Origin of the sequence: Streptomyces sp. B5E4, from assembly GCF_039871555.1 — a bacterium.
Taxonomy (GTDB): domain Bacteria; phylum Actinomycetota; class Actinomycetes; order Streptomycetales; family Streptomycetaceae; genus Streptomyces.
This window is the reverse complement of the sequence record NZ_JBDPMI010000012.1, coordinates 112,212-211,647: the sequence shown is the minus strand read 5'-3', so window position 1 is coordinate 211,647 and position 99,436 is coordinate 112,212. Positions and strand designations below refer to the sequence as shown.

Annotated in this window: 87 protein-coding genes, 1 tRNA gene and 2 pseudogenes (1 of these 90 running past the window's edge); 48 read left to right on the top strand and 42 right to left on the bottom strand. The window is 73.1% G+C overall.

The genetic code is table 11. The features are described 5' to 3' along the window. Positions 1-590 precede the first annotated feature (590 nt). Complete coding sequence (gene trpS, locus ABGA99_RS18425; RefSeq protein WP_347581492.1) at positions 591-1,652, top strand: tryptophan--tRNA ligase; 1,062 nt, start codon at positions 591-593, stop codon at positions 1,650-1,652. On the opposite strand, the gene ABGA99_RS18420 is transcribed toward trpS, so the two are convergent. Both ABGA99_RS18420 and ABGA99_RS18415 read right to left on the bottom strand, forming a co-directional pair. Next, positions 1,630-2,448, bottom strand: a complete 819-nt coding sequence (locus ABGA99_RS18420) for a DUF4097 family beta strand repeat-containing protein (protein WP_347583020.1) — start codon at positions 2,446-2,448, stop codon at positions 1,630-1,632. The genes trpS and ABGA99_RS18420 overlap by 23 nt on opposite strands. A gap of 110 nt (positions 2,449-2,558) precedes the next feature. Continuing rightward, positions 2,559-4,340, bottom strand: coding sequence for a histidine kinase (locus ABGA99_RS18415; protein ID WP_347583019.1), 1,782 nt, complete (start codon positions 4,338-4,340; stop codon positions 2,559-2,561). A 109-nt stretch (positions 4,341-4,449) separates the two neighbouring features. Here ABGA99_RS18415 and ABGA99_RS18410 point away from each other — a divergent pair, with 109 nt between their 5' ends. Next, entirely contained in the window at positions 4,450-5,142 is a 693-nt protein-coding gene (locus tag ABGA99_RS18410; protein ID WP_347581489.1) for a VTT domain-containing protein, read from the top strand. On the opposite strand, the gene ABGA99_RS18405 is transcribed toward ABGA99_RS18410, so the two are convergent. The 8 genes and pseudogenes from ABGA99_RS18405 to ABGA99_RS18370 form a co-directional block, all read right to left on the bottom strand. After that, positions 5,085-5,819 carry a response regulator transcription factor gene (locus ABGA99_RS18405; RefSeq protein WP_347583018.1) on the bottom strand — a complete coding sequence of 245 codons (735 nt, stop codon included), beginning with the start codon at positions 5,817-5,819 and terminating at the stop codon, positions 5,085-5,087. The genes ABGA99_RS18410 and ABGA99_RS18405 overlap by 58 nt on opposite strands. An 11-nt stretch (positions 5,820-5,830) precedes the next feature. Beyond that, on the bottom strand, positions 5,831-6,658 hold the full coding sequence (gene proC / locus ABGA99_RS18400) for a pyrroline-5-carboxylate reductase (protein WP_347581487.1): 828 nt from the start codon (positions 6,656-6,658) through the stop codon (positions 5,831-5,833). Positions 6,659-6,725: 67 nt separating this feature from the next. After that, complete coding sequence (locus ABGA99_RS18395) at positions 6,726-7,352, bottom strand: ABC transporter permease (protein ID WP_347583024.1); 627 nt, start codon at positions 7,350-7,352, stop codon at positions 6,726-6,728. Continuing rightward, positions 7,326-7,627, bottom strand: a pseudogene (locus tag ABGA99_RS18390) (AAA family ATPase); the annotation flags it as partial. The pseudogene ABGA99_RS18390 and the gene ABGA99_RS18395, both read right to left, overlap by 27 nt. 74 nt (positions 7,628-7,701) lie before the next feature. Further along, on the bottom strand, positions 7,702-9,834 hold the full coding sequence (locus tag ABGA99_RS18385; protein ID WP_347583017.1) for an MMPL family transporter: 2,133 nt from the start codon (positions 9,832-9,834) through the stop codon (positions 7,702-7,704). A gap of 159 nt (positions 9,835-9,993) precedes the next feature. Next, positions 9,994-10,287, bottom strand: coding sequence for a hypothetical protein (locus ABGA99_RS18380; RefSeq protein WP_347581484.1), 294 nt, complete (start codon positions 10,285-10,287; stop codon positions 9,994-9,996). Beyond that, the gene (locus tag ABGA99_RS18375) at positions 10,284-10,688 is read right to left on the bottom strand and encodes a winged helix-turn-helix domain-containing protein (protein WP_347581483.1); all 405 of its coding nucleotides are present in this window, start codon (positions 10,686-10,688) and stop codon (positions 10,284-10,286) included. Before ABGA99_RS18375 ends, ABGA99_RS18380 begins: the two co-directional genes overlap by 4 nt. A gap of 112 nt (positions 10,689-10,800) precedes the next feature. Beyond that, positions 10,801-12,015 (bottom strand): MFS transporter, encoded by a 1,215-nt coding sequence (locus ABGA99_RS18370; RefSeq protein ID WP_347583016.1) that lies wholly within the window; start codon positions 12,013-12,015, stop codon positions 10,801-10,803. Between the two features lie 104 nt (positions 12,016-12,119). On the opposite strand from ABGA99_RS18370, the gene ABGA99_RS18365 reads away from it, so the two are divergent. Next, positions 12,120-12,719 (top strand): TetR/AcrR family transcriptional regulator, encoded by a 600-nt coding sequence (locus ABGA99_RS18365; RefSeq protein WP_101423050.1) that lies wholly within the window; start codon positions 12,120-12,122, stop codon positions 12,717-12,719. Positions 12,720-12,806: 87 nt separating this feature from the next. On the opposite strand, the gene ABGA99_RS18360 is transcribed toward ABGA99_RS18365, so the two are convergent. Together ABGA99_RS18360 and ilvD are read right to left on the bottom strand one after the other, a co-directional pair. Beyond that, entirely contained in the window at positions 12,807-13,310 is a 504-nt protein-coding gene (locus ABGA99_RS18360) for a hypothetical protein (protein WP_347581481.1), read from the bottom strand. 124 nt (positions 13,311-13,434) lie between these two features. Then, positions 13,435-15,288, bottom strand: coding sequence for a dihydroxy-acid dehydratase (gene ilvD / locus ABGA99_RS18355; protein ID WP_347583015.1), 1,854 nt, complete (start codon positions 15,286-15,288; stop codon positions 13,435-13,437). A 160-nt stretch (positions 15,289-15,448) separates the two neighbouring features. On the opposite strand from ilvD, the gene radA reads away from it, so the two are divergent. Continuing rightward, complete coding sequence (gene radA, locus ABGA99_RS18350) at positions 15,449-16,903, top strand: DNA repair protein RadA (RefSeq protein ID WP_347581479.1); 1,455 nt, start codon at positions 15,449-15,451, stop codon at positions 16,901-16,903. 110 nt (positions 16,904-17,013) lie between these two features. Continuing rightward, complete coding sequence (gene disA, locus ABGA99_RS18345) at positions 17,014-18,138, top strand: DNA integrity scanning diadenylate cyclase DisA (protein ID WP_347581478.1); 1,125 nt, start codon at positions 17,014-17,016, stop codon at positions 18,136-18,138. A gap of 184 nt (positions 18,139-18,322) precedes the next feature. Here the strand turns inward: disA and ABGA99_RS18340 are convergent, their stop codons facing one another. After that, entirely contained in the window at positions 18,323-19,204 is an 882-nt protein-coding gene (locus ABGA99_RS18340) for a hypothetical protein (RefSeq protein ID WP_347581477.1), read from the bottom strand. 128 nt (positions 19,205-19,332) lie between these two features. Here ABGA99_RS18340 and ABGA99_RS18335 point away from each other — a divergent pair, with 128 nt between their 5' ends. Further along, entirely contained in the window at positions 19,333-19,911 is a 579-nt protein-coding gene (locus tag ABGA99_RS18335) for a phosphatase PAP2 family protein (RefSeq protein ID WP_347581476.1), read from the top strand. Positions 19,912-19,984: 73 nt separating this feature from the next. Beyond that, entirely contained in the window at positions 19,985-21,760 is a 1,776-nt protein-coding gene (locus ABGA99_RS18330) for a sigma-70 family RNA polymerase sigma factor (RefSeq protein WP_347583014.1), read from the top strand. Positions 21,761-21,958: 198 nt separating this feature from the next. On the opposite strand, the gene ABGA99_RS18325 is transcribed toward ABGA99_RS18330, so the two are convergent. Then, the gene (locus tag ABGA99_RS18325) at positions 21,959-22,804 is read right to left on the bottom strand and encodes a hypothetical protein (RefSeq protein WP_347581473.1); all 846 of its coding nucleotides are present in this window, start codon (positions 22,802-22,804) and stop codon (positions 21,959-21,961) included. Between the two features lie 19 nt (positions 22,805-22,823). On the opposite strand from ABGA99_RS18325, the gene ABGA99_RS18320 reads away from it, so the two are divergent. From ABGA99_RS18320 to ABGA99_RS18310, 3 genes are all read left to right on the top strand, one after another. Continuing rightward, positions 22,824-23,750 (top strand): Ppx/GppA phosphatase family protein, encoded by a 927-nt coding sequence (locus ABGA99_RS18320; protein WP_347581472.1) that lies wholly within the window; start codon positions 22,824-22,826, stop codon positions 23,748-23,750. A 194-nt stretch (positions 23,751-23,944) separates the two neighbouring features. Then, entirely contained in the window at positions 23,945-24,751 is an 807-nt protein-coding gene (locus tag ABGA99_RS18315; protein WP_347581494.1) for a sugar phosphate isomerase/epimerase, read from the top strand. Continuing rightward, on the top strand, positions 24,748-25,401 hold the full coding sequence (locus ABGA99_RS18310; RefSeq protein ID WP_347581471.1) for a TetR family transcriptional regulator: 654 nt from the start codon (positions 24,748-24,750) through the stop codon (positions 25,399-25,401). The genes ABGA99_RS18315 and ABGA99_RS18310 overlap by 4 nt, the downstream gene beginning before the upstream one ends. 5 nt (positions 25,402-25,406) lie before the next feature. Here the strand turns inward: ABGA99_RS18310 and ABGA99_RS18305 are convergent, their stop codons facing one another. Then, positions 25,407-26,321 (bottom strand): phosphoribosylaminoimidazolesuccinocarboxamide synthase, encoded by a 915-nt coding sequence (locus ABGA99_RS18305; RefSeq protein ID WP_347581470.1) that lies wholly within the window; start codon positions 26,319-26,321, stop codon positions 25,407-25,409. 74 nt (positions 26,322-26,395) lie between these two features. Further along, the gene (locus ABGA99_RS18300) at positions 26,396-27,499 is read right to left on the bottom strand and encodes an alkene reductase (RefSeq protein WP_347581469.1); all 1,104 of its coding nucleotides are present in this window, start codon (positions 27,497-27,499) and stop codon (positions 26,396-26,398) included. Between the two features lie 101 nt (positions 27,500-27,600). Between ABGA99_RS18300 and ABGA99_RS18295 the strand changes: the two genes are divergently transcribed. Continuing rightward, the gene (locus ABGA99_RS18295; protein ID WP_347583013.1) at positions 27,601-30,324 is read left to right on the top strand and encodes an AAA family ATPase; all 2,724 of its coding nucleotides are present in this window, start codon (positions 27,601-27,603) and stop codon (positions 30,322-30,324) included. A 102-nt stretch (positions 30,325-30,426) separates the two neighbouring features. Here ABGA99_RS18295 and ABGA99_RS18290 read toward each other — a convergent pair whose 3' ends face one another. Next, the gene (locus tag ABGA99_RS18290) at positions 30,427-31,611 is read right to left on the bottom strand and encodes a GNAT family N-acetyltransferase (RefSeq protein WP_347581467.1); all 1,185 of its coding nucleotides are present in this window, start codon (positions 31,609-31,611) and stop codon (positions 30,427-30,429) included. Between the two features lie 182 nt (positions 31,612-31,793). On the opposite strand from ABGA99_RS18290, the gene ABGA99_RS18285 reads away from it, so the two are divergent. The 5 genes from ABGA99_RS18285 (at position 31,794) to ABGA99_RS18265 (ending at position 34,254) form a co-directional block, all read left to right on the top strand. After that, entirely contained in the window at positions 31,794-32,996 is a 1,203-nt protein-coding gene (locus ABGA99_RS18285; protein ID WP_347581466.1) for an epoxide hydrolase family protein, read from the top strand. A 66-nt stretch (positions 32,997-33,062) separates the two neighbouring features. Beyond that, positions 33,063-33,251 carry a hypothetical protein gene (locus ABGA99_RS18280; RefSeq protein ID WP_347581465.1) on the top strand — a complete coding sequence of 63 codons (189 nt, stop codon included), beginning with the start codon at positions 33,063-33,065 and terminating at the stop codon, positions 33,249-33,251. A 28-nt stretch (positions 33,252-33,279) separates the two neighbouring features. Then, complete coding sequence (locus tag ABGA99_RS18275) at positions 33,280-33,705, top strand: hypothetical protein (protein WP_347581464.1); 426 nt, start codon at positions 33,280-33,282, stop codon at positions 33,703-33,705. Between the two features lie 23 nt (positions 33,706-33,728). Next, on the top strand, positions 33,729-33,983 hold the full coding sequence (locus ABGA99_RS18270) for a DUF6879 family protein (RefSeq protein WP_347581463.1): 255 nt from the start codon (positions 33,729-33,731) through the stop codon (positions 33,981-33,983). 178 nt (positions 33,984-34,161) lie between these two features. Beyond that, complete coding sequence (locus tag ABGA99_RS18265) at positions 34,162-34,254, top strand: DUF6879 family protein (protein WP_347581493.1); 93 nt, start codon at positions 34,162-34,164, stop codon at positions 34,252-34,254. A gap of 646 nt (positions 34,255-34,900) precedes the next feature. On the opposite strand, the gene ABGA99_RS18260 is transcribed toward ABGA99_RS18265, so the two are convergent. Both ABGA99_RS18260 and ABGA99_RS18255 read right to left on the bottom strand, forming a co-directional pair. After that, positions 34,901-35,311: a hypothetical protein gene (locus ABGA99_RS18260; RefSeq protein ID WP_347581462.1), complete on the bottom strand. Its 411-nt coding sequence runs from the start codon at positions 35,309-35,311 to the stop codon at positions 34,901-34,903. Positions 35,312-35,514: 203 nt separating this feature from the next. Further along, positions 35,515-35,721: a DUF397 domain-containing protein gene (locus ABGA99_RS18255; RefSeq protein ID WP_347583023.1), complete on the bottom strand. Its 207-nt coding sequence runs from the start codon at positions 35,719-35,721 to the stop codon at positions 35,515-35,517. Between the two features lie 231 nt (positions 35,722-35,952). On the opposite strand from ABGA99_RS18255, the gene ABGA99_RS18250 reads away from it, so the two are divergent. Next, the gene (locus ABGA99_RS18250; protein WP_347583012.1) at positions 35,953-36,435 is read left to right on the top strand and encodes a hypothetical protein; all 483 of its coding nucleotides are present in this window, start codon (positions 35,953-35,955) and stop codon (positions 36,433-36,435) included. Positions 36,436-36,635: 200 nt separating this feature from the next. Here the strand turns inward: ABGA99_RS18250 and ABGA99_RS18245 are convergent, their stop codons facing one another. The 5 genes and pseudogenes from ABGA99_RS18245 to purD form a co-directional block, all read right to left on the bottom strand. Continuing rightward, positions 36,636-37,370, bottom strand: a complete 735-nt coding sequence (locus ABGA99_RS18245) for an alpha/beta hydrolase (protein WP_347581460.1) — start codon at positions 37,368-37,370, stop codon at positions 36,636-36,638. 535 nt (positions 37,371-37,905) lie between these two features. Further along, positions 37,906-38,049 (bottom strand): annotated as a pseudogene (locus tag ABGA99_RS18240) (LuxR family transcriptional regulator); the annotation flags it as partial. Between the two features lie 75 nt (positions 38,050-38,124). Next, positions 38,125-39,576, bottom strand: a complete 1,452-nt coding sequence (locus tag ABGA99_RS18235) for a N,N-dimethylformamidase beta subunit family domain-containing protein (RefSeq protein WP_347581459.1) — start codon at positions 39,574-39,576, stop codon at positions 38,125-38,127. 136 nt (positions 39,577-39,712) lie between these two features. Next, positions 39,713-41,686, bottom strand: a complete 1,974-nt coding sequence (locus ABGA99_RS18230) for a hypothetical protein (RefSeq protein WP_347583011.1) — start codon at positions 41,684-41,686, stop codon at positions 39,713-39,715. Positions 41,687-41,960: 274 nt separating this feature from the next. Beyond that, positions 41,961-43,232, bottom strand: coding sequence for a phosphoribosylamine--glycine ligase (gene purD / locus ABGA99_RS18225; RefSeq protein ID WP_347583010.1), 1,272 nt, complete (start codon positions 43,230-43,232; stop codon positions 41,961-41,963). Positions 43,233-43,513: 281 nt separating this feature from the next. Here purD and ABGA99_RS18220 point away from each other — a divergent pair, with 281 nt between their 5' ends. After that, positions 43,514-44,347 carry an SLATT domain-containing protein gene (locus tag ABGA99_RS18220; protein ID WP_347581456.1) on the top strand — a complete coding sequence of 278 codons (834 nt, stop codon included), beginning with the start codon at positions 43,514-43,516 and terminating at the stop codon, positions 44,345-44,347. Between the two features lie 190 nt (positions 44,348-44,537). Beyond that, positions 44,538-45,440: a peptidoglycan DD-metalloendopeptidase family protein gene (locus tag ABGA99_RS18215; RefSeq protein WP_347583009.1), complete on the top strand. Its 903-nt coding sequence runs from the start codon at positions 44,538-44,540 to the stop codon at positions 45,438-45,440. On the opposite strand, the gene ABGA99_RS18210 is transcribed toward ABGA99_RS18215, so the two are convergent. Next, positions 45,433-46,083, bottom strand: a complete 651-nt coding sequence (locus ABGA99_RS18210; protein ID WP_347581454.1) for a hypothetical protein — start codon at positions 46,081-46,083, stop codon at positions 45,433-45,435. The genes ABGA99_RS18215 and ABGA99_RS18210 overlap by 8 nt on opposite strands. 127 nt (positions 46,084-46,210) lie before the next feature. Continuing rightward, positions 46,211-46,891: a GntR family transcriptional regulator gene (locus ABGA99_RS18205; protein ID WP_347581453.1), complete on the bottom strand. Its 681-nt coding sequence runs from the start codon at positions 46,889-46,891 to the stop codon at positions 46,211-46,213. Positions 46,892-47,078: 187 nt separating this feature from the next. Between ABGA99_RS18205 and ABGA99_RS18200 the strand changes: the two genes are divergently transcribed. The 3 genes from ABGA99_RS18200 to ABGA99_RS18190 all read left to right on the top strand — a co-directional run bounded on the left by ABGA99_RS18200 (position 47,079) and on the right by ABGA99_RS18190 (position 52,113). Further along, positions 47,079-47,723, top strand: a complete 645-nt coding sequence (locus ABGA99_RS18200; protein ID WP_347583008.1) for a MarR family winged helix-turn-helix transcriptional regulator — start codon at positions 47,079-47,081, stop codon at positions 47,721-47,723. Between the two features lie 128 nt (positions 47,724-47,851). Beyond that, on the top strand, positions 47,852-50,248 hold the full coding sequence (locus ABGA99_RS18195; protein WP_347583007.1) for a serine/threonine-protein kinase: 2,397 nt from the start codon (positions 47,852-47,854) through the stop codon (positions 50,246-50,248). 29 nt (positions 50,249-50,277) lie between these two features. Next, entirely contained in the window at positions 50,278-52,113 is a 1,836-nt protein-coding gene (locus tag ABGA99_RS18190; protein WP_347578217.1) for a DUF4328 domain-containing protein, read from the top strand. Between the two features lie 24 nt (positions 52,114-52,137). Here ABGA99_RS18190 and ABGA99_RS18185 read toward each other — a convergent pair whose 3' ends face one another. Then, positions 52,138-53,421, bottom strand: coding sequence for an adenylosuccinate synthase (locus ABGA99_RS18185; protein ID WP_347578216.1), 1,284 nt, complete (start codon positions 53,419-53,421; stop codon positions 52,138-52,140). A 145-nt stretch (positions 53,422-53,566) separates the two neighbouring features. Here ABGA99_RS18185 and ABGA99_RS18180 point away from each other — a divergent pair, with 145 nt between their 5' ends. Further along, positions 53,567-54,673 carry a diacylglycerol kinase family protein gene (locus ABGA99_RS18180; protein WP_347583006.1) on the top strand — a complete coding sequence of 369 codons (1,107 nt, stop codon included), beginning with the start codon at positions 53,567-53,569 and terminating at the stop codon, positions 54,671-54,673. A gap of 86 nt (positions 54,674-54,759) precedes the next feature. Continuing rightward, on the top strand, positions 54,760-54,930 hold the full coding sequence (locus ABGA99_RS18175) for a hypothetical protein (RefSeq protein ID WP_347583005.1): 171 nt from the start codon (positions 54,760-54,762) through the stop codon (positions 54,928-54,930). Between the two features lie 10 nt (positions 54,931-54,940). Here the strand turns inward: ABGA99_RS18175 and ABGA99_RS18170 are convergent, their stop codons facing one another. Next, complete coding sequence (locus ABGA99_RS18170) at positions 54,941-55,495, bottom strand: MarR family transcriptional regulator (RefSeq protein WP_347578214.1); 555 nt, start codon at positions 55,493-55,495, stop codon at positions 54,941-54,943. A 94-nt stretch (positions 55,496-55,589) separates the two neighbouring features. Between ABGA99_RS18170 and ABGA99_RS18165 the strand changes: the two genes are divergently transcribed. The 3 genes from ABGA99_RS18165 (at position 55,590) to ABGA99_RS18155 (ending at position 59,109) form a co-directional block, all read left to right on the top strand. Next, complete coding sequence (locus tag ABGA99_RS18165) at positions 55,590-56,513, top strand: ABC transporter ATP-binding protein (RefSeq protein WP_347583004.1); 924 nt, start codon at positions 55,590-55,592, stop codon at positions 56,511-56,513. Further along, the gene (locus ABGA99_RS18160; RefSeq protein ID WP_347583003.1) at positions 56,513-58,213 is read left to right on the top strand and encodes an ABC transporter permease; all 1,701 of its coding nucleotides are present in this window, start codon (positions 56,513-56,515) and stop codon (positions 58,211-58,213) included. The genes ABGA99_RS18165 and ABGA99_RS18160 overlap by 1 nt, the downstream gene beginning before the upstream one ends. 164 nt (positions 58,214-58,377) lie before the next feature. Further along, positions 58,378-59,109, top strand: coding sequence for a class I SAM-dependent methyltransferase (locus ABGA99_RS18155; protein WP_347583002.1), 732 nt, complete (start codon positions 58,378-58,380; stop codon positions 59,107-59,109). Here the strand turns inward: ABGA99_RS18155 and ABGA99_RS18150 are convergent, their stop codons facing one another. Both ABGA99_RS18150 and ABGA99_RS18145 read right to left on the bottom strand, forming a co-directional pair. Then, positions 59,110-60,126 (bottom strand): 2-hydroxyacid dehydrogenase, encoded by a 1,017-nt coding sequence (locus ABGA99_RS18150; RefSeq protein ID WP_347578210.1) that lies wholly within the window; start codon positions 60,124-60,126, stop codon positions 59,110-59,112. It abuts the gene before it with no gap. 57 nt (positions 60,127-60,183) lie between these two features. Continuing rightward, positions 60,184-61,368: a pyridoxal phosphate-dependent aminotransferase gene (locus ABGA99_RS18145; RefSeq protein ID WP_347578209.1), complete on the bottom strand. Its 1,185-nt coding sequence runs from the start codon at positions 61,366-61,368 to the stop codon at positions 60,184-60,186. 100 nt (positions 61,369-61,468) lie between these two features. On the opposite strand from ABGA99_RS18145, the gene ABGA99_RS18140 reads away from it, so the two are divergent. From ABGA99_RS18140 to fbaA, 7 genes are all read left to right on the top strand, one after another. Beyond that, positions 61,469-61,696, top strand: coding sequence for a hypothetical protein (locus tag ABGA99_RS18140; RefSeq protein ID WP_347583001.1), 228 nt, complete (start codon positions 61,469-61,471; stop codon positions 61,694-61,696). Between the two features lie 226 nt (positions 61,697-61,922). Continuing rightward, entirely contained in the window at positions 61,923-62,441 is a 519-nt protein-coding gene (locus tag ABGA99_RS18135) for a DUF2617 family protein (protein WP_347583000.1), read from the top strand. Between the two features lie 136 nt (positions 62,442-62,577). Then, positions 62,578-64,197, top strand: coding sequence for a polyamine aminopropyltransferase (locus ABGA99_RS18130; protein WP_347583022.1), 1,620 nt, complete (start codon positions 62,578-62,580; stop codon positions 64,195-64,197). A 167-nt stretch (positions 64,198-64,364) separates the two neighbouring features. Next, a complete protein-coding gene (locus ABGA99_RS18125) occupies positions 64,365-65,297 on the top strand; it encodes a hypothetical protein (RefSeq protein ID WP_347578206.1) in 933 nt (310 codons plus the stop codon). Positions 65,298-65,681: 384 nt separating this feature from the next. Then, on the top strand, positions 65,682-66,449 hold the full coding sequence (locus tag ABGA99_RS18120) for an aldose 1-epimerase (protein ID WP_347578232.1): 768 nt from the start codon (positions 65,682-65,684) through the stop codon (positions 66,447-66,449). Positions 66,450-66,459: 10 nt separating this feature from the next. Then, the gene (gene pyrE / locus ABGA99_RS18115; protein WP_347578205.1) at positions 66,460-67,017 is read left to right on the top strand and encodes an orotate phosphoribosyltransferase; all 558 of its coding nucleotides are present in this window, start codon (positions 66,460-66,462) and stop codon (positions 67,015-67,017) included. Positions 67,018-67,181: 164 nt separating this feature from the next. Next, entirely contained in the window at positions 67,182-68,204 is a 1,023-nt protein-coding gene (gene fbaA / locus ABGA99_RS18110; RefSeq protein ID WP_347578204.1) for a class II fructose-bisphosphate aldolase, read from the top strand. 339 nt (positions 68,205-68,543) lie between these two features. Here the strand turns inward: fbaA and ABGA99_RS18105 are convergent, their stop codons facing one another. Next, entirely contained in the window at positions 68,544-68,954 is a 411-nt protein-coding gene (locus ABGA99_RS18105; protein WP_347578203.1) for a hypothetical protein, read from the bottom strand. 276 nt (positions 68,955-69,230) lie between these two features. Between ABGA99_RS18105 and ABGA99_RS18100 the strand changes: the two genes are divergently transcribed. The 4 genes from ABGA99_RS18100 to ABGA99_RS18085 all read left to right on the top strand — a co-directional run bounded on the left by ABGA99_RS18100 (position 69,231) and on the right by ABGA99_RS18085 (position 72,914). After that, the gene (locus tag ABGA99_RS18100) at positions 69,231-69,644 is read left to right on the top strand and encodes a DUF3151 domain-containing protein (RefSeq protein WP_347578202.1); all 414 of its coding nucleotides are present in this window, start codon (positions 69,231-69,233) and stop codon (positions 69,642-69,644) included. Between the two features lie 169 nt (positions 69,645-69,813). After that, positions 69,814-70,743 carry a tryptophan 2,3-dioxygenase family protein gene (locus ABGA99_RS18095; protein WP_347578201.1) on the top strand — a complete coding sequence of 310 codons (930 nt, stop codon included), beginning with the start codon at positions 69,814-69,816 and terminating at the stop codon, positions 70,741-70,743. Beyond that, positions 70,736-72,049 (top strand): kynureninase, encoded by a 1,314-nt coding sequence (kynU, locus tag ABGA99_RS18090; protein ID WP_347582999.1) that lies wholly within the window; start codon positions 70,736-70,738, stop codon positions 72,047-72,049. Before ABGA99_RS18095 ends, kynU begins: the two co-directional genes overlap by 8 nt. Next, positions 72,036-72,914 (top strand): alpha/beta hydrolase-fold protein, encoded by an 879-nt coding sequence (locus tag ABGA99_RS18085; RefSeq protein WP_347582998.1) that lies wholly within the window; start codon positions 72,036-72,038, stop codon positions 72,912-72,914. Before kynU ends, ABGA99_RS18085 begins: the two co-directional genes overlap by 14 nt. A 58-nt stretch (positions 72,915-72,972) precedes the next feature. Here the strand turns inward: ABGA99_RS18085 and ABGA99_RS18080 are convergent, their stop codons facing one another. Both ABGA99_RS18080 and clpB read right to left on the bottom strand, forming a co-directional pair. Beyond that, positions 72,973-73,551 carry a YbjN domain-containing protein gene (locus ABGA99_RS18080; RefSeq protein WP_347578198.1) on the bottom strand — a complete coding sequence of 193 codons (579 nt, stop codon included), beginning with the start codon at positions 73,549-73,551 and terminating at the stop codon, positions 72,973-72,975. Positions 73,552-73,641: 90 nt separating this feature from the next. Next, positions 73,642-76,251 (bottom strand): ATP-dependent chaperone ClpB, encoded by a 2,610-nt coding sequence (gene clpB, locus ABGA99_RS18075; RefSeq protein ID WP_347578197.1) that lies wholly within the window; start codon positions 76,249-76,251, stop codon positions 73,642-73,644. Positions 76,252-77,258: 1,007 nt separating this feature from the next. Here clpB and ABGA99_RS18070 point away from each other — a divergent pair. Genes ABGA99_RS18070 through ABGA99_RS18060 form a run of 3 tightly spaced genes read left to right on the top strand, consistent with a single transcriptional unit; the run spans position 77,259 to position 80,105 of the window. Then, positions 77,259-78,125 (top strand): hypothetical protein, encoded by an 867-nt coding sequence (locus ABGA99_RS18070; RefSeq protein ID WP_347578196.1) that lies wholly within the window; start codon positions 77,259-77,261, stop codon positions 78,123-78,125. A 31-nt stretch (positions 78,126-78,156) separates the two neighbouring features. Then, positions 78,157-79,131 carry a helix-turn-helix transcriptional regulator gene (locus ABGA99_RS18065; protein ID WP_347578195.1) on the top strand — a complete coding sequence of 325 codons (975 nt, stop codon included), beginning with the start codon at positions 78,157-78,159 and terminating at the stop codon, positions 79,129-79,131. Between the two features lie 8 nt (positions 79,132-79,139). Then, positions 79,140-80,105, top strand: coding sequence for a helix-turn-helix transcriptional regulator (locus ABGA99_RS18060; protein WP_347578231.1), 966 nt, complete (start codon positions 79,140-79,142; stop codon positions 80,103-80,105). 156 nt (positions 80,106-80,261) lie between these two features. On the opposite strand, the gene ABGA99_RS18055 is transcribed toward ABGA99_RS18060, so the two are convergent. Further along, entirely contained in the window at positions 80,262-80,579 is a 318-nt protein-coding gene (locus ABGA99_RS18055; protein WP_347578194.1) for a LuxR C-terminal-related transcriptional regulator, read from the bottom strand. Between the two features lie 221 nt (positions 80,580-80,800). Between ABGA99_RS18055 and ABGA99_RS18050 the strand changes: the two genes are divergently transcribed. Beyond that, on the top strand, positions 80,801-84,025 hold the full coding sequence (locus ABGA99_RS18050; RefSeq protein ID WP_347582997.1) for an NACHT domain-containing protein: 3,225 nt from the start codon (positions 80,801-80,803) through the stop codon (positions 84,023-84,025). Between the two features lie 9 nt (positions 84,026-84,034). On the opposite strand, the gene ABGA99_RS18045 is transcribed toward ABGA99_RS18050, so the two are convergent. The 4 genes from ABGA99_RS18045 to dnaK are packed head-to-tail and all read right to left on the bottom strand — an operon-like array spanning position 84,035 to position 88,388. Beyond that, positions 84,035-84,505: a helix-turn-helix domain-containing protein gene (locus ABGA99_RS18045; RefSeq protein WP_347578192.1), complete on the bottom strand. Its 471-nt coding sequence runs from the start codon at positions 84,503-84,505 to the stop codon at positions 84,035-84,037. A gap of 5 nt (positions 84,506-84,510) precedes the next feature. Continuing rightward, the gene (gene dnaJ / locus ABGA99_RS18040; protein ID WP_347578191.1) at positions 84,511-85,701 is read right to left on the bottom strand and encodes a molecular chaperone DnaJ; all 1,191 of its coding nucleotides are present in this window, start codon (positions 85,699-85,701) and stop codon (positions 84,511-84,513) included. Between the two features lie 42 nt (positions 85,702-85,743). Further along, the gene (gene grpE, locus ABGA99_RS18035) at positions 85,744-86,526 is read right to left on the bottom strand and encodes a nucleotide exchange factor GrpE (RefSeq protein WP_347578190.1); all 783 of its coding nucleotides are present in this window, start codon (positions 86,524-86,526) and stop codon (positions 85,744-85,746) included. Continuing rightward, entirely contained in the window at positions 86,523-88,388 is a 1,866-nt protein-coding gene (gene dnaK / locus ABGA99_RS18030; RefSeq protein WP_347578189.1) for a molecular chaperone DnaK, read from the bottom strand. Before dnaK ends, grpE begins: the two co-directional genes overlap by 4 nt. A gap of 391 nt (positions 88,389-88,779) precedes the next feature. Between dnaK and ABGA99_RS18025 the strand changes: the two genes are divergently transcribed. From ABGA99_RS18025 to ABGA99_RS18005, 5 genes are all read left to right on the top strand, one after another. Then, a complete protein-coding gene (locus tag ABGA99_RS18025; protein WP_347582996.1) occupies positions 88,780-91,074 on the top strand; it encodes a (Fe-S)-binding protein in 2,295 nt (764 codons plus the stop codon). Positions 91,075-91,298: 224 nt separating this feature from the next. Beyond that, entirely contained in the window at positions 91,299-92,828 is a 1,530-nt protein-coding gene (locus ABGA99_RS18020) for an FG-GAP and VCBS repeat-containing protein (protein ID WP_347578187.1), read from the top strand. A gap of 170 nt (positions 92,829-92,998) precedes the next feature. Next, positions 92,999-94,480 (top strand): FG-GAP and VCBS repeat-containing protein, encoded by a 1,482-nt coding sequence (locus ABGA99_RS18015; protein ID WP_347582995.1) that lies wholly within the window; start codon positions 92,999-93,001, stop codon positions 94,478-94,480. Between the two features lie 138 nt (positions 94,481-94,618). Continuing rightward, positions 94,619-96,079 carry an FG-GAP and VCBS repeat-containing protein gene (locus ABGA99_RS18010; RefSeq protein ID WP_347582994.1) on the top strand — a complete coding sequence of 487 codons (1,461 nt, stop codon included), beginning with the start codon at positions 94,619-94,621 and terminating at the stop codon, positions 96,077-96,079. 350 nt (positions 96,080-96,429) lie between these two features. Beyond that, a complete protein-coding gene (locus ABGA99_RS18005; RefSeq protein WP_347582993.1) occupies positions 96,430-97,317 on the top strand; it encodes a Yip1 family protein in 888 nt (295 codons plus the stop codon). Positions 97,318-97,327: 10 nt separating this feature from the next. On the opposite strand, the gene dcd is transcribed toward ABGA99_RS18005, so the two are convergent. Beyond that, the gene (gene dcd, locus ABGA99_RS18000; protein WP_347582992.1) at positions 97,328-97,903 is read right to left on the bottom strand and encodes a dCTP deaminase; all 576 of its coding nucleotides are present in this window, start codon (positions 97,901-97,903) and stop codon (positions 97,328-97,330) included. A gap of 28 nt (positions 97,904-97,931) precedes the next feature. Further along, on the bottom strand, positions 97,932-98,102 hold the full coding sequence (locus ABGA99_RS17995; RefSeq protein WP_347578182.1) for a hypothetical protein: 171 nt from the start codon (positions 98,100-98,102) through the stop codon (positions 97,932-97,934). Positions 98,103-98,304: 202 nt separating this feature from the next. Between ABGA99_RS17995 and ABGA99_RS17990 the strand changes: the two genes are divergently transcribed. Beyond that, a tRNA-Gly gene (locus ABGA99_RS17990) sits at positions 98,305-98,378 on the top strand. A gap of 333 nt (positions 98,379-98,711) precedes the next feature. Here ABGA99_RS17990 and ABGA99_RS17985 read toward each other — a convergent pair. Both ABGA99_RS17985 and ABGA99_RS17980 read right to left on the bottom strand, forming a co-directional pair. Continuing rightward, on the bottom strand, positions 98,712-98,933 hold the full coding sequence (locus ABGA99_RS17985; protein WP_347582991.1) for a hypothetical protein: 222 nt from the start codon (positions 98,931-98,933) through the stop codon (positions 98,712-98,714). Between the two features lie 73 nt (positions 98,934-99,006). Beyond that, positions 99,007-99,436 carry the final stretch of an N-6 DNA methylase gene (locus ABGA99_RS17980; protein ID WP_347582990.1) on the bottom strand. Its footprint extends 1,877 nt past the window's final position, so 430 of the gene's 2,307 nt are visible here — the last part of the coding sequence; its start codon lies beyond the right edge, outside the window; the stop codon is at positions 99,007-99,009.

Genomic DNA, 99,436 nt, shown 5'->3' with positions numbered 1-99,436 from the left:
CCTCGCTACTGCTGTGTCACTACATCAAACACTTGGCATCGATTACTTGGCACACTGTTGAGTTCTCAAAGAACGGACACTTCCTTCAAAACCCTTCCGGGCCTCTCCGGGCGTTTCCCTTCGGTGTTCCGTAACCGTAGCGGATTGTCCCGGCGGCGCAAAATCCGGCCGCCCGCCGAAAAGAACCGGGCATGCCGATTCAACCCCGACGAAAGGGAGACGATCACACAACGAGAAGATGGAACGAGCCGCCCCTCAAGGACGGCCACCGCCGCACTCCGGAACCTGAACGGCCCCGTGGCAACCCGAAGAACTTTACGGATCCATGACGTCCTTGTCAAGCACCGCCTTGCGGGCCCGGTCACGGCCGCGCGTGCCCGCCCCGCCAGGGCCTCGTCACGGTACGGTAGGGGCCATGACAGCACGCGCACGTACCCAGCAGTGGTGGGCCGCCTGACGGCGGTCGACCTCGGGTGCGTGCGTGGGCACGACTTCAGCGGCCGCCGGTTCGGCGGCCGTTTTGCGTGGCTCTCTCGCTCGCCGGCCGTCGATGCGGCGGTCTTCGGCAGTGGACGAGAGGGTCGACGACGATGACGGCGTACGGATCGCGGGGCTCGCGGGTACGGATCTTCAGCGGGGTGAAGCCCACCGGGCATCTGACCCTCGGGAACTACCTGGGTGCCGTGCGGAGCTGGGTCGAGGTGGACCAGCATCAGGCCGATGCGCTGTTCTGCGTCGTCGACCTGCATGCCATGACCGTGTCCTACGAGCCCGCGCGGCTCCGGCGGCTCAGCCGGCAGGCCGCGCAACTGCTTCTGGCCGCGGGGCTCGATCCCGCTCGGTGCACCGTGTACGTGCAGAGTCACGTGGACGAGCACGCGCGGCTGTCGTACCTGCTGGAGTGCACCGCCGCGGACGGGGAGATGCGGCGGATGATCCAGTACAAGGAGAAGGCCGCGCGGGAGCGGGCCAAGGGCGGGAGCGTGCGGCTGTCGCTGCTGACGTATCCGGTGCTCATGGCCGCCGACATCCTGGCCTTCGACGCCGACGAGGTGCCCGTCGGCGACGACCAGGCGCAGCACGTGGAACTGGCGCGGGATCTGGCTCAGCGATTCAACCAGCGCTACGGGCGGGTGTTCACCGTGCCGCGGGTCACCCGGCCGGCCGTCGCGGCGCGGGTGATGAACCTCCAGGATCCGGCGTCGAAGATGGGCAAGTCCGACGACGGGCCCGCGGCACGGGCCGGCGTCGTGCATCTCCTCGACGAGCCGGACGCCGTGCGGCGGAAGGTGATGCGGGCCGTGACGGACAGCGGGACCGAGGTGACGTACGACCGGGAGGCGCAGCCGGGGGTGGCGAACCTGCTGGAGATCCTGGCGGGGTGCAGCGGGCGGAAGCCGGCGGAGCTGGCGGGTGAGTACACGTCGTACGGGCAGCTCAAGCGCGACACCGCCGAGGCAGTGGTGGAGACGCTGCGGCCGGTGCGGGAACGGCATGCGGAGCTGAGTGCCGATCCGGCGTACGTCGAGGGCGTACTGGCGCGCGGGGCGGAGCGGGCGCGGGAGAGGGCGCGGCCGCGGGTGGATGCGGCGTATGCCGCGGCCGGGTTGCTGCCCGTCTTCGGTGCCGTCAGCTCGTCGGGCGGATCGTGACGCTGCCGTCCCCGGTGGTGGCCTTGATGCGGTGAGGGCTGGCGGGGTCGCGCGGGACGGTGACGTCGGTGCTGCCGTCGCGTACGTCGGTGCTCACCCGGTACGGCGCCTTCGGCACCTCCACCGTCAGGCCGCCGTCGCGGGTGTCGGCGGTGACCTGGTCCGGGGTTTCGGTGAAGCCCAGGTGGAGGCTGCCGTCGCCGAGTGCGGCGGTGACGCGGGTGGCGGTGAGGCCGGTGGCGCGGACGGAGCCGTCGCGGGCGTCGAGGTCGACGGGGCCGGCCGCGCCGTCGATGCGTACGGAGCCGTCGCGGGCCTCGATGTTCAGGGGACCGCCGGCGTCCGCGACCTCCACCGCGCCGTCGCCGCTCGTGATGTCGAGCCGGGTGTCGAAGCCGTTCGCCTCGATACGGCCGTCGCTGCCGTCGACCGTGACGGCGAGCCGGCGCGGGACCTCGACGCGGTAGCGGGAGTCGCAGCTCACGACGACGCCGCTGCACTTGGTGCGGAAGTGCAGGGTGTCGCCGTCGACGGACCACGTGGTGCCGACGTCGCCGTTCCACTTCTCCGCCTTGAACCAGCGGGTGACCTCGATCTCGCCGCCCTCGCGGTCGACGGGCACCAGTTCCACGGCGGTGTCGTCGGCGTCGATCGTGAGGGTGGTGGCGTCGGCGCCGATGCGGAAGGTGCGGTGCTCGGCTTTGCCGTCGCCGACGGCCTGGGTGCAGGCGGTCGCGACGGCGGCGAGGGCCAGTGCGAGCGCGGGGGCGGCGAGGGCCTTGGGCTTCGGCTTCATGTCGTACGACGCTACGGACGCGCGCGCCCGCGCCCCATCCTGCGGGCCACCGGCCGCGGGTGGGGGTAACCCCCGGGTGGGCGCCGGGGATTGCGGGCCGGGTGGAGGTGCTACGGGTCGGCGTCGATCTTGTCCTTGTGGGAGAGGCGGCCGTCGGTGAAGCAGAGGCGGTAGGACGGGTCGAGGGTGAAGGGGGCGGTGCGGTAGAGGACGCAGTCGTCGGTGCCGGGCGGGTCGGCGGGGGCGGCGGCTGGGCGGGTGTTGACGTCGGCCTCGTAGGCGGGGAGGCGGCGCTCGACGGCGTCGCGGGGCTGGCCGATGCGCAGCGTGTCGTAGGTGTCGGCGTCGAGGACGGAGCGGTAGGAGGTGTAGAGGTTGGCGCCGAAGAGGAGCGCGCCGAGGACGGCGGTGCCGACGACCGGGATCCAGATGGCGTCGAGGATGCCGCGGCGTACGCGGCGGCGCGCGGCGGCCAGTTCGCGCCGGGCGGCGTACTCGCGCGGTGGGGCGGGGGTGGCGCCGGGGGCGAGGGGCAGCCGGGCGGTGACGGCGAAGCCGCCGTCCACAGGCTGTGCACGGAGCGTTCCGCCGGCGAGGCGGACGCGCTCGTCGAGGCCGACGAGGCCGTAGCCGCCGGGGGTTTGTGAGGCTTTCAGGGCTTTTGCGGTACTCGGTGGCGGCGGGCCGTTGACGACGGTGACCTCGGCGTGGTCGGCGTCGCGGCGGAGGCGGACGGTCACGGGGGCGGCGGGGGCGTGCTTGGCGGCGTTGGTCAGCGCCTCCTGGACGACCCGGTGGATCGCCCGGTCGGCGACCGGTGGGAGGGGGGTGGCGGGAGGTTGTTCTCCGTCCGGCGTCGCGTCGTGTGCAGCGGTGCGGTCTCCCTCTTCGTCTCCGTCTTCGGCGCGTACCAGCTCCACCTCCATCCCCGACGCGGCCGCCCGCTTGACCAGCTCCTCCACCCTGTCGTCCGCCGGGTGCACCGGCGCACCCTCGTCGTCCTCGCGCAGCACGCCGATGACCTCGCGCAGCCGCTCGGTGGCCGCCGCCGCGGCCTCGCGCAGTTCTGCGGCCTCCTTGCGGGCGGCCCGGTCGAGCCCCGGGGAGACCTGGAGGGCCGCGGCGCGGACGGCGATGAGCGTCAGCTCGTGGCCGAGGGAGTCGTGCATGTCGCCGGCGATACGGGAGCGCTCGCGCAGCCGGGTGCGGTCGGCGGTCAGCTCCTGCTCGTGCTCCAGCCGCTCGGCCAGCTCCCAGCCGGTGCTGACGAGCACGGCGTGCTGGCGCGCGTACCGGCCGAGCAGCCAGGGGAGCACCATCGCGAAGAGCACGGTGAGCGCGAGCGTCGCCCAGCCGGCGAACGTGGCGTCGGGGACGGTGCGGACGAGCACGAGGCCGGAAGCGGCGATCGCGCCGAAGAGCGCGAGCGCTCTTCGCGGGCGGTCCGTGCGGCGGCCGAGGAGGAAGGAGAGGGCGACCTGGGCGAGGACGAACTGGTTGGTGAACAGCTCGGGCGTCGCGGCCAGCGCCAGTGCGGCCGGGATCGCGGCGGCGAGCAGGGGACGTGCGCGGCTGACGGCGACCGCGAGGGCGAGGAGGGGGACGGCGGCGATGCGTATCCAGCGCAGGTCGACGCCTGCCGCCTGCTCCGCGCCGGGGAGGCCGCCGGCGTAGACGGCGGGGAGGGTGAGGACCAGCCAGAGGAGCAGGCCGGCGGCGCGTTCGCTGCGCAGCACGCGGCGGAGGGCGGGGGCCCGGGTGGGGCGGCGGCGCCCGGGGCGGTCGTCGTCCCGGTGGTCGTCGTCCGGGTGGTGGCCTGCGGGGCGGCTCGGGCGGAGGCGGTCGGGCAGCGTGCGACGCGGGGTGCCGGGCAGCCGGTCGGTGCCGGTCATGCGGCCACGGTACGGCGGGCGGGGACCGCCGGGCACCTGACGAAAGTCATGGGGAGGTCCTGACTTCCGTGCGCGGTGGCGTGCGGGCCGCGTTCCTAGCGTGAACGGCATGAATGACGCGATCATCCACGCCGTCGAGGGCGTGGTCAGCACCCCGTGGGTGTACCTGGCGCTCTTCGGCATCGCCGCGCTGGACGGCTTCTTCCCGGTGGTGCCGAGCGAGACGCTGGTGATCACACTGGGGGTGTTCGCCGCGGCCGACGGACAGCCGGACGCGGTCCTGGTGGCGGCGGTGGCGGCCCTCGGAGCGCTGACCGGGGACCACGTCTCGTACGCCATCGGGCGGCGGGCCGGGCCGCGGGTCTTCGACCGGCTGCGGCCCGGGAGCCGGGCGCAGCGGGCGTACGCGCGGGTGGGGCGGATGCTGGCGGAGCGCGGCGGGCTGGTGCTGGTCGTGGCGCGCTACATCCCGGGCGGCCGGACGGCGGCCACGCTGACGACGGGGGCGACGGGTTTTCCGCGCCGGACGTTCACGCGGTACGCGGTCCTCGCGGCGGTGACCTGGGCGGCGTACGGGACGACGCTCGGCTACGTCGGCGGCGCGGCCTTCGAGGACGAGCCGCTGCGGGGGGTGGCGCTGGGGCTGGGGCTGGCGTTCGGCATCACGCTGCTGCACGAGGGCGTACGGGCCCTGCGGCTGCGGCGACGCGCGGGCGGGGGTGCCCGTGCCGTAGGCGCCGGGGGTTACGGCGAGCCGTGCGCCGGGGGCCCGGCGTCGTCGCCGGCCAGCCCCGCTTCGTAGGCGAGGATCGCGGCCTGGACCCGGTTCTTCAGCTCCAGTCGGGCCAGCACCTGGCTCACGTACGCCTTCACCGTGCCCTCCACCAGGTGCAGGCGCCCGGCTATCTCCGCGTTCGACAGCCCGGCGCCGACGAGCGCCAGCACCTCGCGCTCCCGCGGGGTGAGCGCCGCGGCGCGCTCGCGCGCCTCCTTCTCGCGGGTCAGCCGGCCGCCGCTGACCCGCTGGATGACGCGGCGGGCGACGTGCGGCGAGAGATAGGAGGCGCCGCCGGCGGCGGCGCGGACGGCGGCCATCAGCTCGTACGGATCGCCGGACTTGAGCAGGAAGCCGGCGGCGCCGCTGTCGAGGGCTCCGGCGATGTACTCGTCCTCGGAGAAGGTCGTGAGCATCACCACGGCCGTCTCCGGCGCGGCCCGGCGCAGCTCGGCGGCCGCGCCCAGGCCGTCGAGCACGGGCATGCGGATGTCGAGCAGGGCGACGTCGGGGCGGTGCCGCCGGGTCAGCTCGACGGCTTCGCGGCCGTCGCCGGCCTCGGCGACGACCTCGATGTCGTCCGCGGCGGCGAGGATGGCACGGACCCCGCCGCGGACCATGGCCTCGTCGTCGGCGAGGAGGACCCGGATGGCCTCCCGCCCGGAGGCGGCCGGGCCGGGCGGCGGGGGTGGCTGCGCTGTCATCTCCGGCTTCCCTACGGGCGCTTGGCGTCCGGAGCCGGGCCCGTGCCCAGCTCTCTGCTGCGGTCGCGGGCCGCTTCGATGGCCGCGATCAGGGCGGCCCGTACGCCGTGGTTCTCCAGCTCGCGGATCGCGTTGATCGTCGTGCCCGCCGGCGAGGTGACCGCCTCGCGGAGCTTGACCGGGTGCTCGCCGCTGTCGCGCAGCATGACCGCCGCGCCGATCGCGGCCTGCACAATGAGGTCGTGGGCCTTCTCGCGCGGCAGGCCCAGGAGGATCCCGGCGTCGGTCATGGCCTCGACGAGGAAGTAGAAGTACGCCGGGCCGGAGCCGGACAGGGCCGTGGCGGCGTCCTGCTGGGCCTCGGGGACGCGCAGCGTCTTGCCGACGGGCTTGAAGATCTCCTCGGTCCGCACCAGATGCTGCTCGACGGCGTGCCTGCCCGCGGAGATGACGCACATCCCCTCGTCCACGAGCACCGGAGTGTTCGGCATGACGCGGACGACCGGGGCGCCCTCCGGCAGCCGCTCCTCGAAGAAGCCCGTGGGGATGCCGGCCGCGGCGGAGACGACGAGCCGGTCCGCCGGCATGTGCGGCGCGAGGTCGTCCAGCAGCGTGCCCATGTCCTGCGGCTTGACGGTGAGGATGAGGGTGTCGGCGCGCTTGGCGGCCTCGCCGTTCGAGACGGGCTCGACACCGTAGCGATTGCGCAGCTCTTCGGCGCGGTCCTCGCGGCGGGCGGTCACGAGCAGGTCGTCGGGCGACCAGCCGGCGCGGATCATGCCGGAGAGCAGCGCCTCGCCGATCTTTCCGGCGCCGAGTACGGCGACTTTCTGGGTCATGCCGTCCATCCTCGCACCGCCGCCCGGCACCCCGCGAAGTTATCCACAGCCCGGACAGGGCAGCAGGTCACGCCGTACGGCGCCGGAGCGTCACCGCGCCGAGGGCGAGCACCGGCACCGCGCTGCCGCCGACGACCGCGACATCGCGGAGGAGGTAGCCGGTCACCTCCTCGTGGTCGAGGACCTGGCTCATGCCGTTCACGGCGTACGACATCGGCAGCACGTCGGAGATCGCCTCCAGCACCGGCTGCATCGAGTCCCGGGGCGCGACCAGCCCGCACAGCAGCAGTTGGGGGAAGATCACCGCGGGCAGGAACTGCACGGCCTGGAACTCCCTCGACGCGAACGCCGACACGAACAGCCCCAGCGCCGTGCCCAGCAGCGCGTCCAGCAGCGCGACGACGAGCAGCAGCCAGGGCGACCCGGCGAAGCCGAGGTCGAGGACCCACACGGCGAGCCCTGCGGCCAGCGACGCCTGGACCGCGGCCAGGCCGCCGAAGGCGAGGGCGTGGCCGAGGACCATGTCGCCTTTGCCGAGGGGCATGGCGAGCAGCCGTTCCAGCGTGCCGGAGGTGCGTTCGCGCAGGGTGGCGATGGAGGTCACCAGGAACATGGTGATCAGCGGGAAGATGCCGAGCAGGGAGGCGCCGATGGGCCCGTCCGCCGCGACGAGCCGCAGGAACGCCTTCTCCACGGTCGCGCTGCCGACCCGCTCGCGCTGTCCGTCGGGGTGTCGTCGGCCAGGACCCGGCCGGCGCGCATGAGCATCAGCCGCTCGCAGCGCTCCGCCTCGTCCCTCACATGCGACGAGACGAGCAGCGTGGCGCCGCGCTCCGCGGCGATCTCGTGGACCAGCCCCCACAGGTCGCGCCGCAGTACGGGATCGAGGCCGACGGTCGGCTCGTCGAGCACCAGCAGTTCGGGGCTGCCGAGGAGCGCGACGGCGAGGGAGACGCGGGCGAGCTGGCCCCGGAGGCGGCCGTCAAGGAAGGCAGGGGCACCCGGCGAGCCGGGTGCCCCTGCCGCGCTACGGACCGGAGCCCTCAGGCCCGTACGCGATCCGCCTCCGGCAGCCCGGCCGTCGTGTCCGCGGGCGCCGCCGCGCGCCGCGTCTCGTGCCGGAACAGGGCTCCCGGCCACCACGTCCAGCGGCCGAGATCGAGCGCCAGCGCCGGCACCATGACCGTGCGGATCAGGAACGTGTCCAGCAGCACGCCCACCCCGACCAGCACGCCCATCTGCGCCATCGTCACCAGCGGCAGCCCGGCGAAGACCGAGAACGTCGCGGCGAGCACGATGCCGGCCGACGTGATCACGCCGCCGGTCGACGTGAGGCCGCTGAGGACCCCCTTCGCGTGGCCGTGGAGCGCGACCTCCTCCCTGACCCGGGTCATGAGGAAGATGTTGTAGTCGATGCCGAGCGCGGTCAGGAACACGAAGCCCATCAGCGGGATGGACCAGTCGACCGCGGCGAAGTCGAAGACGTGGTCGAAGAGCAGGTACGACGCACCCAGCGCGGCCACGTTGGACAGCACGGCGGTGGCGAGCAGCACGAGCGGCGCCACCAGCGCGCGGAGGAGCCCGATCAGCACCAGGAAGACCACCAGCAGCACGATCGGCACCACCACCCGCAGGTCGCGGTCCGCCGCCCGCTGGGTGTCCAGCGCTTCGGCCGTCGTGCCGCCGACCAGCGCGTCCGCGCCGTCGACGGCGTCCACGGCGGTGCGCAGGTCGTCGACCGTGTCCTTGGCCGCGTCGGAGTCGGGTTCGTCGTCGAGGGTGACGCGCAGGGCGGCCAGGTCACGGGTCGTGTCGCCATCCGTGACCCCCGCCACGCCGTCGACCTTCTCGACGGCGGCCCGTACGGAGTCCTTCGCGTCGGCGTCGGTGACGATGTCGGCCGGGTCGGAGGCGCCGGAGGGGTAGTGCGCGGAGATGCGCTCCTGCGCGACGACCGACTCGGGCTTGTCCTGGAACAGTTCCGACTGCTTCAGGCCGAAGTCCATCCCGACGACGCCGAACACGAGCACGGCGGTCACACCCAGCGACATCAGCCACGACCAGCGCGGCCGGCGCGCGACCGCGGCGCCGATCCGGGACCACACCGTGCGGTGCCCGTGCACGGGGGTGCCGTAGCGCGGCACGAACGGCCAGAAGACCCACCGGCCGACGATCACCAGCAGCGCCGGCAGCACCGTGACCAGCGCGAGGAACGCGCACACCGCGCCGACCGCGCCGACCAGGCCGAGGGAGCGGGAGGAGCTGATGTCGGCGAAGTACAGGCAGGACAGACCGACCGCGATGGTCGCGGCGGAGGCGAGGATCGCCGGGAAGCAGCGGCGCAGCGCGAGTTGCATGGCCTCGTGGCGGTTCTCGTGGCGGTGCAGTTCCTCGCGGTAGCGGGCGATGAGCAGCAGCGCGTAGTCCGTACCGACGCCGAAGACGAGGACCATCAGGATCCCGGCCGCCTGCGGGTCGACGGGCAGGGAGGCGTGCTTGGCCAGGAGGTATGTGCCCGCCTGGGTGAGGACGGCGGCGAAGCCGACGGCCAGCACGGGGAAGAGCCACAGGAGGGGGCTGCGGTACGTGATCAGCAGGAGGACCGTGACGACGACCAGGGTCGCGAGCATCAGCGTCGCGTCGAGGGAGTCGAAGACGGCGACGGAGTCGGCGAGGGAGGCCGCCGGGCCGCCCACCTCCACGTCGACGCCGGGCGGTGCGCCGTCGGCGGCCACGTCGCGTACGTCCTCGACGACGTCGGTGAGGTCGTCCTCGTCGGTGATCGGCACGATGGTCATCAAGGCGCCGCCGTCGTCGGAGGGCACGGGCGGCGTCACGCGCTCGCCCGCGGCGACGTACGGCGCGAACGCCGCCACGTCCGCCTCCGCCTTCTGCCGGCCGGCGTCCGTCATCGCGCCGTCCGGCACGCTGTAGACGGCGACGGCGGGCATGATCTCGTCGTCCGGGTCGCCGCGGAACTTCTCCAGCTCCGTGTTCAGCTCGGCGGATTCGGCGCTGCGCGGCAGAAAGGCGTTGGGGCCGGTGTCCTCGACGTCCCCGAGCTTGCCGGCCAGCGGGCCGAGCACGACGAGGAGGAGTATCCAGGCCGCCAGTACCAGCCATTTCGTTCGCTGTCCTCCGGGGGCAGCCACGAGCTGCTTGATCCGAGCGGACATGGGATGGTCTCCTTCTCAAGAGGTGAATCGGGCGCACGACTGGCCCGCACCGCGGCCGCTGTGGTTTGCCGACCTGGCCGTGGCGCGGAAGTGTGCCGGGGATTGCTTCGTCCTCGTACGGGCCGGAAGTTGCCGCTTCCGGCCCGTACGCATCTGCCGCTATTCGATCTCGCGCATCATCTTCTCCATCGAGGTGATGGAGCGCCGCGCCTCGGTGAGCTCGTCGATGCTGCGGCGGTGCAGTTCGAGGTTGTCCTCCAGCAACTGCTGGTATTTGACGGCCAACTGCCGGTACTGCTCCTCGCGAGCCGCGAGCATCTTGGCCCGCCAGGTGGCGGCGATCTGCCAGACCACCACGATCAGCAGCGCGAAGAACCCGGCGGCACCGACCGCGCCGACCACCGCACCGACTGTGTCGCCGCTGTCGGCGAGGTGCACCGTCTGCTCGTTCATGAGGCTTCCTCTTTCACCGTCTCGGGCTTCCCGGTGCCGGTCCTGTCCTTCCCGGGGGGCTCGCCTTCCGACTCGCCGTCACCGTCGCCGATCGTGCGGGCGACCTCCTCGATCAGCTCGGGAGTCAGCTCGTACCGGAACGAGACCACCTCGTAGAACTTCATCGCCTTGCCGTCCTCGGACAGCTCCAGCGAGCCGGTGATCAGGCCCGCGGCCTCCAGCCGCTGCAGGTGCATGTGCAGCAGCGGGCGGCTCATGCCGATCTCGCGGGCCAGCCGGCTGACGTAGTTCCGGCCCTCGTGGAGCGCGGCGACGATCCGCAGGCGGTGCGGATTGCCGAGCGCCGCGAGGACCTTGAGAAGTTCGTCTCCGGACGGGGCCGGAGCGGGCGTCCGTGCCATCTGCGGCCCCTTCGTGCCTCGGTGTGTAAGTCAAAGCTGACAGGTGTCACAACCACCTGTCAAAGAGTACTGACACATGTCCGGGTCGTCTGGGGGTGACCCCGGGCGGGCCTCAGGGTTTCCCCTGAGTGGGCTGGCGGGAGGCGAGGCCGAACAGGGCGAGCGCCACGAGCTGCGCCGCCGCCGCGCCGACCGGCAGGGCGCCGCTGCCGTAGGCGTCGAGGAGGATGCCGCCGACCGCGCCGCCGGCGGCGACGCCGAGGTAGACGGCGCTGCTGTTGAGCGCGAGGGCCTGGGCGCCGGCCGGGCCGGCGAGGCGCAGCAGCCGGGCGCTGGCGGCCGGCGGGATCCACCAGGCCGCCGCAGACCACAGCAGCAGCAGCGGCACCACCAGCACCAGCGGCGCGGGGCGCAGCGGCCAGCAGGCGACGAGCCCGGCCATCACCAGCGCGAACGCCCCGCAGCCCATCAGCAGCGCGCGCTCCGCGCCCCACCGGTCGGCGGCGGGGCCGCCGAGCTGGCTGCCGACGATGCCGGCGATCCCGGCCAGCACGAACACCACGCCGAGCCCCGTGGGGCCGACGCCGGCGAGGTCGCGGAGGTAGACGGCGAGGTACGTGACCACCATCAGGTTGCCGAGTACGGCGACGGCGGTGGCGGCGAGGCCGACGAGCAGCGCGGGGCGGGCCAGCGGGGTCAGCCGGTCGGCCAGCCGCAGGGGCTCGCCGCGGGGCGGCTCGGGCAGGGTCGCGTACAGGGCCGCGAGGGAGGCGACGCCGAGGAGGCCGCCGAGGACGAACGCGCCCTGCCAGCCGGCGACGGCGCCGACCCAGGTGCCGAGCGGCACGCCGAGCAGCAGCGATGTGGTCAGTCCCGCGAAGACGGTGCCCATGTAGCGGCCCTGCCGCTCCGGCGGGGCGAGGGCCGCGGCGGCGCCGAGGGCGCCGGGCACCACGATGGCGGCGGCGAGCGCGGCGACGACGCGCAGGGCCATGAGGACGGGGAAGGAGGCGACGAGCGGCATGGCGAAGTTCGCGGCGGCGAACACGGCGAGGGCGACGGTGAACAGGGGGCGGCGGGGCCAGGTCGCGGTGAGCACGGAGGCAACGGGGGCGGCGAGCGCGAGCACGAGGGAGAAGACGGTGACGAGCTGCCCGACAGCGGCCTCGGAGACGTCCAGGCCCTCGGCGATGCCGGGGAGGACGCCCGCGACCAGGTAGTCGTCGGTGGAGAATGTGAAGGTCGTCAGCGTGAGCGCGATCAGCCAGCCCGGCAGGGAGCGGCGGAGGGGGGATGCGGCTTTCTGCAGGGTGGGATTCTCGTCCATGCCGTTAAGGTAACAGTCGTTACCTTAACGGCGTCCACCGGTTTCCGGCCGCCCGCGTACGTGCGTACGCGGGCGGCCGGACGGCCCGCCGTACCAGGAGTGCCATGCCCAGACCCGCCGACCCGGCCCGCAAGACCGCCCTGCTCGACTCGGTCGTCGACTACCTCGTGGACCACGGTCTGGCCACCCTGTCGATGCGGCCGCTGGCCAAGGAGCTGGGGCAGAGCACGCGGGTGCTCACCCACCACTTCGCCGACAAGGCCGACCTGCTGGCCGCCACGCTGACGCGGCTGGACGAGCGGCAGCGCGAGTGGCTGGCCGGGCTGCCCGGCGCGGACGGCGAGATGGGCATGGGGGAGGTCGTACGGGCCACGTGGGAGTACCACCTGACGCCCGAGCATCTGCCGCTCACCCGGCTCATCCACGAGATCGAAGGGCTCGCCGCCGGCGACCGGCTGGGCGGCGCGACGTCGCGGCTGCTGGCGGACCGGGTGGAGTTCGTCGCGGGCTGGTTCCGCGACCGAGGGGTGCCGGCGGAGGCGGCGACGGGCTACGCGACGCTGCTGAACGCGGCTTTCGCGGGGCTGCAGATCGACATGCTCAACACGGGCGACCGGGAGCGCACCACGGCGGCGGCGCACCGGCTGGCGGATTTGGCGGACGGCTGGGTGGCGGCGTACGCGGGGGCGCGGGAGGGGGCGTAGGCGACCGCCCGCGGGTCTACGGCGGGGCTGCGGCGCGAGACTGCGCGAGGGCTGCGCGCGGGGCTGAGGCGCGGGCTCCGGGGCGCGTCAGCGGCGCTTCTTGCGCTTGCGCTTGGCGGGGTTGCCCGTACGGGACGAGCGGCGGCGCACGTGCTGATCCAGCCGGTGCTCGTAGTCCTTGCGCAGCATGCCCTCGCCCGGGGCCTCGACGACGCTCCGCACCGCGTACGCCATCAGCACGCCGACGAAGCCGATGACCCGGATCGGCCGCCACGAGCTGTCCGCGGGCCCGGCCTCGTGCGGGCGGCTGAAGCCGCCGAGGGTGCGCGTGAAGGCCAGCGAGCTGCAGATCGCGAAGGCGGCGATCATCAGCAGTTGGATGATGCCGCCGCTGTCGGCCAGTTGCAGGCCGTTGTACGACAGCGCCAGCACGAACGCGCCTCCGGCGGCCAGCACGAGCGCCAGCACGGCGACGCCGACGCGGCGGGCCCAGTAGCCGCGCGAGCGGTCGACCCAGGTGATGCCGAAGAACCGCAGGGGCTCCGGCAGCGGCGCGCCGTCGTGGTTCTCGGACTGCTGGTTGTCGCTCACGCACCCGATTATCGCGGAGCCCTCCGCGGCGTGTCCCGCCCCCCTGGGGCACGGTCGAACGCCGTCTCCGGCGGCCCGCGGGTACGGGCGCGGCCACGCCGCTACGGGCGGGGCCGCGCCGGACTCAGCCCTCCAGCTTGGTGACGTCCCGCACCGCGCCCTTGTCCGCGCTGGTCGCCATCGCCGCGTACGCCCGCAGGGCGGTGGACACCTTGCGCTCGCGGTCCTTCGGCGCGTACCGCCCGCCGAGCGCCGCGCGGCGCTCGGCGAGGGTCTGCTCGTCGACCCGCAGCTCGATGCTGCGGTTCGGGATGTCGATACGGATCAGGTCACCGTCCTCGACCAGCGCGATCGCGCCGCCCGCCGCCGCCTCCGGGGAGGCGTGGCCGATGGACAGCCCCGACGTGCCGCCGGAGAAGCGCCCGTCGGTGACCAGCGCGCACGCCTTGCCCAGGCCGCGGCCCTTCAGGAACGAGGTCGGGTAGAGCATTTCCTGCATGCCGGGGCCGCCCTTGGGGCCCTCGTAACGGATGACGACGACGTCGCCCTCCTTGACCTGCTTGCCGAGGATCTTGTCGCACGCCTCCTCCTGCGACTCGCAGACGACGGCGGGGCCCTCGAAGGTGAGGATGGAGGCGTCGACGCCCGCGGTCTTCACCACGGCGCCGTCCGCCGCGATGTTGCCCTTGAGCACCGCCAGCCCGCCGTCCTTCGAGTACGCGTGCTCCAGCGAGCGGATGCAGCCGCCTTCGGCGTCGGTGTCCAGGGACTCCCAGCGCTCGGACTGCGAGAACGCCGTCGCCGACCGCACGCAGCCGGGCGCCGCGTGCCACAGCTCGACCGCCTCGGGCGACGGGGAGCCGCCGCGGACGTCCCACCGCTTGAGCCAGTCCGCGAGCGAGTCGGAGTGCACCGCGTGCACGTCCTCGTTCAGCAGGCCGGCGCGGTACAGCTCGCCGAGGATGGCGGGGATGCCGCCCGCGCGGTGCACGTCCTCCATGTAGTACGTCCCGCCGGGGGCGACGTTCGGGGCGACCTTGGCCAGGCACGGCACCCGGCGGGAGACGGCGTCGATGTCCGCCAGCCCGTAGTCGAGGCCGGCCTCCTGGGCGGCGGCGAGCAGGTGCAGGATCGTGTTCGTCGAGCCGCCCATGGCGATGTCGAGCGCCATCGCGTTCTCGAAGGCGCTGCGGCTCGCCACGTTGCGCGGGAGGACCGTCTCGTCGTCCTGCTCGTAATAGCGCGTGGTCAGCTCGACGACCGTGCGGCCCGCGGCCTCGTAGAGCGCCCTGCGGGCGGTGTGGGTCGCGAGCACCGAGCCGTTGCCCGGCAGGGAGAGGCCCATGGCCTCGGTCAGGCAGTTCATCGAGTTGGCGGTGAACATGCCGGAACAGGAGCCGCAGGTGGGACAGGCGTTCTCCTCGATGCGCAGCACGTCGGCGTCGGAGACGCCGTCGTTCGCCGCGTCCACCATGGCGTCGATCAGGTCGAGCTTGCGGACCGTGCCGTCCACGAGGGTGGCGCGGCCGGCCTCCATGGGGCCGCCGGAGACGAAGACCGTGGGGATGTTCAGCCGCAGGGCGGCCATGAGCATCCCGGGGGTGATCTTGTCGCAGTTGGAGATGCAGACCAGGGCGTCGGCGCAGTGCGCCTCCACCATGTACTCCACGGAGTCCGCGATGAGGTCGCGCGAGGGCAGGCTGTAGAGCATCCCGCCATGACCCATGGCGATGCCGTCGTCCACGGCGATCGTGTCGAACTCCCGCGGCACCGCGCCGGCGGCCTTGACCGCCTCGGAGACGATGCGGCCGACGGGCGCCAGGTGCGTATGCCCCGGGACGAACTCGGTGAAGCTGTTGGCGACCGCGACGACGGGCTTGCCGATGTCCTCGTTCGCTACGCCCGAGGCGCGCATGAGGGCGCGGGCGCCCGCCATATTGCGGCCGTGGGTGACGGTACGGGACCTCAGCGCGGGCATGTTTCCCTCCCGGGGAAGCGGCACATCCAGGTCTCCGAGCGTACGCCCCCTGCCCACGGCCCGGACCGTTTGTCCACAGTCCGGACGGTGCGGTCGTACCGCCGCACCCCGCCTGTGGACAACTCCCGGCGGTGTCGGCGCCTGCCGCTACGTTAGGCGCATGGCTTCCCGAAAGAGCGGCGGCAGGGACCGCCCCGCGTACCGCTGCTCCGAGTGCGGCTGGTCCACCGTGAAGTGGCTCGGCCGCTGCCCCGAGTGCCAGGCGTGGGGCACGATCGAGGAGGTCGGCGCGCCCGCGGTCAAGACGACGGCCGCCGGCCGGGTCACCACGTCCGCGCTGCCCATCGCGCAGGTCGACGCCCGCCGCGTCGAGGCCCGCGGCACCGGTGTGCCGGAGCTGGACCGGGTGCTCGGGGGCGGGCTCGTGCCCGGCGCCGTGGTGCTGATGGCCGGCGAGCCCGGGGTGGGGAAGTCGACGCTGCTGCTCGACGTCGCCGCGAAGGCCGCGGTCGGCGGCGAGCGCACGCTGTACGTGACGGGAGAGGAGTCCGCCGGTCAGGTCCGGCTGCGCGCCGACCGTATCGGGGCGCTGAGCGACGGGCTGTATCTGGCCGCCGAGACCGACCTCGCCGCCGTCCTCGCCCACCTCGACGAGGTCAAGCCCGCCCTGCTCGTGATGGACTCCGTGCAGACCGTCGCCTCCGGCGAGATCGACGGCGCCCCCGGCGGCATGGCCCAGGTGCGGGAGGTCGCCGGCGCGCTGATCCGGGCCTCCAAGGAACGCGGGATGGCCACGATCCTCGTGGGGCACGTGACCAAGGACGGCGCCATCGCGGGCCCCCGCCTGCTGGAGCATCTGGTGGACGTCGTGCTGCACATCGAGGGCGACCGGCACGCCCGGCTGCGGCTGGTCCGTGGCATGAAGAACAGATACGGCGCGACCGACGAGGTCGGCTGCTTCGAGCTGCGCGACGAGGGCATCATCGGCCTCGCCGACCCCAGCGGCCTGTTCCTGACCCGGCGGGACGAGCCCGTGCCCGGCACGTGCCTCACGGTGACCCTGGAGGGCCGCAGGCCGCTGGTCGCGGAGGTGCAGGCGCTGACCGTCGACTCGCAGATCCCCTCCCCCCGGCGCACCACCTCGGGCCTGGAGACCTCCCGGGTCTCGATGATGCTGGCCGTGCTGGAGCAGCGCGGCGACATCCGCGCGCTGTCCAAGCGGGACATCTACAGCGCCACCGTCGGCGGGGTGAAGCTCTCCGAGCCGGCCGCCGACCTGGCCGTCGCGCTCGCGCTGGCCAGCGCCGCGAGCGACACCCCGCTGCCGAAGAACCTGGTCGCGATCGGCGAGGTCGGCCTCGCCGGCGAGGTGCGCCGGGTGACGGGGGTGGCCCGGCGGCTGGCCGAGGCGGCCCGGCTCGGGTTCACCCAGGCGCTCGTCCCGGCGGATCCGGGCAAGATCCCCGCAGGCATGAAAGTACGGGAAGTCGCGGACATAGGGGACGCGTTGCGCGCGCTGCCGGCCGGTCGGCGGCGCGCGGGCGGCGGGTCCCGGGAGGCGGCCGCAGAGAGGGAGCCGAGGGAGGCCCGGCAGCCCGAGGAGGCGCGCCGGTAGACTTTGCCCCGGTCTCTTCCGTGCGGGGGAGCGCAGGGGGCTCGTGCGTGCGCCACCCGGCGCACGCGTAGAGCGCCGAAACGACGACCGGAGGATTCCGGAGGGTTCCAGTGGCAGCAGGCGACCGGGTGGGCGCCCCGGGCAGAGCCGGCGGCAGTTCCGGCTCCGATGCCGCGGTGAGGGCCGCGCTGAGCGCGGTCGCGCCCGGCACGGGGCTGCGCGACGGCCTGGAGCGGGTCCTGCGCGGCAACACCGGCGGGCTCATCGTGCTGGGCACAGACAAGATCATCGAGTCGATCTGCACCGGCGGCTTCGTGCTGGACGTCGAGTTCACCGCGACCCGGCTGCGGGAGCTGTGCAAGCTCGACGGAGCCGTGGTCCTCGACCGGGACATCACCCGGATCGAGCGCGCGGGCGTGCAGTTGCTGCCCGACGCCTCGATCCCCACCGAGGAGACCGGCACCCGCCACCGCACCGCGCAGCGGGTGTCGATCCAGAGCGGCTTCCCCGTCGTCTCCGTCAGCCAGTCGATGCGGCTCATCGCGCTGTACGTCGACGGCCAGCGGCGCGTGCTGGAGGACTCCGCCGCGATCCTCTCCCGGGCGAACCAGGCGCTGGCCACCCTGGAGCGGTACAAGCTGCGGCTGGACGAGGTCGCCGGCACGCTCTCCGCGCTGGAGATCGAGGACCTGGTGACCGTGCGGGACGTCTCCGCCGTCGCGCAGCGGCTGGAGATGGTGCGCCGGATCGCCACCGAGATCGCGGAGTACGTGGTCGAGCTGGGCACCGACGGCCGGCTGCTGTCCCTCCAGCTCGACGAGCTGATCGCGGGCGTCGAGCCGGAGCGCCAGCTCGTCGTCCGGGACTACGTGCCGGAGCGCACCGGCCGCCGCCCGCACACCGTGGACCGCGCGCTCACCGAGCTGGACCGGCTCTCCCACGGCGAACTGCTCGAACTGCCCATCGTGGCCCGCTCGCTGGGCTACTCGGGGGTGCCCGAGACCCTGGACGCCGCGGTCTCGCCGCGGGGTTACCGGCTGCTGGCCAAGGTGCCGCGCATCCCCAGCGCCGTCATCGACCGGCTGGTGGAGCACTTCGGCGGCCTGCAGAAGCTGCTCGCGGCCAGCGTGGACGACCTGCAGACGGTCGACGGCGTGGGCGAGGCGCGGGCCCGGTCGGTGCGCGAGGGGCTGTCGCGGCTGGCGGAGTCGTCGATCCTGGAGCGCTACGTCTGACGCGGACGGCGCGGGGCCGGGGACGTCAACGTCCCGTCTCCGCGTACCTCGTGAGGACGTACGGCGGTCAACGTCCCGTAGCCGGGCGCCTCATGAAGACGTACGTCGTCAATGTGGCGTGCCCGAAGCGCGCCGGGGAACGTATGGCCGTCAACGCAGCGCTTCGCGGGCGTCGTGACGCGCGTCAGGCCTTCTCCAGCACGAACGGCGCCGTCGCCGTCGCGAAGCCGTCCGCGCTGGCCTGCGCCTCGTAGCTCCCCGCGCCCGCCGTGCCCGCCTTCGGCGTCGCGCAGCGCGGCTCGCTCGCCCGCATGTCCCACTCGTACGTCCGCGAGACCTCGCTGTTCGCCGGCACCGCCAGCAGGATCGGGCCGGTCGTCCACGGGCAGTCGTCCGACGCCCACCACTGGCTCTCACCGCCGGTCGCCGTCGAGATCGTGAGCACCGTCGAGGTCGGCGAGAAGTCCAGCTTGCAGTCCCGGTCGCCGGAGTTGACCGCGGTCAGCTCGAACACCGGCCGCTCCCCCGGCGCGTACGAGCGCTCGGCGCTGCGCAGCGTCAGCTCCACGTCGTCCGCGGCGCACGCGGCCATGGACGAGCCGGCCGGCACGCCGTCCGAGCCCACGCCGAAGCCGCCGCCCGCGGAGCCGGAACCGCCTCCGGAGCCGGTGCCGCCGGCGGAGCCCGCGTCCTCGCCGTCGCCGGAGCCGCGGCCGCCGTCGTCACCGGAGCCGTCGGAGCCGCCCGAGCCCTCGGAGTCGCCGGAGCCGCCGTCGTCCTCGCCGTCGCCGGAGCCGTCGGAGCCGTCCGAGCCGCCTGAGCCGCCGCCCGTCTCGTCGCGGCCCCCCGGCGGGTTGTCGATCACCGACGAGTCGTCCGTCGGTCCCGGGGTGATCGACTCCGCGGGGTTCTTGCCCTCGTTGGCGGCGTTCTCGCTATCGCCCCCGAGGTTGATGACCAGGATGGCGAAGATCGCGAGCACGGCGAGCAGGCCGAGCAGGACCGCCCGGCGCCGCCAGTAGATGGCGGACGGCAGCGGACCGACAGGTCGGCGGAAAGATCCCACGCGGAAACCTTACGAGACTTGGGGCGCAAGACGGTCCCGTACCCGCCCGCGCGGTCTGACTTTCGTCAGGGGAGCGTACTGACTTTCGCCGGAAGTGGTGAACCAGGCACGCTGCGTACCGTCCGGGCATGAACGACGAGTTGTACCGGCACGTCACGTCCCTCGCCCGCCGCACCCCCGACTGGCTGCACGCGCTCGCCGAGTACGGCACGGACGCCGGACTCCTGTTGCTGGCCGCGCTCTTCGCCGCCGCGTGGTGGGCGGCGCCGCGGCGCGCGCCGGTGGTCGCGGGGGCGGCGGGCACGGTCGCGGCGTACGGGCTGAGCGAGCTGCTGAAGGTGTGGGTGGAACGGGAGCGGCCGTGCCGGGCGGTGCGCGAGGCCGCCGCGCCGCTGGCGGACTGCCCCCCGCCGGGCGACTGGTCGTTCCCCAGCAACCACGCGACGATCGCCGGCGCCGCGGCCGTCGCGCTGGCGGTGGCGTGGCCGCGGATCACGGCGTGGGTGCTGCCGTTCGGCGTGCTGCTGGCGGCGTCGCGGGTCTTCGTCGGGGTGCACTACCCGCTCGACGTGGCGGCGGGTCTGGTGCTGGGTGCGGCGGTCGCGGCGCCTTGTGCGGCGCTCGCGGGGGTACGGATCGGGGGTACCGGGAGACGCCGCCGACGGGTCGCGGGCACTCGGACGGGTAAGACGTCCCCCATTGAGTGACAACGTCACCCGTGGGAGTGAGAAGCGCCGAACAACCCCGATCCGTACGCGACTATGCGCCTACCTTCGCGGGGTGACGAGCAGCCCCGACCCCGAACCCGCCCGGCAGCCGCCGCCACCGCGCCCGCCCGAGCAGTACGAGCCCTACCTGGACGGCCTGTTCACCTACTGCATGTCGGTGCTGTGCGACCACGACGACGCCGTCGCCGCGCTCGGCGACGTCCTCGCGATCGCCGAACGCCAGCCGCGGCGGCGGCCCACGACACCCGCCGAGTGGCGGCCCTGGCTGTACTCGCTGGCGCGGTGGGCCTGTGTGCGCCGCCTGGACCGGAAGCCGGGGCAGAAAGCCGCGCAGCGCTCCGCGCACCGGCCGGTGCACCGGCGGCCCGCCGCCACCGCCGGGGAGAAGCGATCCTCCGGCGCCGCGGAGGCGGTGCCGGAGGCGGCGCCGGCGTCAGAGGCGTCGCAGGCGTCGGAGGCGCGGGCCGCCGCGGATCCGGTGTCGGAAGCCGCTTCCGACGGCGCGTCGGAAGCCGACCACCTGCACCGCCGTGAACTGGCCGCGCTCGCCTGGCCCGAGGCCGCCGGCACGACGCCCGAGCAGCGCGAGGCGCTGGAGTTGGCCGTACGCCACCGGCTGCCCGCCGACGAAGTCGCCACCGTGCTCGGCCACCACCCCGACGCCGCCCGCGTGCTGCTCTCCACCGCCGCCGCGGAGGTCGAACGGACCCGCGCCGCGCTCGCCGTGGTCGACCAGCACGGCTGCCCCGCCATCGCCCGGCTCGCCGGCGACAGCCGGCTCTTCCTCAGCGCCGCCCTGAGCCGCGAGCTGGTCCGGCACGTCGACGACTGCGCCGAGTGCCGCCGCGCCGCCGAGCGCGCGGGTGCGGGCTGGGCCTGGCCGGGCACACTGCGCGCCGCGCGGCCCGAAGGACCGCTGCCCGTGCTGGAGGCGCCCCGCGCGGCCGCGTACACGGCGATGCTGCGCGCCCAGCGCACCCGCTTCGTGCACGCCCCGCGCTTCGACCGCCGCGGCTATCCCCGCGACCCCCGGCACCGCGCCGCGCGCCGCGGCCGGCTGCGCTCCCGGGCGGTGACGTCGACCGTCGTGGCCACCGTCATCGCGGCGCCGGTGCTGGCGCTGTGGGCGGCGAACCGCGGCGCGCCCGCGACCGGCGAGGTGCAGTCCGGCTGGCCGCCGCCGAGCGCGGACGCGGACGCCCCGGAGTCGCTGGACGGCCGCCCGGTGGAGAAGGCCGGCAGCGCGTACGACGACTCCGGACCGGGGTCGTCGGACGGCAACCGGCCGGACGTGTCGGTGGAGGTCGTCGACCGCGGCGGCCCGGCCCCGGGCCGGGCGGGGACGGGTCCGGGCCGGCTGACGGTGGAGGCGTGGCCGGCCGGGGAGACGACGTACCTGCGGCTGCGGGCGTCCGGCGGCACGCCGGTCGACTGGCGGGTCGGGACGGACGCGGGGTGGCTGCGGTTCAGCGCGACGTACGGGACGCTGCGGCCGGGCGAGGCGACGACGGTCGCGGTGACGGTGGCGGAGGCGGGCGAGCCGCGGACCGGCTGGCAGGCGCGGGTGTACGTGTCCCCGGGCGGCGCGGCGATCCTGATCACGGGCGCGGGCAGCGGCCGTACGAGCGCGGGCTCCCCCGCCCCGTCCCACCCGAAGCCCCCACCGGACACCCCCCGCCCACCGGAGCCGACGCCCTCGGACCCCGACCCCACCCCCTCGGACCCCGACCCCACACCCTCGGACCCGGACCCCACACCGACTCCGTCCCGCACGGACCCGAGCCCACCGGACTCGTCTCCGGCGCAGACGCCGTCGCAGGCGGGCTGAGGGGCCCGGTGGCACCGCGGACCCGCGGACGGCCGACGCGCGGTGCGGGGCGGTGTTCGGCCCGCACCGCCCGTACCGCCGCCCGCCCCGGGGCCCGGCCGACACCCTGCGATCCGCCCGGCCCGGCCCGCAGCCACCCACCTCAAGCCGTGCGCACCGCGGCCCGGCGCCCCCGGCCGCCCCGCCCCGTATCGGTTCTCAGTCCGCCGGGTGGGGGGCCGGGAGGGGGGCGTGCTGGGCTGCTCGCAGGCGTTCTTCGCAGAGTTCCGCCAGGCGGGCGTAGGCCTTCTCGCCCATCAGTTCCACCAGCTCAGGGCGGTACGACTCGTACACCGCCCGGCCCCCGCCGTGGGCCGAAGGGGCCGAGGTGCACCACCAGTGGAGGTCGTGGCCGCCCGGGCCCCAGCCGCGGCGGTCGTATTCGCCGATCGAGACCATCAGGAACTTGGTGTCGTCCGGGCGCGTGATCTCCTCGTAGGAGCGGCGGACCGGCAACTGCCAGCAGACGTCCGGCTTGGTCTCCAGCGGCTCGCGGCCCTCGCGGAGCGCCAGCAGGTGCAGCGCGCAGCCCGTGCCGCCGGGGAAGCCGGCGCGGTTGTGGAAGACGCAGGCGCCGTCCACGCGGCGGGTCTTGCGTTCGCCGTCCTCGTCGGTCTCGATCCAGCCGGCCGGGCCCCGGCCCTCGGCGTGGTGCTGCCACAGCTCGGGTGTGAGCCGGCGCACATGGCCGCCGACCCGTTTCTCGTCGTCCTTGTCGGAGAAGTGCGCGCCCAGCGTGCAGCAGCCGTCGTCGGGGCCCGCGGCGTCGATGCCGTGGCAGCCGCGGCCGAAGATGCACGACCAGCGTGACGTCAGCCACGTCAGGTCGCAGCGGAAGACCTGTTCGCCGTCGTCGGGGTCCGGAAACTCCACCCACGCGCGGGCGAAGTCGAGCCCGACCTCCTCCGACCGCGCGGCATTCTTGCGTACGACGCCCGAACCGGCTTGCGTTTTGCCCTGTTTCTTCCTCTTGCTCACGGGACCCAGCGTACGGCCGGGCGGCAAGGCGCTAGCGTTTCCCGTTATGCGACTCGGCGTTCTGGATGTGGGCTCGAACACGGTGCACCTGCTGGTGGTGGACGCGCACCCCGGTGCCCGGCCGCTGCCCGCGTACTCGCACAAGGCGGAGCTGCGGCTCGCGGAGCTCCTCGACGAGGAGGGCGCCATCGCCGAAGACGGGGTCGAGCGGCTGATAGCCACGGTTCACGAGGCGCTGCAGGTTTCGGAGGACAAGGGCGCAGAAGACGTGCTCCCGTTCGCCACCTCCGCGGTCCGCGAGGCGGCCAACGCCGAGTCCGTGCTCGCGCGTGTCGCGGACGAGACCGGGGTGAAGCTCACCGTGCTGACCGGCGAGGAGGAGGCGCGGCTGACGTTCCTGGCCGCGCGTCGCTGGTTCGGCTGGTCGGCCGGGAAGCTGCTGGTCCTGGACATCGGCGGCGGGTCGCTGGAGATCGCGTACGGGATCGACGAGGACCCCGACAAGGCGGTGTCGCTGCCGCTCGGGGCCGGCCGGCTGACCACCTCCTGGCTGCCGGGGGACCCGCCGGACCCCGACGACGTGCGGGCGCTGCGGCGGCACGTACGCGCGCAGATCGCCCGGGTCGTCAGCGAGTTCAGCCGGCTCGGTGAGCCGGATCACGTGGTGGCGACGTCCAAGACGTACCGGCAGCTCGCGCGGATCGCGGGCGCGGCGCGGTCGGCGGAGGGGCTGTACACGCACCGGGCGCTGTCGGCGAAGGCGCTGGAGGAGTGGGTGCCACGGCTGGCGGCGATGCCGGCGGCGGAGCGGGCGGAGCTGCCGGGGGTGTCGGAGGGCCGGGCGCGGCAGTTGCTCGCGGGGGCGCTGGTCGCGGAGGGGGCGATGGACCTGTTCGGCGTGGACACGGTGGAGATCTGCCCGTGGGCGCTCCGCGAGGGGGTCATCCTCAAGCGGCTGGACCAGTTGCCGTGACGGGCCGGAGGGCGGAGGAGGCCGCGTACCCTGTCTCCGTGGCAGGAGCATCCCGTTACCGGACCGACGAGCATGATGAAACCGACGAATCCGGCAAGGCCGGCACATCGGACGGGCACGGCGCGACCGGCGAGGGGAACGGGGACGGCGCCGGCGGCGACGCCGAGCCGCGGAGCGCCGACCGGGGGGTCACGGTGCCCGACGCGCGGGTGACCCTGTCCACCGCCTCCGTCTATCCCGAGTCCACCGCCACCGCCTTCGAGACCGCCGCCCGCCTCGGCTACGACGGCGTGGAGGTCATGGTCTGGACGGATCCCGTCAGCCAGGACATCGAGGCGCTGCGCCGCCTCTCCGACCACCACGGCGTCCCGGTGCTCGCCATCCACGCGCCGTGTCTGCTGATCACGCAGCGCGTCTGGTCGCGGGACCCGTGGGAGAAGCTGCGGCGCGCGCAGTCGGCCGCCGAGCGGCTGGGCGCCGAGACGGTCGTGGTGCACCCGCCGTTCCGCTGGCAGCGGACGTACGCGCGCGAGTTCGTCCGCGGCATCTGGCGCATGGCCGACGAGACGGCGGTGCAGTTCGCGGTGGAGAACATGTACCCGTGGCGCTACCGGGAGAAGGAGATGCTCGCCTACGCGCCCGACTGGGACGTCACCCACGAGGACTACCGCCACCACACCCTGGACCTCTCGCACACCGCCACCGCCCGCAACGACGCGCTGGACATGGCCGACCGCATGGGCGACCGGCTGTGCCACGTGCACCTGGCCGACGGCTCCGGCTCCGGCAAGGACGAGCACCTGGTGCCCGGGCGGGGCAACCAGCCGTGCGCCGAGATGCTGGAGCGGCTGGCGGCGCGCGGGTTCGGCGGGCAGGTCGTGGTGGAGATCAACACCAGGCGGGCGATGTCGGCGGCCGAGCGTGAGTCGGACCTCGCGGAGTCGCTGGCGTTCACCCGGCTCAACCTCGCGGCGCCGGTCCCGCGCGGCGCACCGTCGTGACGCCGGAGAACGCCGCCGACCCTCCGAAACGCGGCCGGGGCCGCCCCCGGCGCGGCGCCGCCGAGGACGGGCCCGGCACCCGGGACCGGATCCTGGCGACGGCCCGTTCGGAGTTCGCCGCGCGCGGTTTCGAGAAGACGTCCATCCGCGGCATCGCCAAGTCCGCGGGCGTCGACCCGGCGCTTGTCCACCACTACTTCGGCACCAAGGAACGGGTCTTCGAAGCGGCGCTGGAGATCACCTTCGCACCCGCGATGGCGATACCGGACATCGTCGTCGCCGGCCCGGTGGAGGGCGCGGGCGAGCGCATGACCCGCTTCTTCTTCGGCGTCTGGGAGAACCGGCTCTCGCGTGAGCCTTTACTCGCCGTCATCCGCTCCGCGGTCAGCAACGAGACGGCAGCCGGCATCTTCCGCAGCATCGTCACGCGCAACCTGCTGCACCGGGTCACGCCGTCGCTGCCGGAGCCGGACGCCGAGATGCGCGCGGAGCTGGCGGTGGCGCAGCTCGTCGGGACGGCGATGCTGCGCTACATCATCCGGCTCGAACCGATGGCCTCGGCCGACCCGGAGGAGCTGATCCGCCGGCTGGCGCCGATCGTGCAGTACCACCTCATGGGCGGTCCGCCGTCGCCCTCACCGGGAAGCTGACGGGCTCAGGAGTCCCAGCGCTCCCCCGTCAGCCGCTCGTACGCCTCCACGTACTTCTCCCGCGTACGCTCCACCACCTCCGCGGGCAGCTCCGGCGGCGGCGCCTCGCCGTGCCGGTCCCAGCCGGAGGCGGCGGTCAGCCAGTCGCGCACGTACTGCTTGTCGAAGGACGGCTGCGGCCGGCCGGGGCGCCAGCCGTCGATGGCCCAGTAGCGCGAGGAGTCCGGGGTCAGCACCTCGTCGCCGAGGACCAGCTCGCCCTCGCCGATCGCGTCGCCGGTGTAGCCGAACTCGAACTTCGTGTCCGCCAGGATCAGCCCCCGCTCGCGCGCGACGTCCCGCCCGCGCCCGTACACCTGCAGCGTCACCCGGCGCAGCTCCGCCGCGACCAGCGGGCCGACGCGGCCGACGACCTCGTCGTACGTGACGTTCTCGTCGTGCTCCCCCACCTCCGCCTTCGTCGCCGGCGTGAAGACCGGCGCGGGCAGCGCCGAGGCGTCGCCCAGCCCCGGCGGCAGGTCGACGCCGCAGACGGAGCCGGAGGCCGCGTACTCCGTGAGCCCCGAGCCCGTCAGATAGCCGCGGGCCACGCACTCCACCGGCACCATCCGCAGCCGGCGGCAGACCAGGGCGCGCCCCGCCCAGTCGGCGGGGGCGCCCTCGGGCAGCTCGGTGGAGAGCACGTGGTGCGGCACGAGGTCGGCGATCCGTTCGAACCACCACATCGACAGCCGGGTCAGGATCCGGCCCTTGTCGGGGATCTCGGTGGGGAGCACCCAGTCGTACGCGGAGATCCGGTCGCTGGCGACCATCACCAGGCGGCCGTCGGCGTCCTCGTACAGATCGCGGACCTTGCCGGTGTGCAGATGGACGAGGCCGGGCACTTGGACGGGCTGGGGCTTCTCCACGAAACCGGTCACGGATTCCTCCGGGGTTTGCCGATGCGACTGCCGAATTGTCTCGCATCGGCGCGGCGCCGCCCCGACCAGGCTGCTCAGCCCGCCGTGGGCGCCACCGGCGTGAGCGCCGGGTAGTCGGTGTAGCCGCGGTGGTCGCCGCCGTAGTACGTCGCCTCGTCGGCCTCGTTGTACGGGCCCCCGGCCCGTACCCGCGCGAGCAGGTCGGGGTTGGCCAGCCAGCGCCCGCCGAGGGCCACGACGTCCGCCGTGCCCGCCGCCAGCAGTTCCTGCGCGTCCGCGACCGGGTCGCCGCCGCCGTGGTGCATGGAGTTGAGCATCAGCGGGCCCGCCCAGTCGCGGCGTATCCGCTCGGTCACGCCGCGCAGCCCCGGGTCGGCCTCCAGGACGTGCAGATAGGCCATCGGATACGGGGCCAGCGCCGCGACCAGCGCCGCGTACACCTCGGGGGCGTCGCTCTCGCTGACGCCGTTGGCGCTGTTGCCGGGCGAGATGCGCAGCGCGGTGCGGTCCGCGCCGATCGCCTCGCTGACCGCCCGTACCGACTCGACCGCGAAGCGGATGCGGTTCGCCACCGGGCCGCCGTAGGCGTCGGTGCGCCGGTTCGCGCCGTCGGCGAGGAACTGGTGGATGAGGTAGCCGTTGGCGCCGTGCAGTTCGACGCCGTCGAAGCCCGCCTCGATCGCGTGGCGCGCGCCGGCCGCGAAGTCCCGGACGATCTCACCGATGTCGTCGGCGGTCAGCTCGCGGGGCACGGGGTGCGGCAGCAGTCCTTGGTCGACGGTGAACAGCGATTCGCCGGACGCCACGGCCGACGGCGCCTCCGGAAGCCCGCCGTCCGGGTAGAGGTAGGGGTGGCCGACGCGGCCCGCGTGCAGGAGTTGCAGGAAGATCCGCCCTCCCGCGGCGTGCACCCGGTCGGTCACCTTCCGCCAGGCGGCGACCTGGGCCTCGGTGTGGATGCCGGGCGTCTGGATGTAGCCCTGGGCGCGCACGCTGGGCTGGGTGCCCTCGGTGACGATGAGTGCCGCCCCGGCCCGCTGCTCGTAGTATTCGGCCGTCAGCTCGGACACCAGGCCCCCGTCCGCGGTGGCACGGGAGCGGGTCATCGGGGCCATCGCCAGCCGGTGCGGGAGGTCGAGGCGGCCGATCCGTACCGGTTCGAAAATCTTGTTCGTCATGTCTTCGACGCTAGATACGGGGGAATGCCCGCCGGATCCGTAGCGCTTCGGTATTCGGATACGTAAGCCGTGCCGCCGACAACCCACATAGGTATCGACTGGTGAATCTGTACGGGCGTCAGAACGAGCTGGCCGGACTCGACACGCTGATCGCCGCCGCCGCGGACGGCCGCGGGCAGAGCCTCGTGCTGCGCGGCGAGGCGGGCATCGGCAAGTCGTCGCTGCTCGCGTACGCCGAGGACGAGGCGCGGCGGCGCGGTTTCACCGTGCTGCGCGCGGTCGGCTGGGAGGCCGAGCGGGGGCTCACGTTCGCGGCGCTGCACCAGCTTCTCCGGCCCGTCGTCGACCACGCCGGCAAGCTGCCGCAGCCGCAGGCCGACGCGCTGCGTGCCGCGGTCGGCACCGGCGCCGCCGCCGAGCACGGCCGGTTCCTCGTCGGGCTCGCGGTGCTCTCGCTGCTCGCGGAGGCGGCGGAGGACGCGCCGGTCCTGTGCCTCGTGGACGACGCGCACTGGATCGACGAACCGTCCGCCGACGCGCTGCTGTTCGCCGCCCGCCGGCTGGGCGTCGAGCGCGTGGCGCTGCTCTTCGCCGCCCGCGGCGACACCGGCTTCCCCGCCGCCGGACTGCCGCAGTCGACGCTCTCCCGGCTCGGCCGTGACGACGCCCTGGCCCTCCTCGCCGGCCTCGACGTGCCCGCGGCGGTACGGGACCGGGTGCTGCGCGAGTCCCTCGGCAACCCGCTTGCACTGCGCGAGTTCGGCGCCTCGGGACCGGCCGCCGCCGGCCGCCCGCAGGCCGCCGGGCAGCCGCTGCCGGCCGCCGACCGGGTGCTGGCCGCGTACCGCGGCCGAGTGCTGGAACTGCCGGAGCGGACCCGGCTGATGCTCCTCATCGCCGCCGCCGACTCCCGCAGCACTCTGCGGTACCTGGTCGCCGCCGCGGAGAAGCTGGGCGTCGGCCTCGCCGACCTGGCCGCGGCGGAGCAGCGGGGGCTGGTCGCCGTCGTCGGGGAGTCCGTCGAGTTCCGTCACCCCCTCATCCGTACCGCGGCCTACACCGCCGCCCCGCTCGCCCGCCGCGTCGCCGTGCACGAGGCGCTGGCCACCACCTCCGGCGATCCGGACTGCCGCGCCCGGCACCTGGCGTCGGCCGCGACGGGGCCCGACGAGGAGGTCGCCGCCGAGCTGGCCGACGCCGCGAAGCGGGCGCTGACCCGCGGCGGCCCCGCGGCGGCGGCGGACACGTACGCGGAGGCCGCGCGCCTGACCCCGGACGCGGCGCCGCGGGTACGGCGGCTGACGGCGGCGGCGTGGGCGGCGCAGCAGGCGGGGCACGCGGAGCGGGCGGCGGAGCTGGCGGAGGAGGCGTACAAGCAGACGGAGGACGCGGACCGGCGCGCGGAGCTGGCGTACGTGCGCTCCTTCTGGCTCTTCGAGAAGGACGCCGCGCAGGAGGCCGGTGCGCTGCTCGTCTCGCACGCCTCGGATTCGCGCGCGTACGGACGGGAGATGCTGCGCGCGGCGGCGACGTACGCGTGGTTCGGCGGGGACGTCGCGGGGCTGCACCGGGCGGCGGACCTGCTGGAGGGGTACGGGGACGCGCCCGGCGCCGCCGCCCGGCGCGCGGACCGGGCCGTGCGCGGGCTCGCGCACATGGCGGCCGACGACTTCGCGCGCGGGCTGCCGCTGGTCGCCGACCTGCTCGACGATGCCGCCGTCGGCAGCTCGACGCGCCTGCAGGCGATCTCCTCCGGCTCGCTGCTCCCCGACGACGTCCAACTTCCGGTGATCACCGAGGAGATCGACGTCGCCCGCGGCGACGGCATCATCGGCCGGCTGCCGTACCTGCTGCACGTGCTGGCCCGCCAGCAGCTCTACGCGGGCGACCACCGCGAGGCGGCGCGCACGGTGGCCGAAGCGGCCGCGATCGCCCGCGACACCGGGCTGGCGATGCGCATCGGCCGGCTGCACAATCTGCTGGCGCGCATCCCGGCGATCGAGGGCGACGAGGAGCGCGTACGGACCCTCGTGACCCCCGGCATGAACGCCGGGGGCAACTACGGCATCACCGCCTGGGCCCTCCTCGACCTGGGCCTCGGCCGCTACGAGGACGTGCTGACGCGGCTGGCGGAGGCCCGCGCGGGGGCGGCGCGGTACAGCGCGGCGCTGTTGTTCGCGACGTCGGACGAGGTGGAGGCGGCGGTCCGCCTCGGCGCCCCGGAGCGGGCACTGCTGCCGGCCCGCCGCTTCGCGGCGTGGGCGGCCGCGAGCGGGCAGCCGTGGGCGCGGGCGGTGGCGCTGCGCAACGAGGCGCTGCTGGCTTCCTCGGCGGGCGACGCGGCGGCGGCGTACGCGGAAGCCGTGCGCCTCCACGCCGCGTCCGTCGGCCGCCCCTTCGAACGGGCCCGCACCGAGCTGCTGGCCGGCGAGCACCTGCGCCGCGAACGCCGCCGTGCGGAGGCCCGTACCCACCTCCGCTCCGCACTCCGGCTCTTCGACGCCCTCGCCGCCGGCCCCTGGTCCGACCGCGCCCGCGCGGAACTCCGCGCGGCAGGCGAAGCCCAGGCCACCGCCCGCGCCACCGCCCCGGACCCGGCGGACCGCCTGACCCCGCAGGAACTCCAGGTCGTCCGCCTGGCGGCGGAGGGCACCAGCAGCCGCGACATCGCCGCGCGGCTCTTCCTCTCCCCCCGCACGGTGGAGTACCACCTGTACAAGGCGTACCCGAAGCTCGGCGTCACCTCCCGCCGCGAGCTCCCCGCCGCCCTGGGGGCGGTGGAGGAGCGCCGAGGACCCGCTGCCTCCGCGCGGCCCCGCACGTAGCGCCCGGCCGTTTCGCCTCACCAGCCGTCGAGGCCCGAGGAAACCGCCGGAACGCCGCGGCCGGCGGGACGTTCCCTTCGGCGTCCGGGGGCCCGCCCGGGCTCACTTGAGGAAGACGGTCCGCGCGAACTCATCCGGGGTGGCGCTCGCCTCCGCGATCAGTTCCCCGTCGGCGGACCAGATGCCCGAACGGCCGGACGTGCGGTCGAACCCGCCGCCGGTGGGACCGGCGAAGGCCGCCGTGGCGACCCACACACCGTGGTCGGCCGCGACCCGGCGGGCGCGCTCGCCGTGGACCCCGGCCTCGTCGTCCGTGTGGACGACCCCGGCCACATAGCCGTCGATGCCCAGCGCGGCCACCTTCGCGGCATGCTCGGGGATGCCCGTGTCGCGGCAGACGGCGAGCCCCAGCCGCCACCCGTCCACCTCGATCACGGCGGGCTCCCCCGGGACGAAGCGGGCGGCCTCGGTGCCGTGGAGGTACACCTTCCCGTAGGCCACGCGCGCACCGGCTTCCCCGACGGCCAGGATGCCGATGTGCGGACCCGGTACGGGCGCACCGACCAGGGCAAGCGTCCCCGTCTCGGCGCATGCGGCGATGATCGGAGTCAGCCGTTCGTCGTCCGGGGCGATCGGCTCCGCGTCCAGCTCGTAACCCGTCAGCGACATCTCGGGGAAGACCACCACCCGCGCGTCCGCCGCCAGAACGGCCTCCGCATGGGCCACCGCGTTGGCCGCCACGTCGTGAGCCGTGCACCTGGGCTGCGCCACCGCAATGCTCAGGGGCGGCGCGGCCGGGAAGGAGTACTCCAGCTCGGGCAGCTCGAACCCCTGCTCGAACACGCAGATCCGTTCATCGGTGCGGACGGCGCCGTGGCGCTCGTAGAAGGAGACCGCGCGCGTGTTGCCGCGGAGCACCTCCAGGTAGACGGTCCGCCCGGGGTGCGCCTCGGCGGCCCACGCGCGGGCGTGCCGCAGGAGCCGGGTCCCGATGCCGCCGCCGGTGCGGCCGGGCCTGGCGTGCAGGTTGTCCAGGAGGAGACGGCCGTCGGAGCGCGGGAGGAGATAGGCGAAACCGAGCAGCTCGCCGCCGTCCGCGGCCACGAACAGCCCCGCGCCGGGCGGCGGCTCGTCGAGCCGGCCACGCCAGACGGCCAGCCGCTCGTCGTCCAGCGGCCCGCTCAGGAAGTCGCCGGGCATGATCCCCGCGTACGCGGTACGCCAGCTCTCCGCGTGCAGCGCCGCGATCTGCTCGGCATCGCCCCGCACACCGGTTCTGATCTCCATGCGGCCCAGTCTCGCGTACGCAGTGCGCGCGTCCCGGCCGGGGGCGTGGGGTGGGCGGTACGGAGGGGTGCGCGGGCGCGGCGGCACGCGGCGGTCCCCCGGGTGACGGTGGTGCGCCGGGTGGATCGCCCCTACGGCACCTCACGGGGCCGCGGCCATGCCCACCGCCTAGGCTCCGGATCATGACGACGGCATCGGGCGACAGCATCCGGCCGTTCCGGGTCTCCGTCCCGGACGGCGACCTGGACGATCTGCGGAACCGCCTCGACCGTACCCGGTGGCCGGGCGAACTGCCCGGTGCCGGCTGGGACTACGGCGTTCCGCTGGGCTACCTGCGGGAACTCGCGGACTACTGGCGGCATGAGTACGACTGGCGGGCCGCGGAGGCGCGGCTGAATCTGTGGCCGCAGTTCATGACCACCATCGACGGTGCGGACGTTCATTTCGCGCACATCCGTTCCCCCGAACCGGATGCCACGCCGCTCGTCGTCACGCACGGCTGGCCGGGGTCGCTCGTCGAGTTCGAGCGGATCGCCGGGCCCCTCACCGATCCCCGGGCGCACGGTGGCGATCCCGCGGACGCCTTTCATCTGGTGCTGCCGAGCATCCCCGGGTTCGGGTTCTCCGGGCCCACGCGGGAGAAGGGCTGGGAGCACCGGCGGGTGGCGGCGGCGTTCGGGGAGTTGATGCGGCGGCTGGGGTATCGGCGCTACGGGGCGCAGGGGGGTGACTGGGGGGCGGCCGTCTCGCGGGAGTTGGGGCGGCTCTGCGGCGATCAGGTCATCGGGGTCCATCTGAACCTCATCCCCGGGGCCGGGGCGACCGCCGAGCCGACCGCGGACGAACTCGCCTCCCTCAGCCCCGCGGAGCGCACGCGCACCCTCGCCTCCTGGGCGCGGTTCCAGGCCTGGAGCCGCGAGAAGCAGGGCTACGCCGACATCCAGTCCACCCGTCCGCAGACCCTCGCCTACGCGCTCACCGACTCACCCGTCGGCCAGCTCGCCTGGATCGCCGAGAAGTTCAAGGAGTGGACGGACTCGGTCGACCGGCCCGAGGACGCCGTCGACCGCGACCACCTCCTGACCAACGTGATGGTCTACTGGCTGACCGGGACGGCCGGCTCCTCCGCCCGCATCTACTACGAGCGCGCCCACGCCGCCTACCGGGGACAGCCGCCGGAGCGCTCGACCGCCCCCACCGCGTTCGCGGCCTTCCCACGGGAGAACTTCGTCGTCCTGCGGCATCTCGCCGCGCGTACGGACAACATCGTCCGCTGGACGGAGTTCGACCGCGGCGGCCACTTCGCCGCGATGGAACAGCCGGATCTCCTCATCGGCGACATCCGCGCCTTCTTCCGCAGCCTGCGCCACACGGCCGCCCCCTGACCCGCACCCCCCGGCAGCCGCCGTCAGGCTCCGTCGCTCAGCGACGTACACCGCGGCCCCACGGCGGTGCTCGTCGAGCGCGCCGTCGCCCGTGGCGAGGTCGACCTCTCGCGGCTGACCGAGCGACGGATCGCCCTGCCGCTGGATCTCCTACGCAACGAGATACTCGTACGGGGGTCCATCACCCCGGAGGCCATCGCCGAGATCGTCGACGAGGTCGTCCTCCCGCTGGTCCGCCCGGCCCCGGCGGACTGAGAACCTGCCCGATCGACGGGAGAGCGGCGTGGACGAGTACTACTGGGAACCGACGGGGCGGCCAGGAGACTTCGGGCCGATCAGCCCGTGGACCCTGGAGCGGACCGAGTACCTGGCGTGCACCGATACGGCCGTTCGCTGCCTGCCGGTCGTCCTTGACGGCCGCGTGATCGGCTACCTGTGGGCCTCGGAGACCGAGGATGCCGCCGGCTACGTCGGCCGGGGCGGCACGGGAGCGGTCGGGTACGACGCCGGCGGGCGGTGGCACCGGCGGTTGAAGGAAGCCCGGGACGCAGGCTTCACGGCCTGGGAGGCGGTAGAACTGTGGGTCGGCGAGCCGGAGGACTCCGTCGCGGGTGCCCTCCCTGCCGACGCCGAGGATCTGCACCTGCCGAACTCGGAAGCCGCACGCGGTCTCGCCAGCCGCCCCGACGGCTACGAGCGACGGCGATGAGACACCCTGCTGGAGGCAGAACCGTGGACCTGATCACTCCCGCGCAGCGTGACGCGTTGTTCGACAGTTTCGAGCGGGATGCCTTCCACCTGGAGCTGAGGGACGACTACGGATCGGGGATCGAGGACACCCCGTACGCCCGCTGGCAGCGCGGCGAGGCCGACGACTACGAGTGGCTGGTCCCGCGGATGTCGATGATCAGGCAGGTCACGGCAGAGGGGAAGAAGGTCCGCCGGGTCCGCGTCGTCACGGAGCCGCATTCCGCATACGTCACGTAGGAGCACTCCCTGACGGCCATGAAAATCGAGGCCGGCGAGGACATCCGCTGGCTCCCCCGCTACCAGCTCCCCGACGGCATCACGTTCCCCGTCTCGGGCCGCGACTGGTAGCTGTACGACGACCGGCTGCTCGCGGTCGGGCACTTCGACGACGACGGCCGCGTGCTGGGGCTCGCAGATTATCGAGTCGCCGGACCTGGTCGCCGAGTGCGTCCGGGTGCGTGACCGGCTGTGGTCCCTAGCCGCCCCGCATCGCGAGTACAAGCTCTGAGAACGCGTTTGAGATCTGGTCAGGGGGCTCGTTGCAGGGGGTGTGGTCCTTGCCCGACGGCGGGTCTGCCACGGGTGAGTCGCCGCAGTATCACGTCGGTCATCGCCCAGCGGATCACGGCTTCGGCGTGGCGCGGGTCGCGTTCGTAGTCGCAGGCCAGGCGGCGGCGCATGGTTATCCAGCTGAGCGTGCGCTCGACCAAGCAGAGGCGGCACGATTGGCGCTGGGTGCCCGGGTGCGCGGGTTCCGCAAGGACGCGGGGTTCGCGAGCGGCCGGGCATTCGCCACGCCACCGGGTGGCAAGGATCCGAGGTCTCGCGCATCGAGAACGGCAAGCAGAACGTCAGCGAGGACGACATCCGGTTGTGGTGCCGCATTCCCCGGTGTACGGAAGCGCGGTCCGCGACCTGATCTCGACCGCTTCCCAGCACATCGACAAGATGCTGGGCAGCAAGTCGGTCGGGTGCTGATCGATCCGACCTCTCACACGGCGTTGGCGAAGCCGAGGTCGAGTCCCTTCAGCACACGGCCCGGACGCCACCGCTCCAGGTGACGACCGGGCCGATGCTGAGGACTGCCTCTCGACGTGCCCCCTCGCGGTCAACTGGCCCGTCGGCTTGCGAGTGAAGTCCGCACAGGCTCACCGTCAGGTGAGGTAGCGCTTCCAGTCCAGGCAGTTGTCGGGTTGACCGGAGATCTCCTCGCAGACCCTGAAGAAGACCCACTTGTCGCCTTCCGGGTTCGCGACTGGGAGATTGTGCCATTCCTTGTCGACGTCGGGGGACAGCGAAACGCGGGACTCAGGATCGTGATTGTCCTTGAACGAGTAGGGGATGTAGCAATGGAGGTTGTTCTCCTCGGCGTCCTTGAGACGGAAGGTGTTGGTCGAGGAGATCCATTGGCCGCCACAATGGTGGTGGTCGTCATACAGCCAGCGGACTCCCGAGTCGGCGGCCGCCGTTCCGCTCGTGAGCGTCATCGTGGCGAAGGTCGCCGCACTGACTGCGGCGGCGGCCGCAGACATCACATGCTTCACCTGTGACTTCATGCCCTGCATTCCCCTCCCTGCGGTGGAGCGGCTCCAGCATCGTGGTCGGTGGAGGTCCACGAATGCCAAGGGTGCCCTCACGCACCCTTCGAGCCACTTCGTTGACAGGTGCAACCTGCCATACCCTCCTGGATGGAACCTTGACAGAGTCTGACGATGACGCCTTCGGCGCCCGTCGCCGGATCAGGAGTTCCCGGCAGGAGCGTCGCCTGCTACGTCAGCAGGTGGTCGAACTCGCCGGACTTGGCGCCGTCGAGGAACGCGGCGAGTTCGGCCCGCGTGTACAGCAGCGGGGGGACGTCGAGGTTCTTGCTGTCCCGCAGGGCGATCCAGCCGTCGCCTGCCGGGGCGAGTTCGACGCAGGCGCCGTTGTCGCCGGACGCCGTCGCCTTTGTCCACGTCCGGCCGCCGGGGTTCACAGCCGGGGTGTGGGCGGGGTGGGTCGGGTCATGGTCGTTCACCGGTTTCCTTACGAGCCTCCCCGGCCCTCCGGCCGGGGAGGAATCGGACTCTTGCGGTGCGGGGCAGAGGTAGCCGGATCGCTGCCAGGGCGATCCGGCGTTCGCACCTGGCTCGCCGTCTGGCAGATCCCTCCTCCGGTAGTGACCGAACTCGGTTCGGGGTGGGTGGTGTCATGGTCTCCTGATTGCATGGAGGCAGTGGCCGCGAGCGCCGTCGCAGTGCTCGGCACGTTGTTCGGGTCCGCGCTGACGTACGCGCTCCAGCGACGTACGGTGATGCGGACTGAACGATTCACGCGTAGTGAGAGGCTGAGGCAGGAACGCATCGACGCTTACAGCGCGTTCGGCGGGGCACTGGCCAACTATCGCCGCGGGCAACTCGATCTCTGGTTCGTGAAGCACGTACACGGCGCCGAGTCCGATGTTCCGGAGATGAGGCGCGAAGCGCAGCGTCTGCGGGCGGCTGCTCTTGAGGCGATGTTCCGTGTGCAGCTCGTGACGGAGGCGGCCGACGTGGTGGAGGCCGGTCGGCAGGCGATGCGCGCGATCGACCGCTTGAGCAAGGCGGAATCACGTCCCGAGCTTGACCGAGCTCGTGATGCCTCACGGACGTTGATCTACGACTTCATCAGTACCGCCAGACCCCGGGCGGTGGTCGCCGAGAACTCCTGATGGCTAGGTTCACGAGTTCGGGCGGCACTCGAAGCTCTCCAGAAATCAAACCGTTTCATGACCTCAGACAGAACGGGCCCCTGCCGAGAGTTCAGCAGGGACCCGCGGTGCAGAGAGCTACGGAGGGCCGGTACCCGTCTTCGCTGAGCGGCATGCAGCCGACATCAGCTACCGTCTGCTGCCGGTCTGACGGCCCGGCCTCACTTCAGATGGCGGGTGAAGAACTGCGTCGCAGCGTCCCCCGCGAACTGTGGGACGCCGGTGTGCCCACCCATGTTGGCGTGCAGCGTCTTCTCCCTGGAGCCGAAGGCGTCGAACAGGTCCAGGGCCGCCTGCCGGTCGTTCCCTTCGTCGTCCCACTGCAGCAGGACGTGCAGCGGAATGGTGACCTGCCGGGCCTCCTCGAACATGGCGCGGGGCACGAAACTCCCGGCGAAGAACCCGGCGGCCACGATGCGCGGCTCGACCACCGCCAGCCGGATGCCGATGGAGATCACTCCCCCCGAGTGCCCGACCGGGCCACCGATCTCTGGCAGCGACAGGAGGTCGTCCAGGGCGGCCTGCCATTCCGGGACCGCCTTGTCGACCAGCGGGAGGATGAGGGCGTCGACGATCTCGTCGCTGACCGGCTCGCCAGCCTCGATCGCCTGGCGCAGGTCGGCGCGGGCCTGCTCGGCGGCGGGCCAACGGGGCCGGTCGCCGCTTCCGGGGAGCTCGATGGTGGCCGCGGCGAAGCCCTCCGCCGCGGAACTCCGGGCCCGGGCCACCAGTCGGGGGTACATCTTGCGCAGCCCGAGGGGCGGGTGGCCGAGCAGGATCAGCGGCACCGGTGCGGATGCCGATGCGGGTGTCCACAGGATGCCGGGGATCTCACCGAGGGTGAATTCGCGTTCGAGAACGCCGTCGTCGAGGCGCTGTTCGGAAGTGAAGCGCATGGTCGTGCCTTTCGGGAGTGCACTGGAACGGCGCTCCCGGACGACCTGCCTATCGCCCGACCGCGACCCCGGAGGGGAGCACCCATGTCGATACTGCGTTCACGGATACCACCTCCTCGATCTCTCGCACGGCCTCCGGCAACGTAACAGTGGTCGCCCTCGTCCGCCAACGGTTATGTGCCGCCGCAGGGAGAAGCGGGGGCCGTACCGCCCCTCGATCGGCCGGGAGATCCGCGCGAGCGTCCACCGCTGATCCTCCCGCCCGTGAGCCAGACGCAGTGCGCCCCCGCCATGGCGGGGGCGTAGCACTGTCCAGACCAAACGGGGCAAGAGGTACCAGTAGAGAGGGCCGTCGCCCCGGGAGGAGACCTGTCGATGACCTCCACCAAGCGCTCCGCTGCCGTGGCGCTCGCGGCCCTGGCCGTCTTGGCGCTCGCCGTCGGCTGCAGCTACGAACCCGGGCCGTCTGGTCGCGTCATCGACAAGGACTGGGAGTGCCAGCACCCGGCGCAGGGCCAGAAGTACACGTGGACGCTCCGGCCGTCAGGGCGATGACGGTCTGGCGCAGGGTGTGCTCGTGGCCGCCGTAGACCGTCGCGGCGCTGCGGCCCGCGGAGCCGGCGGCGGCGGCGCGTTCCAGCAGTTCGCGGGCGTGGGCGTCCAGGGAGAACTTCTGCATGTGCCCAGTCTTCCGTACGCGGGGGCCCTGCCGCGCGGCGGGCATCGGGCGGCGGGCGGAGCGCGGGGGCGGCGCTCAGTCGCGTTTGCAGATCCGGTCCAGCAGGTTCGCCGTCGCGCGCTGGATCACGCTGTTCACGTGGTCGGGCCGGTCCAGCGCCGGTGACCAGGCGAACGTGCCCGCCGCGAAGACCAGTCCGCCCGCCGGGGTCTCGTACAGCGACGTCTCCTGATACCGGCGCATCCCGCGCGCGTCCGGGTACGGCGAGTGGGCCAGCAGCTTGCGCTCGGTGTGCTTCGGGAGCGGGGCGCGGGGGAAGTAACGGTCCGCCTCGCCCGCGACCAGGCCGGGCAGTTCGTCACCCTCCAGGGCGCCCGTCGCCTCCCAGAGCCAGTGGTCCGCGTTCCGTACGACCAGGGGGCGCGGCTCCGGCACCTGGCCCACGTACTGCACGCCCAGCAACTCCTGTTCCGGCGCGCCCTGGTCGCGCCAGAGTGCCGGGCGGCCCGGGCCCTGGCGCTTGGCGCAGTGCAGCAGCCGGTCGGGCTCGCCGGCCGCGGAGGGGGCGAGGCCGACCTGCCAGTACATGGTGTTGGCGGAGAGGAACACCAGCGACGTGCCCGCGTCCCGCGCCTTCTCCGCGGCCCGGCGCATCGGCACCGACCAGTACTCGTCGTGGCCGGGGAAGACGATGCCGCGGTAGCGCGTCGGGTCGACCCGGCCGGCGTGCAGGTCGCGGGCGTCCGCGTACGCGACGTCGTAGCCGTAGCGCTCCGCCCAGCGGATGAAGTCGTAGGCGTGGCCGGCGTGCAGCGGCAGCCCGGCGCCCGCGTAGGGGCGGTCGAAGGAGACCGTGGTGGCCGCCTCCGGCTCGCCGAGGAGACAGCCCTCGTCGTCCCAGGCGTGGTAGAGGCTGGCGCCCGTACGGCCGTCCTCGGGGTAGAGGTTGTACGCCTGCCACGTGACGTCCGGCAGCAGCAGGAGCAGGTCGGCGGGCTCGGTGGAGCGGACGGTGAACGGCGCGTGGGAGCGGTGTCCGTCGGCGGTGGTGAGCACCGCGACGTAGGCGCCCGGGGAGAAGTACGACGGGATCTGCAGCCGCCAGGAGAGCCACCAGTGGTGGCAGGAGACCGTGCGCCCGGCGGCCAGCGGCACGGGCTGCACGATGCCGGCCAGCCGCGGGCTGCTCGTCACCTTCGCGGCGCCGTCGCCCGCGTAGTGGCCGATGCGGTAGATGTCGACGCCGAACTCCTGCGGCGGGTCGACGGAGATCCGGAAGTCGACGGACTCGCCCGGCTCGGCGCAGGAGGGCGCGGCGAATCCCTTGATCTGCTGGAGTACGTCGTTGGCGAGGCGGACCCCGCCGTCGCCGGTGGTGGCGGCGTCGACGTACCAGGGGACGAGGCGGCCGTCCTCGAAGGACTCCTCGCCGGCGTGCAGCCACGGCAGCGGCCCCGCCGCGAACGGGTCGGAGACGGCGTGCGCGAGCGCCCCGGACTCCCATCGCCGGATGCTGTCGTGAACCACGGGCCGATTCCCTCCCTCGCCCCCGCGTGGGTCGGCGAGTCCCAGACATCACATAACGCGAACAGGTCTTCACGGAACGCCGACATTCGTTCGGCATGACGCCCGTACGAGGGTGGCGGTTCCGGAAACCGTCAGGTCAGACCAGGAGAACCGGCTTCTCGGGCCGTACACCCGCGGTTGTCAGCCAGGAGCGCAACTGGCTGTCGTCGCGGGTCTCGACCAGCGTGCGCACCGCCGCCGCCGGGTTGCCGCCGCGGCGGGAGCGCAGCACGGGGCCGTCGAGCCAGTCGAGGCCGGGGGCGGCGCCCGCGGTGTCGACGGCGGCGCAGCAGACCATCGCGAGGACATGGTCCACGAGGAGTTCGCGGCCGGTACGCGGAGGCGTCAGCGGTGCCGCGGCGCCCGGCGGTGCCTGCTCCCGCTGCACCCGGGCGAGGGCGTCGCCGATCCGGTCGGTCTCCTCCGGGCCCGCGGTGAGCCGGTCCACGACGCGGGCGAGCGTGCCGCGGTCGGGGCGTCCCGCGGGCTCCGGGCAGTCTTCGAGCCGGTCGAGCACCGCGTGCAGCCGGGCGGCCTCCAGCCGCCACTTGCGGTCCACGACCTCGTCGGGATACTGCTCCCAGCTCACCCCGGCGAAGCCCGCCGCCGGCTCGCCGCCGACCACGGCGCCCACGGCCGCGCCGCCGGGGCCGCTGAACAGCTCCGCGGCCAGCAGCGACGCCGCCTCGTCCACCATGCCGGGCTCCTCCAGCAGGTCGCAGGCGGGGCGCTCGCCGAGCCGGGTGGCGAAGCCCTCGGCGAGGCGGTCACGGCGGGACAGTTCGGTGAGGGCGGAGACGACGCCGGCGTTGAGCCGGGAGGGCCAGCGGCCCATGCGCCAGGCGGGCAGTGCGACCCGGGTCAGCAGCCGGTCCCAGCCCGCGTACGCGAGCCCGACCTGCTCCTGCGCGACGATCCGCAGGCCGTAGTCGACGGCCTGGGCGCGCTCGGCCGCGGCGGCGGCGACGGCGCGCTCCATCTCGACGGGGTGCTCGCCGCAGGCGCGCAGCAGCAGCCGGGCGACGCCGCCGGTGAACCGCCGCCAGAGCCGCCCCGCGCGGGCGCGGGGCGCCGGGCGGGCGGGGCCGGGGGCCGGGTGGGGGCCGGGGGCGTACGGATCGGGGCCGCCCGGCGGCGCGCCGGGGCCCGTCTCGTACGGTCCCGGGGCCGCGTCGTACGTCCCGGGGCTCTCCGGGCTCCCCGGCGGGCGGGACGGCAGCGCCGCCGCCGCGTCCAGGGCCCGTACGAAGCGGCGCGCCGCGGCGATGTCGGGCTGGGCCGAGGCCGCCGTACCGGCGACGACCGGGGCGAGGACCGCGCGCAGTTCGCCGACCCGCATCCACCACAGGAACGGCGAGCCGATGACGAGGACGGGGCCCTCCGGGTCCGCGGTGGCGCGCTCGACGACGTCGCGCCAGTTCGGCGCGTACGACGCCTCCGCGGACGCCTGCCGCCGGGCCGCCGCCGAGGCGGCGTGGCTCTCCGCGGCGGCCCCGCGCGGCGCGCCGTTCCCGCCGCCGGAGCCGAACACCGCGGCGTCACCCGCGCCGTACGCACCCGGCACACCCGGGCCCGTACGCGAAGCCGAACCGCGGCCGCGGGGCCGCAGTGCCCGGGCCAGCCGGCCGCCGGCGCGCCGCAGCCAGCTCCGCACCCCCGTCGGGGCGGGTCCGGGGTCCTCCAGCCAGCTGTCGCAGTCCGGCGTGAGCGCCACCGCCGCCGGCACCGGCACCCCCAGCCGCTCGGCGAGGTCGCCGACGAGGCGGTACAGATCGGGGGCGGCCCGGCGCGGCACCGGGACGGTCAGCGTGGCCGCGGGCTCCGCGCGCGAGATGGACCGCGCGACGGCGGCGGCCAGCGCGGGCGCCAGGACGGCGAGCGCGACGACGGGCCAGCGCAGCGCCGCGAGCACCCCGTCCACGCGCCCCATGGCCGAGCCGGCCAGCAGCACGACTGCCAGCGCAGCCGGCAACAGGACGACCCCGAGGACCGCCCCTCGCACGCGCAGGACGGCGAGAGCGCGGGAGCGGGCGGCTTGCGCACCCGCCTCCGTACCGGTCGCTGTGGACACGTCCGTACCTCACCCCCTCAACCGCCGACGGGTAGGGCAACGGCCGTATCGAGGCGAAACGGCCGTACTCCACCACTGTCGCACCGGCCACGGCCAGTGCAATGCCGGTAGGCCAGTTGGCCTGATCAGGCCCCCACTGCCCGGACGAAGCCGACCGGACGGCCGGTACGTCGGGCAGGTGCACCATAGTTGGGGGGCGCGGCCACGTCAGCAGGACCGCCGCCCGGTCACCCGATGGTATGGCCTTGGGCAAAGGTCGGGACGCCGTGAAATTTCAGTCGGCGGCGGCCTCCGCGGCGCGCGCGGCGATGTCCCCGCGGTAGTGCGCACCGTCCAGGCCGATCCGCCGAATCGCCTCGTAGGCGCGGTCGCGGGCGGCGGCGAGGTCCGCGCCCACCGCGGTGACGCACAGGACCCGGCCGCCGGCGCTGACGATGTGGCCGGAGTCATCGAGCTTGGTACCGGCGTGCAGTACGTACGCATCCGGGGCGTCCGCGGCCTCGACCGCGTCCAGCCCGGTGATGACGTCGCCCGTGCGGGGCTTCGCCGGATAGTCCCGGGCGGCGAGGACGACGGTGACGGCCGCGTCGTCGCTCCAGACCAGCGGCGGGAACGCGGTGAGCCGGCCCTGCGCGGCGGCCTGGAGCAGCCCGGCGAGAGGCGTGCGCAGGCGGGCGAGGACGGCCTGGGTCTCGGGGTCGCCGAAGCGGGCGTTGAACTCCACGACCCGTACGCCGCGCGAGGTGAGCGCAAGACCCGCGTACAGCAGCCCGGAGAAGGGCGTGCCGCGGCGGCGCATCTCGTCGACGGTCGGCTGGAGCACGGTCTCGACGACCTCGTCGACGAGCTTCGGGTCGGCCCACGGCAGCGGCGTGTACGCGCCCATCCCGCCGGTGTTCGGGCCGGCGTCGCCGTCGTACGCGCGCTTGAAGTCCTGTGCGGGGGACAGCGGTACGACGCTCTCACCGTCCGTGACCGCGAAGAGGGACACCTCCGGGCCGTCGAGGAACTCCTCGATCACGACCTGCCCGGCGGCGATGCAGGCGCGCGCGTGCGCGCGTGCCGCCTCCAGGTCCTCGGTGACCACGACGCCCTTGCCGGCCGCGAGCCCGTCGTCCTTGACGACGTACGGGGGGCCGAAGGCGTCGAGCGCCGTGTCGGCCTCCTCGGGGGTGGTGCAGACGTAGGCACGGGCAGTCGGCACGTCGGCCTCGGCCATCACGTCCTTCGCGAACGCCTTCGACCCCTCCAGCCGGGCCGCCTCGGCGCCCGGTCCGAAGCAGTCGATGCCGCGCGCCCGCACGGCGTCGGCGACACCGGCGACGAGGGGCGCCTCCGGACCGACGACGACGAGGTCCGCGCCGAGGCCGGCGGCGAGTTCGGCGACGGCGGGGCCGTCGAGGACGTCGACGGCGTGCAGCCGGGCGACGGCGGCGATGCCGGCGTTGCCGGGGGCGCAGTGCAGTTCGCGGACGCCGGGGTCGAGGGAGAGGGCACGGCACAGGGCGTGTTCGCGGGCGCCGCCGCCGATGACAAGGACCTTCACGGGGTCAGCCTAACGGTCGGCTCCGGGGCCACCGGTCCGGGTGACGACGCTTTCGCCCCCATACCCGATCGACCACTCCTTACGAGGGTAAATATCGCCATTTTCGGCTCGTGTCCCCTCGTTCGGCGGTAGGAAGGCCGCCGCGGGCGCACCATCCGATTGCCCAGTCATCACACGTCACACACGTCACACGGAGCCCAGAGAGCCCGGAGACCCCAGAGGGTCAGAAGTCGGAAACCGGCAGAAGCAGGCGAGTTCGAGCGACGAGCAAGGAGTCCCGTATGAACCACTCGGAGGAGACCCGGACGACCGGCACCGCGACCGGCGTCACCCACGAAGGCCGCGGCGGACGCGGCCTCTTCGGCCGCAGGAACCGGGCGGGGCGCGGCGGCCGCGGCACGGGCGGCGTCGGCGGCGGCCCCGGCCCCGTGGCGCAGCCCGGCGAGCTGCTCGCCCGGCCGTTCCCGCTCGGCGACTGGGGCGACCCGGCCAAGCGGCTGGACGAGCTGTACCTGTGGGCGGAGGAGGGTGCGCTCCACACCGCGAAGTCGTATCTCGCGGCCCGCCGCGTCAAGCGCCGCGCGGCGCGGGCGCTGCGGGCCTCGGCGGCGGTGTGCGCGGCGGCGGGCGCGGCGCTGCCGGTGCTGGACCTGACGGAGACGGTGCCGGACCGGTTCGCCGGCTGGGCGTTCGTCGCGCTGTTCGCGGCGCTGGCGTGCCTGGCGGCGGACCGGTTCTTCGGGCTGACGGCGGGCTGGATGCGCGACGTGGCGACGGCGCAGGCGGTGCAGCGGCGGCTGGAGGCGCTGCAGTTCGACTGGGCGTCGGAGTCGGTACGGGAGGTGCTGGGCCCGACGGAGGGCACGGCGAGCGAGGCGGCGGAGCGGTGCCTGGTGGTGCTGCGGCGCTTCACGGAGGACGTGACGGACCTGGTACGGGCCGAGACGGCGGACTGGATGGTGGCGTTCGGCGGCGGCCGGGCGGCGCTGGCGACGCAGTCGCTGGCGTGGGCCCGCTGCCCCGAGACCCAACCCCAGGCCCGCGCCCCCCTCCCCCCAGCCGGCCTACGCCCCACCATGCCCCGCCAACGCCCCCCGGAACCCCCGGGGCGTTAACCGAGCGGCGCGGGGCAGCGGGCGGACCGCAACGCGGCGCCGCAGGCGCACGCGGGAGCCGACGACGCGAGTCGTCTCCCGCCGACCGCGCGCGAGGCCGGGCGCTTCCCCGCCCCCGCCCCGGTCCCGCGAACCACCTGTCGGGCACAGTAGTAAGGGGTAGGCGGCAAAGGACGAGCGGGGGTTACGCGTGAACCGGGCACGGGCCCTCGGAGTGGTGCGTGGTGCGCAGGTGGTGGCCACGGTCGCGCTGGTGGTGACGGCGCTGGCCGGCGTCGAGACCGGCGGCGCCGGGCGCGTGGCGCTGTGGGTCGCCGTCGGCGTCTGGGGGACCGCCATGGCGGAGATCGCGGTGCGGACGGGCCTCGGTGCCGTCCGTGCCCTGCGGCGGCGACGGGGCGCGAAAGACGCGCCCGGCTCCGACGGGGCGCTCCCCGGTGCCGTCGCCCTGCACTCTCCCGTCGCCGGCCGGTGGCGGGCGTTCAACAGCCCCGCCGACAAGGTGCCCAGCCACGGCACCCACTCGCTCGCCCAGACCTACGCCATCGACCTCGTCCGTACCCCCGAGGGCGCTTCCGCCCCCGCGCTCCGCTGGTGGCCGCCGTTCCCCGCCAACCGGGACTTCCCCGCCTACGGCGCTCCCGTCCTCGCCCCCGCCGCCGGCCGCGTCGTCACCGTCGCCGGCTCCGCGCACCGCGACCACCGCGCCCGCAACACCGTCCCGGGGCTGGCGTACCTCATGGTCGTCGAGCAGGTGGCCCGCTCGGTCGCCGCCGGGGCCGGCATCGGCGCGATCGTCGGCAACCACGTCGTGCTGGAGCTGGAGGACGGCTCGTACGCCCTCTTCGCGCATCTGCGCCGCGGCTCGACGACCGTCCGGGAAGGCGACGTCGTACGGGCCGGGCAGCAGCTCGCCGAGTGCGGCAACTCCGGCAACTCCAGCGAGCCGCACCTGCACTTCCAGCTCATGGACGGCCCCGATCCGCGGCGGGCCGCGGGCGTGCCGTTCACCTGGCGCGGCATCGGGGTGCCGGGCAACGGCACGGACTTCACCGCCACCCCGGCCCGTACCGCCGACCCCGCCGTCAGCTGAAGACGATCATCGACCCCTGCGCCAGGCTCCGCGTCGCCGCCGCGTGCAGCCCCAGCCACACGTGCCGCTCCTGCGCGAACTCCCCGCCCTCCGCCGGCGCCGTCGCCGCCGGCTCCGACAGCTCCGTCGGCCCCGGCGGTGGGGCCGGGGGCGGCGGCGGGTTGTCCGGGTCGATGCCGATCGCCGGGGCGACGGCGATGAGTTCGCGTACGAGCCCCTGCGCCGAGCCCAGCGGGCCGCCGCCCGCCAGCAGCTCCTCCGTCACCAGCGGATGCGGGAAGTCGACGGGGACGTACGCCCCCGCGTGGTCGTAGTGCCAGACCAGATGCGACTCCTGCGCCGTGGACTCGAACATCTCCAGCAACTGCTCGTAGTCCCCGCCCAGCTCGCCGACCGGCGTGACTTCGAGTCCGCACAACTGCAGCAGGTACGCGCGGCGCAGGAAGTGCAGCGCGTCGTAGTCGAAACCGGCGACCGGGGCGACGTCCCCGGACAGGCCCGGCATGTAGCTCTGCACGGGCACCGGCGGCAGCCCCGCCTGCGCCAGCGCGGCGTCGTAGGCGGCGATCTCCTCGGCGAAGGGGTTGTCGGGGCTGTGGCACAGGACGTCGACGAGGGGCACCAGCCAGAGGTCGCAGGCCAAGCGGTACGCTCCTTAACAGCGCGGTTCGGCTCAGCGTAGCCGCTGACGGCGGCCGCGCAGCACCCCCCGGCCGGGTGCCGCGCCCGCCTCCGCCGGGTCTCGGCCACCTGGCCGCACGATCGGGCCGTCAGCCGCCCGCGAGCCGTTCGATCAGCTCCAGCGAGTGCCGGTTGTACGTCCGTACGACCTCCTCGGCGGCCGCCACGTCGCGTCGCTCTATGGCCTCGACGAGCTGCATGTGCCCCTGCCAGAACGTGCCGGGCACGCAGCCCTCGCTCTCCCCGCGCAGATACGGCACGGCGAACACCCAGCAGTGGATGCGTACCCGCTCCAGGAACTCGGTGATGTACTCGTTGCCGATCAGGCTGGTGATCTCGCGCCAGAAACGCAGGTCGTAGTGGACGAGCACGTCGAGGTCCCCGGCCTTCGCGGCCCGTTCGGCCTCCTCGCCGCGGCGGCGCATCGCGACCAGGGCACCCGGCGTGGGTTCGAGGGTGTGCGGGGGACTGGCGCGGAAGACGCCCATCTGGACGACGGTGCGGGCGTCGGCCATGGCGCGGAAGTCGTCGAGGGTGAAGGCGTGCACGCGGTAGCCGCGGTGCTGCTCGACGTCGAGGAGGCCCTGGGCGGAGAGGTCGACCAGGGCTTCGCGTACGGGGGTTGCGGAGACCCCGTACTGCTCCGCTATCTCGCCGACCGTGATGTGCTGCCCGGCCGCGAGCCGGCCGGCCAGGATCTCGTCGCGCAGGGCGTCGGCGATCTGTGCACGCAGCGTGTCGCGCCGGACCACGGCGCCTGCGGGGGTCATGCGGTGGGCCTTCCTGATGGGGGATGCCCCCACACGATAAGCGCACCGGGTGAGGGTGATCGACAGCATGCTGTCCTTTTGACAGCATGCTGTCGTGACCGAACGCGGGCGCCGGGCCTGCAGAACCGTTCACCTGGCCGTCTGCGCGTAACCGGCCGAAAAGCGACGGAGCGGAAGGCGGCGGACCATGCGCGAGAGCACCGGCGGTGGCGGGGCGGACGAGGACGACCTCACGGTTCTTGGCGCCGCCGCGCTCCTCGACGCCGCCGCCGCGGCCTCGTTCCGGCTCGGCGGCCAGTTCCTCGCGCACGGCGACCGGTTGGCCGCGCCCGCGGGGCTGACGTCGGCGCGCCGGCAGGTGCTGTACGCGGTCCGCCGCGAGCCGCTGTCCGTCGCCGGCGTCGCGCGCGGCATGGGGATGGCCAGGCAGAGCGTGCAGCGGATCGCGGACCTGCTGGTGGCGCGCGGGCTCGCGGCGTACCAACCGAACCCCGCGCACCGCCGCGCCAAGCTGCTCAGGACCACCCCCGCGGGGCGGCGGGCACTGGCGCGGCTGGGGCCCGGGCACACGGAGTTCGCCGGTCGCCTCACGCACCGGCTGGGCGGGGAGGCGCGGTTCGGCGAGACGCTGACGGCGCTGCGGCGGCTGTCGGCGGCGCTGGAGGCGCTGCGGGCGCAGGACGCGGAGGCGGCGGAAGCGGCGGCGGAGGCCGGGGAAGGGATCGGCGGAAGAGGCCAGGAGGCGGCCCGGGACCCGGGCGGGAAAACCGCCGCCGACCCGGCCCGGAACCCGGCGCCGCCGAGTCGCCGCGCGGCTCGTACCCGCCGCTGATCCGGCGCCCGCCGAGATCACCGCCCCACGACGATGGTGTGACAGCACCGCAACGACAATCCCGGCCCCCCTCATCCGCACCCCCGGTCACCGCCTACGCTCTCCGGGTAGACCACGGGGGTAGGGGAATGGAGAGCGTGGAACCGCTGGCGCCGCAGGATCCGCGACAGATCGGGGCGTACCGGCTGCTCGGCAGGCTCGGCGCCGGGGGCATGGGCCGGGTCTACCTCGGCCGGACCGCGGGCGGCAGAACGGTCGCCGTCAAGCTGGTCAAGCAGGAGCTGGCCGCCGAGGAGGAGTTCCGCGCCCGCTTCCGTACGGAGGTGCGCGCCGCGGCGCGCGTCGGCGGCAAATGGACCGCGCCCGTGCTCGACGCCGACACCGAGGCACCGGTGCCGTGGGTCGCCACGGGGTACGTCGCGGGGCCGACGCTCCAGGAGGTCGTCGAACGGTACGGGCCGCTGCCGCCGGAGTCGCTGTGCACGCTCGCGTACGGACTGGCCTCGGCGCTCCGCGACGTCCACGCGGCCGGGCTCGTGCACCGCGACCTCAAGCCGTCCAACGTGCTGGTCACCATCGAGGGCCCGCGCGTCATCGACTTCGGCATCGCCCGCGCGCTGGACTCGCTGTCCGACGGCACGGTCACGCGCACCGGGATCGTCGTCGGCTCGCCGAGCTTCATGTCCCCGGAGCAGATCATCGGGGAGGACGTCTCGGCGGCGAGCGACGTGTTCTGCATGGGCGGGCTGCTGGCGTACGCGGCGACGGGGCGGGCGCCGTTCGGGTCGAGTTCGTCCGGCATGCACGCGGTGATGTTCCGCGTCGTCCAGGAGGAACCGGATCTGGCGGGCGTGACGGACCCGGCGCTGCACGGCCTCATCTCCGGCTGCCTGGCCAAGCTCCCGGCGGACCGCCACGACACGGAAGCGCTCGCCCGGCTGACGGGCCCGCCGGACCCGGAGGCGGCGTGGCTCCCGGCCCCGCTCATAGCCGACCTGGGCCGCCAGGCGGTGCGGCTGCTGGACACGGACACGCCGCCGGCCGGTGACCGCGACACGAGCCCGCTGCGCACGGTGCCCCCGGCGGATCCGACACCGCCGACGCGGGGCCGCCCGGCGGCGGGCACCGGGGCGGGCGCGCCCGGGAACTCCGGCGCGGAGCGCCCAGTTCGGAGTGCCGAGGCGCAGAAGGGCGTGGGTGGCGGCTCCACGGGTGCCGGGTGGCCCCACCCGGCGGCGGATCCGGACTCCGGCGCGCAGCGCCGAGCCCCCGGTGCCGGGCCGGCGGACGGAGCCGGTGGCCACGCGACGGGCGCGGCGAACGAGCCGGGCGGCCACGCGACACCCGCCGGAGGCGCGGTCGCGGCCGGGGCGTGGCCCCGTGCCGCGGGCTCCGAGGACGTCACCGTCCAGGGCTCCGCGGGCGGCGCGGCCGGCGCGCAGCCGCAGGCTGTGGAGCGGGGTCCCGGGGCGGAGCCCCGGGTTTCGGGAAGGGGCGGGGACGGGGAGGACTCCCCCTCCGGCGCACGGCTGCGCCCCCACCCCACCCGCCCGTACGAGACCCCCGCCGGCTACGGCTCCGCGACCCGCCACGCCGACGACACCACCGCCGGCCCCGCCGCCAGGCCCCGCCGCCGGCGCCCCCGCCGCGCCCGGCTGCTCACCGCGCTGGCCCTCCTCCTCGCCGTCGGCGTCGCCGTGCCCGTCGCCCTCGCCAGCCAGCGCGACGACGGCGCCCCCGCCGCCCGCAGCTCCGACGTCCCCGGGCAGTACCTCGGCACCTGGCTCGGCACCCAGCTCAACAAGGGCGAACCCACCGACATCTACCGTCAGTTCACGGTCCGCCCCGGGGAGAAGGGCGAGATCGTGGCCACCAGCATCGTGCTCAGCGGCGAGTCGCAGTGCACCAGCGAGGGCGAGCTCACCTCCACGAACGAGGGGCTGCACCTCGACACCGAGGTCATCGAGGCCGCCCCCGCCGGCGAGTGCACGGCGGTCGGCGGGCACGTGCTCACGTACGACGACGGCAAACTGCTCTGGCGCGCCGGCGACGGCCGCACCGCCGAACTGACGAAGGTCGAGCCCCGCGACCGCCGCATGCCGCGCGAGCTGCTGGGGAGCTGGCAGCGGCCCGCCGGTTCGGGCACCCAGGTGATGAAGGTCGTGCAGGCCGCGCCGGGGCAGATCGCCGTCCGCTTCACGACCCGTACCGGCGACGGCGACACCTGTCATGCCAGGGCCGACTTCGTCGGCGTCGACCAGCGCGACGACCGCGTGCTGCTCGGCCCGTCCGAGATCACCTCCGTCACGGGACCCGACGACGACCCCGGCACCGGCGAGACCCCCGACGGGCTCGGCGACGACTCGGCCACCGGCCGGCTCGGCGGCCCGTGCGTGCCCGGGTTCCCGTCCGCGATGCAGGCGACCGCCGACGGCTCGGTGCTGGACCGTCAGTTCCTCGGCGGCGAGCAGCGCACCCGGCATTACACAAGGGCGGACGGCTCGCCTGCCGACCCGGCACAATAGGCTCCCCGACGAGGGGGGAAGGGGGCAGCATGGACAGCCTCGGACCGGACGATCCACGCCGCGTCGGCTCGTACCAACTGCTGGGACGGCTCGGCGAGGGCGGCATGGGACGCGTCTATCTCGCCCGCTCCGAGCGCGGCAGGACCGCCGCGGTGAAGCTGGTCAAGGCCGAGTTGGCGCGGGAGCCGGAGTTCCGGCGGCGCTTCACGCAGGAGATCACCGCCGCGCGCCGGGTCGGCGGCGAGTGGACCGCGCCCGTGCTCGACGCCGACACGCACGCCGCGACCCCGTGGGTCGCCACCGGGTACGTCGCGGGTCCCTCGCTGCACGAGGTCGTCGCCAGGGACCACGGTCCGCTGCCCGACGCCTCCGTGCGCGCGCTCGCGGGCGGGCTGGCGCGCGCGTTGCAGGCGATCCACGCCGCCGGGCTCGTCCACCGCGACCTCAAGCCGTCCAACATCCTCGTCACCATCGACGGGCCGCGCGTCATCGACTTCGGCATCGCCCGCGCGCTGGACTCGGTCACCGCCGCGGGCGACGGGCTCACCCGTACCGGCGCGGTCATCGGCTCGCCCGGCTTCATGTCGCCCGAGCAGGTGCGCGGCGAGCGGGTCACGGCCGCGAGCGACGTCTTCTGCCTGGGTACGGTGCTGGCGTTCGCGGCGACCGGGCGGATGCCGTTCGGCACGGAGGACAGCGGCGCGCACGCGCTGATGTTCCGGATCGCCGCGGAGGAGCCGGAACTGTCCGGCATCGAAGGTGAGTTGCGCACGGTGATCGAGCGCTGTCTCGCCAAGGAGCCGGACGCGCGGCCGCAGGTCGCGGAGCTGGTGGCGCTGACGGAGGAGGCGGCGCAGCTCAGGCCGTGGCTGCCCGGGGCGCTGCTGGAGCTGCTGGCGCGGCGGGCGGTGGAGCTGCTGGACGCGGAGACGCCGCAGGCGGCGGGCGGCGGGACGACCGGGGCGGCTCCGGCGTACGGGCCGCCGCTCACCGGCGCCGCCCCCGGCCCGTACGGGCACACCGGCCTGCAGCCCCAGCACCACCAGCCGTACGGCACCCCGCCCCACGCCCAGCAGCACACGCCGCCGCAGCAGCACCGCCCCGCCGGCTACGGCACCGCGCCCACCGCGCACCCGCCGCCCTACCGCACCCCGGCGCCCCCCTACGGCCAGACCGGCTGGCAGACCCCGCACCCGCCGCTGCCGGGCCGGCCGCGCGCGGTGCGGCCGATCGCCACGGCGCTCCAGGTGCTGCTGGGCGTGTACGCGGCGTTCGTGTGCCTCCAGATCATCCAGGAGATCAACCTCCTGGTCCTGCTCAGCGAGGACGGCGCCGACACCTGGTACATGGCCGAGGACCTGGACCGGATGGAGAACTTCACCGCCGGCAACTTCCTCCTCTTCGCGGTGTGCGCCGTGCTGTGGTCGGTCTGGTTCTACCGGCTGCGGACGAACTCCGAGGCGTTCGCCCCCGGCCAGGTGCGCTACTCCCCCGGGCTGGCCATCGGCTCCTGGTTCATCCCGGTCGCCCAGTTCTGGTTCCCGCTGCAGATCGCCCAGGACATCTTCCGGATATCCAGCCCCTTCCCGCAGCACACGCGCCCGCCCGTCGGTTACGGGCCGCGGCCCGTGTCGTACGGGAAGGGCGTGCTGAACTTCTGGTGGGCCACCTGGGTCGCCACCATGGTGCTCGCCCTGGTCACCGCCGAGGACTGGGAGGTCGGCAGCTCGATCGACTCGGCGGTCCAGATCGTGCTGTTCGACCTGCTGTTCTCGTTCGTGCTGATCGTGACGAGCGTGATGGCCCTGCTTGCCGTGCAGCAACTGACGACGCTGCAGGACCAGCGCCTCAAGAGAACGGTCTGACGGCTGACCGACTTAGGGGCAGGCTCAGAGGAACGAGTTGATCTGGATCGTCTCGTCCCGTCCGGGACCGACGCCGATCGCCGACACCGGCGCGCCCGACATCTCCTCCAGCGCCTTGACGTAGCCCTGCGCGTTCTTCGGCAGCTCCTCGAAGGACGTGGCCTTCGAGATGTCCTCGGACCAGCCGGGCAGCATCTCGTACACGGGCGTGGCGTGGTGGAAGTCGGTCTGGCTGTACGGCAGTTCCGTGACCCGGCGGCCGTCGATGTCGTACGCGACGCAGACCGGGATGCGCTCCCAGCCGGTGAGCACGTCGAGCTTGGTGAGGAAGAAGTCCGTCAGGCCGTTGACGCGGGTCGCGTAGCGGGCGATCACCGCGTCGAACCAGCCGCAGCGCCGGTCCCTGCCGGTGGTCACGCCGCGCTCGCCGCCGATGGTGCGCAGCCGGTCGCCGTCCTCGTCGAGGAGTTCGGTCGGGAACGGTCCGGCACCGACGCGCGTTGTGTAGGCCTTGAGGATGCCGATGACCCGGCTGATCCGCGTGGGACCGACGCCGGTTCCCGTGCAGGCGCCCCCCGCGGTCGGGTTGGACGAGGTGACGAAGGGGTACGTGCCGTGGTCGACGTCGAGGAGCGTGCCCTGCCCGCCCTCGAAGAGGACGACCTTCCCGGCGTCGATGGCCTCGTTGAGCACGAGGGTGGTGTCGGCGACGTACGGGCGCAGCTGCTCCGCGTAGCCGAGGAGCTGCTCGACGACGGAATCGGGGCGGATGGAGCGGCGGTTGTAGAGCTTGGCGAGGATCTGGTTCTTCTGGTCCAGCGCGGCGTCGACCTTCTGCCGCAGGATCGACTCGTCGAAGAGGTCCTGCACCCGGATCCCGACGCGGTTGATCTTGTCGGCGTAGGCCGGGCCGATGCCGCGTCCCGTGGTGCCGATCTTCCGCTTGCCGAGGAACCGTTCCGTCACCTTGTCGAGGTCGGTGTGGTACGCCGTGATGAGGTGCGCGTTGGCGCTGAGGAGCAGCTTGGACGTGTCCACGCCGCGCTGCTGCAGCGCGCTCAGCTCGCCGAGCAGCACCTCGGGGTCGACGACCACGCCGTTGCCGATCACCGGCGTGCAGCTCGGCGACAGGATGCCCGACGGCAGCAGGTGCAGCGCGTACTTCTGATCGCCGACCACCACCGTGTGCCCGGCGTTGTTCCCGCCCTGGAAGCGCACCACGTAGTCCACCGAGCCGCCGAGCAGATCGGTGGCCTTCCCCTTGCCTTCGTCACCCCACTGAGCACCGAGCAGCACAAGTGCGGGCACAGGCGTACACCCCTTCCGGGCGGGGCATGTCCAACGTGCGGTGCGCCGTGCACCGGGGATCGGACCGGGCCCCGGATAGACGAAGCCCCTGGCACAAGTGCGACAGGGGCTCTTGCACCGAGAGATTACCTGAGGAAGGACCGTGGTGTCGGCTCCAGACCCCACCGGGCGCTCACTGCTCGTGCTCATCGACCCCGCTGCACGGCGGGCGGACGGGGAAGCCGTACGGATCGCGAGGGACGTGCTCTCCGCGGCGGCGGCCACGAAGATCTGCCTGCCGGAGACCGCCCCGGAGCTGGCGCGCGCCCTGGCCCGCCGGGGCGCCCGCCGCCCGGTGGTCATCGGTGACGACCGGGCGTTCCTGCGGGTGGTGAGCGAGCTGCGCCGCCAGGAGACGCTGGCGGACGCCCCGCTGTCGCTCGTCCCGGTCGGCACGGCGAGAACGCTGGCGGCGACGCTGGGAGTCCCGACGGGCACGGTGGACGCGGCCCGGACGGTGCTGGACGGCGAGGAGCGCCGGCTGGGGCTCCTGGTGGACGACGGGGGCGGGGTGGTGCTGGACGCGTTGCGCCTGCCCGCGGAGGGCGCGGGGCGGGACGCACGGACGGCGGAGGGCGACCGGGCGGCCCACGGCTCCCGGACGCCGGCGGGCGCCGGAGCACCGGGCGGCGCATCGGGCGGCACCCCGGCCGGCGGCCTGGCGGGGCTGACGCAGCGGGTGGGCTCGGGAGCGAGCGCCGCGGGCCGGCGGTGGACGCCGGCGGCGGGCCTGCGGGCGCTGGCGGCGCGGGCGGTGGGCCAGCGGAACGGGAACGGCCGCGAGCCGGGGCCGCCGCCGGTGGTGACGGAGTGGGGCGCGGAGGACGCGACCGGGGGCTGGGAGTCGGGCGGCGCGGAGGGCTGGCCGCCGACCACGGAGGAGACGGCGCACGGGGACGGCGGCCCGGCGGCCACGACGCCCCCGGACCCGGGTTTCCGCCTCCGCGTGGAGGCGGACGGTGTGCTGCTGGCGGACCTGGACGGCCCGGCGACGCAGGTCAGGGTGGTCACGGACCCGACGAGCGGGCTGGCCCAGGTGGTGATCCGCCCCCGCGGCCCCGGCGAGCCGCTGCACGCGGAGGCCCGTAGCGTACGGGTCTGGGGCAGCGACTTCCGCTACCGCGCCGACGCCCTCCTCAGCGCCCCGGTCCGCCAGCGCACCTGGACCGCCCACCCCGACGCCTGGCGCCTCATCACCGCCCCGCTCCCCTGACGGCGCACCGCTGAGACCTCCCGGCCGGCGGACCTGATCGCTTCGCCGGGGAGGCGGGGTTTCGTGGGCGGGTGCAGGGTCGGGGTATGAGTGAGTTCGATCCGCCGCCGGGGGTGCCGCTCCGCTCTCGCGGTGCACGAGGGCGGCGGGCCGAGGTGGTGACCGGGCTGGTGCTCGCCGCGACGCTGTACGGGGGTGGCGCCGCGTTCGGGGAGTGGCTGCCGTGGGGGAGGATGCCGGAGCCGCTACCGGGGTGACCCGGCCCCCTCACTCCCCCGCCGCCCGCGCCTCGTCGCGCCGCTTGACGTAGTCCCACCAGCGCTGCTCCAGCCGGCCGTTCTCCTCCCGCAGGAAGGCGAAGAACTCCGCCGTCTCCTCGATCCGCCGTCCCGCCGGCGTCTCCGCACCCAGCACGCCGATACCCGCGAGCAGTGTCTGTTGGAAGTGCCTGATGCTCTGCTCGCGCTGCGCGAAGATCTGGTACCAGCGGTCGCCCTCCACCCGGTACCGCTCCCGCCGCGAGCCCCGCTCGCGCTCGCGGGCGATGAGGCCGACCTGCCCGAGGTAGCGCACCGCGCCCGAGACCGCCGCCGGGCTCACGTGCAGCCGCTCGCCCACTTCTGCGGCGGTGAGCGCGCCGGTGTCGTCCGCCAGGATGCACGCGAAGACCCGGGACGCCATCCGCTGCATGCCCATCTCGGTCAGCTCGGCGGCCACCCGTTCCACGTACCGCTCCACGGCCTGCGCGTCACGCCCGGCGCGTATGTCGCGCTCCGCGCCGTCGCCGCGCTCTTCGCCCCCGTCACGATGCTGATCTGCCACTTCTCCACGTTCTCCCCGTCTGGACCTCGCCAGCGCCGATACTAACGCTTCCTTAACTTCACAAATTTCTGAATCTTCCTGTAGCTTACATCGTATGACCAAGGCAATCACCGTCTCCGGCCTGACCAAGACATTCGGCCGGACCCGAGCACTCGACGGCCTCGACCTCGACGTGGAGACGGGCGAGGTGCACGGCTTCCTCGGCCCCAACGGCGCGGGCAAGTCCACCACCATCCGCGTGCTGCTCGGCCTGCTGCGCGCCGATACGGGCACCGCCCAGGTGCTCGGCGGCGACCCGTGGGCCGACGCCGTCACGCTCCACCGCCGACTGGCGTACGTGCCGGGGGACGTCGAGCTGTGGCCCAACCTCACCGGCGGTGAGGCCATCGACCTGCTCGCGCGGCTCCGCGGCGGCATCGACAAGCGGCGTCGCGACGACCTCATCGAGCGCTTCGACCTCGACCCGACCAAGAAGGGCCGGAGCTACTCCAAGGGCAACCGGCAGAAGGTGGCCATCGTCGCCGCCCTCGCCTCCGACGCCGAGCTGCTCCTGCTCGACGAGCCCACCGCGGGCCTCGACCCGCTCATGGAGGTCATCTTCCAGGACGTCATCACCCAGGCGAAGGCCGAGGGGAAGACCGTCCTGCTGTCCAGCCACATCCTCGCGCAGGTGGAGAAGCTGGCGGACAAGGTGAGCATCATCCGGCTGGGGAAGATCGTGCAGTCCGGCACGCTCAGCGAGATGCGCCACCTGACCCGTACGACCATCGAGGCCGAGACCGAGCGGCCCGCCACCGGCATCGACGAACTGCCCGGCATCCACCAGCTCCGCACCGACGACGGCCGGGTGCACTTCGCCGTCGACGGCGAGCACCTCGACGCCGCCGTGCGGCGTCTCGGCGAGTTCGGCATCCGCAGCCTGGTGAGCCATCCCCCCACCCTGGAGGAGCTCATGCTCCGCCACTACGGCGACGAGCTGGACCACAACGGCCACCACGCGGAGGCGGGAGCAGCCTGATGTCTGCCACCCCCTCCGCCACGAACGACACCGACGACATGGGTGCCCCGGGCGCCACGACGTCGCGGCCCCTGGCGCCCCCGCGCGCCGCCGAGGGCGGCGATGCGCTCGCCGGCACCGGGACGCTCTTCCGGTTCGCGCTGCGCCGGGACCGCGTACGGCTGCCCGTGTGGGTGCTCGCCCTGTTCCTCGGCACCTCCTCCAGCGTCAGCAGCTTCGACACGTCGTACGACACGGCCGAGAAGCGCGCCGACATCGCCGAGACCATGGACAGCCCCGCCGGGCTGGCCATGACCGGCCCGCGGCACTACCTCGACGACTACAACATCGGTTCGATGACCGGCCACCAGATGCTCGGTTTCACGGCCGTGCTCGTCGGCATCATGAGCGTGCTCATCATCTCCCGGCACACCAGGACCGAGGAGGAGACCAACCGCGCCGAGCTGGTGCGCTCCGGTGTCGTCGGCCGGCACTCCTACCTCGCCGCCGCGCTCGGCGTCGCCGTCGTCGCCAACGTGGCGCTCGGACTGCTGCTGGCCGCCGGTATGTCCGGCATGGGTGTCGACGGCGTCGACGGCCAGGGCGCCCTGCTCTACGGCCTCGCGCACACGGCCATCGGCATCTTCTTCGCCGCCGTCGCCGCGATCACGGTGCAGGTCACCGCGTACGCGCGGGGGGCGTCCGGGATGGCGATGGCAGCCATCGGCGCGGCGTACGCGCTGCGCGCCGCCGGCGACGTCGGCAACGACTGGGTGTCGTGGCTCTCGCCGATCGGCTGGGTCCAGCGCACCTACGTCTTCGTCGACAACCGCTGGTGGCCGCTGCTGCTCGTGCTCACCGCGGCCGTGGTCAGCGCGGCGGCCGGCTTCTTCCTCAGCACCCGCCGCGACGTCGGCGCGGGGCTGCGGGCCACCCGCCTCGGCAGCCCCGTCGGCTCGGAAACGCTCACCACCCCGCTCGGCTTCGCGCTCCGGCTGCACCGCGGCCTGCTCGCCGGCTTCGGCGCGGGCGCGCTGCTGCTCGGTGTGATGTACGGGTCGATCCTCGGCGACGCCGAGGAGATGATCGACGGCATCGACGAGCTGGAGGAGCAGCTCGCCAAGGTCGGCGGCGCCAACGTGGCGGAGTCGTTCGCCTCGGTGGTGATGATCGTGCTCGCGGTCGTCTGCTCGATCTACGTCGTGATGGCCGCCCTGCGCCCGCGCGCCGAGGAGTCCGCGGGCCGCGCCGAGCCGCTGCTCGCCACCGCGCTGTCGCGCGACCGGTGGGTGCTCAGCCACACGCTCGTCGGCGCGGCCGGCGGCACGGCGCTGATCCTGCTCGCCGGCGTCGGCTTCGGTGCCTCGGGTGCCGCGTCCACCGGCGACGGCGGGCTCTTCCTCAAGCTCGTCGGCGCGGCCCTGGCGTTCGCCCCCGCGCTGTGGGTCACGATCGGCCTGGCGGTCGCCCTCTTCGGCTGGTTCCCGCGGGCCGTGGCAGTCGCCTGGGTGATCCCGGTGTACGGCTTCGTCGTGGACTACCTCGGCGAGATCCTCAAGTTCCCGGACGTCCTGAGCGACCTGTCCCCCTTCGGGCACGTCCCGCAGCTCCCGGCGCAGGACATGTCGTGGCCGCCGCTGCTGGTGCTGACGGCGATCGCCGTGGGACTGGTGTGGCTGGGCCTGCTGGGCTTCCGCCGGCGGGATCTGGAGACGAAGTAACCGCCCGGGGGCGGGCGTCCGGCCGAGCGGCGGGGCGCCCGCCCCCGACGCGTGCGCCGTACGGCCCGCACGCCCGTATGCCCTGCGCGCCCCGGTCCGTACGGCCCGCGCCCCCGCGTTAATTCGCTCGCGCCGCCCGCCCGGCGCTGCTTGACTCCCGCCCCGTGACCGTCTTCCACGACCCCGCGTTCTTCGACCGCTACGCCCACGAATACGACCACGGCGACCCCTACGAGCCCACCCCCACCGTCGACTTCCTCGCCGGTCTCGTCCCGCCGGGCGCCCGCACCCTCGAACTCGCCGTCGGCACCGGCCGCGTGGCGCTCCCCCTCGCCGCCCGCGGCGTCGCCGTCGAAGGCGTCGACGGCTCCCCCGCCATGGTCGAGCAACTTCGCGCCAAGCCCGGCGGCGCCGACATCCCCGTGACCATCGGCGACATGGCCGACGTGCCGGTGGACGGCCCGTTCCACACCGCGTACCTGGTCTTCAACACCCTGTTCAACCTGCCCGACCAGGACCGGCAGGTCGACTGCTTCCGCAACGTCGCCGCGGTCCTGGAGCCCGGCGGGCTGTTCGTCATCGAGTGCTTCGTCCAGGACCTCACGGAGTTCGACCGCAACCAGCGCGTCGCCACCCGCGCGCTGTCCGAGGACGCGGTGAAGATGGAGTTCCTCGTCCACGACCCGGTCGCGCAGGCGGTCACGTACCAGCGCGTCACCTTCGACGCGCACGGGACCGCGCTGCGCCCGCTGCGGCTGCGCTACTGCTGGCCGAGCGAGCTGGACCTCATGGCGCGGCTCGCCGGGATGCGGCTGCGGGAGCGGTACGCCGGGTGGGACCGCCGGCCGTTCGACGCGGCGAGCCGGTCGCACGTCTCGGTGTACGAGAAGGTCTGATCAGGCGGAACCGGCGGGCGGGAGCAGGAAGTTCCCGCCCGTGCGGCCCGCCAGCCAGTCCCGTACGTTGTCGAGCGTCGCGTCGGTGATCTGGCCCACCGCGTCCGCGGTGAAGTACGCCTGGTGCGAGGTGACCAGGACGTTGCCGAAGGTCATCAGTCGCGCCAGCCGGTCGTCCGTCATCACCTCCCTCGACCGGTCGTGGTGGAACAGCCCGGCCTCCTCCTCGTACACGTCCAGGCCCACGCCGCCCAGCCGCCCGGCGCGCAGCGTCTCGACCAGGGCGTCGGTGTCGACGAGGCCGCCGCGGCTGGAGTTGACGAGGATCGCGTCGTCCTTCATCGCCGCCAGCGCCGCCGCGTCCACCGTGTGATGCGTCTCCGGCAGCAGCGGCGCGTGCAGGCTGATCAGGTCGGACTCGGCGAACAGCCGGTCCGTACCGACGTACTCCATGCCCAGCGCCAGGCATTCCGGGTTCTCCACGACGTCGCTGCCGAGCAGCCGCATGCCGAAGCCGTGGGCGATACGGGCGAAGACCTCGCCGATCTTCCCGGTGCCGAGGACGCCGGCCGTACGGCCGTGGAAGTCCCGGCCCATGAGCCCGTCGAGGCGGAAGTCGAACTCGCGGGAGCGGGTGGCGGCGCGGACCAGGCGGCGGTTGACCGCGAGGGCCAGGCCCCAGGCGAACTCCGCGACGGAATACGGGGAGTAGTGCGAGACACGGGCCACGGAGAGGCCGGCGTCCCGGGCGGCGTCGAGGTCGATGTTGTTGTAGCCGGTGGAGCGCTGGGCGAGGAACCGGGTGCCGCCGGCCGCGAGGCGGTGCAGGACGGTGCCGTCCAGCTCGTCGTTGACGCCGGTGAGGACGATCTCGTAGCCGGCGGCCGTGGGCACGGTGTCGTGGTTGAGGAAGAGGTCGAGGCAGCGCAGGGTGTGCTCACCGCGGAACGCCGCCTCGAAGGCGGTCTCGGTCACCGGCAGCTCGTCGGCCTGCACGCCGTACGCGACGATCTCCATGGCTGCGCCTCCTTGCTCCCCATGCTCCGGGGCCGTCGCCCCCGGGGCCTCCCGGGCTTACGCCGAACGGCCCTCCTTCAGCCGCCGCACCGCCTCCGTCAGCACGTCGTCCTTCTTGCAGAAGGCGAACCGCACGATGCTGCGCCCGGCGTCCGGATCGTCGTAGAAGACCTGCGTCGGCACCGCCACGACCCCGCAGCGCTCGGGCAGCGACATGCAGTACGCGACGCCGTCCTTCTCGCCGAGGGGGGTGATGTCGGCGGTGATGAAGTACGTGCCGGACGGGCGGAAGACGCGCAGCCCGGCCTCCGTCAGCCCGGCGGCGAGCAGGTCGCGCTTGCGCAGCAGGTCGGCGCGGAGGCCGGTGAGGTAGGAGTCCGGCAGCGCCAGCGCCTCGGCGACGGCGTACTGGAAGGGGCCGGCGCTGACGTACGTCAGATACTGCTTGGCGGTGCGCACGGCGGCGACCAGCGGCGCGGGGGCGGTGACCCAGCCGACCTTCCAGCCGGTGAAGGAGTAGCTCTTGCCGGCCGAGGAGATCGACACCGTGCGCTCGCGCATGCCGGGGAGGGTCGCGAGCGGGATGTGCGTGCCGTCGAAGACGAGGTGCTCGTAGACCTCGTCGGTGACGACGAGCAGGTCGCGCTCGCGGGCGAGGGCGGCGACGGCCTCCAGCTCGGTGCGGTCGAGGACGGTGCCGGTCGGGTTGTGGGGGGAGTTGAGGAGGATGAGGCGGGTGGCGGGGGTGACGGCGGCGCGCAGCTCGTCGAGGTCGAGGCGGTACGCGGGGGCTCCGGCACCCGTGTCGGGGCGCAGGGTGACCGGGACGCGGCGGGCTCCGGCCATGGCGATGCCGGCGGCGTACGAGTCGTAGTACGGCTCCAGGGCGATCACCTCGTCGCCCGGCTCCAGCAGCGCGAGCAGCGCCGCGGCGACCGCCTCGGTGGCCCCGGCGGTGACGAGCACCTCCGACTCGGGGTCCCACTCCAGCCCGTACCACCGCCGCTGATGCGCCGCGACGGCGTGCCGCAGCTCGGGGATCCCGGGACCGGGCGGGTACTGGTTGCCGCGGCCCTCCCGGATGGCCCGTACGGCCGCCTCGGCGACCTCCGCGGGGCCGTCGGTGTCGGGGAAGCCCTGGCCCAGGTTGATCGCCCCGGTGCGTACGGCGAGGGCGGACATCTCGGCGAAGATCGTGGTCACGAAGGGGGTCAGACGGCTGCTCAGCGGTGGGCGTCCCATGGGGACATGCTTGCACGGCGGAGGGTTGAGGAGGCCGTGCGCGGGGCACACCCGGTGATACAGCGGACCTCCGCGGGGGCGGGGGAGATTGGAAGGTCCGATGGGATTCATCGTTTTCGGCGTGGCCGCGATCGGGCTGGTCGTGGCACTGTCCGTCACCCTCTCCAGGCGTACCACCTACCGCGGCGTGCCGTCCGGCACGGGCCGCCGGGGCTTCGCGGGCGGGAGCGGCGGCGGGGCGGATACCGGCTACTGGGGCGGGGACGGCGGCGGTAGCGGGGACTGCGGCGGGGGTGGCGGCGGCGACGGAGGCGGCGGCGGGTGTTAGCGGTCAGAAAGTGAACAACTGACCAATCGTGCGCCCGCCCGACGGAACCCGGTGAAGAAGGGTAAAAACGCTGTCGGCGGGCCGCACTTCATGATTCCGTATTTCCCGGGCGCATTCCCCTTCTGCCGGGGCGTGCCCGCGTGCTTCTCGGCTTGCGCCCGCACCCGTGGTCCCGCCATGCGGCGGGAGGCCCGATGTCTTTCCACCCTGCCTGTGGAGCCGACCCATGCTCACCACCCTCAAGACCTCATACACGGATACCCGGGCCCAGGACCTCGCATGGCGGCTCGGGTTGGACCCCATGCCCGCGCTCGCGGTGCTCGACCTGCGCCTCGGCTCCGCCGACGCACAGCTCAGGCTCCTCGGGGCCTCACATCAAGTGCTGCTCAGGGACGGCGACTCGGCCTGTTCCGAGACCGTCGCCTGTCTGCCCGGCAGCAACACACCGCTCCCTCTCGGCGTGGCCAAGCAGGTCGCCGGGTGGGAGTACGAGTTCGCCGCCCGGGTCGAGACGCTGACCCGGGGGGCCTTCGAGTCCCGCGCCCAGGAGCTGCTGGCGCTGGTCGCCGACCACCCGCGCGGTCTCGCCGGCACGTTCCCCGGCAGCCCGCACGCGTTCACCGCACTGCTGGTGCACCGTCAGGGTGACGTCGTCGGATGGCGCACGTGGCACTCGTATCCGCAGGAAGGACGCCTGGTGGCGACGCGGACGACGATGGCCGCGCGGGTCGCGGAGCCGGTCTAGGACGGCCGTCGGGCGCCGCCGGTGCCCCGGATAGAGCCAATTCGCCTATGTCCAGGGCATATTGCACACGTGTGGGTGACAATGGGCGGCACCGGCGCAACCGTATCGTTCCTTCGTGATCGAACCGTACGAGCAGATGACGCGCGCCCCCGACAGCGCCCCCGCGCTGCCGGGCGCGCCGCCGCCCGCCCTCCCGGTGCCGCCCGCCACCGGGCGGTTTCTCGTGCTCGCCACGGTCTTCGTCTGCGCCGCCTGCGGGTTGGTGTACGAGCTGGAGCTGGTCGCCCTCGGGTCGTACCTGATCGGCGACTCCGTCACCCAGGCGTCCGTCGTGCTGTCCGTCATGGTCTTCGCGATGGGCGTCGGATCGCTGCTGGCCAAGCGGCTGCGGATCCGTGCGGCCGTCGCCTTCGGCGGGGTCGAGGCGGTGCTCGCGCTGCTCGGCGGACTCTCGGCGATGGCGCTGCACGCGTGCTTCGCGTGGTTCGGCCAGCCGCGGTTCGTGCTCGTGGCGTACGCGCTGGCGATCGGCGTGCTGATCGGCGCCGAGGTGCCGCTGCTGATGACGCTGATCCAGCGCGTCCGGCGGCAGGACCCGGGCGGCGCGGTGGCCGACCTCTTCGCCGCCGACTACGTGGGGGCGCTGGCCGGCGGGCTGGCCTTCCCGTTCGTGCTGCTCCCCTGGCTCGGGCAGCTCTCCAGCGCGCTCATCACCGGGGCGGTCAACGCCACGGCGGGGTGTGCGCTGGTGCTCTATCTCTTCCGGCATGACCTGAGCCGGCGTGCGCGCTGGGCGCTGTTCGCGGCGAACGCCACGGTCCTGGCGCTGCTCGCGCTCGCCGCACTCCTGTCCGCCCCCTTCGAACGTGCGGCCAGAGACGCGGTCTACGGCTCGGAGGTGCGGGTCGCGCAGACGACCGACGTCCAGGAGATCGTCCTCGCGGCGGGCGAGGACGGGACCGTGGAGCTCTACCTCGACGGGCAGTTGCGCGTCGACTCCGCGGACGAGCGCCGCTACCACGGGGCGCTGATGCGGCCCGCGCTGGCCGCGCCGGACTCGCGGCGGCGGGTCCTCGTCCTCGGCGGCGGCGACGGGCTGGCGGCGCGCGAGGCGCTGCGGCACGCGGACGTCGCGGAGGTGACGGTCGTCGAGATGGACCCGGCGCTGAGCCGACTGGCGGCCGAGGATCCGCGGCTGTCGCGGCTCAACGAGCACGCGTACGGGGACCCGCGGCTGCGGGTGGTGCACGCGGAGGCGTTCGACTGGCTGCGGCGGTCGGCGCCGCGGGAGCGGTATGACGTGATCGTGTCGGATCTGCCGGGGCCGCGGAACACGGGCAGCACGAAGCTGTATTCGCAGGAGTTCTACGGGCTGGCGGGGCGGGCGCTGGCGGACGGGGGGCGGCTGGCGGTGCACGCGGCGTCGTGGGCGGGGTCTGGGTCCGAATCCGGCGCGGGGGCCGGTGGCGGAGCCGGAGCCGGGGCTGAGGCCGAGGATGAGGCCGGGGCGGTGGCGGGGCCCGGGTCCGGAGACACCGCGCACAGCCTGTGGACGGTGGCGGCGACCGTACGGGCCGCGGGGCTGACCCCGTGCACGTACGAGGCAGGTGACAGCGACGACCGCTGGGGCTTCGTGCTCGCCGCCCGCCGCCCCCTCGCCCTGACGCTGCCCCCGGGCGCCGGCCTGCTGGCCGCGCCGCCGGAGGCGGCGGACCTGACACCGTCGACGCTGCTCCATCCGAGGTACACGGAGTGAGGAGGGAGCGGTCGCGGTCCCGCGCGGCGGCCGCGGCGCCCGGCCTGCATGGACTTTCCGCTGGTCGGGGTGGGTGCGCCGGGTTTCGGGGGCGGTGGAGTGACCCGTTCCCAGACCCGCCGCAGAACCCTGTGCCGGGCAGGTTCCCCGTGGGTAGGCTCCGGTCCATGGAGCGAGAGGTGCACGTACCGCAGCCCGCAGATACCGTTCGCCGTGCCCTGTCCGACGCCGAGCGGGTCGCCCGCAGCGTCCCCGGGCTGACGCTCGACGAGGTCGTGGCGGAGGAGCCGGACACGCTGCGCGGCCGGCTGCGGCTCCGCGTCGCCGGCTCCAGCATCACGTACCGCGGCACGCTGCGGCTGGCACCGGGCGGCGACTCCGTCGCCGTCGAGGCCGAGGGCGAGGAGTCGCGCGGCAGCGGGGAGGTGACGGCGTCGCTGACCCTCACGGCGCGGGAGGCGGCCGAGGCGGGGACGTCGACGCTGCTGTGCACGGGCACGGTGGTGAGCACGGGGCGGCTGGCGGCCGTCGAGGCGGCGCAGGCGGAGGCGGCGGGCGTACGGCTGCTGGAGCGCTTCGCGGAGAGCCTGGGGGCGGACCTGGCTGCGGAGCCGCTGACGGAGGGGCCCCCGGAGCCGGCCGAAGCGCCGGAGCACCCGGACGACGCCGTACAGCCGGGCGACACCTCCGACGTCGGGCTCGGCGACGACAACGAGCGCGCCATCCCCGGCATCCCGGCCCCCGAGCAGTCCGGCGAGACACCGCCCGGCACGGGCAAGGTCTTCGACGGCGAGGTGCCGCCGCCCTCGCTCGACCCGCTGGCCGACGACGTGCTCGACGCCCTCTCCGACGAGGAGGAGGACACGGACGAGCCGGCCGACGACATGCTGGAGGAGCCGGAGGCCGCGCACGCGCGGCGCACGATGATCGGCCGCAGCGCGGAGGAGGTCGACCACGCCCCGCCCCGCGGCCGGTACGCCCCGACCCCGGCCGCCGACGCGCCCGTACCCACGGCGGGCCTGCGCTGGCTGGCCCCGGCGGCGGCCCTGGCGGTGGCGACTGCGGTCATCGTGGGCCGCGCCCTGCGCCGCCGTCACTGACCGGCTCCGCCGGAGGGCGGGGGCACCGCCCGGCCGGGCTGCAGCGCGGCCGTCGGCCGAGCAACGCGTACGCACCCGCCACTGACCGGCTCAGCCGGAGGCAGGAGGGCTCCGCCCCGGCGGCCGCCGGCAGCGCAGCGCACACGGCCGGCTCCGGGCGGCCCGGCGCCGCAAGCCCCCGGCCCCGAGGGCCGACACGTCCCCCGGGCAGGCCCCCCTTCGCGCCCGCTCGCTTCCCCGCGCCCGCGGCGGCCCGCTCCCCGCACGTCCGCCGCCAGGCGGGCCGGCCCGCCGTCGACGGGTCCTGCGCGGCGGGGTGCGCCGTCCCTCGTCTAGGCTCGTCGCGTGCCCACACGTCTCACCGCCGGTGACGCCGAGTTGACGATGGATCCCCGCAACGGCTGCCGGGTCGCGAGCCTCCGCGTGGCCGGTACCGAGTTGCTGCGGGGCGGCGATCGCTACGGCTGCTTCCCCATGGTCCCCTTCTGCGGTCGCCTGGAGCTGGGCGAGTTCCGCAACGGCGGCGTCAAGCACCGCCTCCCCGCCGACGCTCCGCCGCACGCCATCCACGGCACCGGCCGCAGCACCGCCTGGCGCACCGTGCGCGCCGACGACGCCGCCGCCGCGTTCTCGTACGACCTCGCCGACCCCTGGCCGTACCCGGGGCGCGTGACCCAACTGGTCGAGCTGGAGCCGGACAAGGTGACGCTCACGCTCGCCGTGGAGACCGCAGGCGACTCCTTCCCCGCGCAGGCCGGCTGGCACCCCTGGTTCGTACGCCACCTCTCCGGAGACGACCCCGCCGACTCCGACGGCTCCGGCGTACGCATCGACTTCACCGCCGCCTGGCAGGAGCAGCGCGGCGAGGACCACCTCCCCACCGGCAAGCGCATCGAGCCGCAGCCCGGCCCGTGGGACGACTGCTTCGGCATGCCCGACGGCGTCGACGTGACGCTCACCTGGCCCGGCCGGGTGGAGCTGACCGTCACCAGCCGCGCGGAGTGGGTCGTCGTCTACGACGAGCAGCCCGAAGCCGTCTGCGTGGAACCGCAGTCCGGCCCGCCCAACGGGCTCAACACCCACCCCCGCCTCGTCACCCCCATCGAGCCGCTGGAGGTATCGACCACCTGGGCGTGGCGCACGCTCGGTTAGGCTCACCGCCATGAGCGACGCACATGCCGACCTGCTGGGTCAGATCAAGGACAAGGCCGTCGTGCACGGCAAGGTGACCCTCTCTTCCGGCATCGAGGGCGACTACTACCTGGACCTGCGCCGGATCACCCTGGACGGCTCCGCCGCGCCGCTCGTCGGCCGCGTCATGCTCGACCTCGCCAAGGACTTCGCGTACGACGCGGTCGGCGGCCTCACCCTCGGCGCCGACCCCATCGCCGACGCGATGCTGCACGCCTCCGCCGCCGCGGGCGACCGTGCACGCCCGCTGGACGCCTTCGTCGTCCGCAAGGCCAGCAAGACGCACGGCATGCAGCGCCGCATCGAGGGACCGGACGTCGCGGGCCGCCGGGTGCTGGTCGTCGAGGACACCTCGACGACGGGCGGTTCCGCGCTGACCGCCGTGGAGGCGGTGCGCGAGGCGGGCGCGGAGGTGGTCGCCGTCGCGACGATCGTGGACCGCGACACGGGCGCGGCCGAGCGGGTGCGCGACACGGCGGGCGTGCCGTATCTGTACGCCTACGGCCTCTCCGACCTGGGACTCGGCTGAGCGGTACGGAGCGCTCCCACGGGTCGGCGTGGGTTATCCACAGGGCGGGGAAGCGCGGGCGGACATCTGGGAGGATGGGGGCACTCCAGGGGCGCCACGGCAACGGAGCCGGTCGCACTCGTACACGCACTGCAGACACCCGCACGTCTCCAAGGAGCGGACAGATGCCCATCGCAACCCCCGAGGTCTACAACGAGATGCTGGACCGGGCGAAGGCAGGCAAGTTCGCCTACCCGGCCATCAACGTCACCTCGTCGCAGACTTTGCACGCCGCGCTGCGCGGCTTCGCCGAGGCCGAGAGCGACGGGATCGTCCAGATCTCCACAGGCGGCGCCGAGTTCCTGGGCGGGCAGTACAGCAAGGACATGGTCACGGGCGCGGTCGCCCTCGCGGAGTACGCGGCGATCGTCGCCAAGAAGTACCCCGTCAATGTCGCCCTGCACACCGACCACTGCCCCAAGGACAAGCTCGACGGGTACGTGCGCCCGCTGCTCGCCGCCTCCGAGGAACGCGTCGCCCGCGGGGAGAACCCGCTGTTCCAGTCGCACATGTGGGACGGCTCCGCCGAGACCCTCGCGGACAACCTGTCCATCGCCCAGGAGCTGCTGCCCCGCGCCGCCGCCGCGAAGATCATCCTGGAGGTCGAGATCACCCCGACCGGCGGCGAGGAGGACGGCGTCACCCACGAGATCAACGACGAGTTGTACACGACGGTGGACGACGCGCTGCGCACGGCCGAGGCGCTGGGCCTGGGCGAGCAGGGGCGCTACCTGCTGGCGGCGTCCTTCGGCAACGTGCACGGGGTCTACAAGCCGGGCAACGTCGTGCTCCGTCCCGAGCTGCTGAAGGACCTCCAGGAGGGCGTGGGCGCAAAGTACGGCAAGCAGAGCCCGTTCGACTTCGTCTTCCACGGCGGCTCCGGCTCCTCCGAGGAGGAGATCGCCACGGCCCTGGAGAACGGCGTGGTCAAGATGAACATCGACACGGACACGCAGTACGCCTTCACCCGCCCCGTCGCAGCGCACATGTTCCAGAACTACGACGGCGTGCTGAAGGTCGACGGCGAGGTGGGCAACAAGAAGGCGTACGACCCGCGCGCCTGGGGCAAGGTCGCCGAGGCATCGATGGCCGAGCGCGTCCGGACCGCGTGCGACCACCTGCGCTCGACGGGCACGAAGCTGAAGTAGCACCGCGTCGGCACCGTCCCGGCCGGGCCCACGGGCCAGGCCGGGTCAGTGGCCGGGGTGTCCGTGAGGTGAGGGGTGCGTGAGGTGTGCCGCGGTGGCGGCGGACTCTCGCATGGATCCGGGCGGCTGCGACACGGCGAATCCGTGGGGCGCCTGTGATCAGCGGATGCTTCGCCGGCACCACCCCGACCGGCGGCGACCGATCGAAGACCGGCGTGTCAGCGGGCAGTGCACAGGGAAGAACTCGGCGTCAGCGTGTGCCCTGGGGGCACTGCCGACGCCGAGTTCTCTGTCCCATCAGACCTCTTCCCGAGCAAAAGGTCTACGGATCAACAAACCTCAGAGGAGGTCCAGCAGGTCGCCCTCGTTCTCGGTCTCGGCCTCGCTGCCGCTGTAGTTCTTGTCGTTGTCGATGCCGCAGATGTTCTGGTTCGAGGTCGAGTCGGCGTTACCGGAGCCCAGGATCGGCACGGTGACGTCGCCCAGGTTGACGAGGCCGTTCTGGTACGTCTTCTCGCTGTTGTCGATCTTCTGGTCGCACTCGATGACCGTGGTGATCTTGTAGTCGTCACCCTTGTCGTGCTTGCCCTTGGGCGCCGACTTGGGGGCAGCCGTCGTGCCCTCGGTCGAGGTGGCACCCTGCGGGGCCGCGGCCTCCGTGGTGTCGTCGGCGGCGGCCACACCGGCGCCGAGCATGGAGATGCTGCCGAGCATCGCGCCCACAACCACGGCCTGACGAAGCTTGCGCATGCGTCCCTACTTTCTGTGTTTTGAGTGTGAATACCAGTCATCACACCAGTTGGTGCCCTTTCTAACCGTTTTCCGGCACTACCTGGTGGAGACACGCCACGCGTCGCCGAATCCGTCCTCGAAATTTCGGTGCGACGACGGCCGGCCGGCGAGCAGCCGGTCACCTCGCATCGACCAGGCAGGCCCGGCTCTCCGTGGTGAGGGCTGGGCCGGGAACCGCGGTCCATGCCGACCGCGGCGGTCACCGGCTGACCCGGTCGTGGCAGGCTGGAGCCCATGGCGATTCACGAGAACCTCCTCGGCGGCCCACCCCCCACCTACCTGCCCGAGGACCCGGGGCCGCGCGACCTGCTCGCGAGCGGCGCCGACCCGTCCGAAGTCGCGGCGAAGTTCCCGGCGTCCTCGCTGGCCTGGGCACAGCTCGCGGACGAGGCCTTCGAGGCCGGCCGCGCCGTCGAGTCGTACGCGTACGCGCGCACGGGCTACCACCGCGGGCTGGACGCCCTGCGCCGCAACGGCTGGAAGGGCCACGGCCCGGTGCCGTGGGAGCACGAGCCGAACCGCGGCTTCCTGCGCGCCCTCGCCGCGCTCGCCCGCGCGGCGCAGGCCATCGGGGAGACCGAGGAGCACGAGCGGTGCAGCACGTTCCTGCGCGACAGCTCGCCGACCGCGGCGGCAACCCTGTCCTGACGGGCCGAGGCCGGCCGGGGCGGCCGCTCTTGCCTCCCGCCGCCGTGCCGCGGATGATGCGAAGTGGGTACGGCACACCGGATGCGGCCGTACCCGAGGGGACCGGGGCCCTGTTGCCTGCAGGAAGGGGCGGACCGCTACCCGGTGGCTCTTGTGTGGGAGACAGCTCATGGAAAGCCGTGCTCACAACCCCCTGCCCGCGGAGACCGGCGGTCACCAGACCCCGGCCCACCAGCCCGACGGGCACCACCCTGACGGGAATCACCCCGACGGCCCTCAGCCGGACGGACACCAGCCCCCGAACCTCGACTTCCGGGGCACCACTCCGTACGAGGACTACGTCCAGGCGGACGTCCTCACCCATCTGCAGCACCCGCTCTCGGACGACCCCGGCGAGCTGGTCTTCCTGGTGACCACGCAGGTCATGGAGCTGTGGTTCACCGTCGTCGTACACGAGTGGGAGACCGCCGCCGAGGCGCTGCGCCGCGACGACCTGCCGGTGGCACTGGCGGCGCTGCGGCGCAGCACGTACGAGCTGCGCTCGCTGAACGCGTCCTGGGAGCCGCTGGCGCGGCTCACGCCGCGGCAGTTCAACTCCTACCGCGCCGCCCTCGGCGAGGGCTCGGGTTTCCAGTCGGCGATGTACCGGCGGATGGAGTTCCTGCTCGGCGAGAAGTCCGCGTCGATGCTCGTGCCGCACCGCGGCGCCCCGCGGGTGCACGACGAGCTGGAGAAGCAGCTCGGCGAGCCCAGCCTCTACGACGAGGTGCTGCGCTATCTGGACGCGAAGGGCCACCGTCTGTCCGCCGCCGTCCTGGACCGGGACCCGACGCTGCGGTACGAGGCGCACCCCGAGGTCGAGGCCGCGTGGGCGGCGGTCTACGCGGGCCCGCAGGACTCCGGTCTGATCAAACTCGGCGAGGTGCTGACGGACATCGCCGAGCTGGTGTGGCGCTGGCGCAACGACCACCTGGTGGCCACCCGCCGCGCGATGGGCGGGAAGGTCGGCACGGGCGGCTCGGCCGGGGTGTCGTGGCTGGAGAAGCGTGCGGCCAAGCAGGTGTTCCCCGAGCTGTGGACGGCGCGCAGCCATGTCTGAGGCGTACGCGCCGGGCGCGGCCCCGGCCGGTGGCGGGCCGGCGGTGGAGTTCACGGGGCTGGCGAAGCGGGCGGCGGAGCTGGACCTGGCGGACCCGCTGCGGGCGAAGCGAGCGGAGTTCGTCCTCGACGAGGCGGAGCCGTCCGGGGCGGAGCCGTCCGGCGCCGCGGCCGCCGGGCCGCCGGTCGTCTACCTCGACGGCAACTCCCTCGGCGCCCTCCCGGCCGCCGTCCCCGCCCGGGTCGCGGACGTCGTGGCGCGGGAGTGGGGGACGCTGCGGATCCGGTCGTGGACGGAGTCCGGCTGGTGGACCGCACCGGAGCGGATCGGCGACCGGATCGCGCCGCTGCTTGGTGCCGCGCCGGGGCAGGTGGTCGTCGGCGACTCCACCAGCGTCAACGTCCTCAAGGCCGTCGTCGCCGGGGTGCGCGTCGCGCAGTCCGGTGCGGGGGCGGCCCGGGACGAGGTGCTGGTCGACGCGACGACGTTCCCCACCGACGGCTATGTCGCCGAGTCCGCCGCCCGGCTGACCGGCTGCGCGCTTCGGGCCGTGGAGCCGCACGAGATCGCCGCCACCGCGGGACCGCGGACCGCCCTCGCGCTGGTCAACCACGTCGACTACCGCACCGGCCGGCTCCACGACCTGCCCGGCACCACCGCCGCGCTGCACGCGGTGGGCGCGCTCGCCGTGTGGGACCTGTGCCACAGCGCCGGTGCGCTGCCGGTCGGGCTCGACGAGCACGGGGTGGACCTGGCGGTGGGGTGCACGTACAAGTTCCTCAACGGCGGCCCGGGGTCGCCCGCGTACCTCTACGTACGGCGCGACCTCCAGTCCCGCTTCGACTCCCCGCTGCCCGGCTGGAACTCCCACGCCGACCCCTTCGCGATGTCCGCCGGCTACCGGCCGGCGGACGGCGCGGTGCGCGGGCGCGTCGGAACGCCGGACATCCTGTCGATGCTGGCGCTGGAGGCGGCGCTGGGGGTGTGGGACGGCGTCGCGATCGAGGCGGTACGGGAGAAGAGCCTGGCGCTGTCGGACTTCTTCCTGGAGTGCGTCGCGGCCCTCCCCGGCGGGCCGTCGCTCACGCCGCTGACCCCGCTGCCGCACGCCGAGCGCGGCAGCCAGGTCGCGCTGCGGTGCGCGGGCGCGGAGACGGTGATGGGCGAGCTGATCGCGCGCGGCGTGGTCGGCGACTTCCGGCCGCCGGATGTGCTCCGTTTCGGCGTGACGCCGCTGTATACCTCGTTCTCGGACATATACCGCGCTGCCGGAGTCTTGGGAGAGGTGCTGGATGACCGCCGTTGACGAACTGGACGACGAAGCCCGCGCCCTGTTCGCCCTGAAGCGCGTCGCGCCCACCCGCACGCTGGCGTACGGGAACCACCCGTCGCAGGTCGTCGACTTGTACGGGGACCCCGTGGCCCGGCCGTTGGTGGCCCTCCTGCACGGCGGCTTCTGGCGGGAACGCTACGACCGCACGTACCTGACGCCGCTGGCGGCGGCGCTGGCGAAGGACCTGAACGGGTGCGTGGCGCTGATCGAGTACCGCCGCGTGGGTACGCGGTCACCTGCGGCGGGCGCGGGCGCCGGCACCGCCGCGGACGGCCGGCCCGCCACGGACGGCACGGCAGTCGCGGGCGCGGCAGCGGACGCCGGCAGCCGAGCCACTGCGGGCGCGGCCTCGTGGGCCGACGGCGGCGGGGGGTTCCCCGCGACGTTCGACGATCTGCCGCCCGCGCTCGCCGCGTTGCCCGGGGCCGGGCCCGTGGTGCTCGCCGGGCACTCCGCGGGCGGCCACCTCGCGCTGTGGGCCGCCTCGCGGTGCCCCACCGCCGTCTCCCGCGTCGTCGGCATCGCCCCGGTCGCGGACCTGGCCCGCGCCCACGAACTGGGCCTCAGCGACGGCGCCGTCGCCGGGCTCCTCGGCGGCGCCGAGCGCGTGGCGGAGCGGCTCGACGAGACGGACCCGATGCGGATGCCGGCCCCGGCGGCGCCGGTCGTGCTGCTCCACGGCGAGGCGGACGCCGACGTACCGGTGGAGCTGTCCCGCCGCTACGCCCGCGCCGTGGGCGCACAGTTGCGGGAGCTGCCCGGCACCGGCCACTACGCACCCGTCACGCCGGGCACCCGCGCGTACGAGACGCTGCGGACCGCCCTGACGGAAACCTGACCGCCGCTCCGGCAAACCGCCGCGCACGGCCCACCCGCCGTGCCCGACCGCCGCGACCTCAGCTCTCCTTCGGCCCCTTGTCCCCCGCGTCGTCGGGCCCGTCCTCGCCGTCGCCCTCGCCCGGCTCGTCGCTGTCCAGCTCCTGCTGCAGCCCCAGCGTCTCCACCAGCCACTTGTCGAACTCGATCGACGCCCGCACCCAGCTCACGGTGCTCGACACGAAGTGCTCCAGCGCCACGCCCGTGCCGATCAGCATCTGCGCCTCGCCGATGAGCCGGACCGAGCCGTCGTCGTGCGTGTGCGTGTAGACCTTCGGCCACAGCGTGCGCCGGTTCCAGTCGTCGATGGCCTCCAGCAGCTCCGGCTTGTCGTCCAGCGAGTGCTGCCGGTCGTAGAAGGTCCGTACCGAGTAGAGCTGCTGCTCGTCCTCGCCGCGGAACATGAAGTACGTACGGAACTGCTCCCACGGCGCCGCGAGGTCCCCCTCCTCGTCGACGACGTACTTCAGCTCCATCTGGTCCAGGAGCTGCTTGACCAGATCCTGGTCGGGCACGATCGGCCCCTGCGGGCCACCGTTGCCGCGGGATTCGGGCTGCTGGCCCCCGAAGTTCGGGATCGAGGACGGGTCGATGCTCACGTGGGGTTCCCTTCGAACGGTTCGGCGCCCATCCTCCCCCACCGGGGGCCCGTGCCCGCAACCCGGCGACGACACCCTGTGGACAACTCGCTACGCCGGAGCAGCGCCGACCAGCAGCCGGTCCCCGAACACCTCCACGCGCACCGTGTCCCCGTCCCGCACCTCGCCCGCCAGGATCTCCTTCGCGAGCTGGTCCCCGATCGCCGTCTGCACCAGCCGCCGCAGCGGCCGTGCGCCGTAGCTGAGGTCGGGCGCCGGCTCGTCCTCCGGGACGCCCAGGCGGGCGAGCCAGGCGAGCGTCGCGTCGCTGACCTCCAGCGTGAGCCGGCGCTCGGCGAGCCGTTCCTGCAGATGGGCGATCTGGATGGCGGCGATGCGCTTGAGCTGGTCGCCGCCGAGTGCGTTGAAGACGACGAGGTCGTCGAGCCGGTTGAGGAACTCGGGCCGGAAGACCTTCCGCACCGTCTCCAGCACCCCCTCCCGCTTCTGCTCGTCCTTGATCATCGGATCGACGAGGAAGGTGGAGCCGAGGTTGGAGGTGAGGATGAGGATGGTGTTGCGGAAGTCGACCGTACGACCCTGACCGTCCGTCAGCCGCCCGTCGTCCAGCACCTGCAGCAGGATGTCGAAGACCTCGTTGTGCGCCTTCTCCATCTCGTCCAGCAGGATCACCGAGTACGGACGCCGCCGTACGGCCTCCGTGAGCTGACCGCCCTCCTCGTACCCGATGTACCCCGGGGGCGCGCCGACCAGGCGGGAGACGGAGTGCTTCTCGCCGTACTCGCTCATGTCGATGCGGACCATGGCCCGCTCGTCGTCGAAGAGGAAGTCGGCCAGCGCCTTGGCCAGCTCGGTCTTGCCGACGCCGGTGGGGCCGAGGAAGAGGAACGAGCCCGTCGGCCGGTTGGGGTCGGCGATGCCGGCACGGGTGCGGCGTACGGCGTCGGAGACGGCCCGTACGGCCGTGTCCTGGCCGATGAGCCGCCTGCCCAGCTCCTCCTCCATACGGAGCAGCTTCTGCGTCTCGCCCTCCAGCAGCCGCCCGGCGGGGATGCCGGTCCAGGAGGAGATGACGTCGGCGATGTCGTCGGAGCCGACCTCCTCCTTGACCATCGTGTCCCGCTTGACCTCCTCCTCGGCGGCGGACGCCTCCTCCAGCTCGCGTTCGAGGGCGGGCAGTTCGCCGTAGAGGAGTTTGGAAGCGGTGTCGAAGTCGCCGTCGCGCTGCGCGCGCTCGGCGGTGCCGCGCAGCTCGTCCAGCCTCTCCTTCAGCTCGCCGACGCGGTTGAGGCCCTGCTTCTCCTTCTCCCAGCGGGCGGTGAGGCCGCGCAGCTCCTCCTCCTTGTCGGCGAGGTCGCGCTGCAGCCGCTCCAGGCGCTCGCGGGAGGCCACGTCGGACTCGTTCTTCAGCGCCAGCTCCTCCATCCGGAGGCGGTCGACGGCGCGCTGCAGCTCGTCGATCTCGGTGGGCGAGGAGTCGATCTCCATCCGGAGCCGGGAGGCGGCCTCGTCGACGAGGTCGATGGCCTTGTCCGGGAGGAAGCGGGAGGTGATGTAGCGGTCGGAGAGGGTCGCGGCGGCGACGAGCGCGGAGTCCGCGATGACGACCTTGTGGTGGGCCTCGTAGCGCCCCTTGAGGCCGCGGAGGATGGCGATGGTGTCCTCGACGGTGGGCTCGGCGACGAGCACCTGCTGGAACCGGCGCTCCAGGGCGGCGTCCTTCTCGATCCGCTCGCGGTACTCGTCGAGGGTCGTCGCGCCGACCATGCGCAGCTCGCCGCGCGCGAGCATGGGCTTCAGCATGTTGCCGGCGTCCATGGCGGACTCGCCGCCCGCGCCGGCGCCCACGACGGTGTGCAGCTCGTCGATGAAGGTGATGACCTGGCCTTCGCTCTCCCGGATCTCGGCGAGCACGGTCTTCAGCCGCTCCTCGAACTCGCCCCGGTACTTCGCCCCGGCGACCATCGCGCCGAGGTCGAGCGCGACGAGCCGCTTGTTCTTGAGGCTCTCCGGTACGTCCCCCTTCACGATCCGCTGCGCGAGCCCCTCGACGACGGCGGTCTTGCCGACGCCGGGCTCGCCGATGAGGACGGGGTTGTTCTTCGTACGCCGGGAGAGCACCTGCACGACGCGGCGGATCTCCGGATCCCGCCCGATCACGGGATCGAGCTTGCCCTCGCGTGCGGCTGCGGTCAGATCGGTGCCGAACTTGCCCAGCGCCTGATACGTGCTCTCGGGGTTCTTCGTGGTCACGCGCCGGTCGCCGCGGATCTTCTCGAACGCCTGCACGAGCGCCTTGGCGCTCGCCCCCTGCTGCTTCAGCAGCTCCTTGGCCGCCCCGCCCTCGGCGGCGACCCCGATGAGCAGATGCTCGGTCGACACGTACTGATCGTCGAGCTTCCGCGCCCGCGCGGCGGCATCGGCCACGGCGGCCAGCAGCTCCCGGTCCGCCTGCGGCGGCGACACGGTGGCCCCCTGCACCCGGGGCAACCCGCCGAGCAGCGCCTCGGCCCCGGACCGCACGGCGGCCTGGTCGGCGTCGACGGCGGCCAGCAGATCCTGGAGGTTCTCGTTGTCCGCCACGTCGAGCAGCGCGAGCAGCAGGTGTACGGGGGTGATGTCCGGATTCCCGCCGGACACCGCGCGGCTGTTGGCGCCGGCGATCGCTTCCTGGCTCTTGTTGGTCAGCTCCGCGTCCACTGCTGTGTGCTCCTCCTTGCCGGGGTGCCGGTCGTGGGGTACACCTCGGCCCGCACTCGGCGTGCCTGAGGCGACGTAAGCTAAGTTGAGTCTACTCCACTCAACTCCAACCCGGCACCGGCTACCGGCGATCGCGACACGACCGCCGACCCCTAAGCATGCGCGCAGGCACACGCAAAAGCGGTGCCATCGCGGGGTTGCGTCCGCGATGGCACCGCTGGTGTGCCTTCGGGCGATCTGGACACGGGGGATACCGCCCGGTCAGGCACAGTGGGGGGTGTTGCTCTCGCTATCAGGTACGCCGTCGGCTGCTACGGGGACGTGATCCTCTTCGCCAAGATTGACGAAGATCACGCCGCAGCGCACCACGCAGCGTACATAGCGCCTTGGCCTCCGGCGGAAGGCCCGGACGCTCCCGCCCCGGTCACGAAGGATGGTGATCGGCTCACCCAGCAGGGCTACCGCCATCCTGTCCCCGGGTCGGGGAACCGCCGTAGCGAGATCGATGGAGTACCAATGGTTCTCCATCTTTCGGCGGTCGTCTGAAGTCATCGCCATACCTGTGTCTGCGTTGTCTGCTTCCCTACACCTCGTTCAGGTTCAATTCCATATGGGGTCTTGTTGTGGCGCCAGCGTCGCCGCGGAAGTTTCACTCCCGGGCTCACCAACTTGCGGTTCAGCTTGAGAGTTGGCCGCAAGCCCGATCGAGACTGCTGCAGCCAGCGCGACAACCCACCCAATCAACGCCCTCATGGGTAGTCCCGGCCTTCCTTGATTCGCTTCCCTGAGAAGAAGGTGCCGCACGTGGGAGCCGTTAACCACCTCCGCATTGCATCATGTTCCTGAATCTCAGCTTCCTGTGGGACGGATAAATGGGTGTTAATCATGGCGAACCAGACCACATGCACGGATACGCGGACCTGTGTGAGGCAGGCGCGGAGCTTTATGCCAGGGCGCTCCGAGCCGGTTGCATCGCCCGGTCCGAAGGAGAAGTCGCACCGTGTCTGATGGACCTGAGGCTGCTTCACCCGGATCCCGACGATCCGCAGCGGCTCCGTCCCGCTCCTCCGTCCGCGGTGCTGGCCCGGCTTGAACACCCCCTCGAACGGGAGATCCTGGAACGCAGAGAACAGACCCTCGCGCTGGCCGGCGCCTTCGAACCGTTCCTCGCCATCAGTGAAGAGCACCCTACGGTCAGTCGCGCCATCACGGAGCTGGACGGCGTCGATCACATCGACGCAACCATCGGCCGCGCCACGGAGGCGTGCGCGAAGGAACTCCTGACCGTACAGCCCGGAGGGCAACGCTCCGCAGAACTGCTGAACCGCGCGGTGGATCGGGTACGTCCGCTGATCGACCGCGGCGTCCACATACGAAGCCTCTACCAGCACACCGCGCGGCACAGCTACGGACTGCTCGCCTACCAGGAACGCGTGGGCTCGGACCGCATGGAGCTGCGGACCCTTGAGGAGCTTGTCGACCGGCTGATCATCATCGACCGGAAGGTCGCTTTCATCCCCGCGCAACGCGACCTGCCGGTGAACTCCAACCGCCAAGCCGCCCTGGAGGTGCGCCACCCGGGCCTCGTCGCCTACCTCATCGGCCTTTTCGAGCACCTCTGGCTGCACGCCACCCCCCTTGAGGAAGAGGTGCACTACGACCCCGCAGAGCCGGACGGCATCACCGGGATACAGCGCAGCATCGCCAAGCTGCTCATCGAGGGCCACGTAGACGAGGTCATCGCCGACCGGCTCGGCATGAACGTCCGTACCTGCCGAGGTCACATCGCCAAACTTGCCACCGCGCTCGGCAGCAACGGGCGGACCCAACTCGGTTACCTCATCGCCCGCTCCGGCATGCTCGACCGATCTTGATCACGGACGCCACGCCCGGGAGAGTACTGAGATGTCCAGCAGGCACGAACACATCCACGGGCCCGACGAGCCGTGCCAGGCAGCCCAGGACGTATACGCCGACGCCCTCGGCGTCGGCCGTATCGCCCGGTCGGCGGTGCAGTCCGTGCCCTGCCTCATCGACCTCGCGCTCCTGCAACCCGACCCCGACGACCGGCAGTGGCTGCTACCCGTCTCCGCATCCGACGCCATGACGCAACTCATGCTCGCTCACGAGCAGGACATCAGGGAGAAGCAGCAGCACGCTGCGGACCTGGCCGAGTCCTTCGGACGGTTCATCGAGATCAGCGCCGAAGCGGCCGCGATCTCCTCTCCCGTCACCGTCCTGGAGGGCCTCGGCACGATCAACGCCGCCCTGGATCTGGCCGTCAGTGAGTGCTTCGACGAACTGCTCACCGTCCAGCCCGAGGCGTCCTCGCGCGGCGCCCGCGCCCTCGGCGAGGCCCTGAGACGGGTGAGGCCACTGGTCGAGCGCGGCGTCCGGATGCGGAGCATGTACCAGCACGCGGCTCGCGAAGCCCCGATGACCCTGGCGTACCTGCGGTTCGTCGGCCCGCAGCGCGTGGAGGTCAGAACCCTCGAAGAAATCGTCGAGCGGCTGATCGTCGTCGACCGCAAGGTGGCCTTCGTACCTGCTCAGCCGGACCGCCAGGTCGCCCTGGAAATCCGGCACCCGGGGGCCGTTGCCTACCTCGTGGGCGCCTTCGAGCAGTTCTGGCAGCTGGCCACCCCCATGGACAAGGCGGCCTACATGGAGGCCACCCACGAGGGCATCACCGGTGTGCAACGCAGCATCGCGAGGCTCCTCGTCGAGGGCCACCTCGACCAGAACATCGCACGCCGCCTCGGCATGAACGTCCGCACCTGCCGCGCCCACATCGCCAAGCTCGCTTCCATGCTGGGCAGCAACAGCCGTGCCCAACTGGGTTATCTCATCGCCCGCTCCGGCATTCTCGAGGAGACTTGAGCGCACCCATGGCCCACCCCCACCACACCACCGGCCTCTGCGACCCGGGCAGGAAGCTCTACGCCTCTGCCCTGCGCTCCGGCCGCATCTCACATGAGGCGACGGCGACCGCGCCCTGCCTCCTCGACCTGGACCTCTTACGCCCCGAGCCCGGCGACACCGACTGGCTGGTGCCGACGCCTCCGACACAGGCGCTCGCCGGGCTCGCCGAGCCCCTGGAACGGGAGCTGAGCGAGTACCGGCTCTTCGTGACCGCGCTCGCCGACACGGTCGAGCAGGTGACGTCGCTCGATCCGGACGACCCCGCCACGGCCGCGTTCACCGTCTGGGCGGGGAAGGAGCGGATCGACGCCGCACTCGTGCATGCGCTGGAGAACTGCACGGAGCAGTTCCTCGCCATCCAGCCGGCCAGCGGCCGGACCAACTGGAACCCCGTGACGATGCGCACCACCACCCACCGCGTACGGCGGATGAGCGAACGCGGCATCACCCAGCGGACGTTGTACAACCACACGTACCGCCACCACCCCGCTCAGCTCGCCTACCTGGACGAGCTGAGCGACACCGGGCTGGAGGTACGCACCCTGGAGGAGATGCCCGAGCGGCTCCTCATCGTCGACCGCGGGATCGCCTTCATCCCCGCCACGCCCAACCGCGAGGTGGCGATGGAGATCCGGCACCCGGGCCTGGTCTGGTTCCTGCGCGCCATCTTCGAGCACTTCTGGCAGCTCGGCGTCCCCTGGGAACGCCGGCTCCGCGAGCACGACACCCAGGAAGGCATCACCGGCGTCCAGCGCAGCATCGCCCGGCTTCTCGTCGAAGGTCACCTCGACGAGGCCATCGCCCGGCGGCTCGGCATGAACGTCCGTACCTGCCGGGCCCATATCGCCCGGCTCGGCGCCGCGCTCGGGAGTGACAGCCGGACCCAGCTCGGCTATCTGCTCGCGCGCTCCGGGATCGTCGACGACGGCTGACGGATGCCGGACCCGGGCGGCGGAGGAACGGAGTCGCCGGTGCGTATGAGGCCGGGAAGCGAACGCACCGGCGCCTCCGTCCGAGGGGTGCCGCCGGCGCCCGCGTACGACGATGGCAGGTCGCCTCCGCGACACCCCGGAGGGCACTCGCCCACATCATTCACGAACGTGGCGACCCCGGCCATTGCCTCTTGGGGCAATCCGGTCAGGGCCCGCGCCGGCCGTCAGCAGGGCGCGGCGGTGGCGGTCGGCGACCAGGGCGGCCTGGACGCGGGACTCCACGTTCAGCTTGCGGCAGATGTTCGTCAGGTGGGCGCGGACCGTACGCTCGGCCACCCCCAGTTGCGACGCCAGCCGGCGGTTGGTCGGACCGTCGGCGAGCAGGAGGAGCACCTCGCGTTCCCGGTCGGAGAGCAGCGCGAGACCGACCGGGGGAGCCTGTCGCGCCGTGTTGTCCGAAGCGTGAGACCTCACTGTATGAACTCCCGGACCGACTGAGCCGTACGTGCACCACGTTCGGCGGCTTGTCCCCCGTTCTTCACCAGAACATTGGCTTACCGTCCGTATCAACTCCACCCGAACCCAGCATCATCTTCCTGAAATTCATGATGATGAGGGTGTGCATAACCGCACGAACCAGACCTTCGGCGAACACCGCCGGTGACCTGTCGCCGCCCGCTTATATCGTCTGCCGCATGGAACCCGCAGCCGTCGGCGTCAGGCTCGCGTCCGCCGTCATGGCGCCCCTCGTCCGGCGGCTGTTCCGCAGCGAAGGCCCCGGGGCCGGGCTCGCGGGGCGGCCGGTGCGGATGGCGGCGCTGGTGTCGTTCCGGGGTGAGCGGCGTGAGTTGGACGAGGACGACCTGCGCAAGCTCGCCGACACGCTCGTACGGCGCGCCCTCCGCGGCGACGCGGGTGAGCACGCCCCCGTCGCCGCCGACGAGGCCGCCGCCGTCGCCGGCGCGCTCGCCCGGAGCCTCACCGCCCTCGGCGACCTCGACCTCGACGACGTCCAGGCCGTCCGGCTCGGTCCCGAAGCCCTCGCCCGCCGGCTCCGCCACGCCGCGGCGCAGAGCGGCGGCGATCCCGTTCGCGACCTGTCCGCCGACGCCGCCTCCTTCCACGACGCCCTCCTCGACGCCGCCTGCCTGCACATCCTGCACTTCTTCAGCCAGCGCTCCACCTTCGTCGCCCGCACCCTCGTCGAGCAGTCCCGCCGCCAGGCCGACCAGATCGCCCGCCTCGACGCCCTCATCGCCCGCACCCCCCTCCCCGGGGCACAGGACGCGGCCTTCGAGCGCGAGTACTTCGCGTACGTCGCCAAGAAGCACGGCCGGCTCACCATCTACGGCGTCGACCTCGCCGACTCGCCAGCCAAGTGGCCCCTGGACGTCGCCTATCTGCGGCTGGAGGCCGCCGCCTCGCCGCAGATCGCTCCGGCACCGTTCCCCTTCGACGACACCGACCCCCTCCCCGACCCCGTCCTCCCCGCCGACCAGGCCCTCGCCGCCTACGACCGCGTCCTCCTCCGCGGCGCCGCCGGCTCCGGCAAGACCACGCTCGTGCAGTGGCTCGCCCTCTCCGCCACCCGCGCCGACACCGGCACGGACACCCACACGGCGGACGCCATGGACTACCTCGCCGGGCGCGTCCCCTTCGTCCTCCCCCTCCGCACCCTCACCCGGCACGGCCAACGCCTGCCCGCCCCCCGCGACTTCCTCGACGCCACCGGCAGCCCTCTCGCCGGCGCGCAGCCCGACGGCTGGGAGCACCGCGTGCTCACCGCCCCCCGCGGGCTGCTCCTCGTCGACGGCATCGACGAGGTCCCCCGCGCCGAGCGCGACCGCGCCCGCCGCTGGCTCTCCGATCTCGCCGACGCCTACCCCGGCAACCGCTGGCTCGTCACCTCCCGCCCCTCCGCCGTCGGCGAGGACTGGCTCGCCGCCGAGGGCTTCACCGAGCTGGCCCTCGCCCCCATGCGCCCCGCCGACCTGGGCCGCTTCATCGCCCGCTGGCACGCCGCCGTACGCACCGGCGCCCCCGCGGCGGACGACGCCCGGCTCACGGCGTACGAGCAGCAGCTCACCGCCGCCGTACGGCACACCTCCGACCTCGGCCGGCTGGCCACCAACCCGCTGATGTGCGGCCTGATGTGCGCCCTCAACCGCGCCCGCCGCGGCCACCTCCCGCGCGGGCGCAAGGAGTTGTACGAGGCCGCCCTGTCGATGCTGCTCAGCCGCCGCGACCGCGAACGCGACATGGCCGTCCCGGACCTGCGCGAGGAACCCCAGCTCCAGGTGCTGCAACGCCTCGCGTACTGGCTGATCCGCAACGGCCGCACGGAGCTGGACCGCGACCGCGCCGCATCCCTCGTCGCCGCCGCCCTGCCCGCCGTCCCGGAGGTCGCGGCCCTGGGCGACGCGGCGGCCGTGCTGGAGCACTTCCGCGACCGCAGCGGCCTCCTCCGCGAACCGGGCCCCGGCGCCGTCGACTTCGTCCACCGCACGTTCCAGGACTACCTGGGGGCGCGTGCGGCGGTGGAGGAGGGCGACATCGGCGTCCTGGCCGCGCACGCGGCGGACGACCAGTGGGAGGACGTCATCCGCATGGCGGTGGCCCAGGCCCGGCCGCGGGAGCGCGAGGAGATCCTGCGGGAGCTGCTGGCGGCGGCGGAACGGAAGGGCGGGGTCGAGAGCGTACGCATCCGGCTGCTGGCGACCGCCTGCCTGGAGCACGCGGCGGAGTTGGCGCCGGCGGTACGGGAGGCGGTGGAGCGCGCGACGGAGGCGCTGATCCCGCCGACGACGACGCCGGAGGCACGGGCGCTGGGCGCGGCCGGTCCCCTGGTGCTGGAGTTGCTGCCGGGACCGGAGGAGACCGATGCCCCTGACCTCGTCGCCGTAGCCGCCAGCCACGTGGACTCGGACCGCGCCATCCCCTTCCTCGCCCGCTACGCCACCCATCCCTCGTTGGACGTACGCCGGCAACTCGCCTGGGCCTGGCACCGCTTCGACACCGAGGAGTACGCGAACGAGGTCATCGACCGCCTCGACCCCGAAGACCTGTACTTCACCGTCACCTCCGATGCCGAGCTACGGGCCCTGCGCAGGCTCGGTGGTCGCTCGATGGTCGACGTTCGCGGCGGTCCGCTCGACCCCTACGAGCTACGCGACGTGCTCGCCACCTTCCGCCTGACCAAGCTGATCATCCGCAACCAGCACGCGCTGGGCGACCTGGACTTCCTGCGCGACAAGGACGAGCTGCGCACACTGCGGCTCACCGAGTGCCTCGGCCTGGAATACGCCTCGGCCCTCGCCGGCCTGCCCCTGCGCACCCTGATCCTGGACGCGGTACCGGGCCTCGCCGACAGCATCCCCGAACTGCTCACCGGACTGCCGCGGCTGGAGTTCCTCTCCCTGTCGCCGGAGCGGACGCACCTGATCGACCTCGACACCCTGCCGCCGCTGCCGGAGCTGACGACCCTCAACCTGCTGACCGCCCGCACCTCCGGGCTGCGCCCCCTGGCCAAGCACCCCGAGCTCGCCGCCGTCTACCTGGGCTGGCGGCACGAGGCCACCGCGGACGACTGGCCGGCGCTGGCCGCGCTCCCGCTGCTCGCAGGGCTGCGGTGCCGGCTGGACCTGCCGGCCGTCGCCCCCGCCGACGCCACGCTGCCGGGCATCACGTTCCTCGGCCTGGTCGACGACCGGCCCGCCGACGAACTCGACCTGGGCCCGTTTCCCTCCCTCTTCCCGCAGCTCGACCACCTCGTGCTCGACCTGCCTTCGGGCAACGGCCCGCTGGACCTCTCCCCGCTCGCCGGACTCGGCACCCTGCGCGAGGTCTCCCTGCGCCCGCACATGAGAAACCTCCACGCCGGGCTCCCGCCCCGCGTGGAGGTCTCCTACCTCGCCGACTGAGCCGAAGGCTCAGCCCCGCTTCTTCTTCGGCTTCCACACCACCAGCGCGCTCGTCTGCTGCACCTGCTGGTACGGCACCAGGTCCCGCCGGTACGACGCGTGCACCTGCGCCTCCCGCTGCGCCATCGCCGACGCCGCGCCGTCCACCGCGTCCGTCAGCTCCGCCACCTTCGCCTGCAGCGCCGCGACCTGCGTCTCCAGCTCGATGATCCGCTTGATCCCGGCCAGGTTGATGCCCTCGTCCTGGCTCAGCGCCTGGACCTGCCGCAGCAGCGCGATGTCGCGCGCCGAGTAGCGCCGGCCGCGGCCCGCGGTGCGGTCCGGGGAGACCAGGCCGAGGCGGTCGTACTGGCGGAGGGTCTGGGGGTGCAGGCCCGAGAGTTCGGCGGCTACGGAGATGACGTAGACCGGCGTCTCCTCGGTCAGCTCGTACGGGTTGCGGCCGCGGGGACCGCCGCGTCCGCCGTTTGTGCCGTTCATCGTCGTCAAGCTCCCTTCGCGGCCTTGAACAGCTCCGCGCGCGGGTCCTCGCCCGCGGTCGCCTTCCGGTACGACTCCAGCGACTCGCGCGCCGTGCCGTCCGTCTCCTTCGGCACCGCCACTTCGACGGTGACGAGCAGGTCCCCGCGCGTGCCGTCCTTGCGGACCGCGCCCTTGCCCCGGGCGCGCATCGTGCGTCCGTTGGGGGTGCCCGGCGGCAGCTTCAGGGTGACCGGCGGGCCGCCGAGCGTGGGTACCTTGATGTCCGCGCCGAGGGCCGCCTCCGGGAACGAGACGGGGACCGTCACCAGCAGGTTGTCGCCCTTGCGGCCGAAGACCGGGTGGCCGTCGACGTGCACGACGACGTACAGGTCGCCGCCGGGGCCGCCGCGTTCACCCGGGCCGCCCTTGCCGCGCAGCCGGATCCGCTGCCCGTCCTGCACGCCCGCGGGGATGCGGACCTGCATCGTGCGGGACGACTTGGCGCGGCCGCTGCCCTTGCAGACGTCGCAGGGGTCCTGGGCGATGAGCCCGCGGCCCTTGCAGTCCACGCACGGGTCGGTCAGCGAGAAGCCGCCACCGCCGCCGCGGGAGACCTGACCGGTGCCCACGCAGGTCGGGCAGACCCGCGGGGAGCCGTTCTTGTCACCCGTGCCGGCGCACGTCTTGCAGGGGGCCGACGACGACATCCGCAGCGGGACCGTGGCGCCCTCGATGGCCTCCGTGAAGCTGAGCGTGACCTCCGACTCGATGTCCTGGCCGCGGCGCGGCTGCGTACGCCCGCCGCCGCGGTTGAACAGCCCGCCGAAGACGTCGCCGAGGCCGCCGCCGAAGCCGCCGGTGGTGGTCTGGCCGCCGGCGCCGCCGGGGGCGCCGGGTCCCGAGCCGCCGAAGAGGTCGCCCAGGTCGAAGTTGAACGAGCCGCCGCCCCCGCCGGGCCCCGGGCGGAAGCCGCCGTTGCCGAAGAGGGTGCGCGCCTCGTCGTACTCCTTGCGCCGCTGGGGGTCGCCGAGCACGTCGTTGGCCTCGGAGACCTCCTTGAAGCGCTCCTCGGCCGCGGCGTCGCCCTTGTTGGCGTCCGGGTGGTACTGCCGGGCGAGCTTGCGGTACGCCTTCTTGATCTCGGCCTCGGTGGCGTCCTTCGGGACGCCGAGAACCTTGTAGTAGTCCTTCTCGATGAAGTCCTTGGTACTCATTCCCGGCGTCCCTCCTCTCGTCCCTCGGCGACCGCTACGGCGTCACCCCTCGTCCGGGCCACCGTTGTCCGTCTCTCCGCCGGACCCCGGCTTCGCGGATCCGGTGGCGTCCGAGCCGCCGCCGTCCGCGGCGCCGGCGGACTCCGGTCCGCCGTCGTCCGCGTCCGCCTGCTTCTCGTCAGGCTTCTCGCCCTCCTTGCCCTGCGACCCGGACGACGCCCCGGGCTGCGGCTCCGCCACGGCGACCCGCGCGGGGCGGATCGTACGCTCGCCGATCCGATACCCAGGCTGGAGAATCTGCACGCACGTCGTCTCGGACACATCCGGCGAGTAGCTGTGCATCAGCGCCTCGTGGATCAGCGGGTCGAAGGGCTCGCCCTCCTTGCCGAACTGCATGAGCCCCATCTTGGCCACGACGGTCTCCAGCGACTCGGCGACCGACTTGAACCCGCCGACCAGTTCCTCGTGGTCCCGGGCCCGGCCGATGTCGTCGAGCACGGGCAGCAGTTCGGTCAGCAGGTTCGCGTTCGCGACCTCCTTGACCGCCACCCGGTCCCGCTCGACCCGCCGGCGGTAGTTCTGGTACTCCGCCTGGAGCCGCTGCAGGTCCTTCGTCCGCTCGTCGAGCGCCTTGCGGGTCTCGTCCAGACGAGCCGCAAGCGGGCTGTTCGCGTCCCCGTTCCCGGCGGTGGCACCCGGCCCGGCTCCGTCGGCGCGCCGTGCGCCGGCGGGCGAGCCGTCCGGGCCGCCCTGCTGTGCCTCCGCTGTCTTTGCGTCGGTGGGGACGTCGGGCTTCTCCTCGAAGCCCGGGGTCTCCTCCGTCACGCGGCACCACCCTTGGGCTTGTCGTCGTCCACGATCTCGGCGTCCACGACGTCGTCGTCGGCGCCGGCGGGCGCGTCCTTCTGCGCCTGCTGTGCACCCTCGCCACCGGCGGCGGCGGGGCCGGACGCCTGGGCGTCGGCGTAGAGCGCCTGACCGAGCTTCTGGCTGGTGGCCGCGGCCTTCTCCGTCGCCTCGCGGATCGCCGCGGCGTCCTCGCCCTTCAGCGCCTCCTTGAGGTCGGCGACCGCGGCCTCGACTTCGGACTTCACGTCGCCCGGCACCTTGTCCTCGTTGTCCTGGAGGAACTTCTCGGTGGTGTAGACGACCTGCTCGCCCTGGTTGCGGGTCTCGGCGGCCTCGCGGCGCTTGTGGTCCTCCTCCGCGTACTGCTCGGCGTCGCGCATCATGCGCTCGATGTCGTCCTTCGGCAGCGCGGAGCCGCCGGTGACGGTCATCTTCTGCTCCTTGCCCGTGCCGAGGTCCTTCGCGGCGACGTGCATGATGCCGTTGGCGTCGATGTCGAACGTGACCTCGATCTGCGGCACGTTCCGCGGGGCCGGCGGCAGGCCGGTCAGCTCGAACATCCCGAGCTTCTTGTTGTACGCGGCGATCTCGCGCTCACCCTGGAAGACCTGGATCTGCACCGACGGCTGGTTGTCCTCGGCCGTGGTGAAGGTCTCGGAACGCTTCGTCGGGATCGTGGTGTTGCGCTCGATGAGCTTGGTCATGATGCCGCCCTTGGTCTCGATGCCGAGGGACAGCGGGGTGACGTCGAGCAGCAGGACGTCCTTGACCTCGCCCTTGAGGACGCCGGCCTGGAGGGCGGCGCCGACGGCGACGACCTCGTCCGGGTTGACGCCCTTGTTGGCCTCCTTGCCGCTGGTCAGCTCCTTGACCAGCTCGGCGACGGCCGGCATGCGGGTGGAGCCGCCGACGAGGACCACGTGGTCGATCTCGCCCAGGTCGATGCGGGCGTCCTTGATGACGTTGTGGAAGGGCGTCTTGCAGCGCTCCAGGAGGTCCTGGGTGAGCTGCTGGAACTGCGCCCGGGTCAGCTTCTCGTCGAGGTGCAGCGGGCCTTCGGCGGAGGCGGTGATGTACGGCAGGTTGATCGTCGTCTCGGAGGACGAGGACAGCTCGATCTTCGCCTTCTCGGCGGCCTCGCGGAGCCGCTGCAGCGCCATCTTGTCCTTGGCCAGGTCGACGCCGTGGCCGTTCTGGAACTGCTTGACCAGGTAGTCGACGACGCGCTGGTCCCAGTCGTCACCACCGAGGTGGTTGTCACCGTTGGTGGCCCGGACCTCCACGACGCCCTCGCCGATCTCCAGCAGGGAGACGTCGAAGGTGCCGCCGCCGAGGTCGAAGACCAGGATGGTCTGGTCTTCCTTCTCCATGCCGTAGGCGAGGGCGGCGGCGGTCGGCTCGTTGACGATGCGCAGGACGTTGAGGCCCGCGATCTCGCCGGCCTCCTTGGTCGCCTGGCGCTCGGAGTCGTTGAAGTACGCCGGGACGGTGATGACCGCGTCGGTCACCTTCTCGCCCAGGTACGCCTCCGCGTCCCGCTTCAGCTTCTGCAGGATGAACGCGGAGATCTGCTGGGGGGTGAACTCCTTCTCGTCGATCGGCTGCTTCCAGCCGGTGCCCATGTGGCGCTTGACCGACCGGATGGTCCGCTCGACGTTGGTGACCGCCTGGCGCTTCGCGACCTCGCCGACGAGCACCTCGCCGTTCTTGGCGAAGGCGACGACGGACGGCGTGGTCCTGGCGCCCTCGGCGTTGGTGATGACGCTGGGTTCACCGCCCTCGAGAACACTGACGACAGAGTTCGTCGTGCCCAGGTCGATGCCGACCGCACGTGCCATGTTGTCCATCCTCCGGATCAGATGCTCTGCCTTGAGCTGGTCAGGCTCAAGAGTGCCATGGCGACCACGCCCGGCGCAATTCACCTGAGTCACCGCCACTCAAGTTTTGTGCGTCAGTGCAGGTGGGAACGGCTTTTCGGGCTACGGGCCGAGGGCCCCGGCGGCGCCGGGGGCGCGACGCACATCACCGGCCGGGCGCCTTCAGGACGCCGGGGAGACCCGGGTACCCTCAGGCGGAGAAGAGATAAGTTACCGCTTAGTAGTAGCTGGGTAGGCCGAGTACAGGGCAGCCGGTAGCGGCACGTACGCAGCACGCACACGCAGCACACCCGCAGCACGCACACAGCAGTTCAGAGCAGACACGCAGAGCAGACTGGCCGAGGAGCCCTCCATGCAGCTCGCCGCCATCGTCGTATCGCTGGTGATCACCGCGGTCGGCACCGCGCTCTTCGCACGGGCCATCGGGCAGATCATCGGCTTCATCCGGCTCGGCACGCCCATCCCCGACGGCAGCCGCACGGACGATCCGGTCGCGCGCAGCGTCACCCTGGCCAGGGAGTTCCTCGGCCACACCCGGATGAACCGCTGGGGCGTCATCGGCTTCGCCCACTGGTTCGTCGCCATCGGCTTCCTCACCCTGGTGCTGACCCTCGTCAACGCCTTCGGCCAGTTGTTCGTCGCCGACTGGCTGCTGCCGGTGATCGGCTCCTGGCTCCCGTACGAGCTGTACGTGGAGTTCATCGCGCTGATGACCACGCTCGGCATCCTCACGCTCATCGTGATCCGGCAGCTCAGCCTGCCGTCGAAGGCCGGCCGCAAGTCGCGCTTCACGGGCTCGACGATGTGGCAGGCGTACTTCGTCGAGTACGTCATCCTCGCCATCGGCGTCTGCATCCTCGTGCTGCGCGGGCTGGAGGGCTCGCTGCACCACGTCGGCGGTTACGAGGCCGCCTACTTCGCGTCGTACCCGATCACCGCCGCGGTCGACGGGCTGAGCACCGGCGCCGTACAGAACCTCGTCTACCTCGTCGCGATGATCAAGATCTCGGTCTCGTTCGTCTGGGCGCTCGTCCTCGGCCTCCACACCACCATGGGCGTGGCCTGGCACCGCTTCCTCGCCTTCCCCAACATCTGGTTCAAGCGCAACGCCGACGGCGCGGTGGCCCTCGGCGCGCTCCAGCCGATGGTCTCCGGCGGCAAGCCGATCGACTTCGAGACCGTCTTCGACGACGAGGACGGCGAGGAGACAGTCTTCGGCGTCAGCCAGGTCGAGCACTTCTCCTGGAAGGGCATCCTCGACTTCTCCACCTGTACGGAGTGCGGCCGCTGCCAGTCGCAGTGCCCGGCCTGGAACACCGGCAAGCCGCTGTCGCCCAAGCTGCTCGTCATGTCGCTGCGCGAGCACGCCGCCGCCAAGGCCCCGTACCTGCTCGCCGGCGGCGGCAAGTCGGCCGAGGGCGAGGAGAAGGCCACCGCGGAACAGCTCGCCGACGTGCCGGCAGACGCGCTCGCCGAGGCGGAGCGCGCGCTGATCGGCACCGCGGCGGAGCAGGGCGTCATCGATCCCGACGTGCTGTGGTCCTGCACCACCTGCGGGGCGTGCGTCGAGCAGTGCCCCGTCGACATCGAGCACGTCGACCACATCGTCGACATGCGCCGCTACCAGGTGATGATCGAGAGCTCGTTCCCGTCCGAGGCGGGCACGATGCTGAAGAACCTGGAGAAGAAGGGCAACCCCTGGGGGCTGGCCAAGAAGCAGCGGCTGGAGTGGACCAAGGAGCTGGCCGCGGACACGGGCATCGAGATCCCGGTCGTCGGCAGGGACGTCGAGGACCTCTCCGAGGTCGACTACCTGTACTGGGTCGGCTGCGCGGGCGCGCTGGAGGACCGGGCGAAGAAGACCACCAAGGCGTTCGCAGAGCTGCTGCACATCGCCGGGGTGAAGTTCGCGATCATGGGCGGCGACGAGAAGTGCACCGGTGACTCGCCGCGGCGGCTGGGCAACGAGTTCCTCTTCCAGCAACTGGGCGAGGAGAACGTCGCGATGCTCAACACGGCCTTCGGCGAGGACGAAGGGGTGACGGTCGAGAAGGCGAAGAAGAAGATCGTCGCCACCTGCCCGCACTGCTTCAACACCATCGCCAACGAGTACCCGCAGCTCGGCGGCCACTACGAGGTCGTCCACCACACGCAGTTGCTCCAGCACCTGGTGGACGAGGGCAGGCTCGTCCCGGTGACGCCGGTCGAGGGGATCATCACGTACCACGACCCCTGCTACCTGGGCCGGCACAACAAGGTCTACACGCCGCCGCGCGAGATCATCGCCAAGGTCCCGGGCGTACGGAACGAGGAGATGCACCGGCACAAGGAGCGCGGCTTCTGCTGCGGCGCGGGCGGTGCGCGCATGTGGATGGAGGAGCGCATCGGCAAGCGGATCAACGACGAGCGCGTGGACGAGGCGCTGTCGCTGAATCCGGACATTCTTTCCACGGCGTGCCCTTTCTGCCTCGTGATGCTTACGGACTCCGTAAACGGCAAGAAGAACGCGGGAACGGCGAAGGAGTCGCTGGCCGTCGTGGACGTGGCACAGCTCTTGCTGGACTCGGTGAGGACGCCGGCGGAAGAGCCGCCGGGGGACGGCACCGAGGCGCCGGAGAGCGAACCGGAGCCGCAGCCGGCGACGTAGGACGGCGAGAACGGCCGTACGGCGTGCGGCAGATGCGACACAGGCGGGACGCCACAGGCAACCCCCCACGGCGGCCGGCCCCGTGAGCCACACGGGGCCGGCCGTGGCGCGTCACGCGCGGGTACCCGCGCATGGGTTGGTACAACCATCGCCGGGCGGAGTGTGTCGTATGACGCGGGAGTGAACGCAACCCGCCCGTCAGACCGTCACCGGAAGGACCCCCCATGCACATCCGCACCCTCGCCGCCTTAACCGCCTGCCTCGCCACCGCCGGCACGGCGGCCGTCACCGCCCCGGTGGCGGGGGCGGAGGACCGGGGCGCGGCGGCGCGTACGGTCTCGGCCGGCGCCGCTTCCGCCGCCTCCGGCGCCGCCGCTGCCGCAGACGCCCGTGCCGTACGGGCCGACTTCGACGGCGACGGCTACAACGACCTCGCCACCGGCGCCCCCGGCGGCAAGGTCGCGGGCCACGCCGAGGCCGGCTACGTCCTCGTCAGCTACGGCTCCGCGGACGGCGTCGCCGCCCCCGCCTCCACCGTCCTCAGCCAGCACACCGCCGGCGTCCCCGGCAGCCCCGCGGCGGACGACCGCTTCGGCGACCGGCTCGTCGCCCGCGACCTCGACGGCGACGGCCTGACCGACCTCGCCGTCACCGCCCGCGCCGAGGACGGCGACGCGGCCGGCTCCGTCACCGTCCTGTGGGGCCGCGAGGGCGGCCTGACCGGCGCCGGCGCGGCCCGCGCCCAGGTGCCCGGCGGCGGGGGCCTCGCCCGCGACCTGCACGGCGGCGACTTCGACGGCGACCGCAAGGGCGACCTGCTGGTGCCCAGCACCCGCAGCGACAGCGCCGAGGCGTACACCGTCCTCTACGGCCCGTTCACCCGCGCCGGCGCCCCCGCGCGCGAGAGCGCGCTCGTCGAGATGAAGCCCGAGGACAGCCTCGACGGCGTCGCCGTGGGCGACGTCACGGGCGACGGCGCCGACGACCTCGTGGCGTTCTTCAGTTTCCAGGGCAACGCCGAGGGCGGCTGGTTCTGGAAGGGCGGCCCCGACGGGCTGACGCGGACCGACGCCGCGCTGCCCAACGGCAGCTCGCCGGCGATCGGCGACTTCGACGGCGACGGCAAGGGCGATCTGGCGTACCGCAAGGTCGGCGCGAGCGTCGAGGACCTGCCGTACGGCGAGGGCAAGGTCAGGGTCGTCTACGGCACGGAGAACGGCCCGGACACGAACCGGAGTTCGGCCTTCACCCAGGACACCGCGGGCGTGCCCGGCACCGGCGAGCGCGGCGACCAGTTCGGCGCCCGGCTCGCGGCGGGCGACGCGAACGGCGACGGCTTCGCCGACCTCGCCGTGGGCGTGCCGTACGAGGCCATCGGCAGCAAGCAGTCGGCGGGTTCCGTGGTGCTGCTCAAGGGCGGCTCCGGTGGGCTGAAGGCCCCGGGCGCGCAGGCGTTCCACCAGGACACGCCCGGTGTGAAGGGCGTGGCGGAGACCGGGGACCGGTTCGGCGCGGCGCTGGCGTTCGGGGACGTCACGCGCGACGGCCGGGCGGAGCTGGCGGTGGGCGCGCCGGAGGAGAACGGCACGGGCGCGATCTGGTCGCTGCGCGGCGCCGCGGGCGGGCTGACGGCTTCGGGTTCCGTGGCGTTCAGCCCGGACAACTTCGAGGGTCCCGGCGGTGCGGGCGGGGCCCGGTTCGGCACGGGCTTCGCGGGCGGGGGCCTGGGCCATTACCTGATGGGCCAGGAGTGACCGGATGAATCCCGCGAACTAGGTTCATTGCACAACAAGTTCGTGGAAAGCCGTATGAGCCGTACGAAGGGCGGTAGTTCGTACAACCCCGGGTGAACGTCAGGTGTCTCACAGGGTGAGAGGCCCACTGAGTGACCGCACCGATCCGCCTCGACGTTCAGGAGCCCGACATGCCACGCAGCCGCCGTACACCCACGACCGCCACCGCCTTAGCGGCCTCTCTGGCCGTCGTCGCCGGCGCCGCCCCCGCGGGCGGCGCCGGACCGGCCGCGGCGGCGCCCGCCGAGGCCTCGGCCGCGGCGCCCGCGAAGTTCCACGACGACTTCAACGGCGACGGCTACCCCGACCTGGTGGTGGCCGCCCCCTCCGGCACCGTGGACGGCGTCACGCGCGCCGGGTACGTCGCCGTGCTCTACGGCTCGGCCGGCGGGCTCGACACCGCCAAGCGCAAGGTCGTCAGCCAGTCCACCGCCGGCGTCCCCGGCACCTCCGAGGCCGGGGACGCCTTCGGCGCCACCCTCGCCTCCGCCGACTTCGACCGCGACGGGTACGCCGACCTCGCCGTCGGCGTCACCGGCGAAGACCTCGACGGCGTCGCGGACACCGGTCGCACGATCATCCTGTACGGCTCCTCCGGCGGGCTGTCCGGCAGCGGCGCGCAGGACATGCGCCCCGCCTCGGCGATCGAGGGCAACGCCTACGCGACGGGCCTGGCCGCGGGCGACTGGTTCCACGACGGGTCGACGGCGCTGGCGATCCTGTCGAAGGACCACCTGGAGCTGTACGGGGGCTGGGGCGCGGCCCGTACCCCTGAGCGCGCGCGGGCGAGCCACCCCTTCACCGACTTCCCGCAGGACTTCACGCCCACCGGCCTGGTCGGCGGCGACTTCGAGGGCGACGGCGCCGACGACCTCGTGGTCACCGGCAAGAAGTGGTACCTGGAGTACCTGGGGGGCCACTCCCTCTACCTCAAGGGCGGCGGCCCGGAGGGCTATACGCGCACGGAGTTCGCCGGCGGGCCCGTCGGGGTCGCCGGCGACATCGACAAGGACGGCGCGGACGACCTCGCGATCGGCGACCCCTCGGAGCTGGAGCACGGCGAGTACGAGCTGTCGGGCGGCGCCGTCCAGGTCTGGTACGGCTCCGCCGGCGGGCCCGGGGCGGGGCAGCCCGAGGTGTGGCAGCAGGGCAGCGGGGGCGTCCCCGGGGCGTACGAGGTGGAGGACCGCTTCGGCAGCGACGTCTCACTCGGCGACGTGGACGGCGACGGCTACCCGGACCTGGCGGTCGGCGCCGAGGGTGAGGCGATCGGCACCGACGCCGGGGCCGGCGCCGTCTGGCTGCTGCGCGGCTCGGCCGGCGGGCTGACCACGAGCGGGGTGCAGCACTTCAACCAGGACACCGCCGGGATCCCGGGCACCGCCGAGGCCGGCGACCTCTTCGGCTCCGACGTCCGGCTGATCGACCCCAACCGCGACGGCCGGTCCGGTCTGATCGCGGGCGCGCCGGGCGAGAACGCGGGGCAGGGGTTCGCGTGGGTGCTGCAGGCCCGTAGCGGCGGGCTGACGGCGGACGGGTCGTGGAACTTCAGCGGGGCGTCCGTGGGCGCGAACGGGGCGAACGCGCGGTTCCCGGAGACGATCGCGGAGTAGCCCCCTTGCCGCCGTCTCCGCAGGCGGAATGACACCTTCTGTCACTGTACGAACCAACTAGCCGTATTCCTACAACCTTTGGCCGCGGTACGGGGTCTTCTGATCGCCATCGCCGACCGCGCGCCCGGGAGCTGCCGCATGCCTCACCGACTCCGTACCGCACTGGCCACCGCGGCCGTCGCCGCCCTCACGGGCGGGCTGGTCGTCGTCGCCGGCTCCGGCGCCCCGGCGGCCGAACCCCCGGGCGCGATGGTCGACTTCAACGGGGACGGGGCGCGGGACGTCGCGGTCTCCGCGCCCGGCGCCTCTGTCGCCGGTGTAAGGGGCGCCGGCCAGGTCGTCGCCCATTACGGCATACAGAACGACGGCACGGAGGCCGGCATCTCCGGCAGCCGCGCCAAGCGGCTCAGCCAGCACAGCGCCGGCGTCCCCGGCACCGCCGAGGACGGCGACGGCTGGGGCGGCTGGACCGCCGCCGGGGACTTCGACGGGGACGGCTTCACCGACCTCGCGGTCGCCGCCCCCGGCGAGAAGGTCGGCGGCGACGTCTACGGCGGCACGGTCCAGCTGCTGTGGGGCGGGCCGAACGGTCTCGCCGGCGGCACCACGCTGCCCGACCCGCGCCCGTCCGAGCATGACCTCTTCGGGCGCGGGCTGGCGGCCGGGGACTTCAACGGCGACGGCGCGACGGACCTCGCCGTCGCCTCCTCGAGTTCGTACATCGACGTCTTCGAGGGCGGCTTCGGCCGGACGGAGGGCGACCACGGCGGGGAGTACAAGTTCGACGCGCAACTGCAGGACGGGAAGATCTGGGGCCCCGACGACCTGGCCGCCGGCGACGTCAACGGCGACGGCACGGACGACCTCGTCGTCGACGGCTCCCGGCGGGAGAGCAACGCCGCCTCCTACGTCTCGGGCTCCGAAAGGGGCCTGACCATCCCCGAGAAGCAGCTGCCCGGCGGCGACTCGACCCTCATCGGGGACGTCGACGGCGACGGCTACGACGACGTCGTCACGGGCCAGGCCGACGAGAGCGGGCCCGCCACCGACCCCCTGCCGGGCGGCAAGGTCAGCATCGTTCGCGGCTCGGTCCACGGCCCCCTGGGCACCACCGTCCTCAGCCAGGCCAGCCCCGGCGTCCCCGGGACGGCGGAGCAGGGCGACTCCTTCGGCGGCGAGCTGGCCCTCGGCGACGTCGACGGCGACGGGCACCTGGACCTGGCCGTCGCCGCGGCGAACGAGACCCTCGGCGGCGTCGAGTCCGCCGGCACCGTCGCGGTCCTCCGGGGCGCGGCGGACGGCTCGGGCTTCGGCACCGCGGGCGCCACGCTGGTCCACCAGAACGCCCCGGGCGTCCCCGGCACCAACGAGACCCGCGACCGCTTCGGCACCGCGCTCCTCCTCGCCGACCTCAACGGCGACGGCTTCGGCGACCTGACGGCCGGCACCGCGGGCGAGAACGCCGGCAACGGCGCCGTCTACGCCCTGCGCTCCGACGCGGGCGGGGTGGCGGCGGACGGGGCGGTTTCGGTCTACCCGTCGTCCGTGGGGATGCCGACGGCGGGGCGCCCGGGGTACGGGGCGGAGTTCGCGGGCTGAGGACGCGGCGCCGCCGCAGGGACGGCGACGCCGCAGGGCCGCCGGCGGACAGCCGCCGCCGTAGCGCCCGCGCCACAGCGCCACAGCGCCGCCGTAGCGCTGCTGTGGCGCCGCCGCAGAGACTGCCAGGGCCCGGACCTCCCCCGGCCGGGCCCTGGCTTCGTGCCCGGGCACGAGCCCGCGCGCTGCCCCACGCGCGGGCACCCGCGTCCTACGAGCCCCATCCGCCCCACCGCCCCCGGAGCCAGTAGGGCGGATCCCCTACGGGAAGTACCGTCTTGGCCACAAACATCCCCCGTATTCCCGGGCCCCGGTGACCTCGGCGGGCAAGACCAGGTACGTTCGATCGCGTGGCAGGATTCAGAAGGGGCCGGGGACGCGAGGCCCACGGCAGTCGGCAGCAGGGACGGCCGCAGGGCCCGCCGCAGGGCGGCCCCCCGCCTTACGGCGGCCCGCAGTACGGCGGTCCGCCGCCGCACGGGCAGGGGCATGGGCAGCCGTACGGCGGCCAGTGGCAGCAGCCCCGCGGCAGCCACGGCCCGGGGCCCGAGTACTACGGCGGCGGCCACGACCCGTACGCCGCCGACCGCCCCGGCAACACCCAGCCGTACGGCGTCAGCGGGGTGCCGGACGACTACGGCCCGTACCACGACGGCCACGTCTACCGCGCCGGCGAGGCGGCGGCCCCGCCCGTAGGCCCGCGGCTGCACTGGAAGGACCTGCTCAGCGGGATCGTCTTCCACTCCAGCCGCACGTTCTGGCAGATGCGCGACCACAGCATGTGGGGCCCCGCGCTGACGGTCAGCTTCCTCTACGGCCTGCTCGCCGTCTTCGGCCTGGAGCAGGCGCGCGACGAGGTGCTCAACTCCACGATCTCGGCCAGCATCCCGTGGGTCGTCGCCACCGGCGTCGCCGTCACGCTCAGCGGCCTGGTGATGGGCACGGTCACGCACACCCTCGCCCGCCAGATGGGCGGCGCCGGCGCGCTGGCGCCGACAGTGGGGCTGGCGATGCTGGTCGTGGCGCTCACGGACGCGCCGCGGCTGCTGGTCGCGATGTTCATCGGCGGCGAGCACACGTTCGCGCAGGGCGTGGGCTGGCTGACGTGGCTGGCGGCGGGCGTGCTGCTGACGTCGATGGTGAGCAAGTCGCACGACCTGCCGTGGCCGCGGGCGCTGGGGGCGTGCTCGATTCAGCTGGTGGCGCTGCTGGCGCTGTTCAAACTGGGCACGCTCTGACGCGGGCCCCTCAGATCACGGTCCGGTGGAAGTTCTGGTACGACCGGGAAGGCGTGGGCCCGCGCTGCCCCTGGTACCGGGAGCCGTACTTGGCGGATCCGTAGGGGTGCTCTGCGGGTGAGCTGAGCCGGAACATGCAGAGCTGCCCGATCTTCATGCCCGGCCAGAGCTTGATGGGCAGCGTGGCGACGTTGGAGAGCTCCAGCGTCACGTGCCCGCTGAATCCGGGGTCGATGAACCCGGCGGTGGAGTGCGTGAGCAGCCCGAGCCGCCCGAGGCTGGACTTGCCTTCGAGCCGGGAGGCGATGTCGTCGGGCAGGGAGATGACCTCGTACGTGGAGGCCAGCACGAACTCCCCGGGGTGCAGGATGAAGCACTCGTCGCCCTCGGGCTCCACGAGCCGCGTGAGATCGCTCTGTTCGACGGCGGGGTCGATGTGGGGATAGCGGTGGTTCTCGAACACCCGGAAGTAGCGGTCGAGGCGTACGTCCACGCTGGACGGCTGGATCATCCCGTCGTCGAAGGGCTCGATCCGTACCCGCCCGGCGTCGACTTCGGTCCGGATGTCCTTGTCAGAGAGCAGCACGCCCCGACCCTACCGGCTGCCCGGCGCGCTACCGCCCCTCGCCCTTGCCCACCGGCACGACGTTCCGCAGCCGCGCACACCGCGGACACCGCACGAGCCCACCGGACCCGATCCGCCGGGCGGCGCCGACGTTCTGCATCGGGAGCGAGGCGGTACTGAAGACGTGCCCCTCGGCACATCGGACGACGGTGGTCTGCATCAGGCTCCTTCCCCGTAACGCAACAAAAGCCACACTACGGGACCAACCACCCCACGCCCCACGCCACCCCCCACCCACCGTAACCCCAACTCCCGCCCCCACCCCGCACATCCACCCCACCACACCAGCAGCCCCCCGACGACCTCGCCGGGGGGCGCACATACGGTAGAGTGAGAGCGAAGCGCCCATGGGGGCGCTCTACGCGGGCGTAGTTTAATGGTAGAACATGAGCTTCCCAAGCTCAGAGCGCGGGTTCGATTCCCGTCGCCCGCTCCAAACAGAAGGCCCAGGTCAGAAACCTGGGCCTTGCTTATTGTCCAGACCTGTTGCGGACCGTCATGCCCTCCGCATGCCCCACTCGCCGCACCCAGATCGCCGAACTCCAGGCCCGGCTGGGGGAGGTCGAGATCCATCTCGAACACCTGGCGATCACCTGGAAAACCGTCACGGCCTCGCCGCCGGATCCCCGCCCGGGCCGACTCGCCGGACCTGCCCGAGCACTCGGACTACCCCCGCATCCTCGCCGTCGCCAACGAGCCACCAGCCCCCTCAAGGCCCGCGACGTCTGCGGAGCCCTCGACCGCGAACCGCTGCCGAAGCCGGTCCGGATCAGTTCTGTCGTTTGAGTTCGCGCACGGCCGCGGGCAGTGCGAGGCACAGGGCGAAGGAAGTCGCGAAGCCGCCTCCCCCTGCCAGAACGACATCAGCGGTGCCAACGCCCGACCTGAGTACCACATGGCTCACGACGAGGCCGACCACCATGGAGCAGGCAACGTACAGCGCCAGCCACAGCTGCCACGTACGTCCGGAACGGCATGTCGATTCGGGCATGGACTCGATCCTTTCGAGGGTCATGGGTGAGAAAAGGGAAGGACGGGTAGGGGAAGTCAACGGCGGCAGGCCGTCACAGCGGCTCGACCGACCCGTGCAGCAGGTGTTCGGCGAGTTCGGCCCGCAGCCGACCAAGTGCCGAGACGTGCGAGGCGTATGCATCGGCGCGTCGGCCAATCCCCCCGAGAAGATCCACGCTCCGCCGCTGCTGCCCGATCGACGGAAAGCGCACGGGAAGGTGCTTCAGAGCCGCAGAGCTCAACGAGGGGGCCGCCGTGGCCGCGGCACGGTGGGACATCCACTCACGCGCGTACCTGAGGCCCAGGTAAGCGTGGAGGTACAGGGGGTCGATCTCAGCCTCCGGGCGTACGCGCAGACGCATCACGTTCGAGCTGAGCAGCCATCCAGCCTGCGAACCGGAAACCAGCGCTGGTTGTTGTTGCGCGCCCGTGCGCACGCAGACGATGTCGTTCGGGAGCAACTCGAACGTCTTGAAGCGCTCG

What these genes read in the sequence shown, in the direction of transcription:
- ABGA99_RS18100 (WP_347578202.1), top strand. Translation starts at nt 69,231, where the DNA reads ATGGCGATTCACGAGAACCTCCTCGGCGGCCCACCCCCCACCTACCTG.
- ABGA99_RS18300 (WP_347581469.1), bottom strand. Translation starts at nt 27,499, where the DNA reads ATGACGAACAAGATTTTCGAACCGGTACGGATCGGCCGCCTCGACCTC.
- ABGA99_RS18260 (WP_347581462.1), bottom strand. Translation starts at nt 35,311, where the DNA reads ATGCAGGGCATGAAGTCACAGGTGAAGCATGTGATGTCTGCGGCCGCC.
- ABGA99_RS18290 (WP_347581467.1), bottom strand. Translation starts at nt 31,611, where the DNA reads ATGGAGATCAGAACCGGTGTGCGGGGCGATGCCGAGCAGATCGCGGCG.
- ABGA99_RS18010 (WP_347582994.1), top strand. Translation starts at nt 94,619, where the DNA reads ATGCCTCACCGACTCCGTACCGCACTGGCCACCGCGGCCGTCGCCGCC.
- ABGA99_RS18195 (WP_347583007.1), top strand. Translation starts at nt 47,852, where the DNA reads ATGGAGAGCGTGGAACCGCTGGCGCCGCAGGATCCGCGACAGATCGGG.
- dnaK (WP_347578189.1), bottom strand. Translation starts at nt 88,388, where the DNA reads ATGGCACGTGCGGTCGGCATCGACCTGGGCACGACGAACTCTGTCGTC.
- ABGA99_RS18415 (WP_347583019.1), bottom strand. Translation starts at nt 4,340, where the DNA reads ATGACCGGCACCGACCGGCTGCCCGGCACCCCGCGTCGCACGCTGCCC.
- kynU (WP_347582999.1), top strand. Translation starts at nt 70,736, where the DNA reads ATGTCTGAGGCGTACGCGCCGGGCGCGGCCCCGGCCGGTGGCGGGCCG.
- ABGA99_RS18405 (WP_347583018.1), bottom strand. Translation starts at nt 5,819, where the DNA reads ATGACAGCGCAGCCACCCCCGCCGCCCGGCCCGGCCGCCTCCGGGCGG.
- ABGA99_RS18380 (WP_347581484.1), bottom strand. Translation starts at nt 10,287, where the DNA reads ATGAACGAGCAGACGGTGCACCTCGCCGACAGCGGCGACACAGTCGGT.
- ABGA99_RS18175 (WP_347583005.1), top strand. Translation starts at nt 54,760, where the DNA reads ATGAGTGAGTTCGATCCGCCGCCGGGGGTGCCGCTCCGCTCTCGCGGT.
- ABGA99_RS18335 (WP_347581476.1), top strand. Translation starts at nt 19,333, where the DNA reads ATGAACGACGAGTTGTACCGGCACGTCACGTCCCTCGCCCGCCGCACC.
- ABGA99_RS18220 (WP_347581456.1), top strand. Translation starts at nt 43,514, where the DNA reads ATGAACCACTCGGAGGAGACCCGGACGACCGGCACCGCGACCGGCGTC.
- ABGA99_RS18165 (WP_347583004.1), top strand. Translation starts at nt 55,590, where the DNA reads ATGACCAAGGCAATCACCGTCTCCGGCCTGACCAAGACATTCGGCCGG.
- ilvD (WP_347583015.1), bottom strand. Translation starts at nt 15,288, where the DNA reads ATGCCCGCGCTGAGGTCCCGTACCGTCACCCACGGCCGCAATATGGCG.
- ABGA99_RS18145 (WP_347578209.1), bottom strand. Translation starts at nt 61,368, where the DNA reads ATGGGACGCCCACCGCTGAGCAGCCGTCTGACCCCCTTCGTGACCACG.
- ABGA99_RS18015 (WP_347582995.1), top strand. Translation starts at nt 92,999, where the DNA reads ATGCCACGCAGCCGCCGTACACCCACGACCGCCACCGCCTTAGCGGCC.
- ABGA99_RS18410 (WP_347581489.1), top strand. Translation starts at nt 4,450, where the DNA reads ATGAATGACGCGATCATCCACGCCGTCGAGGGCGTGGTCAGCACCCCG.
- ABGA99_RS18120 (WP_347578232.1), top strand. Translation starts at nt 65,682, where the DNA reads ATGGATCCCCGCAACGGCTGCCGGGTCGCGAGCCTCCGCGTGGCCGGT.
- ABGA99_RS18070 (WP_347578196.1), top strand. Translation starts at nt 77,259, where the DNA reads ATGGACCTGAGGCTGCTTCACCCGGATCCCGACGATCCGCAGCGGCTC.
- ABGA99_RS18020 (WP_347578187.1), top strand. Translation starts at nt 91,299, where the DNA reads ATGCACATCCGCACCCTCGCCGCCTTAACCGCCTGCCTCGCCACCGCC.
- ABGA99_RS18375 (WP_347581483.1), bottom strand. Translation starts at nt 10,688, where the DNA reads ATGGCACGGACGCCCGCTCCGGCCCCGTCCGGAGACGAACTTCTCAAG.
- ABGA99_RS18140 (WP_347583001.1), top strand. Translation starts at nt 61,469, where the DNA reads ATGGGATTCATCGTTTTCGGCGTGGCCGCGATCGGGCTGGTCGTGGCA.
- ABGA99_RS18365 (WP_101423050.1), top strand. Translation starts at nt 12,120, where the DNA reads ATGCCCAGACCCGCCGACCCGGCCCGCAAGACCGCCCTGCTCGACTCG.
- ABGA99_RS18370 (WP_347583016.1), bottom strand. Translation starts at nt 12,015, where the DNA reads ATGGACGAGAATCCCACCCTGCAGAAAGCCGCATCCCCCCTCCGCCGC.
- ABGA99_RS18200 (WP_347583008.1), top strand. Translation starts at nt 47,079, where the DNA reads ATGCGCGAGAGCACCGGCGGTGGCGGGGCGGACGAGGACGACCTCACG.
- ABGA99_RS18205 (WP_347581453.1), bottom strand. Translation starts at nt 46,891, where the DNA reads ATGACCCCCGCAGGCGCCGTGGTCCGGCGCGACACGCTGCGTGCACAG.
- ABGA99_RS18245 (WP_347581460.1), bottom strand. Translation starts at nt 37,370, where the DNA reads ATGCGCTTCACTTCCGAACAGCGCCTCGACGACGGCGTTCTCGAACGC.
- ABGA99_RS18060 (WP_347578231.1), top strand. Translation starts at nt 79,140, where the DNA reads ATGGCCCACCCCCACCACACCACCGGCCTCTGCGACCCGGGCAGGAAG.
- ABGA99_RS18095 (WP_347578201.1), top strand. Translation starts at nt 69,814, where the DNA reads ATGGAAAGCCGTGCTCACAACCCCCTGCCCGCGGAGACCGGCGGTCAC.
- ABGA99_RS18125 (WP_347578206.1), top strand. Translation starts at nt 64,365, where the DNA reads ATGGAGCGAGAGGTGCACGTACCGCAGCCCGCAGATACCGTTCGCCGT.
- ABGA99_RS18135 (WP_347583000.1), top strand. Translation starts at nt 61,923, where the DNA reads ATGCTCACCACCCTCAAGACCTCATACACGGATACCCGGGCCCAGGAC.
- ABGA99_RS18105 (WP_347578203.1), bottom strand. Translation starts at nt 68,954, where the DNA reads ATGCGCAAGCTTCGTCAGGCCGTGGTTGTGGGCGCGATGCTCGGCAGC.
- ABGA99_RS18385 (WP_347583017.1), bottom strand. Translation starts at nt 9,834, where the DNA reads ATGTCCGCTCGGATCAAGCAGCTCGTGGCTGCCCCCGGAGGACAGCGA.
- ABGA99_RS18250 (WP_347583012.1), top strand. Translation starts at nt 35,953, where the DNA reads ATGGAGGCAGTGGCCGCGAGCGCCGTCGCAGTGCTCGGCACGTTGTTC.
- ABGA99_RS18285 (WP_347581466.1), top strand. Translation starts at nt 31,794, where the DNA reads ATGACGACGGCATCGGGCGACAGCATCCGGCCGTTCCGGGTCTCCGTC.
- ABGA99_RS18160 (WP_347583003.1), top strand. Translation starts at nt 56,513, where the DNA reads ATGTCTGCCACCCCCTCCGCCACGAACGACACCGACGACATGGGTGCC.
- ABGA99_RS18130 (WP_347583022.1), top strand. Translation starts at nt 62,578, where the DNA reads ATGACGCGCGCCCCCGACAGCGCCCCCGCGCTGCCGGGCGCGCCGCCG.
- proC (WP_347581487.1), bottom strand. Translation starts at nt 6,658, where the DNA reads ATGACCCAGAAAGTCGCCGTACTCGGCGCCGGAAAGATCGGCGAGGCG.
- ABGA99_RS18025 (WP_347582996.1), top strand. Translation starts at nt 88,780, where the DNA reads ATGCAGCTCGCCGCCATCGTCGTATCGCTGGTGATCACCGCGGTCGGC.
- ABGA99_RS17995 (WP_347578182.1), bottom strand. Translation starts at nt 98,102, where the DNA reads ATGCAGACCACCGTCGTCCGATGTGCCGAGGGGCACGTCTTCAGTACC.
- fbaA (WP_347578204.1), top strand. Translation starts at nt 67,182, where the DNA reads ATGCCCATCGCAACCCCCGAGGTCTACAACGAGATGCTGGACCGGGCG.
- pyrE (WP_347578205.1), top strand. Translation starts at nt 66,460, where the DNA reads ATGAGCGACGCACATGCCGACCTGCTGGGTCAGATCAAGGACAAGGCC.
- ABGA99_RS18420 (WP_347583020.1), bottom strand. Translation starts at nt 2,448, where the DNA reads ATGAAGCCGAAGCCCAAGGCCCTCGCCGCCCCCGCGCTCGCACTGGCC.
- ABGA99_RS18190 (WP_347578217.1), top strand. Translation starts at nt 50,278, where the DNA reads ATGGACAGCCTCGGACCGGACGATCCACGCCGCGTCGGCTCGTACCAA.
- ABGA99_RS18320 (WP_347581472.1), top strand. Translation starts at nt 22,824, where the DNA reads ATGCGACTCGGCGTTCTGGATGTGGGCTCGAACACGGTGCACCTGCTG.
- dnaJ (WP_347578191.1), bottom strand. Translation starts at nt 85,701, where the DNA reads ATGAGTACCAAGGACTTCATCGAGAAGGACTACTACAAGGTTCTCGGC.
- ABGA99_RS18065 (WP_347578195.1), top strand. Translation starts at nt 78,157, where the DNA reads ATGTCCAGCAGGCACGAACACATCCACGGGCCCGACGAGCCGTGCCAG.
- ABGA99_RS18045 (WP_347578192.1), bottom strand. Translation starts at nt 84,505, where the DNA reads ATGAACGGCACAAACGGCGGACGCGGCGGTCCCCGCGGCCGCAACCCG.
- ABGA99_RS18150 (WP_347578210.1), bottom strand. Translation starts at nt 60,126, where the DNA reads ATGGAGATCGTCGCGTACGGCGTGCAGGCCGACGAGCTGCCGGTGACC.
- ABGA99_RS18050 (WP_347582997.1), top strand. Translation starts at nt 80,801, where the DNA reads ATGGAACCCGCAGCCGTCGGCGTCAGGCTCGCGTCCGCCGTCATGGCG.
- radA (WP_347581479.1), top strand. Translation starts at nt 15,449, where the DNA reads ATGGCTTCCCGAAAGAGCGGCGGCAGGGACCGCCCCGCGTACCGCTGC.
- ABGA99_RS18085 (WP_347582998.1), top strand. Translation starts at nt 72,036, where the DNA reads ATGACCGCCGTTGACGAACTGGACGACGAAGCCCGCGCCCTGTTCGCC.
- trpS (WP_347581492.1), top strand. Translation starts at nt 591, where the DNA reads ATGACGGCGTACGGATCGCGGGGCTCGCGGGTACGGATCTTCAGCGGG.
- ABGA99_RS17985 (WP_347582991.1), bottom strand. Translation starts at nt 98,933, where the DNA reads ATGCCCGAATCGACATGCCGTTCCGGACGTACGTGGCAGCTGTGGCTG.